Here is a 115,343-nt window from a genome sequence, read left to right as displayed (position 1 = left end):
CGTGGGTGCGCGCGACCAGGTCGCCCCAGGCGCCGTCCGCACCGACGAGGACGATCCGGGCGCCGCGCTCGCCGAGGTGGGCCACCTGGGCCTCGGCGCCGCCGTGGGCCTTGGCGAAGGCTTCGATCCGCCCGGCCGTCCGGGTCACCTCGTACGCGTCCCACCGGTCGGCCCAGCCGCCCTTGGCGCCGGACTGCTCCGTGTCCACCTGCTGCGTGTCTGCCATGAGCAGGATGCTACCGACGGGTAGATCAAACGGCGACGGGCGGGGTGCGTGGCCTTGACCACGCACCCCGCCCGTCCCGGAGGGGTCTCAGCGCAGGAAGGGGTCCACCGCGATCGCGAGGAACAGCACCGACACGTAGGTGATGGACCAGTGGAACAGCCGCATCTCCTTGAGCTTGCCGCCCGTCACCTCGGCCTTGGCGCGGTTCTGGAGCCCGTGCGCCTCCCACAGCCACATGCCGCCGGCCGCCAGGGCCACCGCCGTGTAGAACCAGCCGGTGTAGCCGAGCGGCTGCAGCAGCAGCGACACCACGACCATCACCCAGCTGTAGATGACGATCTGCCGGGCGACGACCTTGTTGGAGGCGATCACCGGGAGCATCGGCACGCCGACGCGCGCGTAGTCCTCCTTGACCTTCATGGAGAGCGGCCAGTAGTGCGGCGGCGTCCAGAAGAACATCACCCCGAAGAGGATGACCGGCGCCCAGGACATCGAGTTGGTCACGGCCGACCAGCCGATGAGCACCGGCAGACAGCCCGCGATGCCGCCCCAGACGATGTTCTGCGAGGTGCGGCGCTTGAGGATCATCGTGTAGACGACGACGTAGAAGAGGAGGGCGCCGAGCGAGAGCCAGGCCGACAGCCAGTTGACCGTGAAGCCGAACAGCAGCGTCGAGACGATCGCCAGGGTGATGCCGAAGACGAGGCATTCCACCGGGCTGACCATGCCGGTCACCAGCGGGCGCTGCGAGGTCCGGTCCATCAGCGCGTCGATGTCGCGGTCGATGTACATGTTCAGCGCGTTGGCGCCGCCGGCCGACAGATAACCGCCGACGCAGGTCAGCAGCACCAGCTTCAGATTCGGAACACCCTGTTCGGCGAGGAACATCACCGGAACGGTGGTGATCAGCAGAAGCTCGATGATCCGCGGCTTGGTCAGCGCCACGAACGCCTTGACACGGGCCCCGAACGGCCGGTGACTCGGGCTCTGGCTCGTCCCGATAACCCCCGCAGGACGGGATTCAACGGCCGTCACGCACACCCCTGACAGAGACTCCCAGCAAGCCCGACCGTGTGAAGTGGCGGTAAAGGCTCGCGCGTACCACGCCACTTTAGACGTTGCCCATACCTCGGCCTTCGCGGGGGTGGGCTCGTGTTGGCGAGGGCGCTCCGACGTGCGTTCGGAGAGTCGATTGAGCAGTCAGATGAGCGGCTCCGTATTCACTTGCCGAATGCGGTTTCGCCCAGTCGACAGGCGGATCCACAAGAGTCCCGGCAGTCTGGTTTCCATCGGAAAAACGCACGTACTTACGGGGGTAGGCTCGGCCATGGCCGGCCGACTCACGGACGCGCCGGCAGCCGGTGCACTCGTGCACCGGCAACCGACATGTGGAGAGGAGCCCTGACTCAGGGTGAGCACCAAGCCGACCACCACAGACCTCGAGTGGACCGAACTGGACCAGCGGGCCGTGGACACCGCCCGCGTCCTGGCCGCCGATGCCGTACAGAAGGTTGGCAACGGCCATCCGGGTACGGCGATGAGCCTGGCGCCCGCCGCCTACACCCTCTTCCAGAAGGTGATGCGGCACGACCCCGCCGACGCGAACTGGGTCGGGCGCGACCGTTTCGTGCTGTCCGCGGGCCACTCGTCCCTGACCCTCTACACCCAGCTGTACCTGGCCGGTTTCGGCCTGGAGCTGGCGGACCTGGAGTCCTTCCGCACCTGGGGCTCCAAGACCCCCGGCCACCCGGAGTACGGCCACACCACGGGCGTGGAGACCACGACCGGCCCGCTGGGCCAGGGTGTCGCCAACGCGGTGGGCATGGCGATGGCCGCCCGCTACGAGCGCGGCCTGTTCGACCCGGAGGCCGCCGAGGGCGAGTCCCCGTTCGACCACTTCGTCTACTGCATCGCCGGTGACGGCTGCCTCCAGGAGGGCATCTCCTCCGAGGCGTCCTCGACGGCCGGTCACCAGAAGCTCGGCAACCTGGTGCTCTTGTGGGACGACAACCACATCTCCATCGAGGGCGACACGGAGACCGCCGTCTCCGAGGACACCTGCAAGCGGTACGAGGCGTACGGCTGGCACGTCCAGCGTGTCGCGCCGAAGCCGGACGGCGACCTGGACCCGAACGCGATCTACGACGCGATCGAGGCGGCCAAGAAGGTCACCGACCGCCCCTCCTTCATCGCGATGCGCTCGATCATCGCCTGGCCCGCCCCGAACGCGCAGAACACCGAGGCCGCGCACGGCTCGGCGCTCGGCGACGACGAGGTCGCGGCGACCAAGCGGGTCCTGGGCTTCGACCCGGAGAAGTCCTTCGAGGTCTCCGACGAGGTCATCGAGCACACCCGCAAGGCCCTGGAGAAGGGGCAGGCGGCCCGCGCGGTGTGGGAGAAGTCCTTCCAGCAGTGGCGGGACAACAACCCGGAGCGCGCCGCCGAGTACGACCGCGTGGCCAAGGGTGAGCTGCCGGCGGGCTGGGAGGAGAAGATCCCGGTCTTCGAGGCGGGCAAGGGCCTGGCGACCCGCGCCGCGTCCGGCAAGGTGCTCCAGGCGCTCGGCGCGGTGATCCCGGAGCTGTGGGGCGGCTCGGCCGACCTCGCGGGCTCGAACAACACGACGATCGACAAGACGTCGTCCTTCCTCCCCGCGGGCAACCCGCTGCCGGAGGCCGACCCGTACGGCCGCACCATCCACTTCGGCATCCGCGAGCACGCGATGGCGGCGGAGATGAACGGCATCGCGCTGCACGGGAACACCCGCATCTACGGCGGAACGTTCCTGGTCTTCTCCGACTACATGCGCAACGCCGTGCGCCTGTCGGCCCTGATGCACCTGCCGGTGACGTACGTGTGGACGCACGACTCCATCGGTCTGGGCGAGGACGGCCCGACCCACCAGCCGGTCGAGCACCTGGCCTCGCTGCGCGCCATCCCGGGTCTGAACGTGGTCCGCCCGGCCGACGCCAACGAGACGGCGATCGCCTGGCGGGAGATCCTGCGCCGCTGGACGAAGGAGTTCGGCAAGGGCCAGCCGCACGGTCTGGCGCTGACCCGCCAGGGTGTGCCGACGTACGAGCCGAACGAGGACGCGGCCAAGGGCGGCTACGTGCTGTTCGAGGCGGAGGGCGGCGACGCCGAGGTCGTGCTCATCGCCACCGGTTCCGAGGTGCACGTGGCCGTCGGGGCGCGTGAGCGGCTCCAGGCCGACGGCGTGCCGACCCGTGTGGTGTCCATGCCGTCCGTGGAGTGGTTCGAGCAGCAGGACCAGGGGTACCGGGACAGCGTCCTGCCCCCGTCCGTGAAGGCCCGGGTCGCGGTCGAGGCCGGGATCGGCCTGACCTGGCACAAGTACGTGGGAGACGCCGGCCGCATCGTCTCGCTGGAGCACTTCGGTGCTTCGGCGGACGCCAAGGTGCTCTTCAAGGAGTTCGGCTTCACCGCCGAGAACGTGGCCTCCGCCGCGCGGGAATCCCTGGCCGCGGCCCAGCGCTGACGCTCGTATACGACACGTAGGAGATGCAATTTCCATGACAGACGCACTCAAGCGCCTCTCCGATGAAGGCGTCGCGATCTGGCTGGACGACCTGTCGCGCAAGCGGATCACGTCCGGCAACCTCGCCGAGCTGATCGACCAGCAGCACGTCGTGGGCGTCACCACCAACCCGTCGATCTTCCAGAAGGCCATCTCGCAGGGCGACGGCTACGACCAGCAGCTCGCCGACCTCGCGGTGCGCGGGGTCACGGTCGAAGAGGCCATCCGTATGATCACCACGGCGGACGTCCGCGACGCCGCCGACATCCTGCGCCCGGTCTACGACAACACCGGCGGCAAGGACGGCCGGGTCTCCATCGAGGTGGACCCGCGCCTGGCGCACAACACCCACGCCACGGTGGCCGAGGCCAAGCAGCTGGCGTGGCTGGTGGACCGGCCGAACACCTTCATCAAGATCCCGGCGACCGAGGCGGGCCTGCCGGCCATCGCCGAGACCATCGGCCTGGGCATCAGCGTCAACGTCACGCTGATCTTCTCGCTGGAGCGCTACCGCAAGGTCATGGACGCCTTCCTGACCGGCCTGGAGAAGGCCAAGGAGCGTGGCCTGGACCTCTCGCAGATCCACTCCGTGGCGTCCTTCTTCGTGTCCCGCGTGGACACCGAGATCGACAAGCGGATCGACGCGCTCGGCACCGACGAGGCCAAGGCGCAGCGCGGCAAGGCCGCCGTCGCCAACGCCCGCCTGGCCTACCAGGCGTACGAGGAGGTCTTCGGCACCGACCGCTGGGCCGCCCTGGAGAAGGCCGGCGCCAACAAGCAGCGTCCGCTGTGGGCGTCGACCGGTGTGAAGGACAAGGCGTACAGCGACACCATGTACGTCACCGACCTGGTCGCGCCGAACACGGTCAACACCATGCCGGAGGCCACGCTGCTGGCCACCGAGGACCACGGCGAGATCACCGGCGACGCCGTCGCCGGGTCGTACGAGCAGGCCCGCGCGGACCTCGACGCGATCGAGAAGCTCGGGATCTCCTACGACGAGGTGGTCCAGCTCCTGGAGAAGGAAGGCGTCGACAAGTTCGAGGACGCCTGGAACGACCTGCTGAAGTCCACGGAGGCGGAGCTCAAGCGCCTCGCTCCCTCGAAGGGCTGAGAATTGTCAAGCAGCAATCCGCTGCGTGACCCCGCAGACCGACGGCTCCCGCGCATCGCGGGGCCGTCGGGTCTGGTCATCTTCGGCGTCACCGGCGATCTGTCCCGCAAGAAGCTCATGCCCGCCGTGTACGACCTCGCCAACCGGGGTCTGCTGCCGCCGGGCTTCTCGCTCGTCGGGTTCGCCCGCCGGGACTGGGAGCACGAGGACTTCGCCCAGGTCGTGCACGACGCCGTCAAGGAGCACTCCCGCACGCCGTTCCGCGAGGAGGTCTGGCAGCAGCTCATCCAGGGGATGCGCTTCGTCCAGGGCACCTTCGACGACGACGACGCCTTCGAGCGGCTGCGCGGCACCATCGAGGAGCTGGACAAGGCACAGGGCACGGGCGGCAACTTCGCCTTCTACCTGTCGGTGCCGCCGAAGTCCTTCCCGGTGGTCATCCAGCAGCTCAAGAAGCACGGACTGGCCGACCAGACGAACGGCTCCTGGCGGCGGGCGGTGATCGAGAAGCCCTTCGGCCACGACCTGAAGTCGGCCGAGGAGCTGAACGCCATCGTCCACGAGGTCTTCGGCTCCGACCAGGTCTTCCGCATCGACCACTACCTGGGCAAGGAGACCGTCCAGAACATCCTGGCGCTGCGCTTCGCCAACACGATGTTCGAGCCGATCTGGAACCGGTCCTACGTCGACCACATCCAGATCACCATGGCCGAGGACATCGGCATCGGCGGCCGGGCCGGCTACTACGACGGCATCGGCGCGGCGCGTGACGTCATCCAGAACCACCTGCTCCAGCTGCTCGCGCTGACCGCGATGGAGGAGCCCGCCTCCTTCGACGCGGACGCGCTGGCGGCGGAGAAGACCAAGGTGCTCGGCGCGGTCCGCCTCCCCAAGGACCTGGGCCGGGACACCGTGCGCGGCCAGTACGCGGCGGGGTGGCAGGGCGGCGCCAAGGCCGTCGGTTACCTCGAAGAGGACGGCATCGACCCCAAGTCGAAGACCGACACCTACGCCGCGATCAAGGTGGGCATCGACAATCGCCGCTGGGCGGGTGTCCCCTTCTACCTGCGCACCGGCAAGCGGCTGGGCCGCCGGGTCACGGAGATCGCGGTCGTCTTCCAGCGGGCCCCGCACTCCCCCTTCGACACGACGGCCACCGAGGAACTCGGCTCGAACGCGATCGTCATCCGCGTCCAGCCCGACGAGGGCGTCACCGTCCGCTTCGGTTCCAAGGTGCCGGGCACGTCGATGGAGATCCGGGACGTGTCGATGGACTTCGCCTACGGCGAGTCCTTCACCGAGTCCAGCCCGGAGGCGTACGAGCGCCTGATCCTGGACGTCCTGCTCGGCGACGCCAACCTCTTCCCGCGCACCGAGGAGGTCGAGCTGTCCTGGAAGATCCTCGACCCGATCGAGGAGTACTGGGACGAGCACGGCACCCCGGCCCAGTACCCGGCCGGCACCTGGGGGCCCGTCGAGGCGGACGACATGCTGGAACGAGACGGACGGAGCTGGCGCCGGCCATGAAGACCGACCTCACGGACACCACGGCCAGCAAGATCAACAAGGCGCTGGTGCTCGGCCGCCGGGCCATCGGCACCCCCGCCGTCGGCATGGTGCTCACCCTGGTCATCGTCACCGACGAGGAGAACGCGTACGACGCGCTGAAGGCCGCGAGCGACGCCGCGCACGAGCATCCCTCGCGCACCCTCGTCGTCATCAAGCGGGTCTCGCGCTCGCCCCGGGACCGCACCCGGTCCCGGCTCGACGCCGAGGTCCGCCTCGGCGCGGACGCGGGCACCGGCGAGACGATCGTGCTGCGGCTGTACGGCGACGTCGTCGACCACGCCCAGTCGGTGGTCCTGCCGCTGCTGCTGCCGGACGCGCCGGTCGTGGTCTGGTGGCCGGTGAACGCGCCGCTGGACCCGGCGAAGGACCCGCTGGGCGCCCTGGCCCAGCGCCGGGTCACCGACACCTACGCCTGCGAGGAGCCGATACGGGAGCTGGCGGCCCGCGCCGACGCCTACGCACCGGGCGACACCGACCTGTCGTGGACCCGCATCACGCCCTGGCGCTCGATGCTGGCGGCGGCCCTCGACCAGGTCGACTGCGAGGTGCAGTCGGTCGAGGTGGAGGGCGAGGAGTTCAACCCCAGCTGTGAACTGCTCGCGATGTGGCTCGCGGACCGGCTGGACGTGCCGGTGCAGCGCACGGTGTCGGGCGGCCCGGGTCTCACCGCGGTCCGCATGGACACCGACTGCGGTCCGGTCGTCCTGGACCGGGCCGACGGCTCGCTGGCGAACCTCTCCATCCAGGGCCAGCCGTCCCGCGCGGTCGCGCTCAAGCGCCGCGAGACGGCCGAGCTGATCGCGGAGGAGCTGCGCCGGCTGGACCCGGACGACACGTACGCCTCGGCGCTGCGGTACGGCGTGGACCGGCTGAACGAGTCGGCCAAAGGAGACCGGGTCGGCGAAGGGGACGCCCTCGCGGTCGCCGCTCCCGTCGGGACGGTCGCGAAGGCTCCCGCGAAGGACGCGGCGCGGGAGAAGACACCGGTGAGGAAGGCGGCGGCGAAATGAGCGACACCCCGCAGCTGGTCGTGCACCGTGACAAGGAGCTGATGGCCGAGGCCGCGGCGGCCCGTCTGATCACGAAGATCGTGGACGCGCAGGCCTCCCGGGGCAGCGCGTCCGTGGTCCTCACCGGCGGCCGCAACGGCAACGGCCTGCTCGCGGCGCTGGCCGGCTCTCCGGCCCGGGACGCGATCGACTGGAGCCGCCTCGACCTGTGGTGGGGCGACGAGCGGTTCCTGCCGGAGGGCGACCAGGAGCGCAACGTCACCCAGGCGCAGCAGGCACTCCTCGACTCGGTGCCGCTGGACCCGAAACGGGTGCACGCGATGGCGGCCTCCGACGGCCCCTACGGTTCGGACGTGGAGGCGGCAGCGGCGGCCTACGCGCAGGAACTGGCCACGGCCTCCGTCCCCGAGAACCACGCCGCGGTCCCGTCCTTCGACGTCCTGCTCCTCGGCGTCGGCCCGGACACCCACGTGGCGTCGCTCTTCCCGGAGCACCCGGGAGTCCGGGAGACGGAGCGCACGGTGATCGGCGTCCACGGCTCCCCCAAGCCGCCGCCCATCCGCATCTCCCTGACCCTTCCCGCCATCCGCGCCGCCCGTGAGGTGTGGCTGCTGGCGGCGGGCGAGGACAAGGCGAACGCGGTGGCGATGGCCCTGTCGGGCGCGGGCGAGATCCAGGCCCCGGCAGCGGGCGCCCGGGGCCGCGCCCGCACCCTGTGGCTCCTGGACTCGGCTGCGGCGTCCCAACTGCCGAGGTCGCTGTACCCACCGGCTTCGGCGTAGGACCACGTACGGAGAACGCCGGGTTCCGCGAGTGCGGGCCCGGCGTTCCGCCGTGCTGGGCCCTACGTGAAGAGGTCCTCCCCCCACTCCTGCGGCCGCTGGGCGATCAGGGCCAGGAGCGAGGTGAATCCCTCGGTGTCGAAGAGCAGGCCGCCGTACTCGGCGGGAACGCGCACGTCGTTGATCACGGCGGTCGGAGTGCCGGGACCGGTGGGCTCCTTCGGTCCCCCGGCGCGGTCGTAGGCCTTTTCGGAGGCCGTCACGAAGGAGCGGTACTTCATGTCCTTGACGGCCGCGTCGAAGGCCGGACCGCGCAGCCCCTCCACCCGTCCCGCCAGTCGCAGCAGGAACGCGTCGGTGAAGCCGTCGACGGCCTCCTCGGGCTGGTTGTCGTACAACACCTCGTGGTACTCGGTGAACTTGCCGGCCTCCAGCGCGGCCCGCAGGGCGTTGACCGCCTTCTTCGATCCGCTGCCGCCCATCCGGTCGTCGAGGAAGGAGGCCAGGGTGTACTCCGTCTTCACCTTGCCCCGCAGCAGGGCGTCCCGCAGCACCGGGCCGCCGCCGCGCTGCTCGAACTCCTCGCACACCGGGCAGCGCGGGTCCTCGTACAGGTGCACGGTGACGGGGGCGTCCGGGTCTCCGACCATGATGGTCGTGCCGTCCTCGCCGAGCTTCTCCGGGGCGTCGTCCAGGGAGGCGTAGGGCGCCCCCGCCCTCCCGGCCTCCCCGGCGTCCGCGTCCGAAGCCTTCGCCCGCGTCCCGCACGCTCCGAGCGCCAGGCTCAACACCACCATCACCACTGCCGACGCGACGCTTCTTCGCCGTCTGTTCCCCACGGTCCCCGCCTCCCAAGATCGTCCGAACTTTACGGGTACGCACACGGGAACCGCACGTGAGTTCCACGGCCTCGGTCGCCGGAGTCCGGGTCAGGACCCGCCCCGGCCCGGCGCGTAGGGGTTGGGGCGACCGCTGGGGTGCGGGGCGTACGGCGGCGGGGGTGGTGTGTAGGGGTGGTGCGGGCCGGGCGCGTACGGGTTGCCGCCCGCAGCGGGCGGATACGGGGGCCCGAAGGGGTTGCCCTGCGGCGGTACGTGCGGCAGCCCGGTGGGCGGGAGGTGGCCGGGGGTCGGTGGGCGGTGTCCCGGAACCGGTGGGAGGGTCGCCGGGTGGGCCTTCAGCCGGACTCCGTAGCGTCGTTTGAGGCGCCCCATCTCCGCCAGCGCGATCACCGTGACCGTCACGGGCGCGCCCAGGATGAAGACGATGCCGAGGGTGAGGCTGAGCCCGTGCAGGTCGCCCGTGACGAGGTCCGGCAGGGCCATCAGCCAGCTCGTCACGGTGGCCAGCAGCGCCGGGAGGCAGCGGTGGACGGCGGCGGTCCCGAAGAAGTTGCCGGAGACCCGGACGGCGCCCCAGACGACGAAGCCCAGCATCCAGAGCATCGTCAGGCCGCCGACGATGATCACCAGGGCGTTGCCCGTGGCGTTGATCGTCGTCACCAGCACCACCAGGGTGGCGACGCAGCCGACGAAGAGCAGCAGCAGCTTGAGGGCGTTCAGCAGCGGCACACGCAGCTGGCGGACGGTGCCGGTGCGCCGCCAGACGAAGAGCATCGCCGTTACCACCAACGGGGTGATGAACAGCAGGACGACGGAGGCGATCAGCGCGTTCTCCATCAGCTGGGTCGCGTCGAAGCCGCCCTCGAAGAGGGTGTAGACGCCGATCGAGGCGACCGCGCCCCCGATGACCCTGATCCGCTTCAACCGCTCGATCGACGGATCGAGCGACGGCGGGATCCACGTCGGGTGGAACACCGCCGTCGCCACCTGCTTGGGATTGAGCAGGGACCGGGCCGTCAGCCCGCGTCCGGTCCAACTTCCGCGCGTACGCGCCACCTTGTTCCCCCGAACACTCGCTGTGATGATCGCCGGGGGATTCTACGACAGTCGACGGAGCCCGGTGGACGCGGTGGCGCCGCGCCCGCCACCTGCCGCCCCACCTCGGTCATCGCCTGCCGCGCAACTCCCGGTAGGCGGCCACCAGCGCGCCCGTGGACGGGTCGAGGCCGGGCACGTCGGCGCCCTCGGTGAGGGCGGGTTCGACACGCTTGGCGAGCACCTTGCCGAGTTCGACGCCCCACTGGTCGAAGGAGTCGATGTTCCAGATCGCGCCCTGCACGAACACCTTGTGCTCGTAGAGCGCGACGAGCTGCCCCAGCACCGACGGGGTCAGCTCGCGGGCGAGGATCGTCGTCGTCGGGTGGTCGCCGCGGAAGGTCTTGTGCGGGACCAGTTCCTCGGGCACTCCCTCGGCGCGTACCTCGTCCGGGGTCTTGCCGAAGGCGAGGGCCTGGGTCTGGGCGAAGAAGTTGGCCATCAGCAGGTCGTGCTGGGCCTTCAGCTCCTCGCTCAGCTCGTCCACGGGCCGGGCGAAGCCGATGAAGTCCGCCGGGATCAGCTTCGTGCCCTGGTGGATCAACTGGTAGTAGGCGTGCTGCCCGTTGGTGCCCGGCGTGCCCCACACCACCGGCCCGGTCTGCCACTGCACGGGCTTGCCCTCGCGGTCGACGGACTTGCCGTTGGACTCCATGTCCAGCTGCTGGAGGTACGCGGTGAACTTCGACAGGTAGTGCGAGTACGGCAGCACCGCGTGCGACTGCGCACCCAGGAAGCTGCCGTACCAGACGCCCAACAGCCCCATCAGCAGCGGCACGTTGGACTCGGCGGGGGCGGTGCGGAAGTGCTCGTCGACCAGGTGGAAGCCGTCGAGCATCTCCCGGAAGCGGTCCGGGCCGACGGCGATCATCAGGGAGAGGCCGATGGCCGAGTCGAAGGAGTAGCGGCCGCCGACCCAGTCCCAGAACTCGAACATGTTGGCCGTGTCGATGCCGAAGTCCGCGACCTTCTCGGCGTTGGTCGACAGGGCCACGAAGTGCTTCGCGACCGCCTTCTCGTCACCCCCGAGCCCGGCCAGCAGCCACGAGCGGGCGGAGGTGGCGTTGGTGATCGTCTCGATGGTGGTGAAGGTCTTGGAGGCGATGATGAACAGCGTCTCCGCCGGGTCCAGGTCCCGGACCGCCTCGTGCAGGTCGGCGCCGTCCACGTTGGACACGAAGCGGAGGGTGAGGGAGCGGTCGGTGAAGGCCCGCAGCGCCTCGTAGGCCATCGCCGGACCGAGGTCGGAGCCGCCGATGCCGATGTTGACGACGTTCCTGATGCGCCTGCCGGTGTGGCCGGTCCACTCGCCGGAGCGGACCCGGTCGGCGAAGCCGGCCATCTTGTCCAGCACGGCGTGCACCTTGGGGACGACGTTCTCGCCGTCGACCTCGATCACCGCGTCCCGCGGCGCCCGCAGCGCGGTGTGCAGGACCGCCCGGTCCTCGGTGATGTTGATGCGCTCACCGCGGAACATCGCGTCACGCAGCCCGGACACGCCGGTCGCGGCGGCCAGCTCCTGGAGCAGGGCCAGCGTCTCGTCGGTGACCAGGTGCTTCGAGTAGTCGACGTGCAGGTCTCCCACGCGCAGCGTCCAGCCGGTGCCGCGCCCCGGGTCGGCGGCGAACATCTCGCGCAGCCGCACCTCGCCGAGCTGCTCGCGGTGCTTGACCAGCGCGGCCCATTCGGGCGTCTGGTGGAGCCTGGTACGGCCGTCTGCGTTCATGTCGGACGTCAGCCTTCTTCCTTGGGTGTCCCAGCTGTCCCCTGTACAGCTGTTCCAACCTAAGTGATCAGGAGTGAAGGCGATCGACGGAGACGGAAACCGACGGTGTACGGAGCTAGATCTCGCCGCGCAGTTTGGCGAGTGCCTCGGCGAGGATCGCCTCGCCGTCCGCGTCGCTGCGGCGTTCGCGCACGTACGCGAGGTGGGTCTTGTAGGGCTCGGTGCGCGGCGGGTCCGGTGGATTGTCCCGGTCCTGTCCGGCGGGGAAGCCGCAGCGCGGGCAGTCCCAGGTCTCCGGGACCTGGGCGTCGCTCGCGAAACTCGGCTGCGTCTCGTGTCCGTTGGAGCACCAGAAGGAGATGCGCAGACGCGGCGCGGACTCGCCGCGCTCGGCCTCGCCCATCGGCCCCGCCCCGACCCGGCTTCCCCGGATCGCGTTGCCACTTGCCACGGTCGTAACTCCCTGCGTGATGGTGCCGCAAAGCGAGTCGGCGTTTCGCTTCGCTGCGAGCGCCTCAGTCTACGTAAGGCCCAACGCGCGTCCAGTATTTGGAGTTACAAGCTCCAGTGCACAGACGCAAGCCCCATGATAGGCGGCGCGCCGAGGCGCGTACCGGACATGGGGCTTTACGTGCACAAGTGTGTGAAGGGGCGACGGGACCCCTCAGTTGTTGGCCTTCATGAGCAGGCCGAGCACCATGATGCAGGCGAACCAGGCCAGACCGACCACGACGGTGATCCGGTCGAGGTTGCGCTCGGCGACCGAGGAGCCGCCGACGGACGACTGCATGCCGCCACCGAACATGTCGGAGAGACCGCCGCCCTTCCCCTTGTGCATCAGCACCAGCAGCATCAGCAGCAGGCTGAAGACGATCAGGGCGATCGAGAACCCCAAAACCACAGCTGGACCAACTTCCTCGGATTCGGATGAACGACGGTGAACGACGGGGGCACGGTGACAGCAGGCCACCATGCCCCCGCAAGGGTACGACGTATCGCCGCTAGCGCATACTCACTGGTCGATCTGCCTCTCGACCGGGCGCCGGCTACTGGTCGCGGAAGCGGACGATCTTGACGAACTCGTCCGAGTCCAGCGAGGCGCCGCCGACCAGGGCGCCGTCGATGTCGGGCTTGGCCATGATCTCGGCGACGTTGCCGGACTTGACGGAGCCGCCGTACTGGATGCGGACCTTGTCGGCCAGCTCCTGGGAGTACAGCTCGGCGAGCTTGCCGCGGATCGCCGCGCAGACCTCCTGGGCGTCGTCGGCGCCGCAGACCTTGCCGGTGCCGATGGCCCACACGGGCTCGTAGGCGATCACGACGGACTCGGCCTGCTCGGCCGCAAGGTCCTTCAGACCGCCCTCGACCTGGGCGAGGGTGTGCTCGACGTGGTTGCCCGCCTCGCGGACGTCCAGTTCCTCGCCGACGCACAGGATCGGGGTCAGGCCGTGCTTGTAGGCGGCCTTGACCTTGGCGTTCACGATCTCGTCGGTCTCGGCGTGGTACTGCCTGCGCTCGGAGTGGCCGACGGCCACGTACGTGCACTTCAGCTTGGCCAGCATCGGGCCCGAGATCTCGCCGGTGTAGGCGCCGCCGTCGTGCGCGGAGATGTCCTGGGCACCGTACTTGATCTTGAGCTTGTCCCCGTCGACCAGGGTCTGCACGGAGCGCAGGTCGGTGAAGGGGGCGAGGACGGCGACCTCGACGGCGTCGTAGTCCTTGTCCGCGAGGGCGAAGGCGAGCTTCTGGACGTGGGCGATGGCCTCCAGGTGGTTGAGGTTCATCTTCCAGTTGCCCGCCATCAGCGGCGTGCGGGTGGTCATCGGGGTCAGTCCTCCAGTGCGGCGAGGCCGGGGAGCGTCTTGCCCTCGAGGTATTCGAGGGAGGCGCCGCCGCCGGTCGAGATGTGGCCGAATGCGTTCTCGTCGAAGCCGAGCGTGCGCACGGCCGCGGCGGAGTCGCCGCCGCCGACCACGGTGAAGCCCGGGGCGTCGACGAGGGCCTGGGCGACCGCTTTGGTGCCCTCGGCGTAGTCGGGGTGCTCGAAGACGCCCATGGGACCGTTCCAGAAGACGGTGCCGGCGTCGGCGAGCTTCGATGCGTACAGCTTGCGGGTCTCGGGACCGATGTCCAGACCCTCCTGGTCGGCCGGGATGGCGTCCGCGGCGACGGTGGTGGGGTTGGCCGGGGCCTTCGTCTTCAGGTCCGGGAACTCGGGCGCGACCAGGACGTCGACGGGCAGCACCAGCTCGACGCCGTTCTTCTCGGCGCGCTCGATGTACTCCTGGACCGCCGGGATCTGGTCCTCCTGGAGCAGCGAGATGCCGACCTCGTACCCCTTGGCCTTGAGGAAGGTGTACGCCATGCCGCCGCCGATGAGCAGCCGGTCGGCCTTGCCGAGCAGCTGGTCGATGACGGCGAGCTTGTCGGAGACCTTGGCGCCGCCGAGCGCGACCACGTACGGGCGCTTCACCTCGTCGGTGAGCTTCTTGAGCACGCCGACCTCGGTGGCGATGAGGTATCCGGCGTAGTGCGGGAGCCGCTTCGGCAGGTCGAAGACGGACGCGTGCTTCCGGTGCACCGCGCCGAAGCCGTCGCCGACGTAGACGTCCGCGAGGCCGGCCAGCTTGTCGGCGAAGGCGGCGCGCTCGGCGTCGTCCTTGCTGGTCTCGCCGGCGTTGAAGCGCAGGTTCTCGATGACGGCGACACCACCGTCGGCGAGGCCGGTAACGACGGCCTCGGCGGAGCTGCCGACCGTGTCCTCGGCGAAGGCGACGTCGGCGCCGAGCAGCTCACCGAGGCGGGCGGCGGCCGGGGCGAGGGAGAAGGCGGGGTCCGGGGCGCCCTTGGGGCGGCCCAGGTGCGAGGCGACGATCACGCGGGCGCCCGCGTCGGCCAGCGCCTTGACGGTGGGCACTACCGCGCGGATGCGGCCGTCGTCGGTGATGGTGGTGCCGTCCAGCGGGACGTTCAGGTCGGCGCGGACGAAGACGCGCTTGCCCGCGACGCCTTCGGAGAGCAGTTCGTCGATCGTCTTCAAGAGGGCTCCTGGGTTCTCGGATCGCTCGTGATCCTACGAGGGCTGGTGGCGGCGGACGCGACGCAGGGCCCGGGCAGCGCGACCTTGCGCTGCCCGAGCCCTGCTACCGCATCGAGGTGCCTTGCTGAAGTCGATCAGAGCTGGTTGCCGACGAAGACCGTGAGGTCGACGAGGCGGTTCGAGTAGCCCCACTCGTTGTCGTACCAGCCGAGGATCTTCACCGACTTGCCCTCCTGGACCATGGTCAGGGAGGAGTCGAAGGTGCAGGAGGCCGGGTCGCCGGTGATGTCCGAGGAGACGATCGCGTCCTCGGTGTAGAACAGGATGCCCTTGAGGTCGCCGTCGTCGGCGGCCTTCTTGAACGCGGCGTTGACCTCGTCCTTGGTGACCTCGCGCTGGAGCTCCACGACCAGGTCGGTGGCCGAGCCGGTCGGGACCGGGACGCGCATCGCGATGCCGTCGAGCTTGCCCTTGAGCTGCGGCAGGACCAGCGCGGTGGCCTTGGCGGCGCCCGTGGTGGTCGGGATGATGTTCTCCGCGGCGGCACGGGCGCGGCGCAGGTCCTTGTGCGGGAAGTCCAGGATGCGCTGGTCGTTCGTGTACGCGTGGACCGTCGTCATCAGGCCCTTGACGATGCCGAAGTTCTCGTCGAGGACCTTGGCCATCGGCGCCACGCAGTTGGTGGTGCAGGAGGCGTTGGAGATGACGTGGTGGTTCGCCGGGTCGTACTTGTCCTGGTTGACGCCCATCACGATGGTGATGTCCTCGTCCTTGGCCGGGGCCGAGATGAGGACCTTCTTCGCGCCGCCGGCGATGTGCTTCTCGGCGTCCGCCTTCTTCGTGAAGATGCCGGTCGACTCGATCACGATGTCGACGCCCAGCTCACCCCACGGGATGTCGGCCGGGTTGCGCTCGGACAGGACCTTGATGGTCTTGCCGTCGACGGTGATGGTGTCCTCGGTGTGCGAGACCTCCGCCTTGAGGCGGCCGAGGATGGTGTCGTACTTCAGCAGGTGGGCGGTGGTCGCGGTGTCACCCAGGTCGTTGACAGCCACGATCTCGATGTCCGCACCCTGCTCCAGCAGCGCGCGGAAGTAGTTACGACCGATGCGGCCAAAGCCGTTGATGCCTACGCGGATCGTCACGAACCGATCTCCTCGTTGGTACGCCGGCCCGATGTGCCGGCGAGCTGTATTTGGGATGTCCCCGACCACCTCCGACCCTACCTCTCCGGGGCCTCGGGGGTGACATCGAGACGCCCCATACCCGGCAGGGCGGTCCGTACCCGCCAGTAGGGGTACGGACCGCCCTGGGCGACGGGGACCGATCACCCGTTTTGGTTACACCGGGTCAGTCCCCCGCACACCGGGATTCACTCGTCCAGGGCACGCAGCGCCTGCCGGACCAGTGCCGCGCGGGCGGCCGGTTCGGCGAGGTGCTCCAGACCGAAGCCGAGCAGCACGGTGTCGTCCGTGGTGACCGCGCCGTAGGTCTGGAACAGCGTCCCGGTGCGGGTCCAGTCCTTCAGGACGGCCGGGCTGCCCGCGGGCGGGCCGGAGACCTGCCAGGCGCCCAGCGAGGTCTCGAAGCCCTCGGTCTGCGTCGCCGCGCCCCCGACTACCAGGGAGGCCTCGTCGGCGAGGACGCCGCGACCGCCGCTGCCGGGGTCGGTGACGTACGCGATCGACAGCTCCACGGACTTCCCGGCGTAGGCGCTCAGGTCGAACTCGACCTGCTTCCAGCCGCCGGAGGAGCCGGTGAGGCTGTTCCACTGCCCGGTGGTCCCGGCCGGGGCGCAGCCCTCGTCGGACAGGGTCAGGTAGTGCGCCAGCCAGGGGTGCCCGGCCAGGTAGAACCCGGCCGCGCACTCGGCGGGCACGGCCGTGCCGGTGGCGCCGTTCGCCTCGGGCAGGGTGGTCCAGTCGTCGGCGCCGGTGGTGTGCGCCTCGACCAGGGCGTGGTCGTAGCCGCGCTCGGTGTCCCACAGCAGCTGGGTGCGGAGCGTGGGGCGCTCGGAGGCGGTGACTCCGGTGAGGTCGACGGTGCGGGTGAGGCGCTTGTAGGCGTCGTCGGTGTGGACGGCGGCGGCCATCCACTCCCCCGCGTAGGGACCGTACGGGTTGACCGTCCCGGCGAACTGCCCGGCGCCCGCGCTCGCGAACTGCGGGTAGGTGCCGGGGTCGAGCTCGTCGGAGGTCACGCTGTACGCGCCGGCGGCGTCCAGCGGGTTGCCGGGGGCGTCGCCGAGGGTGCCGTCGGCCTTGTCGAGCTTGCCGGAGCCGGTGAACCCGGTGGCGCCGGAGGTGGCGGTGCGGGTGTAGGCGCCCAGGTAGTACTGGCTGAAGTCGTCGGAGAGGGTGCCGCCGCCGAGGTCGACGTCGCCACCGGCCTGCTCTCCGGCCTCGATCAGCTTGCCGCCCTCGTTGAGGAAGGCGCGCAGTTGGAGCTGGGTGGCGTTGCCGGGCACCGCGGCGCCCGTGTAGTGGACGACGGTGCCGAAGTGGCCGAGGACGCCGAGCGCGTCGGGGGCGCCCTGCGTGGCGACGTCCCAGACGGCCGCGCGGTGGCCGTTGGCCTTGAGCGCGTCGACGTACGTCTGGGTCTGGGTGGCCTTCGCGCCCTCCTCGGCGACGACGAGGACGTCGGCTCGGGGCCGCTCGGCGACCGTGTAGGTGAAGTGCTCGCTCTCGGTGCGCTTGCCGTGCTTGCCGCTTCCTCCGCGCCGGTCGTCGCCGTCGTGGGTACCGCGCGGCCTCTCGCCGGTGAACCAGACCTCGACGCGGTCGCCGGGGCCGGCGCCCCTGACCCTGGCCCGGTACTCGTCGAAGTAGAGGTTGTCCTCGCCGCCGTACGTCTCGCCGCCCCGCCAGGGCCGCAGCGCCGTGTCGTGGGTCCGTCCGCCGTTGACGCGGTACTTCAGCTCCTTGTCGCGCACGGACTTGCGGACGACGACGGAGACCTCCTGGTCGGCGCCGCGCGCGTAGGAGGTGGTGAAGGGGGCGGGGGTGAAGTCGGCGGCGTCCAGGCCGACCGCGGAGGAGGGCCGGTCGGGGTGGGCGGCGGTCTCGGCGACGGAGAGCGCGAACGGGACGTTCTTGGCGAACTCCTGCTGGATCAGCTTCTCGTCGTCGGGGAAGTTGAAGCCGGACTGGCAGTCGCGCGCGTTCCACTGGTCGTCGGGGTCCACGTCGGAGGCCGTCTTGCAGGTCGACATCTCCGGGGTGAACATCGCCATGCCGTTGACGTTGGCCGCGTGCCCGTCGGCCTCGCCGTTGGTGGTGTACAGCTCCGAGGAGACCTGCGGGTGGTAGCCGGGGATCGCGGAGTTGTCGGGGGTGCCGGCCAGCGCCTTGTAGAGGACGTCGTCCGGGGTGTTGGTGGCCACCTGCCAGCCGACGCCGTAGAGGAGGAGTTCGGCGGCGGAGTGGTAGTTGATGCCGTAGGTGAAGCCGACGCGCTTCTGGAAGGCGTCGAGTGCCTTGGTCTCGGGCTCGGAGCCGGGGCTCGCGCCGCGGTAGGTCTCGCTGGTGGGGTTGGGGGACGAGCCCTCGTCGTCGTAGCCCCACTTGTAGGCGAAGTTGCGGTTGAGGTCGACGCCGTCGCCGGTGCTGATGGTGCCGTCGCCGTTGACGTCGCGCAGGTTCTTGCGCCAGAGGCGGTTGTCGGTGCTCTCGAAGGTGTAGTCGTAGCCGTCGGGGTTGGCCGACAGGACGAACCACAGCTCGGTGGAGTCGACGATCTCCCTGATCCGCCGGTCCTTCTTGTAGTTGTCCAGGTAGTGGTGCATCAGCCGCCGGGTCATCTCCGGGGTGATCCACTCGCGCGCGTGCTGGTTGGACATGTAGAGGACGGAGGGCTTGGAGCCGTCCTTGGACTTCTTCGCGTGCTTGGTGAGCTTGAGCGCCAGGATGTCCTGGCCGTTGACCGTCTTGCCGATGGAGACGACCTTGGTGAGGCCGGGGTTCTCCTGGGCGGTGCGCAGGATCTCCTCGCGCAGGCCGCCGCTGCCGCTGTACGGGCGGAAGACGCCGTCGGCGGCGCTCTCGACCCGCTTCTCGGCCTGGGCGGACAGGGTGTGCTCGGTGAGGTCGACGCCCTGCTTCCGCAGCGTGCCGGCCTGCTTCCCGGTGAGGTACAGCTCGACGGCGGCGGTCCCCCGGTCGGGCACCTGCTCGCCGAGTTCGTGGCCGTCCTGGCCGGTCGCCAGCAGCAGGGGTACCTGCTCCTTGGTGACGTCGGCGCGGAAGACCCTCACTTCGTTCGCGTCCGGGGTCCCCGGGTCCGCGGGTTGTGCCTGGGCGATGGGCGCGAAGCTCGCTCCGCCGATCAGGAGCGCGCCGACGGCGAGGATCGATCTCGCTCTTCGTCTCATGAACCCCCCTAGATGGGGCCTGTCCGACAGGCCTGCGTCCGCCACAGCGGCGAACAGATGCCAGGCTCATGACAGCTCATGATCGAGTCAAGAGTGCGGCAAGGACACGCGAAAGCCGGTACCGGTCACCCAAGTGGGCGCCGGCACCGGCTCGTTGTCCTCGTTCCGGGCGGCCAGGGGCACGGGGCGTCCGGTCAGCCGACGAGGTTGTCGGCCAGCTCCTCCTCGCCGAGGTTGGCGTCCGTACCGGCGATGCCGAGGTCCGAGGCCCGCTTGTCGGCCATGGCCAGCAGGCGGCGGATGCGTCCGGCGACGGCGTCCTTGGTCAGCGGCGGGTCGGCGAGGGCGCCCAGCTCCTCCAGGGAGGCCTGCTTGTGCTCCATGCGCAGCCGGCCCGCCGCGGCGAGGTGCTCGGGCACGTCGTCGGCGAGGATCTCCAGGGCGCGCTGCACCCGGGCACCGGCGGCGACGGCAGCGCGGGCGGAGCGGCGCAGGTTGGCGTCGTCGAAGTTGGCGAGCCGGTTGGCGGTGGCGCGGACCTCGCGCCGCAGCCTGCGCTCCTCCCAGGCCAGCACCGAGTCGTGGGCGCCGAGCCGGGTGAGCAGCGCGCCGATCGCGTCGCCGTCGCGGACCACGACCCGGTCCACGCCGCGCACCTCGCGGGCCTTGGCCGGGATCGACAGCCGGCGGGCGGCGCCGACCAGGGCGAGCGCCGCCTCGGGTCCCGGGCAGGTCACCTCCAGGGAGGAGGAACGGCCGGGCTCGGTGAGCGAGCCGTGCGCCAGGAAGGCCCCGCGCCAGGCCGCCTCGGCGTCGCAGGTGGCCCCCGAGACCACCTGCGGCGGCAGGCCCCGGATCGGGCGGCCCCGACCGTCCACCAGACCGGTCTGCCGGGCCAGCTGGTCACCGCCCGCGACCACCCGGACCACGAAACGCGAACCGCGGCGCAGCCCGCCCGGCGCCATCACGATCAGCTCCGAGCTGTGCCCGAAGATCTCCAGGATGTCCCGCTTGAGCCGTCGCGCCGCGTTCCCGGTGTCCAGCTCCGCCTCGATCACGATGCGTCCGCTCACCAGGTGGAGGCCGCCGGCGAACCGCAGGACGGCGGAGACCTCCGCCTTTCTGCAGCAGGTCCGGGTGACGGGGAGCTGGGAGATCTCGCTCTTCACCGCTGCCGTCATCGCCATGGGCCGATCCTTCCATGCATCCGAAAAATACGGTCGTACGCGGCGGCCAGCAGCTCCGGGTCGTGCCTCGGGGTCCCGTCGGTCCGGGCGACCGGAGCCAGCTCGACCGCGGCACCGAACCGTTTCGCGGCGTCGGTGAGCGAGTCACGGTCGGGCACGGCGGCCTCGTCGGCCAGCACCACGTCCAGGGCGAGTTTAGGGGCGTGTCGTCCCAAAACCTCCAAATGACGCTGCGGGGAGAAGCCCTCAGTTTCTCCGGGCTGCGGGGCGAGGTTCAGTGAGAGCACCCGGCGCGCCTTCGTCTCGACCAGCGCGTCCAGCAGATCCGGCACGAGCAGGTGCGGAATGACCGAGGAGAACCAGGAGCCGGGACCGAGCACCACCCAGTCGGCGTCCAGGACGGCGTCGACCGCCTCGGGGACGGCGGGCGGGTCGCTGGGCACCAGGTGCACGGACTGCACCTCGCCGGGCGTGAGCGCCACGGTCGCCTGCCCCCGCACGGTGTCCACCTCGTCGGGCCGCTCCGGGTCGTGGCCCCTGACCAGGGCCTGGAGCTCCAGCGGCACGGCGGACATGGGCAGTACCCGGCCGTGCGCGCCGAGCAGCTTGCCCACCAGGTCCAGCGCCTGGACATGGTCGCCGAGCTGCTCCCACAGGGCGACGATCAGCAGATTGCCGACCGCGTGTTCGTGCAGGTCGCCCTGGGACTGGAAGCGGTGCTGGATGACGCGGGCCCAGGTCTGGCCCCAGTCGTCGTCGCCGCACAGTGCGGCCAGCGCCTTGCGCAGGTCGCCGGGCGGCAGAACGCCCAGCTCGTCGCGCAGGCGCCCGCTGGAGCCGCCGTCGTCGGCGACGGTGACGACGGCGGTGAGGTCGCCGGTGATCCGGCGCAGCGCGGCGAGCGAGGCGGACAGGCCCATGCCGCCGCCGAGGGCGACGACCTTGGGCTGGGCGCCCCGGCGGCGCGGCTTGCCGCCGCGTGCCTGTTCGGGCCGGGCGGCGCGGGCGTCGGCGGGTCTGCCCCCGCGTCCCTCGGGCACCACCCGGCGCAGCCTGCCCAGCCGCGGAGTACGTCCTGTCATTCCCCTGTCATTCCCGTCCCATGTCCCGGTGGACGACCACCGTCTCCACGCCCTCGGCGGCGAGCCGGGCGGCGAGCTTCTCCGACATGGCCACGGACCGGTGCTTGCCGCCGGTGCAGCCGACGGCGACGGTCACATAGCGCTTGCCCTCCCGACGGTAGCCCGCGGCGATCAGCTGGAGCAGCTCGGCATAGCGGTCCAGGAACTCCTTGGCCCCGGGCTGGTTGAGGACGTAGCTCGACACCTCCTCGTTGAGGCCGGTGAAGGGGCGCAGCTCCGGGACCCAGTGCGGGTTGGGCAGGAAGCGCATGTCGACGACGAGGTCGGCGTCGACCGGGAGGCCGTACTTGAAGCCGAAGGACATCACCGTGGCCCGCAGCTCGGGCTCCTGGTCGCCGGCGAACTGGGCGTCCATCTTGGCGCGCAGCTCGTGCACGTTGAGGCTGGAGGTGTCGATCACCAGGTCGGCGTCGCCGCGCAGTTCGCGCAGGAGCTCGCGCTCGGCGGCGATGCCGTCGACGATGCGGCCGTCGCCCTGGAGGGGGTGCGGGCGGCGCACCGACTCGAAGCGGCGCACCAGGGCGTCGTCGGAGGACTCCAGGAAGACGATCCGGCGGGTGACGCCGCGGGCGTCGAGGTCCGCGAGGGACTCGCGCAGATTGTCGAAGAAGCGCCGGCCGCGGACGTCGACGACCACCGCGATGCGGGCCACGTTGCCCTGGGAGCGGGCGCCGAGCTCCACCATGGTGGGGATCAGCGCGGGCGGGAGGTTGTCGACGACGAACCAGCCCAGGTCCTCCAGACACTTGGCGGCCGTCGAGCGGCCGGCCCCGGACATGCCGGAGATGATCACCAGCTCGGGGATGGCCGCCTCGTGCGCCCCGGCCGTTTCCTTGCCCGTACTCACCTGTGCTCCGTCGTCGTGCGTCTGTTCCCGCTCGGCGGTGTGCCGGGGCTGTTCTCGTCCCGTCGCGGGCCGCGCCTGTTCTCGTCCGGCTGCGGGCCGCGCCTGTTCTCGCTCCGCTGCGGGCTGTGCCTCGTGCTCGGTCATCTCTCCTGCCCCCGTCGTTCGTCCGGGGTGCCCGCGGACACGGGCTCCCCCGGGGCATCCGCCGTCGTCTCGGGTGCCCCGTCGTCGTCATCCATGATCTCTCCGGTCGCCGTGTTCACGGCGGGCGCGGCCGGGGTGGCCCGGGCGAGGGCCACGGCGACCGTCTCGGCGGTCTTGCGGCCTATGCCGGGCACCTCGCAGATCTGGTCGATCGTCGCCGACCGCAGCTTCTTCACCGAACCGAAGTGCTTGATCAGCGCCTGCTTGCGGGTCTCCCCCAGGCCGGGCACGTCGTCCAGCGGGCCGGCGCGGAAGCGTTTGGCGCGTTTGGCGCGCTGGTAGGTGATCGCGAAGCGGTGGGCCTCGTCGCGGACCCGCTGCAGCAGGTAGAGGCCCTCGCTGGTGCGGGGCAGGACGACCGGGTCGTCCTCGCGGGGCAGCCAGACCTCCTCCAGGCGCTTGGCGAGGCCGCACACGGCGATGTCGTCGATGCCCAGCTCGTCCAGCGCCCGCTGGGCCGCGGCGACCTGCGGCTGCCCGCCGTCGACGACGACGAGCTGGGGCGGGTAGGCGAAGCGCTTGGGCCGGCCGTCGTCGTCCTTGAGCGCGGGGCCGTCCGTGAGCTCCTGCCCGTCCGTGAGCCCTCGCCCGTCCGTGCGGGCCGCGCCGTCGTCGGGAGCGGCGCCGTCGTCCGGGGCGGCGTCGCCGTTCTGGGCGGCGTCGCCGTTCGGGTGCCGGGCGTCGTCGGCCAGTCCCTCGCCGTCCGCCCACTCGCCGGTCCTCTCCTTCTCGGCGAGGTAGCGGCGGAAGCGGCGGGTGATGACCTCGTGCATGGAACGGACGTCGTCCTGTCCCTCGAAGCCCTTGATCTGGAACCGCCGGTATTCGCTCTTCCGGGCCAGCCCGTCCTCGAAGACGACCATGGAGGCCACGACGTCGTCGCCCTGGAGGTGCGAGATGTCGTAGCACTCGATCCTGAGCGGGGCGCTGTCCAGGTCGAGGGCCTCGGCGATCTCCTCGAGCGCGCGCGAGCGCGTCGTCAGGTCGGAGGCGCGCTTGGTCTTGTGCAGGACGAGGGCCTGCTGGGCATTGCGCTGGACGGTCTCCATCAGCGCCTTCTTGTCGCCGCGCTGCGGGATGCGCAGCGACACCCCCGATCCGCGGCGCTCGGCCAGCCACTGCTGGACGGGCTCCACCGGGTCGGGCAGGGCGGGGACCAGGACCTCCTTGGGGACGGCGTCCCCCTTCTCCTCGCCGTACAGCTGCTGTAGGGCGTGCTCGACGAGGGCGCCGGTGGTGATCTCCTCCACCTTGTCGGTGACCCAGCCGCGCTGACCGCGCACGCGTCCGCCGCGCACGTGGAAGATCTGGACGGCCGCCTCCAGTTCGTCCTCGGCGACCGCGATCAGGTCGGCGTCGGTGGCGTCGGCGAGCACGACCGCGCTCTTCTCCATGGCCTTCTTGAGCGCCCCGATGTCGTCCCGCAGTCGGGCCGCCCGCTCGTACTCCATCTCCTCGGCCGCCTCGGCCATCTGCCGCTCCAGGCGGCGCAGGTAGGTACCGGTGCGGCCGGCCATGAAGTCGCAGAACTCGTCGGCCAGGTCCCAGTGGTCGTCGGGGGTGATACGGCCGACGCAGGGCGCCGAGCACTTGCCGATGTATCCGAGCAGGCAGGGGCGGCCGGTGCGGGCGGCGTTCTTGAAGACGCCCGCGGAGCAGGTGCGCACCGGGAAGACGCGCAGCAGGAGGTCGACCGTGTCGCGGATCGCCCAGGCGTGCCCGTACGGCCCGAAGTAGCGCACGCCCTTCTTCTTCTGGCCGCGCATCACCTGGACGCGCGGGAACTCCTCGTTCATCGTCACCGCGAGGTACGGGTAGCTCTTGTCGTCGCGGTACTTGACGTTGAACCGGGGGTCGTACTCCTTGATCCAGGAGTACTCCAGCTGCAGCGCCTCGACCTCGGTGGACACCACCGTCCATTCCACGGACGCGGCGGTCGTGACCATGGTGCGGGTGCGCGGGTGCAGGTGCGCCAGGTCCTGGAAGTAGTTCGCCAGGCGCTGGCGCAGGCTCTTCGCCTTTCCGACGTAGATCACCCGGCGGTGCTCGTCACGGAACCTGTACACCCCCGGGGAGTCCGGGATCTCTCCCGGCCTGGGGCGGTAGCTGGAGGGGTCGGCCATGACTCACACCCTACTGGCGCGGACCGACACTCCGGCGGGCCTGTGGACGACGGGCCGGACCCCTGTGGACAGCCCGCGGGAGAGGCCGGGGAAGACGGTACGGGGTCGGCCGGTCACGGCGGGTGTCCTCCGGGACCGCGGGCCCGTGCGTTCTCGGCCAGGAGCGGACGGCGGTCGGGCGCCAGGTGTTGTCGGGACTAGGTCGACACGCTTCAATGCGGGGGGACTCGGGGCCCTGAAGCGCGGCGTACGGATGTGAAGACCTCTGCGTCGCGAGCGGGGGCGGGCGGCCCCGGTCGATCCGTGTCGACGGCCTGACCAGCCGCCGTGAACTTCACAGAAGGGCCCCTGCATGCCGCACGCCACACAGCACGCGGACGTCGCCACCGCGCAACTCGACTCGGCCCTGCGCGGTGGTCCCTTCCACGTCGCCCTGCGGGCGGCGATCGCCGCCCGCGGACTGCCGCTGCAGCGCGTGCAGCACCATCTGTCCCGCCACGGGGTGAAGGTGGGCGTCACGAGTCTGAGCTACTGGCAGCAGGGCGCCCGCCGTCCGCAGCGTCCGGAGTCCCTCCGGGCGGTGCGGGCCCTGGAGGAGATACTCCAGTTGCCCGAGGAGTCGCTGATACGCCTGCTCGCCGAGGCCGACTCGGAACCCGAGGAGCGACGGCCCGCGGGCCGCTCCTACCGTGCCCACCTGGCGGCGTCGGGCGTCCTGGACCAGCTGCTGACCGAACTGGGCTACCCGTCGCCGGACGGCGGGGTGCACACCCTGGGGCACCACGAACGGATCCGCATCGGCCCCCGCCGTGAGCTGGCGGGACGCGAGTCGCACCTCATCGTCCGTGCCCACCGAGACGGCGTGGACCGCTTCGTCGCGGTCCACTACGGCGATCCGGGATGCGTTCCCGCGCGGATGACCGTCCACGCGCTGGAGAACTGCCGCACGGGCCGTGTCCGCACCCACCAGGAGACCGGTGTGCTCGTCACCGAGCTGCTCTTCGACACCCGGCTGGGGGCCGGCGACACCCATCTCTTCCGCTACGGCGTCGAGGACGCCACGGCCGGTGTGTCGCGCGAGTACGTCCGCGGGTTCGGTACGGCGGGCGGGCAGTACGCGCTCCAGGTGCGGTTCGACGCCGCGGCGCTTCCGGTGCGCTGCCACCGCTTCACGCAGCACTCTCCGGCGGCACCGCGCGGCGGCCGGCAGGAGCTGGTGCTCAGCGGGCAGCACCATTCGGTGCACCTCGTGGAGCCGCGGGTCAGGTCGGGGATGCTGGGGATCGGCTGGGACTGGGAGTAGGACGCGGCCCGTCCCGGTCAGGTCCCGGGGCTCGCGACGATCCGGCCCTGCTCGACCGAGACCGGCAGTTCGACGAGCGGCACGGTCGCCGGGGCGTGCAGCACCTCGCCGGTACGGGCGTCGAACTCACTGCCGTGGCAGTTGCAGACGAGCTTGGTCCCCTCCAGCTTCCTGATGGGGCACCCCGCGTGCGTGCACACCGTGCTGAACGCCTTCAGGGAGCCGTCCGCGGCCCGGCTGACCACCACGTTCCCGTCCGGGAAGAGCTTCGTCGCGCCCTTGGCGACGTCTCCGTCCGCGCCGAGGTCCACGGGCGCGGTCGGCCTGGCCGGCGCGGCACCGTCGTCGCCCGGGGAGCAGGCGGCCAGGCCGAGCCCGGCGACGGGCGTGGCGGCCGCCGAACGCAGGACGGTACGGCGGCTCGGGGCGGGACGGCCGGGCATGGGATCTCCACGGGTCGGGGCGGGCAGGGCCGGGGTGTGCGGGTGCAGGGCGACGATATCCGGCGCCTTGGGCGGTTCCGAGGGCCGGGTGCCCCCGGGGCGGGGGTCCCCGGCGGGGCCTTCGCCGGCACCCGCGTAAACGCTTGCGCAAGCGTTTACGCGACCCGGCGCCATGGGATACGGTCCGGCCACGGTGCGACCGCACGCTAAGGGGGTGTCCGGGTGGCGACCATGGCCGATGTGGCGCGGAGTGCCGGGGTCTCGGTGGCGACGGTCTCGCACGTGCTCAACGACACCCGTCCGGTGCTGCCGCACACTCGCCGGGCGGTACTGGACGCCGTCGAGGAACTGGGCTACACCACGAACACCCTCGCCCGTTCCCTGGTGACCTCCCGCACCCGCTCCATCGGGCTGGCGGTGTCGGCCATCAGCAACCCGTACTTCACGGAGATCCTCCAGGGCGTCGAGGCCAGTGCCCTGGAACACGGATACGGCCTGCTCATCGCCGATCCGCACGAGGACCCCGCGCACGAACGCGAAGTCGTCCGGCTGCTGCACGAGCGACGCGTGGACGGCATGATCGTCGCACCCTCCGCCGAGCCCCGGGAGCTCGTCTCCTACCTCACCCGCCACCGGGTGCCGGCCGTGTTCCTCGACCGGATCGTGGACGTGCCGGAGGGCGAGGACGCCCCGCGCTTCGACCAGGTCGGTGCCGAGGGCGCCGAGCCGACCACCGGCCTGGTGGGCCATCTCGCCGGGCTGGGCCACCGCCGGATCGGCCTGGTCGCGGGCCGGCCCGGCCTCAGCACGACCCGCGAGCGGATCACCGGTTACCGGCACGGACTCGCCGCCGCCGGGCTGCCCTTCGACGAGCGGCTGCTGGTCCACGGCGACTCCGAGGCGGCGGGCGGCGAGCGCGCCACGGCAGACCTGCTGTCCCTGGCGGTGCCGCCCACCGCACTGGTCACCGCCAACAACGCGATGACCATCGGCGCCCTGCGCGCCCTGCGGAGCCGGGGCCTGTCGGTACCCGGTGACCTCGCCCTGTGCTGCTTCGACGACTTCGCCTGGGCCGATCTCTTCTCCCCCCGGCTCACCGCGGTCGCCCAGCCCAGCAGGGACATCGGGGCGCAGGCCGTCCGCCTGCTCCTCGACCGCCTGGCCGAGCCGGACCGGCCCGCGCGGACCCTGCGACTGCCCTGCACCTTCGTCCACCGCGGCTCGTGCGGCTGTGTCGAGCAGCCCGGACCGCTCTCCGAGAAGTCCGGGCACGTCGCCGGACCGTCCGGAAAAGCCCACGCCAAGGCCCACGAAAGGACCCTCCCGTGATCGTCGTCGCCGGTGAGGCACTGATCGACCTGGTACCGCAGGGCACGGGCGCCCTCGCCGCGCTGCGGCCCGCGCTCGGGGGCGGTCCGTACAACACGGCCGTCGCGCTGGGCCGCCTCGGTTCCCCCGTCGCGTTCTGCTCGCGTGTGTCGTACGACGGCTTCGGCGAGGCGCTGCTCGACCGGCTGCGCGAGACCGGCGTCGACGTCTCTCCGGTGCAGCGCGGGGCCGAGCCGACGACCCTCGCCGTGGCGTCGCTCGACGCGGACGGCTCGGCCGCGTACTCCTTCTACGTGGAGGGAACGGCCGACCGGATGTTCGCGCTGCCCGCCGCGCTGCCGTCCGGCACCCGGGCCGTCTCCTTCGGGACCTGTTCGCTGGTCCTGGAGCCGGGCGCGAGCGCGTACGAGGAACTGTTGCGCGAGACGGCCGCGCGGGGTGTGTTCACCGCGCTGGACCCGAACATCCGGGCCGGGCTGATCCCGGACCCCGACGCCTACCGGGCCCGGTTCAAGAGCTGGCTGCCGTCGGTGTCGCTGCTGAAGCTGTCCGCCGAGGACGCCGAGTGGCTCGGCGGCACGCCCCGGGAGTGGCTCGCGGCGGGACCGGCCGCGGTCGTGGTCACGCGGGGCGGCGACGGGCTGACGGCCTTCACCCGGGACGGGGGCGAGTACACGGTGCCGGGCGAGCGCGTCGAGGTGGCGGACACGATCGGGGCGGGCGACACGGTGAACGCGGCACTCCTGCACGGCCTCGCGGCGCGGGGCGCTCTCCGCGACGCGGACCTGGCCGCCCTGGGTCCGGACGGCTGGGCCGGGCTGCTGGGCTTCGCCGCCCGCGCCGCGGCGGTCACCTGTTCCCGCGCGGGCGCGGAACCGCCGTACGCCCATGAGGTCGCCGTCTGACGGAGAACGGCCGCTGCCGGCACCGGCCGCAGCACCGGCTCCGGCTTCGGCTCCGGCTTCGGCTTCGGCTTCGGCTTCGGCTTCGGCTTCGGCTTCGGCTTCGGCTTCGGCTTCGGCCGGACGCTCTCGGACCGCCGGGCGGACGGCCCGCAGGACGCCGGGGCGGCGACCGTGGACGAGCCGGTCCAGGGCGGTGGCGCGGTGGCCGTGGCGTCTTACGCGGGCAGGTGCACGACGATCCGCCGGCCCTCCTCGGGCAGCGACAGGGGCTCGTGCAGCAGCCGCAGCGTTCCCGCGCCGAGGTGTTCCATGAGCTGGGCGCGGCCTGCCGCGCCGAGGGGCGCCTGCGTGTCCGGCCGCGCGGACGGCGCCGGGCCCCACGGATGTTCCCGTGGGGCCCGGCGCCGTAGGGCTCAGGCCTTGCTCGTCCGCGTGGTCTTCTTCGCGGCGGGCTTGGCGGCCTTCTTGACCGCTGTCTTGGCCGTCCTGGTGGCGGTCGCCTTCTTGGCCGCCGTGCCCGTGACCGTCTTCGTGGCGGTCTTCTTGGCGGCGGCCTTGGTCGCGACCGTCTTCGCCGCCTTGCGCAGCCTGGTCACGGGGGCGGCGTCGCTGACCCGGTCGGCGCCCAGGACGTCCCGCAGGAACTTGCCGGTGTGGCTGGCGGGTACGCCCGCGACCTGCTCGGGCGTGCCTTCGGCGACCACCAGGCCACCGCCGGCGCCGCCCTCGGGGCCCATGTCGACGACCCAGTCGGCGGTCTTGATCACGTCGAGGTTGTGCTCGATGACGATGACCGTGTTGCCCTTGTCGACCAGGCCGCCGAGGACCGTCAGGAGCTTGCTGATGTCCTCGAAGTGCAGACCCGTGGTCGGCTCGTCCAGGACGTACACCGTGCGCCCGGTGGAGCGGCGCTGCAGCTCGCTGGCGAGCTTGACGCGCTGGGCCTCGCCGCCGGACAGGGTGGTCGCGGACTGGCCGAGCCGGACGTAGCCGAGGCCGACGTCCTTCAGGGTCTTCATGTGCCGGGAGATGGCGGGGACCGCCTCGAAGAAGTCGGTCGCCTCCTCGATCGGCATGTTCAGGACGTCGGCGATGGACTTGCCCTTGTAATGGACCTCCAGGGTCTCCCGGTTGTACCGGGCGCCGTGGCAGACCTCGCACGGGACGTAGACGTCCGGGAGGAAGTTCATCTCGATCTTGATGGTGCCGTCGCCCGCGCAGTTCTCGCAGCGGCCGCCCTTGACGTTGAAGGAGAAGCGGCCGGGCAGGTATCCCCGGACCTTCGCCTCCGTCGTCTCCGCGAACAGCTTGCGGATGTGGTCGAAGACGCCGGTGTACGTGGCCGGGTTCGACCGCGGGGTGCGGCCGATGGGCGACTGGTCGACGTGGACGACCTTGTCGACGAGGTCGTCGCCGTCCACGCGCGTGTGCCTGCCGGGGACGTTCCGCGCGCCGTTCAGCTCGCGGGCCAGGTGGGTGTACAGGATGTCGTTGACCAGCGTCGACTTGCCGGATCCCGAGACGCCGGTGACGGCCGTGAAGACGCCCAGCGGGAAGGACACGTCGATGTCCTGGAGGTTGTTCTCCCGGGCGCCGTGCACGGTGAGCCGCCGGGAGGGGTCCTGCGGGCGCCTGATGTCGGGCAGCGGAATGGCCTTGCGCCCGGACAGGTACAGGCCGGTCTGCGACTCGGCGTTGTCGAGCAGCTCCTTGACGGAGCCGCTGTGCACCACCTTGCCGCCGTGCTCGCCCGCGCCGGGGCCGATGTCGACGATCCAGTCGGCGACCTTGATGGTGTCCTCGTCGTGCTCGACGACGATCAGGGTGTTGCCCATGTCCCGGAGCCGGACGAGGGTCTCGATCAGCCGGTGGTTGTCGCGCTGGTGCAGGCCGATGGACGGCTCGTCGAGGACGTACAGCACGCCGACGAGTCCGGAGCCGATCTGGGTGGCCAGCCGGATGCGCTGGGCCTCGCCGCCGGAGAGGGTGCCCGCCGCGCGGTTCAGCGAGAGGTAGTCCAGGCCGACGTCGACCAGGAAGCGCAGCCGCTCGTTGACCTCCTTCAGCACGCGCTCGGCGATCTTCTTGTCCCGGGCGTTGAGCGTCAGCTCGCCCAGGAAGTCCGCGCAGTCGCTGATGGACATCGCCGAGACCTCGGCGATCGACTTGCCCATGACGGTGACCGCGAGGACGAGCGGCTTCAGGCGCGTGCCCTGACAGGTGGGGCAGGGCACCTCGCGCATGTAGCCCTCGAAGCGCTCGCGGCTGGCGTCGCTCTCCGCCTCGCTGTGCCGGCGCTTGACGAAGGGGATCGCGCCCTCGAAGGCCGTGGTGTACCGGCGCTCGCGGCCGTACCGGTTGCGGTAGCGGACCTCGACCTGGGTCTTGTGGCCGTACAGCAGGGCCTTGCGGGCGCGCAGCGGCAGGCCCGCGAAGGGGATGTCCGTACGGAAGCCGAGCGCGTCGGCGAGGGCGCCGATCAGTCGGCCGAAGTAGTCCTTGGTGTGCCCGTGCGACCAGGGGTGAATGGCGCCCTCGTCGAGGGACTTGTCCTCGTCGGGGACGATCAGCTCCGCGTCGACCTCCATGCGCGTGCCGATGCCGGAGCAGTCGGGGCAGGCGCCGAAGGGCGAGTTGAAGGAGAAGGAGCGGGGCTCCAGCTCCTCGAAGGACAGGTCGTCGTAAGGGCAGTACAGGTGCTCGGAGTACATGCGCTCGCGCTCGGGGTCGTCCTCGGGGAGGTCGACGAAGTCGAGCACGACCATGCCGCCGGACAGGCCGAGCGCGGTCTCCACGGAGTCGGTCAGGCGCCGCTTGGCGGAGTCCTTCACCGTGAGGCGGTCGACGACCACCTCGATGGTGTGCTTCTCCTGCTTCTTCAGGGTGGGCGGGTTGGACAACTGGACGGTCTCGCCGTCCACCCGCGCGCGGGAGTAGCCCTTGGTCTGGAGGTCGGCGAAGAGGTCGACGAACTCACCCTTGCGCTCGCGCACCAGCGGCGACAGCACCTGGAAGCGGCTGCCCTCCGGCAGCTCCAGGACCTTGTCCACGATGGCCTGCGGCGACTGGCGCGAGATGGGCCGGCCGCACTCGGGGCAGTGCGGCTTGCCGATGCGGGCGAAGAGCAGGCGCAGGTAGTCGTAGACCTCGGTGATGGTGCCGACCGTGGAGCGCGGGTTGCGCGAGGTCGACTTCTGGTCGATCGAGACCGCCGGGGAGAGGCCCTCGATGAAGTCGACGTCCGGCTTGTCCATCTGGCCGAGGAACTGCCGGGCGTAGGAGGAGAGCGACTCCACGTAGCGCCGCTGGCCCTCGGCGAAGATGGTGTCGAAGGCCAGGGAGGACTTGCCCGACCCGGACAGGCCCGTGAAGACGATGAGCGAGTCACGAGGCAGGTCGAGCGAGACGTTCTTCAGGTTGTGCTCGCGCGCGCCACGGACGATGAGACGGTCGGCCACGCCGGTCCGCACCTTTCTTGAGAGAAGTGACAGGGGCGGGGCCCCCGTCTTTCTCAGACTAGGGGGAGCCACTGACAACGCCGGTCGGATTCACCGGTTGTCAACAAACCCCGACTTCCCAGCATGCCCGACGCCGCAGTCGACCTTATAGCACGTGCATTCGAATTGCGGGGGTCGTCCACAACCTTCACCCGAAGGTGTGGCGCGGTCTAGGGTCAGCAGCATGATGGATCACGCTCATGACCTGGCGTCTGTACGTGACGCGACCGATCGGCTGCTCACCGCGGTCGGGAAACTGGACAACGCGTTCGTGACGGAGTCGTCACGGCTTCCCGGCTGGAGTCGCGGTCACGTCCTCGCCCACCTCGCCCGCAACGCCGACGCCCTCGTGAACGTCCTCGAAGGACGTCCCATGTACGTCTCGGGCGAGGCCCGGGACGCCGACATCGAGCGGGACGCCCCGCGCCCGCTCGACGCCCAGCTCGCGGATGTGCGCGAGAGCGCCGCCCGGTTCCAGGACGTCGGTGCCGCACCCGCGGACTGGACGCGCACGGTGGAGCTGCGCAACGGGGTCACGGACTCGGCCTCCAGGGTGCCGTTCCGCAGGTGGGCCGAGGTGGAGCTGCACCACGTGGACCTGGGCGCCGGCTACGAGCTGGAGGACCTTCCCGCGGAGTTCACCGAGCGGGAGACCGACTTCCTCGCCGCCCGGTTCGCCGGTCACCCCGACGTGCCGCCGACCCGGCTCACGGACGGCACGCGCGCGTGGACCACGGGGCGGGAGTCGGACGCTCCCGAGGTGACCGTCACCGGTCCCCCGGCCGATCTGCTCGGCTGGCTCGCCGGCCGCCGTGCGGGCTCCGCGCTCACGGTGGAGGGCGGCGCGCTGCCGACGCTGCCTCCGCTGTAGGTCCCGGTCAGCAACCGGGAGGCAGCCTGCCGGCCGCCTCCCGGCGCTAGGCTGGCCGTCATGACGTACAGCGGAGAGGTGACGGTCGGCGGGCCCGCCGACGTGCACGAGCTCAAGGACCTGATGATCACCAAGGTCGCGGTCGGCCCGATGAACAACAACGCCTATCTGCTGCGCTGCCGGGCCACCGACGAGCAACTGCTGATCGACGCCGCCAACGACGCGCACACCCTGCTCGGCACGATCGGGGACGACGGCATCGCTTCCGTCGTCACCACACACCGGCACGGCGACCACTGGCAGGCGCTCGCCGAGGTCGTCGCGGCCACCGGCGCCCGCACCCACGCCGGCCGGCACGACGCCGAGGGCATCCCGGTGCCGACCGACGTCCTGATCGACGACGGCGACACGATCCGGGTGGGGCAGGTGGAACTCACCGCACGCCACATCGCCGGACACACGCCGGGCTCCGTCGTCCTGGTCTACGACGACCCGCACGGGCATCCCCACGTGTTCACCGGGGACTGCCTGTTCCCGGGCGGCGTGGGGAACACCTTCAAGGACCCGGACGCCTTCGCGAGCCTCATCCACGACGTGCAGACCAAGGTCTTCGACACGCTCCCGGACGAGACGTGGGTCTATCCCGGGCACGGCAACGACACGACGCTCGGCGCGGAGCGGCCGCACCTGCCGGAATGGCGGGCACGGGGCTGGTGACGGGCGGGCGGGTCAGGTGCCCGCCCGCGCCCTCCCGTCCGACGTACGCGCCCCGTGTGAAGCGTTCGCACACACGCGCGGGCCGCACCCGCTCCCCGCGCACCGGCTTGGCGCGGTCGACTGGTGGCAGCCCCGCACAGGAACGACGGCTCCTGGGCGGCACGGGCCGCCGGCCCCCCGACCCCCGCCCTCGGCCGGCGGCCCCGGCGCCTCAGGCCCTGGCCGAGCCCGCCCCGGCCAGGGCGGCGATCCGCTCCACACCGAAGACGTACCCCTGCACACCGCACCCCGCGACGACGCCGTCGGCGCGCTGCGAGACGTAGGAGTGGTGCCGGAACGGCTCACGCTGGTGGATGTTGGAGATGTGGACCTCCACCACCGGCAGCCCGTCGCAGGTGTTGAGCGCATCCAGGATGGCGACGGACGTGTGCGAGTAGGCGGCGGGGTTGATCACGATCCCGCAGTGGTTCAGCCGGGCCTCGTGGATCCAGTCGACCAGTTCGCCCTCGTGGTTGGACTGCCGGAAGTCCACCGTGCCGCCGTGCGCGGCCGCCGCCTTCACGCACAGCGCCTCGACGTCGGCGAGGGTGTCGGAGCCGTAGATCTCCGGCTGGCGCTGGCCGAGCAGGTTCAGGTTGGGGCCGTTGAGGATCATGATCGGGGCGTTGGCCAGGCTGCGGGGCACGGTTCCTCCGGTCCGTGAGGGTGCGGCGGTCCCTGCGCGACCGCTGCTCGGCCCCCGGTCTATCACGGTGCGCCGGTGCCCCGGCCCCGCCTACGGGTTGACGGCCAGTTCCAGGTACGCCGCGAACAGCACCAGGTGGACACCGCCCTGCAAGGGCGTGGCCCGGCCCGGCACGACCGTCAGCGAGGCCACCACCACGGTCAGGGCGAGCAGCACCATGTGGATGGAGCCGAGGCCGAGGACCAGCGGCCCGGTGAGCCACACCGAGGCCAGGGCCACCGCGGGAATGGTCAGTCCGATGCTGGCCATGGCGGAGCCGAGCGCCAGGTTCAGGCTGGTCTGGACCCGGTCGCGGCGCGCGGAACGCACCGCGGCGATGGTCTCGGGGAGCAGGACCAGCAGCGCGATGATGACGCCGACGACGGCGTGGTGGAGTCCGGCGGCCGCCACCCCGTCCTCGATGGTCGGCGACACGCCCTTCGCGAGGCCGACGACGCCGACCAGGGCCAGGCCCAGCATCCCCAGACTGGTCAGAGCCGTGCGGGAGGACGGTGCGTGGGCGTGCTCCTCGAAGGTGATCACTTCGCCCTGCCGGGTGATCGGCAGGAAGTAGTCGCGGTGCCGCACGGTCAGGGTCGCGATGAACAGGCCGTAGAGGACGAGCGAGGACAGTGCCGCGAAGGTCAGCTGCACGGTGGAGAACTCCGGGCCGGGCGCGCTGGTGGTGAAGGTGGGCAGCACCAGGCTGAGGGTGGCCAGGGTCGCCACCGTCGCGAGGGCGGCGCCGGTGCCCTCCGGGTTGAACACCGCGGTCCCGTGTCGCAGGGAGGCGACCAGGAGGCTGAGTCCGACCACGCCGTTGCAGGTGATCATGACGGCCGCGAAGACCGTGTCCCGGGCCAGGGTCGCGCTCTTGTCGCCGCCGTCCACCATCAGGGTCACGATGAGCGCGACCTCGATGACCGTGACCGCGATGGCGAGGACCAGGGAGCCGAAGGGCTCGCCCACCCGGTGGGCGACCACCTCGGCGTGGTGCACGGCGGCCAGGACGGAGGCCGCCAGGACGATCGTGAGCAGCGCGACGACCGCGCCGGGCAGCGAGCGGCCCCAGGTGAGGGCCAGCAGTACGACCGCGATCACGGGCGTGACGGTCGTCCACTGTGCGAGGAGCGCCCTGGGACCGGTGACCATGCGGTGATCGTCGCAGAGGGCGACGGACGCCGCACTCCGGACCCGGGAGCCTTCGCCCGCCGAGCACGCCCGGCGCACACGGGAGGAGCGGCGAACGGCTGCGCGCCGTTCGCCGCTCCCGGGCCCGGGTGATCAGGCCTCGACGCTGTCCTTGCGGGTGTCGTCGCCCCCGGCGGCCGCCGCTTCCGCCGCGGCCTGCTTCTTCGAGGCGCGGAGGCTGGTGATCGTGGTGACGATCAGGACGGAGCAGATCACGCCGAGCGAGACCGGAATGCTGATCTCGGGGACGTGGACGCCGGACTCGTGCAGGGCGTGCAGCACCAGCTTGACGCCGATGAAGCCCAGGATCACGGACAGGCCGTAGGACAGGTGGACCAGCTTCCTCAGCAGACCGCCGATGAGGAAGTACAGCTGTCGCAGACCCATCAGCGCGAACGCGTTGGCCGTGAACACGATGTACGGGTCCTGCGTCAGACCGAAGATCGCCGGGATGGAGTCGAGCGCGAAGAGCACGTCGGTGGTGCCGATCGCGAGCATCACGACCAGCATCGGGGTCATGATCCGCTTGCCGTTCTCCTCGATCCACAGCTTGGTGCCGTGGTACCGGTCGGCGACACCGAAGCGACGCTCGGCGGCCTTGAGGAGCTTGTTCTCCTCGAACTCCTCGTCCTCCTGGTCGGCCCGGGCCTCCTGGATGAGCTTCAAGGCGGTGTAGATGAGGAAGGCACCGAAGATGTAGAAGACCCAGGCGAAGCTGGCGAGGATCGCCGCACCCGCGGCGATGAAGACGGCCCTCAGCACCAGGGCTATGAGCACGCCGATGAGCAGAACCCGCTGCTGGTACTGGGAGGGCACTGCGAACTTCGCCATGATCAGGACGAAGACGAAGAGGTTGTCCACGCTCAGTGACTTCTCGGTGATGAAGCCCGCGAAGAACTCGCCGGCGGGCTCACCGCCACTGAAGAGGAGCAGGCCGAGCCCGAAGAGGCCCGCCAGGGCGATCCAGACGCCGGTCCAGATACCGGCTTCCTTGATCGATACGTCGTGCGGTTTGCGGCCGATGAAGAAATCGACCGCGATGAGGGCGGCAAGGCCCACGATGGTCAGGACCCACAGGGTCACCGAAACTTCCACTACGCCTCCGGCAGTACGTCACACGGCAGATGTCAGCGTCGTCGCTGCCGGAGGTCTCTTCCACCCGGGTACCCGGGACGCGTGATGCGCCCGGAACCACGGGCCGACGCCCCGGGATCTGGCCTGATCCGTATTGACGGGTACGCCGCACAGACAGGGAGTACTCCCCTCCGTACGGACGACAGTACCCCAATCCCCAAGGGAAGGTAAAGAGATTTGCAAATAAAGCTCAAAAGGCCAGTTCGGAGCCGGTCACCGATCCCATGACCGGCGGGCGGCGGCGACCTGGGCGAGCACCTGCTGGAGCACCTGGCTGCCGGGCGGCACGAGCGACGGCTCGTACGTCCAGGCATGTCCGACCCACGGGTCGGCGAGGTGGTCGTCGGCCACCGGGGTCAGCCGCAGCAGCGAGCGCCACAACGGGTCGAGCAGCGGTCCGAACCCGGCGGACTCCTCGCGGTCGGCGACCATCATCAGGTGGACGCCGACGGCCGGCCCCTCGTCGGCGAGGTAGCGCAGTTGGTTGACGGCGCGGTCGTCGAAGCCGTGCGGGAAGTCGTTGACGATCAGCAGCTGCTGCGAGGTGTCGAGGCCGGGCGGGAGCGCGTCGGGCGCACCTCCGCGCAACGCCATCTGCACCAGGTCGACGCGCTGGGTGAGACGGGCCAGTACGTCCGCCGCCCCGGCGGCACCCTGGGCGGGCGGCGCGGCGAGCACCCCGCTCTGCGCCAGCGGCGCCAGTGCCTGCGCCCCGGACCCGGCCGGATCGATGACGTGCACGGTGAACTCGCCCGCCGGGTAGACGGCGAGCAGCCGGGCCGCGTGGGAGACGGCCGTCTCCAGGCCCAGGCGCCGCATCTCGTGCGAGTCGGCGAACGACCCGTCGAGCGAGGCGGAGCGCCCGCTGTCGATCCACAGGCCGCGCTCGAGCGGCAGCCGGATCAGCATCGGGATGCGGATGCGGTCGGCCTCCGGCAGATGGAGATCGCCCAGCCGCAGGGCCATGGGGATCTCCATGGGGACGCGGTAGGCGTGCCAGACGGGGTTGTCCCACCGCGCGAAGGCCGCCGGCAGCGCGGGTTCGACGACCTCGGCCTCGGCGACGAGCTGGGCGACGTCCCGGTCCAGGACCTCCCGGGCCTGGGACACCAGCTGGCTGTGCCGGGCGCGCGCCGCTTCCCGGGCCGCGTCGCCCTGTCCGCCGATCCGGCTGCGGGGGTCGGACAGGACCTGGTCGAGCTCCTTCTCCATACGGGAGTCGGCGAAGTCGACGGCGCTGCGGTAGGCGGCCGTGGTGCGGGCCAGGTCCTCGAACATGCCCCACACCTGGTTGTAGAGCCGCTCCTCCATGGACCAGCCCGTGGCGTCACCGGCGACGGGCCGGGCCGGGCGACCCGGTTCCGACGCGGGTGCGGCAGGCGGCGGCGGGGGCGGCGCCGCGCTCTGCCGGCGCGGGTGGCTGTAGTCGATCGGGCCACCTGCGGCGGGAGCGGACGGCTGGCCGGCGGTGGCGGGCTCCCCCGGCCCGCTCGGGTACGGCTGCTGTCCCCCGGGTCGTCCCGGCACCCCGGGCGTCTGTGGGCCGGGGGCGGAAGGCCCCTGGGGGTCGTACGGGGACGCCGGCGGGACGGGACCACCGGGGCCGGCCCCGGGCATGGTGCCGTGGTCCGGCCGGTGGGCCGGGGCGGCGGCCGGCGGGGCCGGTATCGAACGGGCCAGTCCGCTCGCCACCGCCTCGTGAATGGTCGCCGCGAGCTGGTGGGCCTGGGACAGCTTCTGGTCGGCGAGCAGCTCGGCGAGGCCGCCCGCGTAGCCCTGGCCGACGGCGCGCACCTTCCACGCTCCCTGGCGCCGGTAGAGCTCCAGGGCGACGACGGCGGACTCGGCCTCCAGGCCGGTGATGGTGTAGCTGGCAACCTCGTCGCCGTCGAGGTCCGTGACGGCGACGAAGGGGGCGGCAACGGCCCCGAACCTGGCCGGGCCCTGCCCGCCGGCGGGCAGGGCGAGCAGCACGCTGACACGGTGCACGGCGTCCGGCACGGCGTCCAGGTCCACCGCGAGACGGTGGTCGGCGGCGGCCTGCCGGGAGACCTCCAGGCCCGGCAGGGTGGGCGCACCGGGGTGGACCACCCGTTCGACGCCGTGGATCGTGCCGTTCTCGTCGCCGAGCGTGGCCCCGGCCACGACCGGCGTACCGGCCGAGACCCGGATCTCGAGACGAGCCCGGGGAAGCGGGTGGTTCTGTCCCCGCGTCAGCTCGGCCGTCATCGCCTTTCCCCCTGTGTCATTCGTCTGCCACCCGCGAGGCGTCACGCGGGCGAGGCCGGTCCCGCGCGGGGGACCGGCCGGTTCGTGTCGGGCTGCTGCGGGCCGGACTGCCGCGGGCCGGCTGCTACAGGACCGGCAGGATCGCCGGCATCAGGTCCTGGAAGGTGCGGCCGTTGGCCGGCGTGCCGATGGCGGTCATCGACCAGCCCTGGCCCGCGCGGTGCACCTTGGCCATGATCTGGGCCGTGAAGGCCCCGCCGCCGGCCAGCGTGTAGCGGGCGAGTTCCTGGCCGTTGGTCTCGTCGACCAGGCGGCAGAAGGCGTTCTGCACCTCCTGGAAGGTCTGGCCGGTGAAGGAGTTCACCGTGAAGACGATCTGGTCGATGTGGACCGGAACGCGCTGCAGGTCGACGAGGATCGCCTCGTCGTCGCCGCCCTGGCCGACACCGCCGACGAGGTTGTCCCCGGTGTGGCGCACCGAGCCGTCGTCGCTCACCAGGTGGCGGAAGAAGACGACGTCGACCGGCTGCTTGTCCGCGAAGAGGACCGCGGAGGCGTCCAGGTCGATCTCCCGGGTGCGCGAACCGAACAGGCCGCGCCGGGGAGCCGCCTGCCAGCCGAGACCCATCCGCACCGACGTCAGGCTGCCGCCGTCGCTCTTCTGCAGACTGATGGCCTGACCCTTGGTCATGTTGACGGTCACGCGCTGATCCCCTCTCGAACTGTCCCCTGTTGCCGCGGTCCCCGCGGTTGACCAGAACCCTACGCAGGGGCACTGACAGTGCCCCACCCCGGTCCGCGCTTTGTGTCGGTCTTGCAACACAGCGCGTGCCCGGAGGGGGCCGTCAGGCCAGGCCCGCCTCCCGCATCTGGCGCAGTTCCTTCTTCATTTCGGAGACCTCGTCGCGCAGCCGGGCCGCGATCTCGAACTGGAGGTCGGCCGCGGCCGCCCGCATCCGGGTGGTGAGGTCCTCGATCTGCTCGGCCAGCTCCGCCGCGGGACGGTCGGTCACCGCCGTCTCCTTGGCCCTGCCTCTGGCCGCCTTGGCTCCGCCCGTCTTCTGGCCGCCCAGCGCGGGCACGGGAGCCTTGGCGCCCTTGCCCTCCTTCGTCTGGCGGTAGCCCGAGCCGAGGAGCTGTTCGGTGTCGACGTCCTCGCGGGCGATCTGCGCCACGATGTCGTTGATCTTCTTGCGGAGCGGCTGCGGATCGACGCCGTTCGCCTTGTTGAACGCGACCTGCTTCTCGCGGCGGCGGTTGGTCTCGTCGATGGCCTTCTCCATCGCCGGCGTGATCTTGTCCGCGTACATGTGGACCTGGCCGGAGACGTTGCGCGCCGCGCGGCCGATGGTCTGGATGAGGGAGGTGCCGGAGCGCAGGAAGCCCTCCTTGTCGGCGTCGAGGATCGCCACCAGGGACACCTCGGGCAGGTCGAGGCCCTCGCGCAGCAGGTTGATGCCGACCAGGACGTCGTACTCGCCCGCGCGCAGCTCGCGCAGCAGCTCGACCCGGCGCAGCGTGTCCACGTCGCTGTGCAGGTAGCGGACCTGGATCCCGAGCTCCACGAAGTAGTCGGTGAGATCCTCGGCCATCTTCTTGGTGAGGGTGGTGACCAGGACGCGTTCGTCCTTCTCGGTCCGCCGGCGGATCTCGTGCACCAGGTCGTCGATCTGGCCCTCGGTGGGCTTGACGACGACCTCCGGGTCGACCAGGCCGGTCGGGCGGATGATCTGCTCGACGGCGCCGTCCGAACGGGAGAGCTCGTAGGCTCCCGGGGTCGCCGACAGGTAGACGGTCTGTCCGATGCGCTCCTGGAACTCCTCCCACTTCAGCGGGCGGTTGTCCAGGGCGGAGGGCAGCCGGAAGCCATGGTCGACCAGGGTCCGCTTGCGGGAGGCGTCGCCCTCGTACATGGCGCCGATCTGCGGCACGGTGACGTGCGACTCGTCGATGACGAGCAGGAAGTCGTCCGGGAAGTAGTCGAGCAGTGTGTTCGGCGGGGAGCCGGGTGAGCGGCCGTCGAAGTGCATCGAGTAGTTCTCCACGCCGGAGCAGGAGCCGATCTGGCGGAGCATCTCGATGTCGTACGTGGTGCGCATCCGCAGCCGCTGGGCCTCCAGGAGCTTGCCCTGCTTCTCCAGCTCGGTCAGGCGCTCGGCCAGCTCCTTCTCGATGTCGTTGACCGCACGCTCCAGGCGCTCGGGACCGGCGACGTAGTGGGAGGCCGGGAAGACGTACAGCTGCTGGTCGTCGCTGATGATCTCGCCGGTGACCGGGTGGAGGGTGGACAGGGCCTCGATCTCGTCGCCGAACATCTCGATGCGGACGGCCAGCTCCTCGTAGACCGGGAAGATCTCGATGGTGTCGCCGCGCACCCGGAAGGTGCCGCGCGCGAAGGCCATGTCGTTGCGCGTGTACTGGATGTCGACGAAGCGGCGCAGCAGCTCGTCCCGGTCGTGCTCCTCGCCGACCCGCAGCGGGACCATGCGGTCCACGTACTCCTGCGGGGTGCCGAGGCCGTAGATGCAGGACACGGAGGCGACCACGATGACGTCACGGCGGGTGAGCAGCGAGTTGGTGGCGGAGTGGCGCAGGCGCTCCACCTCCTCGTTGATCGAGGAGTCCTTCTCGATGTAGGTGTCCGACTGGGGGACGTAGGCCTCGGGCTGGTAGTAGTCGTAGTACGAGACGAAGTACTCGACGGCGTTGTTCGGCAGCAGCTCGCGGAACTCGTTGGCCAGCTGGGCGGCCAGGGTCTTGTTCGGCGCCATCACCAGGGTGGGGCGCTGGAGCTTTTCGATCATCCACGCGGTGGTGGCGGACTTGCCGGTGCCGGTCGCGCCGAGCAGGACGACGTCCTTCTCGCCTGCCTGGACGCGCCGGGCCAGCTCGGCGATGGCCGTCGGCTGGTCACCGCTCGGCTGGTAGGGGCTGACGACCTCGAAGGGCGCCACCGTGCGTTCGATCTGGGAAACGGGCCGCATGGGTTCCACCGTACGACCCCGCACTGACAACGGGTCCCGTCAGCGGTTCTGCGGGGTGCGGGAGCGCCGGTGGCCGAGGGGGTGGCGGGTGCGGCGCGGGCGGTGGTGTGCCGGATGGCGGATCGTGCGCGGGACCTCGGTGTGGGCGGGGATGCCCGGCTTCCGCTCGGCGGGGACCCGGGCGGGCCTGCCCATCACCATCAGCGGGTCGAACATGACGACGACGCCGGCGAGGAGGAGGAAGGCGAGGGGGCCGATCAGCATGGGGGCCAGCAGTTCGGCGGGCGATCCGCCGACGGAGGGCTCGGCGGTGCCGCTGAGGTGGACCTCGACCGCGGCCATGCCCGTGTAGTGCATGCCGGTGACGGCCAGCCCCATGATCAGGGCCGCGCCCACACTCCACAGGAAGCCCCGGACCTGTCCGGCCGCCCACAGGGCGGCGGTGGCGGCGACCATGGCTATGACGACGGACACGGCGACGGTGAACGTGTTGTACGTCAGCTGTCCGTCCAGGTGCATACCGGCCATTCCCAGGTAGTGCATCGAGGCGATGCCCAGGCCGGTGATGGTGCCGCCGGTGAACAGGGCGGTCCCGCGCGCGCCCCGGTAGCCGACGATGAAGATCCCGACGCCCACCATGACGATCGCGACGGCCAGGCTGGCGAAGGTCATCAGCCAGTCGTAGCGGATCGGGGTGTGCTCGATCGTGAAGCCCATCATCGCGACGAAGTGCATGGTCCAGATGCCGGAGCCGATCGCCGCCGAGCCGAGGGCGAGCCAGCCGGGGCGCCAGGAACGGCTGACCAGCACGGCCCTGGCGGTGCAGCGCAGACCGAGGGCGCCGCCGAGACAGGCCATGAGGTAGGCCACCAGCGGTGTGACGAGTCCGTAGCCGAATCCTTGGACGGTGCTGTGCATGTGCGGCTGCCCTTCCGCCTTCTTACGCCCCGGTGGTGTCCCGGATTCTCCTGATGTGCGCCCCCTCCCAGGACCGCGCGAACGATTCAGGGTCGAGGCAGAGAGTATGGCGTCCACCGGAATGGTCGAACGTTTCTCCGGCAAAGAATCACGGTCTCGCCCCAGTTGTGCCGCCCCCGTGAGCGTAGTTGAGCAACTCCATTCAGCCTGTGGCCACTCCGCACCCCTCTTTCGTTGACTCTCTGATGTCACAGTGGTGCTGTCCGTGATCGTTCGACGCGAGGAGTACGCATGCACGTGCGCGCAGTAGCCGTCACGACCACCGCCCTTCTTGGAGTCGCCCTCACGGCTCCGCTCTCGCACGCGCGGGCGGACGAGGCGGGGGACGACGGGCCCACGGTCGTGGCCCACCGGGGTGCTTCCGGGTACGCGCCGGAGAACACGCTGGCCGCCGTCGACCGGGCGGCCGAGCTGGGCATCCGCTGGGTGGAGAACGACGTCCAGCGCACCCGGGACGGCGAACTGGTCGTCCTCCACGACGAGAGCCTGGCCCGGACGACCGACGTGGAGGAGGTCTTCCCCGACCGCTCTCCCTGGAAGGTGAAGGACTTCACCGCCGCCGAGATCGCGCGGCTGGACGCGGGGAGCTGGTTCGGGTCCGAGTACGCGGGCGCGCGCGTGCCGACGCTGGAGCAGTACGTGCACCGCGTGGAGCACAACCACCAGAAGCTGCTCCTGGAGCTGAAGAGCCCGGGGCTGTACCCGGGCATCGAACAGCAGGCCCTCAAGGTCCTCGCCAACGAGGGCTGGCTCGACCGGCGGCACGTGGCGGGACGGCTGGTCGTGCAGAGCTTCGACGCCGACAGCATCCGGACGGTCCACGACCTCAAGCCCGCCGTCAAGACCGGGTTCCTCGGCACCCCGGCCGTGTCCGAGCTGCCGGCGTACGCGGAGTTCGCCGACCAGATCAACCCGTCGTACGGCTCCCTCTCCATGAGCTACGTGTCCGCGGTCCACGCGTTCACCGGACCGCACGGCAGGCCGCTCGAGGTCCTCACCTGGACGGTGAACGACGCGGACACCGCGCGCCGGGTCGCCGGGTACGACGTCGACGGCATCATCACCAACAAGCCCGACGTGGTGCGGGACGCCGTGGACTGACCCGGGCGTTGTCGGTGGCGGGCCGTACCGTGGGCACATGGACAGCCACGGGCAGTACGAGCAGCAGGTCGTGTGGACCGTCGTCGGCACCGACATAGGTCCGCTGCTGCTGGCCGCCACCCACGACGGCCTCGTCAACGTGGTGTTCCACGCCACCGACGCGACGCGCGGCCGGGCGCTCGAAAGGCTCGCGGCCCGACTGGGCACGGAGCCCGTCGAGGCGCCCGGCTCCCCGCTGCTCGCCGAGGCGATACGCCAGGTCGAGGCCTACTTCGCGGGCCGGAGGCGCGACTTCGAGCTGCCGCTGGACTGGTCGCTGATCTCGGGCTTCAACCGGCAGGTGCTGCGCGAGCTGGCGTCCGGCGTCCCCTACGGCTCGGTCGTCGGCTACGGCGACCTGGCCGGCCGGGTGGGCCAGCCGGGTGCCGCCCAGGCGGTGGGCATGGCCATGGGGGCCAATCCGCTGCCGGTCGTCGTGCCGTGCCACCGGGTCGTGGAGAGCGACGGCGGCATCGGCGGGTTCGGCGGCGGCGTGGACACCAAGCGGCGGCTGCTCGCGCTGGAGGGTGTGCTGCCCGAGCCGCTGTTCTGAGGGGCGGACAGCGGCCGGGCGGGGCTACTCGTAGTGCCGGGCCTCGATGATGTTGCCGTCCGGGTCGCCGAAGTAGAAGCTGCGCCTGGCCATGCCGCGGGCGCCGTAGGAGTCGTACGAGAGGTCCGAGACCGGGATGGACTGCTCCTCCAGGCGAGTGCGCAGGGCGTCGAAGTCGTGCGGGGACAGGGACACGCAGATGTGGTTGACGGGATGCCCGGCACTGGCGTCGGCGCCGGGGACCATGCGCATGCGGTCCGCCATGGCGTGCGGTGCGAGGTCGAGGATGGTCTCGTCGTTGAGGCGCACGGAGGGGAAACTCACGGTCCCCGCGGCGTACTCGGTGATCCGCAGGGGCTCGAGGCCCAGGTTCTTCTCGTAGAAGCCGGCCGCGGCAACCGGGTCGCGCACCCAGAGGACGATGTGGTCGAGACGTGTCGTGTGGTCCGTCATGGCTCCCAGGCTCACGGCCGGTCCCGGGGGCCGCAAGGGGTCGGTTCCGGGGCCTTCGGGGTTTGACCCGGTCCCGCACCCGCCAGGGATGAGGGGAGACCGGACCTGAGGGAGAACCGTCGGACAGGAGGCAGGCGCGTGATGCTGGTGCTGTCGGAAGAGGTGCGGGAGGCGATGGACGCGCGTCGCCCCGTGGTGGCCCTGGAGTCCACGATCATCGCGCACGGCTTGCCCCGCCCGCGCAATCTGCTGGTGGCGCGGGAGCTGGAGGAGGCGGTGCGGCAGGAGGGTGCCGTACCGGCGACGATCGCCGTGCTGGACGGCCGGCCGCATGTCGGCCTGGACAAGGAGCAGCTGGAACGGGTCGCCGGCGAGGACGGCATCCGCAAGCTGGGACACCGGGACCTGCCGCTCGCGGTGGCCTCCGGCGCGAGCGGGGCGACCACCGTGTCGGCGACCGCCCTGCTGGCGGACCTCGCGGGCGTACGGGTGTTCGCCACGGGAGGGCTGGGCGGCGTCCACCGGGAGTGGACGGTGACGCAGGACGAGTCGGCCGACCTGGGTCTGCTGGCCCGCACCCGGATCACCGTGGTCTGCGCGGGCGTGAAGTCGATCCTGGACGTGCCGGCGACGCTGCAGCGGCTGGAGACGCTGGGGGTCGCCGTGGCCGGTTACGGGACGGACCGCTTCCCCGGCTTCTACCTGTCCGACTCGGGGCATCCGGTGGACTGGACGCTGGACGACCCGGGGCAGGTGGCAGCGGTCATGCGGGCGCAGGACGCGCTGGACGGGCCGCGGTCCGCGCTCGTGGTCGCCAACCCCGTTCCCGAGCAGGAGCAGCTCGATCCCGGACTCCACGCGCGCGTGCTCGCGGACGCGCTGCACGCCTGCGAGGCGGAGGGTGTCACGGGCCAGGCGGTCACGCCGTTCCTCCTCGAACGCCTGGTGCGGCTCACCGACGGCGCCTCGCTGAGCGCCAACCTGGCGGCGGTGCGGGGGAACGTGCGGCTGGCGGCCCGGATCGCGGCGGCCTGGACCGGGGCATGAGCCTGGCCCCGGGCGGTGCGCTGCTGGTCGTCGGGGACGTGGTCACCGACATCGTCGCCCGGCATCGGGGGCCGCTGGCCCCCGGCACGGACACCGCCGCCGCGGTGCGGCGGCTGCCCGGCGGGGCGGGCGCCAACGTGGCCTGCTGGGCCGCGCACGAGGGGTGCGGGGACGTGCGGCTGCTGGGCCGGGTGGGCACCGACGCGTCCGCCTGGCACGAACGGGAGCTGACGGCGTGCGGGGTGCGTCCGCTCCTGGTCGTCGACTCGGCGGCGCCCACGGGGACGGTGATCTGCCTGGTCGACACCGCCGACTCGGCCGAGCGGACGTTCCTCACGGACAGCGGGGCGGCGTTGCGGATCGGGCCGGGCGACTGGTCGGACACGCTGCTCGACGGCGTGGGCCGGCTGCACCTCTCGGGCTACCTTCTCTTCTCGGAGCCGGGCCGCGCCCTGGTGTCGGTCGCCCTGGCGGCGGCTCGCGCGCGTGGGGTGCCGGTCAGTCTGGACCCGGCGTCGGCCGGGTTCCTCACCGAGCTGGGCGTCGACCGCTTCCTCGGCCTGGTCGAGGGCGTGGACGTGCTGCTGCCCAGCCGCGACGAGGCGTGTCTGCTCACCGGCCTGCCCGACGTGGCGGACGCGGCGGCCAAGCTCAGCCGGCACGTACCGCTGGTGATCGTCAAGCAGGGGGCGAAGGGGGCCCTGGTGGCGCGGTCCGGCACCGTGGGGGCGCGGGTCGCCGCGGTCACGGCGGCACCGCGGGACAGTACGGGCGCCGGCGACGCCTTCACCGGCGCGTTCCTCGCCGCACTGCTCGCGGGCGCGGAGGCCGAGGAGGCCACGGCCGCCGGGTGCCGGGCGGGCGCACGGGCGGTCGAACGGGTGGGCGGGAGACCGCCACGAGCGGCCGGCCGGGGGCCGGGCGACGGTTAGCGGGACTCAGGGGTCACCCCTTGCGTCCCCACGCCGAGATCATCGGCGCCGTCGCGAGGTCCATGCCGCCGGACGCGACGTTCGCGAGGTGGCGGTCGATGTCGTCGTGGGTGGCCACTTGGGCGGCGACCAGCTGGTCGCGGACCTGCCGTACCGTCGCTGACTCCAGCGCGGCGCACGCGGCTGAGGTGACCGGGAAGTAGGCGTCGGCCTCCACTCTGCGCAGTCCCGCCTCCCGGAGCAGCCGGGGCAGCCGGCGGCCGTAGGAGAGGTCGGCGCCGCGACCGGACAGCAGTTGGCGGAAGCCGTGCCGGAGCCGGTTCGCCAGCGCCTGCTCGGGTCCGTGCTCGTCGGGGCAGAGCAGGGGCTGGAGTGCCGGGTCCGCGTCCTCGACCAGGAGGCGGCCACCGGGGCGCAGGGCCTTGATCATCGACCGCAACGCCCGGTCCCGGTCGGGGACATGGACGAGGACGAGCCGGGCGTGGACCAGGTCGAAGCCCTCGCCGGGTGGTTCTTCCGCCCCCACGTCGTGCACGCGCACCTCGACCGGCGGCCGGCCGGCCGGGGCGACCCGCGAGGTGTCGATGTCCGTCGCGAGGACCCTGCCGGTCGGCCCCACCCGCTTGGCCAGCCACGACGCCACGGAGGTGCCTCCGGCTCCGACCTCCCAGCAGCGCCAGCCGGGGCCGACGCCGAGTGCCTCCAGGTGCCGGAACGTCGTGGGATCGAAGAGCGTGGCGAAGGCGTCGAAGCGCTCCGCCGCCTCGGACTGCCCGTTGTCGAGGAGGTATCCGTCGGTTCGCGTCATGCTGCGATCATCCCAGTTGTCCCGCTTGCCCGATGGGGGCGACGCTCCGGCACCCGGGCCACCTCCGCGACGGCCGGACCGGTTCGGGACGGGGCGTGCGGGCGCCCGAGCGGTCCGTCCACAGGCGGGAACAAAGCGGAATCCCCCGTTTCCACAGGCCCGTTCGCCCTCTCCGCCGGCCTGGCAAACTGGCCTGCCAAGGCGCGGGAAACACAGCGCGAGGGGACCCACGCGGGGAGATTCGGATGACCATGGCGGGCAGTCTGCGGAAGGTCACGGGGCTGGGCAGGGCCGGCGGCCTGCGGAAGGTGGCACGGCTGGCCCGCCGGCGGCCGCGGGTGGATCTGAGCCACCCCGCCCGTTCCCCGCTGGGCTCCTCGGTGGTGAACTGCGTGACCTACCGGGACGGTGTCCGCATGCCCGAGGCCGGAGATCCGGTCGACGTCGTGACCCGGATGCGCAGGCGCGGGACGGGCTTCGTCTGGCTCGGTCTGCACGAGCCGACGGACCAGGAGTTCGCGGGCGTCGCGGAGCTCTTCGAGCTGCATCCGCTGGCGGTCGAGGGCGCGATCGAGGCGCACCAGCGGCCCAAGGTGGAGCGGTACGGGGAGACGCTCTTCGCCGTGTTCAAGACGGTCTGCTACGTGGAGCACGAGGAGCTGACGGCCACGAGCGAGGTGGTGAGCACCGGCGAGATCATGGTGTTCGCCGGGCCGGACTTCGTGGTCACCGTGCGGCACGGGAGGCACGGCTCACTGGGACCGCTGCGGGAAGGACTGGAGTCCGATCCGGCCCAGCTCGCGAAGGGCCCCTCGGCGGTGCTGCACGCGATCGCGGACCATGTGGTGGACGATTTCCTGAGCGTCATCGAGTCGGTCCAGGAGGACATCGACCATGTCGAGACGGAGGTGTTCGCGGAGAACGGCGCGCGGGTCGACCCGGGACGCATCTACCAGCTCAAGCGTGAACTCCTGGAGCTCCGGCGGGCCGTGGTGCCGCTCGGCCGGCCGCTGGAGGAGCTGGCCACCCGGCCGTTCCGGGTGGTCGAGCCGGAGATACGGGCCTACTTCCGCGACGTCGCCGATCATCTGCTGCGGGCCACCGAGCAGATCGCGGCGTTCGACGAACTCCTCAACTCCATCCTCCAGGCACACCTGGCCCGCGTGACGGTCGCGCAGAACGAGGACATGCGGAAGATCACGGCCTGGGCCGCCATCGTCGCGGTGCCCACGATGGTCTGCGGCGTGTACGGCATGAACTTCGACCACATGCCGGAGCTGGGCTGGCGGTACGGCTACGGCCTGGTCATCGGCGTGATAGCCGTCGGCTGCCTGGCGCTGCACCGGGGTTTCCGGCGCAACGGCTGGCTCTGAGGTGCCGGCCGCACCGGGTCAGCCGCTCCAGGCGGGATGCCGTGGATCGTCGGCGCGCACCAGGACGTCGGCGGTGCCCGCCGGGTCGGTCTCCTGGTCGTAGCGCTCGAAGGCGGGCAGGGTCCACTGCTCGGTCCCGGGGGTGCGGCGACGCAGGGCGCCCGGGGTGAGGACGAGATGGACGCTCAGATCGAGGGGGAACCAGTGACGGAGCAGAAAGGGACCGTGCAGCAGCAGCGCGCCGCCGGAAGGGAGTTGCGCGTAGGGGCTGCGGGTGGCCCGGTCGGTGACCGGATCCCACAGGTCGGGCAGGACCCGCCCGTTGCCGCCGGGACCGAGGGGATCGAAGACCTCGCGCCACAGGGCAGCGGTGTCGTACCAGCCGTTGTAGTAGGACTCGGCGTCGTGGTGCCCGTACTCCAGCCGGAGCGAGGCGGGTCGCAGGAAGCCCTCCGTTCCGACGACGAGGGAGGGGCGTCCGCGCACGCGCAACGCCTCGCCGACCCGTTCGGCGAGGTCGCCGGGACGGGCTGCGGGGGCGCCGTCCAGGGCGACGCGCGTCCAGGCGCTGCCGTCGGTGGGCTCCAGGTCGAGCAGTCGCTCGGCGAGCCGGTCGCCGAGCCGGTCCCAGGTGATCGCTTCCAGTCGCACCCGCCCATGATGCGTCAGTTCCGCTACCGGTCGGCACGAGGGTCGCCGCGCCGGGCAGCGCTCCGCCCTCCTGGACGCTCGCGCATGGGTTCGCGGCGCTCGGCCATGGTCACCGTGCCGGTGCGGGGGTTGACTTGGGGTGATCGACGGGCGGTGGCGCCGCAGGGGCGGGCACCGGGCCGACAGTTACTCGACGGGTGGGAGTTGACTCGACATGGGCGAGGGACCGTACTTCGTACTGACGGTGCTGGGCGTGCTCGGGACCGGTGTGACCGCTGGTGTCTTCTGTGCCTTCTCCACCTTCGTCATGCGGGGGCTCGCCGCGCTGCCGCCCGCCCAGGGGGTCGCCGCGATGAACGCGATCAACACGGCCGCGGTGCGGCCGGCCTTCATGTCCGTGTTCCTCGGGACGGCGGTGCTGGCCGCGGTGACCGCCGTGGTCACGCTGGTGCTGTGGCCGGAGGACGCGGCGGTGGAGCTGCTGCTGGGCAGCGGGCTGTTCCTGGCCGGGTCCTTCGGGGTGACCGCGGCGGCCAACGTGCCGCGCAACGCCGCGCTGCTCCGGCTGGAGCCGGGCGCCGCGGAGGCGGCCGAGCGCTGGCCGGCCTACGTGCGCGAGTGGACGGCCTGGAACCACGTGCGTGCGGTTGCCTCGGCCGCCGCGGCGGTGGCGTACGTGCTGGCCCTCGCCTGAGCCGGCCGCGGCACGGGCTCGGGCGCACCGCCCCGGCGCGGTCCGGTCCGGGCGAGGAGCCGTCCGGCGCTCTGCGGGCGGAGCGGACCGGTCGTATCGTGGAGCGCGTGAGCGCCGCCCCCCGGCGCACGGCCGGCCGCCGCGCACGCAAGGAAGACGGTCATGGCCGATCCCAAGGGTTTTCTGACGACGCCCCGCGAGGAGTGGCCCCGCAGACCGGCCGGCGAGCGGGTCCGGGACTGGGACGAGGTGTACGTCCCGGGAGCGCTGCTGCCGATCGTCGGCCGGCAGGCCGACCGGTGCATGGACTGCGGCGTCCCCTTCTGCCACGAGGCCTGTCCGCTGGGCAACCTGATCCCGGAGTGGAACGACCTGGTCTCCCGGTCGGACTGGCGGGCGGCGAGCGAGCGGCTGCACGCCACGAACAACTTCCCGGAGTTCACCGGCCGGTTGTGTCCGGCGCCGTGCGAGGCGGGTTGTGTGCTCGCCATCAACCAGCCCGCGGTCACCATCAAGAACGTCGAGTGCGCGATCGCGGACACGGCCTGGGAGGAGGGCTTCGTCCCGCCCCTGCCGCCGGAGCGGCTGTCCGGGAGGACGGTGGCGGTGATCGGCTCGGGACCGGCGGGGCTCGCGGCGGCGCAGCAGTTGACCCGGGCCGGGCACACGGTCGCGGTGTACGAGCGCGACGACCGGATCGGTGGGCTGCTGCGGTACGGGATCCCCGCGTTCAAGATGGAGAAGCGGCACCTGGAGCGGCGTGTCGGCCAGATGCGGGCGGAGGGGACGAGGTTCCGTACGTCGGCGGCGGTCGGACGGGACGTGGACGCCGCGGCGCTGCGGACCCGCTACGACGCGGTGGTGATCGCCACCGGGGCGACGGCGTGGCGGGAGCTGACCGTGCCCGGCCGGGAGCTGGCGGGGGTGCATCAGGCGATGGAGTACCTGCCGCTGGCCAACCGGGTGTGCGAGGGCGACCTCGAGCGCTCCCCGCTGTCCGCCGCCGGGCGGCACGTGGTCGTCGTCGGTGGTGGCGACACGGGCGCGGACTGTCTCGGCACGGCGGTGCGGGAGGGGGCCGCCTCCGTGACGCAGCTGGACATCTACGCGCGGCCGGGTGCGGAGCGCGACGAGCGGGCCGAGCCCTGGCCGACCTATCCGCGCCTGTACCGGCTGTCGGCGGCGCACGAGGAGGCACGCGACCTGCGGTCCGCGCCGGCGGCGGACGCGGACGCGCGGCTGTTCGCGGCGTCCACGCTCCGCTTCACCGGCGACGAGCGGGGGCATGTACGTGCGCTGCACCTGGTCGGGGTGGACGCGGGACGCCGTCCGCTGCCCGGCAGCGAGCGGTCGCTCCCGGCGGACCTGGTCCTTCTCGCCCTCGGCTTCTCGGGGCCCGACCGGCACGACGGGCTCGTCGACGGGCTGGGACTGGACATGGAGCCCCGTGGCACGATCGCCCGGGACCGGGGCTTCGCGACCAACGTCCCGGGGGTGTTCGCCGCCGGGGACGCGGCGCGTGGGCAGTCACTCGTCGTCTGGGCGATCGCGGAGGGGCGGGCGGTGGCGGCGGCCGTGGACCGCCACCTGTCCGGCGGCAGCACCCGGCTGCCGGCCCCGGTCGGCCCGTACGACCGGCCGATGACGGCCTGACCCGACCGGGGTGCGGCCGGACGTCGGCCTAAAAGTACTCGGTCCTCTCGGTCCTTTCCGCCGGGAAACCGGTCGTACGTCCGCGCGGGGCGATGGGTGATCAATTCAGTGCCAACAGCTTAAAAACAACAATCAAACGGGGTGCACGTTTCAGGACAGAAGGAAGTCCGCCTCTCCCGCCTTCGCTCCCTCGATGAAGGCCGTCATCTCGGCGGAGGTGTAGATCAGCGCCGGCCCGTCCGGGTCGGTGGACTGCCGTACCGCGATCCGGCCGTCGGCGAGCTTCATGGCCTCCAGGCAGTTGCCTCCGTTGCCTCCGCTCCACGGCTTGTGCCAGCCCTCGCTGCCCAGGTCACGGGCGGGCATGCCGTTGTAGATCCGCTCGGCGCGGTTGAGTGGCGAGCGCTGGGGCTTGATGCGGTTCATTCACAGCTCCTTGCGGAGATCCCGGAGGATCTCCTTCGTGCGATGTGCCGTGGCGGCCTGCGCCGCCATGCGGTCCATGACCTCGAGGTGGGTCGCCACCTCGGCGCGCGCGTCGAGATAGACGGCGCCGGTCAGGTACTCGCTGTAGACCATGTCCGGCAGTTCCGGCATGGCGAATCGGAACAGCACGAAGGGCCCGTACGTGCCGGGGTGCGGCCCGCTCGAGAACGGGGCGATCTGCAGCGTCACGTTGGGCAGCTTCGTGGCCTCGAGCAGCCGGTCGATCTGGGCACGCATCACCTCCGGCCCCCCGACGGGGCGGCGCAGCGCGGTTTCGTCCATCACGACCCACAGCCGGGGCGCGTCCTTACGGGTGAGCAGTTCCTGGCGTTGCATGCGCAGGTCGACGTGGCGCTCGATGTCGTCGGGCCGGGTCTGCCCGATGGCTCCCGAGCGCAGCACGCCGCGTGCGTAGTCCTCGGTCTGCAGCACCCCGGGGACGAAGTGGGGCTCGTAGGCACGGATCAGCGAGGCCGCGCCCTCCAGGCTGACGTACAGCGAGAACCAGCCGGGGAGGATGTCGTGGAAGCGCTGCCACCACCCCGGTTTGTTGGCGTCCTCGGCCAGCTGGACGAAAGCGTCGGCCTCCTCGTCGCCGACGCCGTAGGCCTTCAGCAGGAGCTGGAGGTACGGGATCTTGAGGGCGACCTCGGCCATCTCCATGCGGCGGACCGTGGCGGGGGCGACGCGCAGGATGCGGGCGGCTTCCTCACGCTTGAGACCGGCACGTTCCCGCAGGTCCAGCAGGCGCCGGCCGAGTACGACCTGGCCGACCGTCGGCGCGGACCGCGGCTCGCTCACCGCCCACCTCCTGAAGAGTCCCGAAAGGTTCCTTGCGTCCCAGAGTCCTTGCGTCCCTGTTCTTCTGTACCGACAGCCTCGGCGAGACCCGGCGTGCCCTGGTGCGGACAGCCCGGCGGCGCCATTCGAAAGTCCGTTCGAAAACCTGGCGAGGCCTTCGACGACCTGAAGTGGCGCCGCTCGACGTGCTGTTGCGAGCAGTGTGCCACGGCCGTCCAGAACGTCACACAGCACTCTGCATTTTTCAGAGTGACACTTGCCAAGTGTTCACGGCGGGGCGATAGTGGCAAGCGTGATTCCGTCCGCGCCCTTAGGAACAGACGCCGCCGCGGGCTCCCTGGGCCTCGGTGCCGCCATGGGAGCCGGCGCTTCGGGAGCCGCCGCCGCCGAGCGCCGGTTCCGTTTCGAGCTGGCCGCTCATCCGGGTTCTCCCTCACAGGCCAGACGCCTGACACGGGCCCGGCTGAGCGGCTGGGCAGTGTGCGAGGACACCTGTGACACCGCGGCCCTGGTCGTCTCCGAGCTGGTGACCAACGCGATCGTGCACACGGCGAGCAGACACATAGTGTGCGAGCTGCACGACGCCGACGACCTGGTCCGCATAGCCGTGCGCGACGAGGGCTGCGCCCCGGGCCAGCCCCACCCCTCGGCCGATCAGCAGCCCGAGGACGAGCACGGCAGGGGCCTGATCCTCGTCGACGCCCTGTGCGAGGCCTGGGGCGCCCACGAGCACGGTCCCGGACTGCTGGTCTGGGCGGAGCTGCCGCGCAAGGCCGACGAACCGCGCGACCCGGCGGAGCCCCACAACGACCTGGGCTGGGGCGCCCGGCCGAAGCCCGCCCCGACGGATGACACGGGGGACGAGGGCGAGGCCGAGTCCCGCCGTCGGGAAGACCACCGACCGCGCGAGGCCCGGGGGATCACAGAGCCCCGGGGGACCACAGAGAGCCGCAAGGACCGGGAAACACTCCGTGGAACGGGGACCGAATGGCTATGAGGGCCGCGTCCGGCGTCCGACCGCTGGGTCTGGACACGATGGTCCGCCTCCAGCGCGGACGGCACACCGCCGGAACACCTCGGAGACTGCCCGTGCCGGACGGTATGACGGCACCGCTGGGCTGCGACGCGGTGGCCGTTCCCGCCCTCCTCGGCCAGCAGGTGCTGCCCCGGCTGCCGCGCGTGGGGTGCGTCTACGCCGATGAGACGCACTGGTGGTGGATCGTTCCGTCCGACTCCGACTACGCGCTGGAGTGGCCCGTCCCCGCGCGTTACGCGACCGGTGCGATCGTGCCCGGCTCCACGAGCCTGCCCGCTCTCCTCCACCGCTCGGACGGCACGGTCCCCTACACGCCGCCGATCCCGCTGTACCTGGCCCTGTGCCGGCTGACGAACACGACGCCCACCTGGTCGCGGACGGTGAGCGCGTAGGAGCCGGGCGGCGGCGTGTCAGGCCGCCGCGTCACCCGCGGTGTCGCGGCGCACGACGACCAGGAACATGTCCGTCGCGAGGTCCATCACGACCTCGGCGGGCATACCTTCCAGACGCCGCGCCTGTGCGAACTCCTCCGCCGGCCAGGATCCCCGCGGTCCGCCGGCGGGAAAGCGTTCGAGCACCGTTCGCCCGTTCACTCCGCACCTCCATGTAGCGCTGTACTCGTAGAGTTAAACGCCAACCATGGAGTGAACGCCTCGCGTGGTGATGGTACTGAGACATAGTTGACACCTGTTCACCGCAAAGTGTGAACGGCGCCTCAGCCGTCCAGCCGTTTTCGCCACCCAGCGTCTCAGTCCTCGTACTCGTCGTGATAGCGCACTCCCCGGCTGCCCGCGGGCGCACCGAGAGCCGACGCGCGCCCCTCCGGTTTCTCCCACGGCTCCCGCCGGCCGAGCGCGGTCAGGTCGAGCAGGCTGGTGGTGGATCCGAGCCCGTCGAGGCCGCGCTCGTACGTCGAGTAGGTGTGGAAGACCCGTTCGCGGTCCCGCAGGAAGCAGCTGAGCCCCGGCCGCTCGACCAGCTCGCCCTCGTGCTCCAGGGTCGCCTCGAAGTCGGTGTTGAAGTCGCTGACGTACGACGAGTACCAGGGCAGTGTCCAGCCCATCCGCGCCTTGAACGGCAGGATCCTCGGGTACGGCGCCCGGGAGACGGCCGCGAAGGACGTACCGCGGGCCCTGAGGTGCGCGAGATGGGCGATCTGGTCCAGGAACGCCGAGCAGCTGCGGCAGCCGGCGTCCCACTCGGGCGCGAACATGAAGTGGTAGACGACGAGCTGCTCCCGGCCCTCGAAGAGGTCGAGCAGGGTGGCCTTGCCGTCGCCGCCCTCGAACACGTACTCCTTGTCGACCTCCACCATGGGCAGCCCGCGCCGCTCGGCGTTGAGGGCGTCACGCGCGCGGGTGGCCGCCTTCTCCTTGGCCAGTAAGGCCTCGCGCGCCGCGCGCCAGTCCGCGCGGGTGACGATCTCGGGCAGCGACATACTCCAGCCTCCTGTACGACGACGCGGTCGGGCCGTCCGGGTGGTGACCGAAGGGCGGAGCGGAACTCATCGCTGCCCGGCAAGATTCTTTTCAGCGGGCCGCCGAACAGGCTCTGAACAAGCTCTGAACAGGCCTTTCAGGTGTCGTACTGCTGGATGCGCCGGCCGTGGCCGCGGTCGGTCAGGGCGGGCAGCCGCTCCCCCAGTTCCCGGACCACCTCGGGCACGTCCACGGTGAGCAGCTCGCGGTCCCGCATGAGGACGCGTCCGTCGACGATCGTCGTGCGCACGTCGGCGGAGCGCGCGCTGTGCACCAGGGTGGCGGCGAGGTCGTGCACCGGCTGGGTGTGCGGTCCGGTGAGGTCGACCAGGATCAGGTCCGCCCGCCACCCGGGTGCGATGCGCCCCACGGAGTCCCCGAGCCCGACGGCCCGGGCGCTCTGCACGGTGGCGTGGTGGAGGGCCTGGCGGGAGGTCAGCCAGCGCGGATCGCCCTCGGTGGACTTCTGGATCAGGGACGTGAGCGCCATCGACTCCCACACGTCGAGGGAGTTGTTGGACGCGGCACCGTCCGTGGCCAGCCCCACGGGGACACCGATGTCGCGCAGCGCGCGCACCGGTGTGGTGCCGGGCCAGCCGAACTTGAGGTAGCCGCGGGGCGCGGTCGCCACCGCCGTACGGCCGCCCGCGCGCGCGAGGAGCGGCAGGTCGTCCTCGGTGATGCCGGTGCCGTGGGCGATGAGCACGTCGGTGTCGAGGACTCCGGTGCGTTCCAGGACCCCGATGGGGGTGACCCCGTGCCGGGCGAGGCTCGTGTCGGTCTGGTCGCGGTTCTCGGCGGCGTGCAGGTGCACGGGCAGTCCGTGGTCGCGGGCGAGTTCCGCGGTCGCGGCGAGGTCGGCGTCGACCACCGTGTAGGGGGCGTGCGGAGCGAGGGCGGTGGTGATCCGGCCGCCGGCAAAGCCGCGGCGGCGCAGCGCGAAGTCCAGCGACGCCGCCGGCCCCTCGGGCCCCTGCGAGGAGAAGTACGCCTGCCCGAGCTGGGCCCGCATCCCGCACCGGTCGACGACCTCGGCCACGGCGTCCATGTGGAAGTAGCTGTCCGCGAAGGTCGTGACGCCCGCGCGGATCATCTCGGCGCAGGCCAGCCGGGCGCCCAGCATCACGTCCCGCCCGGTGAGGTTGGACTCGACGGGCCAGACGACGTCGTTGAACCACTCCTCGGTGGGCAGGTCCTCGGCGAGTCCGCGCAGCGCGACCATGGGCGAGTGCGTGTGGCAGTTGATCAGCCCGGGGAGGGCGACCTGGCCGCGTGCGTCGATGCGGTCGGCGGCGGGCACCGAGGCCCCTGCCGCGGCGGTGGTCACGGAGTCGACGACTCCGCCGCGTACGACGACGGCCGCGTCCTGCTCGAAGCCGATCCGCCCACGGTCGTCGTGCACGAGGACGGTGCAGCCGCTGATGACGAGATCGGCGGGCCCGGCGTGCCCGGCGTGTCCGGCGGCCCCGGTGGGCTCGGGTGAGGAAGGCGTCATCAGGCCAACGTACGGTGCCCTCCCACGCGCCCGCGCCGCTCGGCGAGTTCGTCCCGCAGCGCGGCGAGCCGTTCGGTGTGGCGGGGTGTGAGCCGCCCGGAGTCGTCGAGGTGCACGGCGCACGCGGTGATGGTGTCGACGAGCCGTTCGAGGACCGCCGCGACCTCGTCGGTGCCCTCGGAGTGCCGGGCGAGGGCGGGCAGTTCGGCGGCGGCACGGGCGATGGCGGCGCGGGCCTCGGCGAGCGTGCGGTAGGCCTCCCGGCGCAGCGTCCACCGGGCGGCGCGGTCGTCGGACTCGCTCAGTACGTGCGTGAGGTAGGCGTGCGCGGCCGCGTCGGCGGCGTCGACGCCCGCCCGGATGCCGGCGCCCCGCTGCCCCGGCATCGGCAGGTGCCCGGCCACCAGCACGATCGCGCAGGCCAGCAGCGTCTCCCCGATGCGGCCGGCGGAGGCCTGCGGTTCGCCGCCGACCATGACCAGGGCGAGGACGAGAACGGTGACGACGGTGGTCTGGGCGGCGAAGTGCCGCGCGGCGACCGGCACCAGGGCGCCGCAGACCGCGACGAGGACGACCAGCCCCTCGGGCTGGGGCAGCACGGCCGCGAACACGGCGAAGAGCAGCGCCCCGAGCACCGTCCCGGCGGCCCGGCACAGCACCCGGGACACGAGCGGGCCGAGGTCGGGCTTGACGAGGAAGACGGCGGTGGCGGGCAGCCAGTACCAGTGCTGGTGGGAGCCGTACCAGTGACCGTGGTGCAGCGCCTGCGCGACGGCGGCGCCGGCGCCGAAGCACAGCCCGGCCCGCAGCCCGTACTCCCGCCCGCCCGGGCCGAGCACCGCCTGCGCCACCGAGCGGGGCGATCGCCTCCGGACGTGCAGGTCGGGGCCCCTGCCCCGGTCGAAGGCCTGCGCCGCGTGCAGCAGGGCGTCGTCCAGGGCGCGCAGAGCGGGCTCGGTCCGGCTCGGGGCGGGCAGCGGCCCGGCGTGGGTGTTGCCGCGGACGGCCGCCGCGAGCCGCCGGGGGCCTTCGCCGGCCCGCGGCGGCACCGCCCGCTCCGCCCACGCGAGCGCGGTCGCGGCCTCGCCGAGGGGCAGGGCGGCGGTGTACTGGGCGTGCAGCCGGCGTTCGGCGGCGGTGGCGGCGCGGCGCCGCAGCCGGGGTCCGGCGAGCGCGTCCTGCGCGTGGTCGAGTGCGGCGGTGAGCGCGGCCCGGCGGGCCACGGCGTGTTCCGTGCCGACCGCGTCGAGGAGCGCGGCGACGGCCTCGTAGACGTCGGCGACGGCCGCCCGTTCCCCGTCGAAGCGGAAGTCGAGACGGAGGTCGCCGGTGACGGAGGTGGGCGTGGGCAGGACCAGCCGCAGCAGGAGCAGCCATCCGGCACCGGCGAGGAAGGCGAGGACGCTCCGCCACCCGGGGTCGGGCAGCGGCATCCCTGCACCCACGGCCGCTGTGACCAGCAGCTGGGTCCCCGCCCCGGACGCCACGGGCCCGACGGCGCTGACACACCCGGCGACCAGTCCGAGCCCGGTCAGCACCAGGGTCAGCGCCACCGCCCCGAGGTGCCGGCCGGCGTACGTCCCGACGAGCAGCCCGAGCGCCCCCGCGAGCGCGGGTACGCCGATCCGCCGCACGGAGGTACGGCGGCTGCCCGGCCGGTCGTTGATGCCGGCCAGCATGGCGGCGATCGCGGCGACGACCCCGAGGGAGGCCCGCCCGGCGACCAGGGCGGCGCTCAGCAGCGGCCCGCCGGCCAGCGCGCCCCGGACCACCGCGTTCCAGGGCACCGGGCCGCGCTGGGCGTTCAGGGCGTGGCCGAGCCAGGGCGGGAGTGCGTGGGCGGCGGTGCGGAACACGGGGTGCGGGGCTCCTGTCGTCCGGGCGAGGCGGTGGTGAGCCTCCGGGCGACGGTGGCCGGGCTGGGCTGGGCGGTGCGCTGTCAAGCGTACGACGGGTTTTCGAAGGCGCGGAAACGGGCTTGTTTCGTGGGGATGACGGCCGTTGAGCGCCACGGAGCCTGCGGGGCCCTCAGGAGCGGGCGGCCTCCAGAGCGTCCCGCAGCAGGGTTCCGGCCCGTGTCACCGCGTCGTCCAGAGCTCGCGGCTCCGGCGTCAGACCGGCGAGCAGCACGTCCGTCCCGTCCAGCCCGGCCCGCTCGACCAGCCCCTTCTCGTTCGTCACCCACTCCCCCCGCGCCGCCAGCACCGCGTGGGCCGTCTGGGTGGTGGCGAGGGCGAGCGCGCCGGCGACCTGGGTGAGGGCTCCCCTGGGGGCGTGGCCGGCCCGGTCGTAGGCGAGGGTGGCGGTGGCCGTGCCGTACCAGTGGTCGGGCGCGGTGCTGCGCAGGGCCTCCGGGTAGGCGGCGGGGCGGGGCAGGTCTCCGCGGAGCACCTTGTTGATCGCCAGCTCGGCGACCACGAGGTAGGTCGGGATACCCGCCAGGTGGAACATCAGCGGCTCGACGCCGAAGCGGCCCGCCTCCGCCTCCGCCGTCTCGTGCTCCACCACGTCGAGGTCGCGGTAGTGCACGTCGACCCGGCGCTCGTCGATCGTCAGCCAGGCGCCCCCGTTGAAGACGCCGCCGCCCCAGGCGCCGAGCTCCGAGACCTCTCCCGGCCAGCCGACGGCGCGCAGGTCCTCGGGGTCGAAGGCGCCCCGGTAGTAGACCGCCAGGTCCCAGTCGCTGTCCGGCCCGTGCGCGCCCTGTGCCCGGGAGCCGCCGAGGGTGACCGCGCGGACCGCGGGCAGGGCGGCGAGCCGGTCGGCCGTGGTGTCGAGGAAGGCCTGGTCCGGGAGGGTGGGCGTGGGCACTGGTGAGGGCCTCCTGACGGTGGGGCGGGGACGGAAGCGGGGCGGGGGCGGGAGCGGGGCGACGCCGGGAGCCTAGGCGGCGGGGCGTGCCGGCCGCGAGCGAAATTCGGGTGCGCGGCGCGGCCGGAGAACGGACGATCGGGAGGTTGCCCGCCCGTCTTCCAGGAGTCCACGTGATCCAGCGCGTCACCGTGCCCGGCCTCTTCCCGCCGCCCGTCTACTCCCACGCCTCGGTCGTCGAGGCCGGGACCAGGCTCGCGTTCCTCGCCGGTTCCGTGCCGCTCGACGCGGCGGGGAAGCTGGTCGGCGAGGGCGATCCGGTCCGTCAGGCCGAGCAGGTGCTCGCGAACCTCACCGAGCAGCTGCGTGCCGTCGGGAGCGGTCTGGAGCACGTGCTGTCGACCGATGTGTATGTCGTGAGCGCCGAGACCGCCGCGCTGTCCGCCGTCTGGGACGTGGTCGAGGCGTCCGGGCTCAGCACCGGTCCGCACTCCTCGACGCTGCTCGGGGTGAGCTGCCTCGGCTATCCGGGTCAGCTGGTGGAGATCACCGCGACCGCGGTCGTGCCGGAGAGCGGCCGCCCGTGAACCGGGAGGCGGGAGCCCGCGCGGGAGCCGACGTGGATGCCGGTCCGAGTGACGACGCGGGTGCCGGTGTGAGCACCGATGCGGGTGCCGAGGCGGTGGTGCTGCGGCGCGCCCGGGCCGTCGACGCGCGTGCGGCGGCCGACGTGTGGCTGCGCTCCTTCGCCGCCGCGCTGCCGACCGTGGTCCGGCCCCGCTCCGACTCCGAGGTCCGTGCGTACTTCCGGCACGTGGTGGTGGAGCGCTACGAGACCTGGGTGGCGCAGGAGGACGACGGTGCGGTGGCCGGTGTGATGGTGCTCGAGGGCGAGGAGCTGTCGCAGCTGTACCTCGCCCCCGAGCGGCGCGGGTGCGGGATCGGGGACCGGTTCGTCGCCCTGGCCAAGGAGCGCCGGGCGGACGGGCTGTCGCTGTGGACCTTCCAGGTCAACGCGCCCGCGCGGCGCTTCTACGAACGGCACGGGTTCCGGGCCGTGGAGTGGACGGACGGCGACCGGAACGAGGAGCGGGAGCCGGACGTGCGCTACGAGTGGCGGCCCCGGTCCGCCTAGGAGGTGTCGTTTGGATCTTGCCGGGGTCGCGCACAAGGCACCGTCGGCCGTGGCCGGCCTGATCCGAACGACACCCCCTGGTCCGTCATTCCGCGGTGCCACCGCGCGCGTATTTGTCCGTCGCCGCCAGCAGGGCCTCGTCGCCGGTCGTCCCGGCGTCGTGTCCGGCCTCGTCCACGATCACCAGGTCGCTGTCGGGCCAGGCGTGGTGGAGCCGCCAGACGATGCCGAGGAGGTTGCCGAAGTCGAGGCTGCCCTGGACCAGGGTGCCGGGGATGCCCTTCAGCAGGTGCGCGTCCCTGATGACCACGCCCTCGTCGTTGCCGTCGCCGAGGAAGTGGTCGTTGCCCCAGTAGTGCGTGACGGTGCGGGCGAAGCCCATGCGGAAGTCCGGGTCCTGGTAGCGGGCGACCGAGCCGGGCGGCGCGGGGATGGTCGCCGTCTCCCAGTCGGTCCAGGCGCGCGCGGCCCGCTCGCGGACCGCCGGGTCCGGAGACTCCAGCAGTCGGTTGTAGGCGGCGGGCAGGTTCCCGTCGCGTGCGTCCGGGGGCAGTTCGGCGAGGAACCGCTCGTGGGCCTCGGGGAAGATATTCCCCAACCCTCGCGTCAGGAGGGCCACCTCGGCGTTGGAGCCGGTGGCGACCCCGGTCAGCACCAGCTCGGTCACCACGCCGGGATGGGTCTGCGCGTACCGCAGGCCCAGGACCGAGCCCCAGGACACGCCCCACACCAGCCAGCGCTCGATGCCCAGGTGGACCCGCAGCCGCTCCAGGTCCGCCATCAGGTGGGCGGTCGTGTTGACGCTCATGTCCGTGTCGGGGGCGCTCGCGCGGGGCAGCGAACGCCCGGCGCCACGCTGGTCGAGGAGGACGATCCGGTAGGCGGCGGGGTCGAAGTAGCGCCGGAGCCCCGGACTCGCCCGGCTGCCGGGTCCGCCGTGCAGCACCACCGCGGGCTTGCCGTGCGGGTTCCCGCAGGTTTCCCAGTAGACGTGGTTGCCGTCCCCGACGTCGAGCATGCCGTGGTCGTACGGTTCGATCTCTGGATACAGGCTCATCGGAGCACCGTAGCGCGGTGGCCCCGGACGCTCATCCGCTTTATGGTGCGGCCCTCACCGCGCGGGCAGCCCCGCCGTCTCCGCCGCCGTGCGCAGCACGTCGCGCAGCATCTCGGGGGTGAGCCGGCCGGTGAAGGTGTTGCGCTGGCTGACGTGGAAGCAGCCGAAGAGGTGCAGGTCCGGCCCGTCGGCGGCGTCCAGCGTCACCTGCGTGCCGTGGGCGAAGGCCGGACGGGGGCGGGGTACGGTCCAGCCCGCCCCGGCGAACGCGGGCAGCGCCGCCTGCCAGCCGAAGGCCCCGAGGACGACCACCGCCCGCAGTGTCGGGCGCAGCAGCCCCAGCTCCTGGACGAGCCAGGAACGGCAGGTGTCCCGTTCGGTGGGGGTGGGCTTGTTCGCGGGCGGGGCGCAGTGCACGGGCGAGGTGACGCGCACGCCGTAGAGTTCCAGGCCGTCGTCCACGCGGACCGCGGTGGGCTGCGAGGCGAGGCCCACGTCGTACAGGGCCTGGTACAGCACGTCGCCGGAGCGGTCGCCGGTGAACATCCGGCCGGTGCGGTTGCCGCCGTGGGCCGCGGGCGCCAGGCCGACGATCAGCAGCCGCGCGTCCGGCGGGCCGAAGCCGGGCACGGGCCGGCCCCAGTACGTCCAGTCGGCGAAGGCCGCCCGCTTGGTACGGGCCACCTCTTCCCGCCACTCGACCAGCCGCGGGCAGGCCCGGCACCCCTCGATGCGCCGGTCGAGTACGGAGAGGCCGCCGGTGTCCATGCCTCCACCGTAAGACCCTCTCGTGCCCAACCCTCTCGTGCCCCTGTTCGTGGTGGCCGTCGTCGGTCGCCGAAATTGCGGCCCGCCGCGCCGTGCCGGGCGGTTAGGGTCGGACCATGGCTTCCGAGCATGACGAGGGCGGGAGCGGCCCGGTGGCCGCACCGCGGGACGGCGCCGCTGCCGCGGCCGGGACACCGGACCCGAAGACGGCGACACCGGACCCGAAGACGGCGGCGGCGATCGCCGCCGCCGAGGCGGCCGGGCCGCAGCACGGGGAGAGCGTCCGCGTGGACAGCTGGATCTGGGCCGTCCGCCTGATCAAGACCCGTTCCCTGGGGGCGACCGCCTGCCGCGGCGGCCATGTCCGGGTGAACGGCGAGCGGGTGAAGCCCGCGTACTCGCTCCGCGTCGGCGACGAGGTGCGCCTGCGACAGGAGGGCCGGGAACGGGTCGTCGTCGTGAAGCGGCTGATCCGCAAGCGCGTAGGTGCTCCGGTCGCCGTCCAGTGCTACGTCGACAACTCGCCGCCGCCCCCGCCCCGCGAGGCCGTCGCCCCGGCGGGCATCCGCGACCGCGGCGCCGGCCGCCCGACCAAGCGAGACCGCCGCGAGATGGACCGGCTGCGCGGGCTGGAGGGCCTGAGCAGCTCCCGGAGGGACGCGGGGACCAGGCCCTGAGCGTGCGGGCACGGGTCGCGCCCGGTCACGTGTACGGGGGTCCACGCCCGGTCAGCCGCGTCGGACCCGGGCGCGCAGCAGTCGGCGCAGCTCCTCGTTGTGCCCGCGGCGGGCCCGGGCGACGACCAGGAGCGGGACCATCAGGATCAGCGGTGTCGCCGCGTTCGCACCGTCGAAGTAGGTCAGCTGGACGACGAACGCGCCCACCATCAGCGCGCTCAGCGCCGTCGCCGCCACCGATTGCAGCACCGGGACGAGCAGGGCGACCGCTCCCGTCAGCTCGAGGACACCGACCGCGTACATGCCCGTGTCGCCCCAGCCCATCTCGGCGAAGGTGTCGGCCGCCGAGGAGTGCGCGATCAGCTTGGGCAGGGCGCTCGCGACGGCGAAGAACAGCGCGAGGAGCACCTGCACGACGCGCAGGGCGGCCCGGAGGCCGCGCGGGCGGGCCGGGACGGCGGGGGGGGGGATGCGGTGGTTTCGGACATGGCGATCTCCTGAGCCGAGCGGTCCGTGCTGCTGTCGGGATACAGACCGCCCGCCGCCCCGGAACTCATCGCCGGACCATGCCCCCACTCCCCTCCGCCTCTGCCGCCTCTGCCGGGGCTGCCGGGGCTGCCCTTGCCGCTACCCCTGCCGCACGGGCACGGCCCGCACCCACGTCCCGTCGTCGGTGAGATACCGGTCCACCGCGAGTCCCGCCTCCCCCAGTGCCTCCTCGAACTGCTCCCTGGTCAGTGGCCGGGCCCGGAAGGTCTGGGTCCAGACCGCGTCCGGGAACTCGTACTCCGCCCGGACCGAGTTGACGCCGTCGCCCACCGGGTCCGCGGACAGGATCCGGATGGTGAAGCCGCTGGGGTCCACCCGCTCACGCGGCAGATTCGTGTGGTAGTCCGCCCCCTCCCGCTGGATCAGTACACAGCCGTCCTCCGCCACGTGCCGGGCACAGGTACGCAGCAGGCCCCGCCGCACCTCGACGTCCCCGGCGTGCACCAGGAACGACGCCAGCATCACGGCGTCGAAGCGCTCGCCGAGGTCGAGGTCCTCGATCGGGCTGCATATGGTGCGCGCCCCGCGCACGCGCTCCAGCATCTCGGCGGACTCGTCCACCGCGGTGACCCCGAACCCCCTCTCCAGCAGGGGGTGCGTCATCCGTCCCACCCCGCTGCCCAGCTCCAGTATCCGCGCGCCCTCGGGCACGGCGGCGGCGACGATGTCCGGCTCGACTCCGACCGGCAGCCGCGTATAAAGCTCGACCGCGCAGCCGTCCGGGGTGATGGCCCCGGGCCCCGTCCCCTGGTGTCCCTCTCGCATGCTCAGCTCCATACCCGTCCAACGGCCCGCCCCCGCACACCCGTTCCCCCTCACCCTCGGTTCACCCGACCGAGTGAACGCGCGCCGTCCCGTGGTGCGGTCGGTCCGCGGACACGCCTCGTTTCCCCCTCGGCGCGCGCCGCAGTACGTTCGATACAGGGATGGTGATCCGATGCGTACGGGCAGTGAACCGGCCACCGCGCGCAGTGCCCTGCGGGCGCGGTTCTGGCTGAGCCTGTGGGGCCTGGTCTGGGCGATCTTCGGCACGGCCGTCTTCGCGCTCACGGGGCACTTCGGCTGGGCGCTCGCCTGCGGGGTGCTGTGGCTCGTCGTCACGGCCGACCTGACGGTGATCCTCCGGCACCTCCGCCAGGGCCCGCACTACCAGCCGGGCCGGGACGTCCCGCCGTACCTGCCGCCCAGGCGCTGACCGCGCGGTCAGGAGTCGAAGCGCGCCTGCTGCAGGTACTCCGGGTTCGGGTCCAGGGCCGCCGCGAGCCGGAAGTGGCGCCGGGCCTGGCCGGGGCAGCCCCGGCGCTCGTAGGTGCGGGCGAGAGCGAAGTGCGCGAACGCGTTGTCCGGCTCGCGCTCCAGCACGATGGTGAACTCCAGCTCGGCCGGACGCAGTTGCGCCGCCGCGAAGAAGGCACGCGCGCGCAGCAGCCGGGCGGCCGTGTTCTCGGGATGGGCGCCGATGACACCGTCGAGCAGTTTCACCGCGCCGCGCGGGTCCCGGGCCGCGAGCAGTTGCTCGGCGGCACGGAAGTCGATGACATCCGTCTCCGGAGTACGTCCGGTCGGACCGCTTGTCTCGGGCACGGCTGAGTCCTTCCCTCGCTGCAAGGGATCAACGCACGCGCCGGACCCGCTATTCCGTGTGCGCCCCGCGCACCAGTTCGTCCCAGACCTCCTCGACGCGCCGCCGCAGCTCCTCCAGCGGTACGTCGTTGTCGACGACCACGTCCGCGATCTCCCGGCGCTGCTCGCGCGTCGCCTGGGCCGCCATGCGGGCCCGTGCGTCCTGCTCGGTCATGCCGCGCAGCCGCATCAGCCGGTCGAGCTGGGTGGCGGGGGCGGCGTCCACGACGACCACGAGGTCGTACAGCGGCGCCAGGCCGTTCTCCGTGAGCAGGGGGACGTCGTGGACGACGACGGCGTCCTCGGCGGCGGCCTCCTCGAGGGCAGTGGAGCGCTCGCGGACCAGCGGGTGCACGATGCCGTTCAGGACGGCCAGCTTCTCGGGGTCGGCGAACACGATCGAGCCTAGTTTCGGCCGGTCCAGGCTGCCGTCCTCGGCCAGTACGTCCTCGCCGAACGCCGCCACGACCGCGGCGAGCCCCGGTGTTCCGGGGGCGACGACCTCGCGCGCGATCCTGTCGGCGTCGATCAGTACGGCACCGTGCTCGACGAGGAGCCGTGACACCTCGCTCTTGCCGGCGCCGATCCCGCCGGTCAGGCCAACCCTCAGCATGGGCGGAAGCTTAGAGGGTGCCGGTCGCGGCGTCAGCCGTCGCCCTCCCGCTCGGCGAGGAACCGCTCGAACTCGCGGCCGATCTCGTCGGCGGAGGGGATCTCGACGGGTTCGGCGAGCATGTTGCCCCGGGTCTCGGCACCGGCGGCCGCGTCGTACTGGTGCTCCAGGCCCTGGACGAGCGCGATGAGCTCCTCGTCGCCCTCCTGGATCTGCCGGTCGATCTCCGTCTGGGTGCGGTGGGCGTCCGTGCGCAGGGAGTGCGCGATGCCCGGCAGGACCAGGCCGGTCGCCGCGGTGATCGCCTCCAGGACGGTCAGCGCCGCGTCCGGGTACGCGGAGCGGGCGACGTAGTGCGGGACGTGCGCGGCGACGCCGAGGACGTCGTGGCCGGCCTGCGCGAGCCGGTACTCGACGAGTGCCTCCGCGCTGCCGGGGACCTGCGCCTCCTCGAAGGGGCTGCGATGGCCCGGCACGAGGTCGGTCCGGCTGCCGTGCGGGGTGATGCCGACGGGCCGGGTGTGCGGGACGCCCATGGGAATGCCGTGGAAGCTCACCGACAGGCGGACGCCCAGCCGCTCCACGATCTGCCCCACGGCCGCGGCGAAGCGCTCCCACTCCACGTCCGGCTCGGGACCGGACAGGAACAGGAAGGGCGCGCCGGTGGCGTCCTGCACGAGCCGCACCTCGATGGTGGGTTCCTCGTAGTCCGACCAGGTGTCCCGCTTGAAGGTCAGCAGCGGCCGACGGGCCCGGTAGTCCACGAGCCGGTCGTGGTCGAAGCGGGCGACGACCTGGTGGGGCAGCGAGTCGAGCACCTGGTCGACGATCTGGTCGCCGGTCTCCCCGGCGTCGATGTATCCGTCGAAGTGGTACAGCATGACCAGTCCGGCCGACTCCTGGGCGAGTGCCATGTCGACGACGGCAAGGCCCTTCGGCTCCCAGGTGTACAAATCCTGCGGATCAAGCACGGTGACCGCTCCCCTCCTCGTGTTCGTACGTCACAACACCCTTGCGGGGTGGGGCATTCCCGGGGAGACGCACTGAAGGGGCCGCACCTCGAAAGGTGCGGCCCCTCAGTCAACCGTCGTGCTTCAACCGCTGTGTGTCAGCGGCCGGTGCAGAGCTTCAGCTCTGGCCGCCGGCCAGCTTCTCGCGCAGCGCGGCCAGCGCCTCGTCCGACGCCAGGGCGCCGGAGTTGTCGCCGCCCTCGGAGGAGTACGAGCCGCCGCCGCCACCACCGGACGCGGCCGGAGCCGCACCCGCGGTGTCGACACCCTCGGCAGCGGCCTTCTCGTCCGCCTCGCGGGACTTGATGACCTGCGCCTGGTGCTGCTCGAAGCGGGTCTGCGCCTCGGCGTACTGGGTCTCCCACGCCTCGCGCTGGGTCTCGTAGCCCTCGAGCCAGTCGTTGGTCTCGGGGTCGAAGCCCTCGGGGTAGATGTAGTTGCCCTGGTCGTCGTACGACGCGGCCATGCCGTACAGGGTCGGGTCGAACTCGACCGTCGACGGGTCGGCACCGAAGGCCTCGTTGGCCTGCTTCAGCGAGAGGCTGATGCGGCGGCGCTCGAGGTCGATGTCGATGACCTTGACGAAGATCTCGTCGTTGACCTGGACGACCTGCTCCGGGATCTCCACGTGGCGCTCGGCCAGCTCGGAGATGTGGACCAGACCCTCGATACCCTCGTCCACGCGGACGAACGCACCGAACGGCACCAGCTTCGTGACCTTGCCGGGCACGACCTGGCCGATCTGGTGGGTGCGGGCGAACTGCTGCCACGGGTCTTCCTGGGTCGCCTTCAGCGACAGGGAGACACGCTCGCGGTCCATGTCGACGTCGAGGACCTCGACGGTGACCTCCTGGCCGACCTCGACAACCTCGGACGGGTGGTCGATGTGCTTCCAGGACAGCTCGGAGACGTGGACCAGACCGTCGACGCCACCCAGGTCCACGAAGGCACCGAAGTTGACGATCGAGGAGACGACGCCGGAACGGACCTGACCCTTCTGGAGGGTCGTGAGGAACGTCTGGCGGACCTCGGACTGGGTCTGCTCCAGCCAGGCACGGCGGGACAGGACCACGTTGTTGCGGTTCTTGTCCAGCTCGATGATCTTCGCCTCGAGCTCCTTGCCCACGTAGGGCTGGAGGTCGCGGACGCGGCGCATCTCGACCAGGGAGGCCGGGAGGAAGCCGCGGAGGCCGATGTCGAGGATGAGACCACCCTTGACGACCTCGATGACGGTACCGGTGACGATGCCGTCCTCTTCCTTGATCTTCTCGATGGTGCCCCAGGCCCGCTCGTACTGGGCACGCTTCTTCGAAAGGATCAGGCGGCCTTCCTTGTCCTCCTTCTGGAGAACAAGGGCCTCGATCTCGTCACCGACGGCGACGACCTCGTTGGGGTCGACGTCGTGCTTGATCGAGAGCTCGCGGCTCGGGATGACACCTTCGGTCTTGTAACCGATGTCGAGCAGGACCTCGTCCCGGTCGACCTTCACGATGACGCCGTCGACGATGTCGCCGTCGTTGAAGTACTTGATCGTCTCGTCGATCGCGGCGAGGAAGGCTTCCTCGTTACCGATGTCGTTGACCGCAACCTGCGGGGTGGTGGCGGTGGTCTCGGTGCTGCTCGTCATGTGGGAAAGGGCTCCGGTACGGACATTGAAGTCGTAGGTACTGCTTACGCCGGGAGCCCGTTTCGCTCTGCCGAAGCCGGACAGCCAAGGAAGCGTCACCGAAATCCACTGGTGACGCCTCGAGAACCGAGGGGACATACAACAGATGCGAGCGCGACCTGCTACGTCTGAGGTGCGCAGGCCCGCAGCGCAACTTGTAGCATACGGGGGCAGCCGGGCAGGGTCAATGCGCGAAGCCGCACACCCGGGGCGGATCGTCGCATACCCGGCACAAAAGCCGTCTCCCGAGGCCACACGGACCCCTGGATGCCCCTGCGTGACACGCGGGGCGGGCGGCACGGAAGAGCCCGCAGACTAGTACGAGGGAGCCGGTCATCCAAGAGGGAGTCGAAGCATCCGAGCCCGAGGCCACCCGGCGTGCCGCCGGGGTCACGGAGAGTTCCCGCGCCAACCGCGGCTGGTGGGACCGGAACGCGGACGAGTACCAGACCGAGCACGGCACCTTCCTCGGCGACGACCGCTTCGTGTGGTGTCCCGAGGGCCTGGACGAGGTGGAGGCCGAGCTGCTGGGCCCGCCGGAGGACCTGAAGGGCAGGGACGTCCTGGAGCTCGGCGCCGGCGCCGCCCAGTGCTCGCGCTGGCTGACCGCCCAGGGTGCCCGTCCGGTGGCCCTCGACCTCTCCCACCGCCAGCTCCAGCACGCCCTGCGCATCGGCGTCTCGTTCCCCCTGGTGTGCGCCGACGCGTCGGTGCTGCCCTTCGCGGACGGCTCGTTCGACCTGGCGTGCTCGGCGTACGGGGCGCTGCCCTTCGTCGCCGACCCGCGGCTGGTGCTGCGGGAGGTGCGCCGCGTGCTGCGGCCCGGCGGCCGCTTCGTCTTCTCGGTCACGCACCCGCTGCGCTGGGCGTTCCCGGACGAGCCGGGCCCCGAGGGGCTGTCGGTCTCCGGCTCGTACTTCGACCGGACGCCGTACGTCGAGCAGGACGACGAGGGCCTCGCGGTGTACGTCGAGCACCACAGGACGCTCGGTGACCGGGTGCGGGACGTGGTGACCTCCGGGTTCCGGCTGGTGGACCTGGTGGAGCCGGAGTGGCCGGACTGGAACACCTCGGAGTGGGGCGGCTGGTCGCCGCTGCGCGGGCATCTGATCCCGGGGACGGCGATCTTCGTCTGCGAGCGCGACTGAGCCGTACCGGGAGGCGGGTCCACGCGCGCGTGGAGGGCGCTTTCGCGGACGTACGACACTGGGGGCGTGATCCGTTACGACGCCCTGGACGCGCTGCCCGTGCGCGGCGCCCTGCCCGCGCTGCACGACGCCCTGGAGGAGCACGGCACGGCGGTGCTGGTCGCGCCGCCCGGCACCGGCAAGACGACGCTGGTGCCGCTGGCGCTGGCCGGGCTGCTGGACGGGGAGGGTGTTCCGGCGCGGCGCGTGGTGGTGGCCGAGCCGCGGCGGATCGCCGCGCGGGCGGCGGCCCGGCGTATGGCGTGGCTGCTGGGTGAGAGGCCGGGCGCGAGTGTCGGGTACACCGTGCGCGGGGAGCGGGTCGTGGGGCGCCGCGCGCGCGTGGAGGTCGTCACGACGGGCGTGCTGTTGCAGCGGCTCCAGCGGGACCAGGAGCTGGCGGGCGTCGACGCGGTGGTGCTGGACGAGTGCCACGAGCGGCACCTGGACGCGGACACGTCGGCGGCGTTCCTGTGGGACGTGCGGCAGGCCCTGCGGCCCGAGCTGCGGCTGGTGGCCGCGTCGGCCACGACCGACGCGGAGGGCTGGTCCCGGCTGCTGGGCGGCGCGCCGGTCGTCGAGGCGCACGGCGTCTCCTGTCCCGTCGAGACCGTGTGGGCGCCGCCGGCGCGTGCGGTGCGCCCGCCGCACGGGATGCGGGTGGACCCGGCGCTGCTCGCCCACGTGGCCTCGGTGGTGCGGCGGGCGCTGGCCGAGCGGGACGGGGACGTCCTGTGTTTCCTGCCGGGGGTGGGCGAGATCTCCCGCGTCGCCGGTCTGCTCGGGGCGCTGGAGGACGTCGATGTGCTTCAGGTGCACGGGCGGGCGCCCGCTGCCGTGCAGGACGCGGTGCTGGCGCCCGGGGCGCGGCGCAGGGTGGTGCTGGCGACCTCGGTGGCCGAGTCGTCGCTGACGGTCCCGGGCGTGCGGGTGGTCGTGGACGCGGGCCTGGCGCGGGAGCCGAGGGTGGACCACGCGCGCGGGCTGAGCGCGCTGACGACGGTACGGGCCTCGCGGGCGGCGGCGCGGCAGCGGGCGGGCCGCGCCGGACGCGAGGCGCCCGGGGTGGTGTACCGCTGCTGGACGGAGGCGGAGGACACCCGTCTGCCGCGGTTCCCGGCGCCGGAGATCAAGGTGGCCGACCTGACGGCGTTCGCGCTGCAGGCGGCCTGCTGGGGCGATCCGGACGCGTCCGGTCTGGCGCTGCTCGACCCACCGCCCGGCGGGGCGATGACGGCCGCCCGGTCGGTGCTGGAGGCGGTCGGCGCCGTGGACCCCGCGGGGCGCGCGACGGAGCGGGGCGTACGCCTGTCCCGGCTCGGCCTGCATCCCCGGCTGGGCCGGGCACTGCTGGACGCGGCGGAGCCGGGTGCGGGGGTTTCACCCCGAACCGCCCCGGGAGCGGCGGCGCCCGCGGGCCGTTCCGGTGCGGGTACGGGCGCCTCCCCGACGAGGCCCTCGGCACCGGGACACGCCGGCGGCGGCACCGCGGGACCGGCCGCAGCCGGGGCCGGCGTCCCCGGGGCGGACGGCCTCAGGAGCGGTGGGGCCGAGGTGGTGGCCGAGGTGGTGGGCCTGTTGAGTGAGGAGGCGCCCCGGGAGTACGGGGACGACCTCGTGTCCGTACTGCGGGCCGCCCGGCGCGGAGGGGACGCGTACGGAGCCCGGTGGCGGGCCGAGGTGCGGCGGCTGAGGGCCGCCGCGGAGGGCGGCGACGACCGGCGGGGACAGCGCGCCACCGTCGAGAGCGGCGACGACCGGCGGAGACAGCGCGCCACCGTCGAGGGCGGCGACGACCGGCGGGGACAGCGTGCCACCGTCGAGGGCGCGGACGGTGGGCGGGGGGAGCGGGTCGGTGAGGACGTTCTCGCCGGGCTGGTCGCCGCGCTGGCGTTTCCGGAGCGGGTGGCCAGGAAGGACGGCGGTTCGTATCTGATGGTCTCCGGCACCCGGGCCGAACTCCCGCAGGCGTCGGCACTGCGCGGGGCGCCGTGGATCGCCGTCGCCGTGGCCGACCGGCCCGTGGGAAGGGGGCACGCGCGCGTGCAGCTCGGCGCGGCCGTCGACGAGGAGACGGCCCGGCTCGCGGCGGGGGCGCTGCTGACGGAGCGCGACGAGGTGCACTGGGCCGACGGCGACGTGGTGGCCCGGCGGGTCGAACGGCTCGGGGCGGTGGAACTCGCGGTGCGGCCCCTCGCCGACGCCGACCCTGTACTCGTGCGAGGCGCCCTGCTGGAGGGGCTGCGGCGGGAAGGGCTCGGGCTGCTGCGGCGTTCGGCCGACGCCGGCCTGCTGCGCAAGCGGCTCGCGTTCCTGCGGCGCCGGCTGGGCGAACCCTGGCCGGACGTCACCGACGACGCCCTGCTCGCGCGCGCGGACGAGTGGCTGGAGCCCGAGCTGAGCCGGGCCCGGCGGCGGGCCGACCTGGGGCGGATCGACGCCGGGCAGGCGCTGACGCGCTTGCTGCCCTGGGCCTCCGGGGAGGCGACGCGGCTCGACGAGCTGGCCCCCGAGCGAATCCTCGTCCCCAGTGGGTCCAGGATCCGGATCGACTACGACGACCCCGAACAGCCCGTACTCGCGGTGAAGTTGCAGGAGATGTTCGGGCTCCAGCGGTCGCCCGAGATCGCCGGGGTGCCGCTTCTCGTGCATCTCCTGTCCCCGGCCGGCCGGCCGGCCGCGGTCACCGCCGACCTGGCCTCGTTCTGGAAGGACGGCTACACCGGCGTACGGGCGGAGCTGCGCGGCCGGTACCCGAAGCATCCGTGGCCGGAGGACCCGGCCACGGCGGAGCCGACCCGGTACACGAAGGCCCGGCTCGGCAAGTGACCGCGGCCCGGCGGGGCGCGGTGACCTCGCCGGGCGGACCGCGGCGGTGCCTACGCCTCAGGTTCGGTCGACGGCTCGGTGGAGGGGGCGGTCGACGGACCGGTCGACGGGTCCGGCGTCGGGTCGGCCGCCTCGGCCACCGTCAGGGTGATGTCGAGCGCGGCGCCGCCCGGCGTGGTGAGGCGCAGGATGTACGTGCCCTCCGCGTCGTCGGCGTACAGCTTCGGCAGCTCCAGCAGGCCCTTGGCGTCGGTCTTCCGGCCGGTCAGCGTACGGACGGCCGTTCCGTCGGCGTCCTTGAAGTAGGGACCCTTGTCGTTCTCGGCCGGGTCGTCCTTGGACTTGATGAGGGTCGCGGTGACGGCGACCTGGTCCGCGACGGCACCCTTGAGCGTGGCCTTCACCTCGATCGGGTCGGCGAACTCGCCGCCCGGCGTGCACGTCGGCTCGGTCTCGCCGGTGCTGGTGAGGGCGTCGGCGACGCGCTCGGTGACGGTGGCCTTGTAGTCGAGGCCCGGCACGGTACGGCCGATGACGGTGGCGCGGACGGTGAACCCGCCGGTCTGCTCGCCCGCCACCAGCGCGGGCGCGACGGCCACGCCGGAGGCGTTGGTGGTGACCGCGGCGACCTTCTCACCGCCGGTGAAGGTGGCGTCCGTGTCGCCCAGGACGGTGAAGCGGACGCGCACCTTGCCGACGGCCTCTCCGGCCTTGGTCTCGGCGCGGGTGCTGATCCTCTCGGCGAACGTGTCGCCCGCGATCGCGCTGAACCCCGTGGCGCCGGCGTTCTCCAGGTGGTGAACGGTATCGGTGGGCGTGGGAGTCTCGGTCGGCGGCGCCGGGTCCGTGGGCGGCGTGGAGGGGCTGGTGCTCGGGCTTCCGGGATCGGTGGGCCTGCCCGACGCCGGCGGCTTGCTCGGGCTCCGGCCCGGACTGGGCGTCGCCGTGCCGGGGCTCTGGGGCCGGCTGCTCGCACCGGTGCCGCGCCCCGGGGAACGGGTGCCGGGGGTGGCGTCGTCGCTGCGGCCGACCGGGAGGCTGCCGGTGCCGTCCGGGATCTCGTGGGTGCCCTTGCGGTAGTACTCCAGCCACGACAGGACCGTGTGCAGGTAGTCCTGCGAGTTGTTGTAGCTGAGGATCGCGCGCTTCAGGTCGGCCTGGTCGGCCAGGTCCCAGCTGTTGCGGCACAGGTAGTGGCCGGCGGCGAGGGCGGCGTCGTAGACGTTGTTGGGGTCTTCTTTGCCGTCGCTGTTGCCGTCGCGGCCCGCCCACGCCCAGGTGGACGGGATGAACTGCATCGGGCCGACGGCGTTGTCGTAGCTGCTGTTGCCGTCGTAGACGCCGTTGTCGGTGTCCTTGATGAGGGCGAAGCCGTTGCCGTCGAGCTGCGGGCCGATGATGCGGCCGATGGTGGTGCCGTTGGCGTCCACGCGGCCGCCGCGGGCCTGGCCGGACTCCACCTTGCCGATGGCGGCGAGCAGTTGCCACGGCAGGTTGCAGCCGGGCTTGGCGCGGCGCAGCTCGGACTCGGCCTTCTTGTAGGCGTCGAGGACGGTCGCCGGAATGCCGGCCTCGGACGCGCCGCGCGACGCCGGGGTGCCCGTGGTCGGAGCCGGGCTGGGGCTGTTGAGGGGCGGCAGGTCGGTGTAGTAGCGCGAGTTGCCGGTGGCGCTCTCCTCGGGGGGAGTGTCGGACGTCGGCGCGTTGTCGGCGGTGGTCTGTCTGCCGTTGCCGTCGGCCGTGACGTCGGGGGCCTGGGACGCGGACAGGGCCGCGACCGCGACCGCCGCCACGGTGGTGGTGACCGCCGCCTTGCGGAGCCTCCTGTCGAAATGCGCCGCCATAGAGTGAACCCCTCCCCTGGACGCCCGCGCGTCCGTCTCCGTCCGTGTTCTGCTGTCGTGCTCGCCCGTCGTACCCGCTGTATCCGCCCTGTTGTGACGAGCGACCGGTGCGAACGGTTGCACCGTCGTCCTCCGAGCACCGTGGTCGTCAGTTCGACCAGTACGGTGCCGCAGGCGACCCTACGGCAACTTTCTTTGCACGGGCACCCGTTCCTGCCCGACATTCACCACTTGGCCATATGAGGAGTTCTGTTGTCGTTCGCCCTCGGTCGTCCGGCAGGCGTGCCGTCCGGGGCCGGCGTCGGTACGGGGCCGGCGTCAGTACGGAGCCGGGCCGCCGGGTCGGGTGCCGGGGGTGTCGGTGGGCGCGACGAACACGGTGAAGGTGTGGGCGGGCCGGGGCCGCGGCAGCAGGGCGAGGGCCAGCGCGAGGTAACCGCGGGCCAGGTCGGCCCAGAGCTGCCAGGCGGGTGTTCCCTGCGGGGCGGCGGTCGCGGGGGCCCGGTGGACGAGCCTGCGGCGCAGGTCCGTCGCGGTGCGGTGCAGGACCGTCGTGACGGTGGCGGGGATGCGGCCGGTACTTGCGCCCGGTGCGCAGACCGGGACCGGGAGGAGTGGCACGCGGGCGGGTCCGTCGGTGCGTGCCCGTGCCGGTGTCGTCCGGTGGTGGAGCATGCGTATACCCATGCCCGCATCCTCACGGGAGACCGGGGCGGGGGCGTTTCCTCGGGGGCCACCGGAGTGACGGGGCGGGCGGAGCGGGGGGTCCCCCGGCGCCGCACCGCCCGGCACCGACCGGCTGGGCGGCGGGGCGGTGCGGGCCCGGCGTTGCGAGGTGCCTCCCCCAGTGCCTGAACGGCCTGGGAGGCAACCCCACCGCCCGCCCGTGCCGCCCCGGCGGGCACGACTGCCCGCAGCGGCGGCGGGGGGCGAGGCTAGTGCGCTGCCGATTCCCAGTCCGGGCCCGCGCCCACGGAGACGCCCAGGGGGACCCTGAGCTGCACCGCGTTGGCCATTTCGCGGCGGACCAGCTCCTCCGCCGCGGCCCGCTCGCCCGGAGCGATCTCCAGGACGATTTCGTCGTGGACCTGGAGGAGCATGCGGGACTTGAGGTCGGCCTCGCGCAGCGCCTTGTCCACGTTGAGCATGGCGATCTTGACGATGTCGGCCGCCGTGCCCTGGATCGGCGCGTTCAGGGCCATCCGCTCGGCCGCCTCGCGGCGCTGGCGGTTGTCGCTGTTGAGGTCGGGGAGGTAGCGGCGGCGGCCGAAGAGGGTCGCCGTGTATCCCGTGGCCCGTGCCTCGTCGACGACCCGGCGCAGATAGTCGCGAACGCCGCCGAAGCGCTCGAAGTAGGCGTCCATCAGGCCGCGTGCCTCGGCCGCCTCGATGTTCAGCTGCTGGGAGAGGCCGAAGGCGGAGAGCCCGTACGCGAGTCCGTAGGACATGGCCTTGATCTTGCGGCGCATCTCCGCGTCCACGGCCGACTGCTCGACGGAGAAGACCTGGGCGGCGGCGGTGGTGTGCAGGTCCTCGCCGGACGTGAACGCCTCGGTCAGGCCCGCGTCCTCGGAGAGGTGGGCCATCACGCGCAGCTCGATCTGGCTGTAGTCGGCCGTCATCAGGGACTCGAATCCCTCGCCGACCACGAAGCCGCGGCGGATGGCGCGGCCCTCGTCGGTGCGGACCGGGATGTTCTGCAGGTTCGGGTCCGTGGACGAGAGGCGGCCGGTCGCGGCGACCGTCTGGTTGAACGTGGTGTGGATGCGGCCGTCCGCGGCGATCGTCTTGATCAGGCCCTCCACCGTGACGCGCAGCTTGGCCTGCTCGCGGTGGCGGAGCATGATCACCGGCAGCTCGTTGTCCGTCTGGGCGGCGAGCCAGGACAGGGCGTCGGCGTCGGTGGTGTAGCCGGTCTTGGTCTTCTTGGTCTTCGGCAGGTTCAGCTCGCCGAAGAGGACTTCCTGGAGCTGCTTGGGCGAGCCCAGGTTGAACTCGCGTCCGGCCGCCGCGTGGGCCTCCTTGACCGCCTGCTGGACGGCGCCCGCGAACATCTGCTCCATGGCCTGGAGGTGCTCCCGGTCGGCCGCGATGCCGTGCCGCTCCATGCGGGCGAGCAGCGCGGACGTGGGCAGCTCCATGTCGCGCAGCAGGTCGGCGGCGCCGACGTCGGCCAGGCGGCTCTCGAAGGTCTCGCCCAGGTCGAGGATGGCGCGGGCCTGCACCATCAGCACCTCGGCCTCGGCGCCCTCGTCCGCGCCGAAGGCGAGCTGTCCGTCGGCCGCGGCGGCGGGGGCAAGCTCGCGGTGCAGGTACTCCAGGGACAGCGCGTCCAGGTCGAAGGAGCGCCGGCCCGGCTTGACCAGGTAGGCGGCCAGGGCGGTGTCCATGCCCACCCCGGCGACGCTCCAGCCGTGCTCGGCGAGGACGCGCATCGCGCCCTTGGCGTTGTGGAAGACCTTCGGCCGGTCCGGGTCGGAGAGCCAGGAGCGGAACGCCGTCTCGTCGGCCTCGTCGAGCTCCGTCGGGTCGAACCAGGCGGCCTTCCCGTCGGACGCGGCGAGCGCGACCTCGGTCACCGATCCGGTGCCCAGGGCCCAGGTGTCGACGGTGGCCACGCCGAGCGGCTGCGCACCGTGCTCGGCGAGCCAGCCGGCCAGCTCGCCCGTGCCCAGCACGGTGCCGTCCAGCTCCACGCCGTCCGCGACCACCGGGGTGGCCTCGGCCTCCTCGGCGCCCGGGTCGACGGCGTAGAGCCGCTCGCGCAGCGAAGGATTGCGGATCTCCAGGGTGTCCAGGATCACCGCGACGCCCTTGCGGTCGTACGCCGTACGCTCCAGGTCGGTGACGGTCCTCGGCAGCTCGACCCGCCGCTCCAGCTCGGTGAGCCGACGGTTGAGCTTCACGGACTCCAGGTGGTCGCGCAGGTTCTGCCCGGCCTTGCCCTTGACCTCGTCGACGCGCTCGACCAGCTCCGCGAACGATCCGAACTGGTTGATCCACTTCGCGGCGGTCTTCTCGCCGACGCCCGGGATGCCCGGCAGGTTGTCGGACGGGTCGCCGCGCAGCGCCGCGAAGTCGGGGTACTGGGCGGGGGTGAGCCCGTACTTCTCGAAGACCTTCTCCGGGGTGAAGCGGGTCAGCTCGGAGACGCCCTTGGTCGGATAGAGGACCGTGGTGTGCTCGCTGACCAGCTGGAAGGAGTCCCGGTCGCCGGTGACGATCAGGACGTCGAAGCCCTCGGCCTCGGCCTCGGTGGCGAGGGTGGCGATGACGTCGTCCGCCTCGAAGCCCTCGACGGCGAACCGGGGCACGTGCATGGAGTCGAGCAGCTCACCGATCAGCTCCACCTGCCCCTTGAACTCGTCCGGGGTCTTGGAGCGGTTCGCCTTGTACTCGGTGAACTCCTCGGAGCGCCAGGTCTTGCGGGAGACGTCGAACGCCACCGCGAAGTGCGTGGGCGCCTCGTCACGCAGGGTGTTGGCCAGCATCGACGCGAACCCGTAGATCGCGTTGGTCGGCTGGCCCGTCGCGGTCGTGAAGTTCTCCGCGGGCAGCGCGAAGAACGCGCGGTACGCCAGCGAGTGCCCGTCCATGAGCATCAGCCGCGGTCGGCCGCCGGAGGTGCTGTCGGTCTTCTTCGATGCTGTCTTCGCCACGACACCGATCCTGCCACGTGCCACTGACAGTCGGTGCCGGGTGCGCCTGTGGCACGGGCGCGGTTCTGGGGTGCGGGTGCGTCGTGGCTGGTCGCGCCCACGCGGCGGAGCCGCAGATCGAGCAGAGCCCCGTGCCCCTTGAGGCCAGGACCCCACCCGGCGCCGGCAGATCCGCCCTTCCCCGCACGACCTCGCCGTCGGTGGCGCGTGCGAGGATCGGAGACGTACTTCACACGTGTACGCAAAGGAGCGCGCGATGGCCACCAAGCCGCCCAAGGGTGATCCGGTTCAGGACGCGCCGCAGGTCTCGGAGCCCCAGCACGCGGCGGCGGGTATCCCGGCCATCGGCCACACCCTGCGGGTCGCGCAGCGGCAGATGGGGGTGCGGCGGACGGCGCTGACGCTCCTGCGCGTCAATCAGAAGGACGGCTTCGACTGTCCGGGCTGCGCCTGGCCGGAGGGGGACCACCGGCACAAGGCGGAGTTCTGCGAGAACGGCGCGAAGGCCGTGGCCGAGGAGGCCACCCTGCGCCGGGTCACCCCCGAGTTCTTCGCGGCGCACTCCGTCGCCGACCTCGCGACCCGCAGCGGCTACTGGCTGGGCCAGCAGGGCCGGCTGACGCACCCGGTGTACCTGCCGGAGGGCGGCGCGCACTACGAACCGGTCACCTGGGAGCGCGCCTTCGGCATCGTCGCGGAGGAGATCGCCGCGCTGGAGTCGGCCGACGAGGCGGTCTTCTACACCTCGGGGCGCACCAGCAACGAGGCGGCGTTCCTCTACCAGCTCTTCGCGCGCGAGCTCGGCACCAACAACCTGCCGGACTGCTCCAACATGTGTCACGAGTCGTCCGGCTCGGCCCTGTCCGAGACCATCGGCGTCGGCAAGGGCAGCGTCCTGCTGGAGGACCTCTACAAGTCGGACCTGATCATCGTGGCGGGCCAGAACCCGGGCACCAACCACCCGCGAATGCTCTCGGCCCTGGAGAAGGCGAAGGCGAACGGCGCGCGGATCATCAGCGTCAATCCGCTGCCCGAGGCGGGTCTGGAGCGCTTCAAGAACCCGCAGACCCCCAAGGGTCTCACCGCGGGCGCCTCCCTGACCGACCTGTTCCTGCAGATCCGCCTCGGCGGCGACCAGGCGCTGTTCCGGCTCCTCAACAAGCTGATCCTCGAGACTCAGGGCGCGGTCGACGAGGCCTTCGTCGAGGAACACACCCACGGCTACGAGGAGTTCGCGGCGGCCGCCCGCGCCGCCGACTGGGACGACACGCTCGCGGCGACGGGTCTCACGCGCGCGGAGATCGAAGAGGCACTGCGCATGGTGCTCGACTCGGAGCGCACCATCGTGTGCTGGGCGATGGGTCTGACCCAGCACAAGCACTCGGTTCCCACGATCCGCGAGGTCGTGAACTTCCTGCTGCTGCGCGGCAACATCGGCCGCCCGGGGGCGGGCGTGTGCCCGGTGCGCGGCCACTCCAACGTGCAGGGCGACCGCACGATGGGCATCTTCGAGCGGCCCGCGCCCGCCTTCCTGGACGCCCTGGAGAAGGAGTTCGGCTTCGCCCCGCCGCGCGAGCACGGCTACGACGTCGTACGGGCCATCCGCGCGCTGCGCGACGGCGAGGCGAAGGTCTTCTTCGCCATGGGCGGCAACTTCGTCTCCGCCTCCCCCGACACGGAGGTCACCGAGGCGGCGATGCGCCGGGCCCGGCTCACCGTGCACGTGTCGACGAAGCTGAACCGCTCGCACGCGGTCACGGGCGCGCGGGCGCTGATCCTGCCGACGCTGGGCCGCACGGAGCGTGATCTCCAGGGCGGCGGCGAGCAGTTCGTGACCGTCGAGGACTCCATGGGCATGGTGCACGCCTCGCGCGGCCGTCTGGAGCCCGCGAGCGGGCAGTTGCTGTCCGAGCCCGCGATCGTGTGCCGGCTGGCGCGGCGGGTGCTGGGCGAGGAGAGCCGCACGCCGTGGGAGGAGTTCGAGAAGGACTACGCGACGATCCGCGACCGCATCGGGCGTGTCGTGCCGGGCTTCGAGGACTTCAACGCGCGCGTGGCGCACCCCGGGGGCTTCGCGCTGCCGCACGCCCCGCGCGACGAGCGCCGCTTCCCGACGGCCACCGGGAAGGCCAACTTCACCGCCGCTCCGGTCGAGTTCCCCGAGCTGCCCGAGGGGCGGCTGCTGCTGCAGACGCTGCGGTCGCACGACCAGTACAACACCACGATCTACGGCCTGGACGACCGTTACCGGGGGATCAGGAACGGCCGCCGCGTCGTCCTGGTCAACCCGGAGGACGCCCGGAGGCTGGGCGTCGAGGACGGCTCGTACGTCGACCTGGTGAGCGAGTGGCGGGACGGGGTGGAGCGGCGGGCGCCCGGCTTCCGCGTCGTGCACTACCCGACGGCCCGGGGCTGCGCGGCGGCGTACTACCCGGAGACCAACGTGCTGGTGCCGCTGGATGCCACCGCGGACACCAGCAACACCCCGGCCAGCAAGTCCGTGGTGGTCCGTCTGGAACAATCGGCGACCGACTGAGCGTTTGCTCAGCGAAGCGGCCGGCCGGCCGACGCCTCCGAGCGTGCGCCCGGCCGGCGGACACGCAGACGGATCGACGAAACGGAGCCGGCCCATGGGCGAGCGGCAGCAGGTGCAGTTCCCGCAGGAGGTCATCGACGAGTACGCCGCGCTCGGTGTCGACCTGCCCGCGCTGTTCTCCGCCGGACATCTGGGCACGCGCATGGGCGTCCAGATCGTCGAGGCCTCCGCCGACCGGGTCGTCGGCACGATGCCGGTGGAGGGCAACACCCAGCCGTACGGACTGCTGCACGGGGGCGCCTCGGCCGTGCTGGCCGAGACGCTCGGGTCGGTCGGCTCGATGCTGCACGGGGGCGCCGCCAAGATCGCCGTCGGGGTCGACCTGAACTGCACCCATCACCGCGGGGTCCGCTCCGGTCTGGTCACCGGGGTGGCGACGCCGGTGCACCGCGGCCGGTCGACGGCGACGTACGAGGTCGTGATCAGCGACGAGCAGGACCGCCGGGTGTGCACCGCCCGGCTGACCTGCCTGCTGCGGGACGTGAACCCCGGCGACGGAGTCCGGGCGGCCGCGGCGGGCTAGGGCGTGTCGTTTGGATCAGGCGGGCCGCGGCCGACGGTGCCTTGTGGCCGACCCGAGCGGGGTCTGGTGCGCGCAGCGGCAAGGCGGAGGAGGGCGACAGGGCGGAGCCCTGGCAACCGACGACAACGCCGCAGATGTGCGTACCAGACCCCGCGACCCCGGCAAGATCCAAACGACACCCCCTAGGTGTGCTGATCACGAGCGTCGTCAATGCCGACCGGGCTTGATCACGGCGAAGACGCGGGGTCCGGCACGCCGACGCGAGGCGCCCTCCACCCCCGCCCCGCCCCCGCCCCGCCCAGTCCCGGGCATTGCCCCCTGCCGCCGGGCGCTCTAGCGTCGGGGCATGGGACGGGGAGGGGGCCCTCGGCCGGGGGCGGCGGCGGTTCGGCACCGTGTCGTGCGGGGGCGGGCCGTGCCCGGAGCGGGCGTACGCGCTTCCGCGGCCCCGCCTCCCCATCCGGCCCGGTCCCTGGCCCGGACCCTGACCCTGGCGCTGCTGATCGGCGTCTCCTCCGCCGGGTGCGGCGGCGGCCCCGACGACCCGACCGGCGGTTCTGCCGGTACCGCGCCCAGCGTTTCTCCGCCGCCCCCGTCGGGCGCGTCGTCCGGGCCTCCGCTCCCCTTGTCGGGCGCCGAGTTGTGCGTGAGCGCCGTCGGATACTGGGCGCGCGAGATACTGGACGGCGGCGTGCCCTACGGCGACTATCAGTCGATGGGGCTGTCCAACCGGCAGTACGACATCCTGCGGGAGGTCGTGGCCGCGGCACGGGTCGCGAAGCGGGAGCAAGGTGCCCGCGCCGCAGGGGAGTTGACCGACCGCCAGGTGCGCCGGACGTGTGCCGAGGGGTACCGCGACGGCGGTCCGAGCGTCGGCCCGTGGCAGCGATGAGCGGCGTCGGACCGGTCGAGCCGGGCGAGGACACCCACGTCCGGGATGTCCCGCAGCCCCGTCCGCGCAGCCCCCTGGCCCTGCGCTACGACCGCCACCGCCGGACCGTCCTGGCCTCCGCCGCCGCCCTCGTCGTCCTGTCGGGCGGCGGCTACCTGTACACCAGCCGGCCGCAGCCGCGCCCCGCTCCCCCGCCGCCCTACCCGTCCCAGGCGGTCGACCTGGTCTACGTGGCCCCCGTGACCGGCTCGCCCTCGACCCGGGCCGCCGGCTACAGCTTCACGGTGCTGCTGAGCGTGCGCAGCGGGCCGCCCGTCACCGTGACGCGGCTGACCCAGCCCTACGACGGCCTGTCGGTGACCACCTCCCCCGCGGCACCTTTCCAGACAAATTCACATTCCGCCCGCAAGATCGTTGTCACGCTACGGGTGACGGAATGTGAAAAAGCGCCCCGGAATCCCGGACTCCCTTTCCTGGATGTAACACTGCGTAATGTGCGCGCAATAGAAGCCCACAGTTTCATCCTGGGGTCGCGCTATGCGCAGGACCTCTCCCGGGCCCTTGAGGTCGCCTGCAGCAACGATTCGAGGTAATCACCAAAACGTCCCAGACGCCTGAACCGGACCGGTCCGTCCTGCGGGTTCTCAGTATGCGGACAGGGCGAATCGGCCTGAATTCAGCCCTTCTTCCCAGCCAGTACCGCTCTGCAATACCCGGTGTCATAACAAGAGAGTCACAGCCTCAGTCAGACCCTCCTCCACCTTCCCCACACACGCTTAGAGTCACGGCCAGTCACCGCGCCGTCGGATTGTCATTTCGGCCCCGCGCTCGACTCGACCGCCTCCACGGGGAAGCGGCCGTGCCAGGGAAAGGACTGATCGTGCGTCAACGTTCGCTCATCGCCATCACCGCCGCTCTGGCGGCGGGAGCGCTCACCCTCACCGCCTGCGGCTCGCGCGACGACGACGGCGGCTCGGACTCCGGCAACGGCGGCGGTGGCACCACCGTCGTCATCGGTGTCGACGCCCCGCTGACCGGCGACCTGTCCGCGCTCGGCCTCGGCATCAAGAACTCGGCGGACCTCGCGGCCAAGACGGCCAACAAGAACAAGACCGTCGAGGGCGTCACCTTCAAGGTCGAGGCGCTCGACGACCAGGGCCAGCCCTCCGTCGGCCAGCAGAACGCCAGCAGCTTCGTCGCCAACAAGGACGTCCTCGGCGTCGTCGGCCCGCTGAACTCGTCGGTCGGCGAGTCCATGCAGAAGGTCTTCGACACCGCCAAGCTGGTCGAGGTCTCCCCGGCCAACACCGGCCCCTCCCTCACCCAGGGCCCGGACTGGCGCAACAAGAAGGTCCGCCAGTACAAGTCGTACTTCCGCACCGCGACCACGGACGCCATCCAGGGCCCGTTCGCCGCGCAGTACGTCTACAACGACGCCAAGAAGAAGAAGGTCTTCGTCATCGACGACAAGAAGACCTACGGCGCGGGCCTCGCCGGCACCTTCACCGACGAGTTCAAGAAGCTCGGCGGCCAGGTGGTCGGCACCGAGCACATCAACCCGGACACCAAGGACTTCTCCTCGGTCGCCACCAAGGTGAAGAACTCCGGCGCCGACGTCGTCTACTACGGCGGTGAATACCCGCAGGCCGGCCCGCTGAGCAAGCAGATCAAGGAGGCCGGCGCCAAGATTCCGCTGGTCGGCGGCGACGGAATCAAGGACGACACCTTCATCAAGCTGGCCGGCGCCGCCGCCAACGGCGACCTCGCCACCTCCGTCGGCGCGCCCGTCGAGGAGCTCCCGTCGGCCAAGAAGTTCGTGGCCGACTACAAGACGGAGGGTTACAAGGAGGACTACGCGGCCTACGGCGGCTACTCCTACGACTCCGCCTGGGCGATCATCGAGGCCGTCAAGAAGGTCGTCGAGGACAACGGCGGGAAGCTTCCCGACGACGCCCGCGCCAAGGTCACCGAGGCCATGCAGAACGTCTCCTTCGACGGTGTGACCGGCAAGGTCTCCTTCGACGAGTTCGGTGACGCGACCAACAAGCAGCTCACCGTCTACTCCGTCGAGAACGGGGCCTTCAACGACGTCAAGTCCGGTACCTACACCGGCTGACCGACCGCACCACTGCCCACGAGCCGCGCGGGGCGCTGTTCCACTGGCGCCCCGCGCGGACTCGCATCCGGCCACACCATCCGTCGAACGTCCGAATGTCTCGGAGGACATGCGGTGAACGAACTGCCGCAGCAGCTGGTCAACGGCCTGCTACTGGGATCCATGTACGGGCTCGTCGCCATCGGCTACACAATGGTCTACGGCATCGTCCAGCTCATCAACTTCGCCCACGGCGAGATCTTCATGACCGGTGCCTTCGGCGCACTCACGGTCTACATGTACATCCTGCCCGACGGCACCTCCATGCTGATCGCCCTGCCCCTGATGCTCATCGGCGCGGTGATCGTCTCCACCACCGTCGCCGTCGGGGCGGAACGGTTCGCCTATCGCCCCCTGCGCGGCGCACCCCGGCTCGCGCCCCTCATCACCGCGATCGGCCTCTCCCTCGCCCTGCAGCAGGCGGTGTGGGCCTGGTACCCGGACGCGAAGTCCGCGCGGCCCTTCCCGCAGATCGACGGCGGGCCCTTCCACATCGGCAACGTCACCCTCCAGACCGGCGACATCTTCCTGTTCGTCGTCGCCCCGGTGAGCATGGCCATCCTCGGCTTCTTCGTGATGCGCACCCGCACCGGACGGGGTATGCAGGCCACCGCCCAGGACCCGGACACCGCCAAGCTGATGGGCGTCAACACGGACCGCATCATCGTGATCGCCTTCGCGCTCGGCGCCGTCTTCGCCGCCGTCGGAGGCGTCGCCTACGGCCTCAGGTACGGCCAGATCGAGTTCAAGATGGGCTTCATCCTCGGTCTCAAGGCCTTCACGGCGGCGGTCCTCGGCGGCATCGGCAACATCTACGGCGCCATGATCGGCGGTGTCGTCCTCGGCGTCGCCGAGACCCTGGCCACCGCCTACATCGCCGACATCCCCGGCCTGGACAAGTTCGGCAGCCAGTCCTGGGCGGACGTCTGGGCCTTCATCCTCCTCATCCTCGTGCTGTTGTTCAGGCCACAGGGCCTGCTCGGCGAACGCGTTGCGGACAGGGCGTGACACCGATGACCACACAGACCACCGCGCCGAAGAAGACCGGCGCCCCCGCACCGGGCGACGCCTCCGGCCTCATCGGCATACCCGCCGGCCTCGGCCGTGCCCTCGCCACCGGCGGCGGCGTCCTGACCGTCGTCTCCACCTTCCTCGCCTGGACCTGGACCGCCGAGTTCCCCGGCGACCTCACCGTCTACGGCTACCCCGGCGGCCTCCAGGTCCTGGTGCTGATCGCCGGCGCCCTCACCGCCCTGTTCGGCCTCGCGTCGTACGGCGTCAAGGGACTCGGCTGGCTCGCACCCGCCGGCGCCGACGCCGCGCTCAAGTTCGCCGCCCTCGCCGCCTTCGCCACCACCTGGTACACGATCATCGCGATCAGCACCAAGCTCGGCGGCGTCGTCAACCTCGAACCCGGCGGCTACATCGCCGCGGCCGTCACCCTCGTCGCGTTCCTGGGCGCCCTCGCGCTGCCCTTCGAGCGCCCCGAGCCCGACCCGTTCGACCCCGACGACACCGGCTGGGACCAGTTCAAGCACACCAGCTCGCAGAACTGGCAGACCGTCCGGGCGGCCTTCGCCTCCAAAGAGCCGCGGCCCCTGCGTGCGCTCCCCTCCTACGTCGAGATCCTCGTCATCGTCGCGACCCTCGCCGTGGCCCTGCTGGTCTTCACCTACGGCATCGGCACCGAGTACGACGAGCTGTTCATCGGCTTCCTGATCGTCGCCGGTTTCGGCTTCACCGCCCTCCACCGGTCCGGGCTGATCGTCCACGTCACCGAGATCACCGCACGGCACCAGAACATCACCGTCTGCGGCGGCTTCATCGCGGCGGCCTGCTTCCCCTTCACGCAGTCGGACGACCAGTACGCCACCCTCGGCGTCTACATCCTGATCTTCGCCACCGTGGCGCTCGGCCTGAACATCGTCGTCGGCCTCGCCGGCCTGCTCGACCTCGGCTACGTGGCCTTCCTCGGGGTCGGCGCCTACGCCGCCTCCATGGTCTCCGGCTCCCCCAGCTCGCCCTTCGACCTGCACCTGCCCTTCTGGGCCGCGGTCCTGGTCGGCGCGGCCGCCTCCCTGGTGTTCGGCGTCCTGATCGGCGCGCCCACGCTGCGGCTGCGCGGCGACTACCTCGCCATCGTGACCCTCGGCTTCGGTGAGATCTTCCGGATCACCGCCAACAACCTGGACGGCACCTCGGGGCCGGACGTCACCAACGGCTCCAACGGCATCTCGTCCATCCCCGACCTCAAGATCCTCGGCTTCGACCTCGGTGTCTCGCACGACATGGGCGGCTTCACCCTCGGCCGGTTCGCCAACTACTTCCTGCTGATGCTCATCATCACGGCCGTCGTCGTCCTCGTCTTCCGGCGCAGCGGCGACTCCCGCATCGGCCGCGCCTGGGTCGCCATCCGCGAGGACGAGACCGCCGCGCTCGCCATGGGCATCAACGGCTTCCGCGTCAAGCTCATCGCGTTCGCCGTCGGCGCCTCGCTGGCCGGACTGGCCGGCACCGTCCAGGCGCACGTCACCTACACCGTCACGCCCGAGCAGTACCTGTTCGCCGGCACCACGCCGCCCAACTCGGCCTTCCTGCTCGCCGCGGTCGTGCTCGGCGGCATGGGCACCATCGCCGGTCCGCTCATCGGTGCGGCGCTGCTCTTCCTGATTCCCAACAAGCTCCAGTTCCTCGACGACTACCAGCTCCTCGCCTTCGGGCTCGCGCTCGTCCTGCTGATGCGCTTCCGCCCGGAGGGCCTCATCGCCAACCGGCGACGCAAGCTGGAGTTCCACGAAGAGGACGAAGCGCCCGCAGTCCTGAGCAAGACAGGGGCCTGACCACCATGACCACCGACACCACCACCAAGGACACCGCACCGGGCGCCCCCGCCCCCGGCACCACCATCCTCGACGCGCGCGGTGTCACGATGCGCTTCGGCGGACTGACCGCCGTGAACGGCGTCGACCTCACCGTGAACAGCGGCGAGATCGTCGGCCTGATCGGCCCCAACGGCGCCGGCAAGACGACCTTCTTCAACTGCCTGACCGGTCTCTACATCCCCACCGAGGGCGAGGTCCGCTACAAGGGCCAGGTCCTGCCGGCCAAGTCCTTCAAGGTGACCGCCGCCGGCGTCGCCCGTACCTTCCAGAACATCCGGCTGTTCGCCAACATGACGGTCCTGGAGAACGTGCTCGTCGGCCGCCACACCCGCACCAAGGAGGGTTTCTGGTCGGCCGTGCTGCGCGGGCCCGGATTCCACCGGGCGGAGAGGGCGTCCCGGGAACGCGCCCTGGAACTGCTGGAGTTCGTGGGCCTCGCGCCCAAGGCCGACCACCTCGCCCGTAACCTGCCCTACGGCGAGCAGCGCAAGCTGGAGATCGCCCGCGCGCTGGCCAGCGAGCCCGGGCTGCTGCTCCTGGACGAGCCGACGGCCGGTATGAACCCCCAGGAGACGCGGGCCACCGAGGAGTTGGTCTTCGCCATCCGGGACCAGGGCATCGCCGTCCTCGTCATCGAGCACGACATGCGGTTCATCTTCAACCTCTGCGACCGCGTCGCCGTACTCGTCCAGGGCGAGAAGCTCGTCGAGGGCGACAGCGCCACGGTGCAGGGCGACGAACGCGTCGTCGCCGCCTACCTCGGCGAACCCCTCGCCGACGACCCCGGCGCCGCGGAGGCGGCCGAGGTGGAGGCCGCCGAAGCCGCGCAGGCCGAAGCCGCCCGGGCCGACACCACCACGGACACCGCGGCCGGCAAGGAGAACGACCGATGACCGCACTGCTCGAGGTCGAGGACCTCCGCGTCGCCTACGGCAAGATCGAGGCCGTCAAGGGCATCTCCTTCAAGGTCGACGCCGGCGAGGTGGTCACCCTCATCGGCACCAACGGCGCCGGCAAGACCACGACGCTGCGCACCCTGTCGGGGCTGCTGAAGCCGGTCGGCGGCCAGATCAGGTTCGGCGGCAAGTCGCTCAAGAAGGTTCCCGCGCACCAGATCGTCTCGCTGGGTCTCGCCCACTCGCCCGAGGGGCGGCACATCTTCCCGCGCATGACGATCGAGGACAACCTGCGCCTCGGCGCCTTCCTGCGCAGCGACCGGCCGGGCATCGACCGGGACATCCAGCGCGCCTACGACCTCTTCCCGATCCTCGGTGAACGCCGCAAGCAGGCCGCGGGCACCCTGTCCGGCGGTGAGCAGCAGATGCTCGCCATGGGCCGTGCCCTGATGTCCCAGCCCAAGCTGCTCATGCTCGACGAGCCCTCGATGGGCCTGTCGCCGATCATGATGCAGAAGATCATGGCGACGATCGCCGAGCTGAAGTCCCAGGGCACCACCATCCTGCTCGTCGAGCAGAACGCCCAGGCGGCCCTGTCCCTGGCCGACCACGGCCACGTCATGGAGGTCGGCAACATCGTCCTGTCCGGCAGCGGCCAGGACCTGCTGCACGACGAGTCGGTCCGCAAGGCCTACCTGGGCGAGGACTGACGCCCCCGCGCACCGTACGGCCGAGGCCCGCGCCCCCACACCGGGGAACGCGGGCCTCGCTCGTACGTCGGGGACTCAGCCCTTGGACGCCTTCTTCTCCTCGGCGTCCTGGATGACCGCCTCGGCCACCTGCTGCATCGACATCCGCCGGTCCATGGAGGTCTTCTGGATCCACCGGAAGGCGGCCGGCTCGGTCAGCCCGTACTCCGTCTGGAGCACCGACTTGGCGCGGTCCACCAGCTTGCGGGTCTCCAGGCGCAGGCTGAGGTCGGCGACCTCCTTCTCCAGCGCCTTCAGCTCGGTGAACCGCGAGACGGCCATCTCGATCGCCGGCACGACGTCGCTCTTGCTGAACGGCTTCACGAGGTACGCCATGGCCCCGGCGTCCCGGGCCCGCTCCACCAGGTCGCGCTGCGAGAAGGCGGTCAGCATCAACACCGGCGCGATGGACTCCTCGGCGATCTTCTCGGCCGCGGAGATGCCGTCCATCTTGGGCATCTTCACGTCGAGGATCACCAGGTCGGGCCGGTGCTCGCGGGCCAGCTCCACGGCCTCCTCACCGTCACCGGCCTCACCGACGACGGAGTACCCCTCCTCCTCCAGCATCTCTTTGAGGTCCAGCCGGATGAGCGCCTCGTCCTCGGCGATGACGACGCGGGTCGTCAGCGGAGGAACGTGCGACTGGTCGTCGTCGGGCACGTCTACGGGCTGGGGCGACTCGGGGGCGGTCACGTGGGCGCTCCTTGTTCCGGGGCAGGCGGTACTGCTGACAAGAGCGTACCTAGCTGCGATAAGGTGGGGGCACGGCGGGTGACCGTCAACCTCTGTTTTACAGGAAGCCTCGGTAGTCCAGCGGTAGAGACACGGTGCTCAAACCACCGACAGCGTGGGTTCGAATCCCACCCGGGGCACTTTTCCTTCATTTCGAAGGGGCCGCAAATAAGTGGAGGATGACCTTCGCGTGGTTCCCTGGCCTTACCGCTCCTGAGACCGCGACGACCGGCTCACTGTGGGTTCATGGAACAGCACAGTCCTTCGGTCCGCGCACAGGCTGTCGCGCTGCACCCGCCACGGCAACGCGTACAACATCTCCGTAGCCCGTAAAGCCTCCGTGGCCCTCATGGACGCCCACGTCGGCCCCAAGTACTGATCACTTGGGAATGTCGTCCTCCCCGATGTGGTGCACACGCACCAGGTTCGTCGTGCCGGACACCCCCGGCGGTGAGCCGGCCGTGATGACCACGACGTCGCCCTTCTCGCAGCGTCCGTAGCGGGTGAGAAGCTCGTCCACCTGGTCGACCATCGCGTCCGTGGAGTCGGCGTGCGGACCGAGGAAGGTCTCCACACCCCAGGTCAGGCTCAGCTGGGAGCGGGTCGCCGGTTCCGGGGTGAAGGCGAGCAGCGGAATGGGCGAGCGGTAGCGGGAGAGGCGGCGGACCGTGTCGCCGGACTGGGTGAAGGCGACCAGGAACTTGGCGCCGAGGAAGTCGCCCATCTCGGCGGCGGCGCGGGCGACCGCACCGCCCTGGGTGCGGGGCTTGTTCCGTTCGGTCAGCGGGGGGAGTCCCTTGGCGAGGATGTCCTCCTCGGCCGCTTCGACGATCCGGGCCATCGTGCGCACGGTGTCGGTGGGGTGCTTGCCGACGCTGGTCTCGCCGGAGAGCATCACGGCGTCGGTGCCGTCGATGACGGCGTTGGCGACGTCGGAGGCCTCCGCGCGGGTGGGGCGGGCGTTGTCGATCATCGAGTCGAGCATCTGGGTGGCGACGATGACCGGCTTGGCGTTGCGCTTGGCCAGCTTCACCGCGCGCTTCTGGACGATCGGCACCTGTTCCAGGGGCATCTCGACGCCGAGGTCGCCCCGGGCGACCATGATGCCGTCGAAGGCCGCGACGATGTCCTCGATGTTCTCCACGGCCTGCGGCTTCTCGACCTTGGCGATGACGGGGAGGCGGCGGCCCTCCTCGTCCATGATGCGGTGCACGTCGAGGATGTCGCGTCCGCTGCGGACGAAGGAGAGGGCGACCACGTCGAAGCCGGCCCGCAGCGCCCAGCGCAGGTCGTCCTCGTCCTTCTTCGACAGGGCGGGCACGGACACCGCGACGCCGGGCAGGTTGAGGCCCTTGTGGTCGGAGACCATGCCGCCCTCGATCACCCGCGTCCGCACCCGGGTCCCGTCGACCCCGGTCACCTCCAGGCAGACCTTGCCGTCGTCGACGAGGACGCGCTCACCGGGGGTGACGTCCTCGGCCAGGCCCGCGTAGGTGGTGCCGCAGATGTGGCGGTCGCCCTCGACGCCCTCCTCGACGGTGATGGTGAAGCTGTCGCCGCGTTCAAGGAGTACGGGCCCTTCACCGAAGTGGCCGAGGCGGATCTTCGGGCCCTGAAGGTCGGCGAGGGCACCGACGCTGCGGCCGGTCTCGTCGGACGCCTTGCGGACCCGGTGGTAGCGCTCTTCGTGTTCGGCGTGGGTGCCGTGGCTGAAATTGAAGCGGGCGATGTCCATTCCGGCGTCGACCAGGTCCTTGATCTGGTCGTACGAGTCGGTGGCGGGCCCAAGAGTGCAGACGATCTTTGCTCGGCGCATGAGTCGAGCCTATGACTTACTGCCGGGTAGCGAATTGGCCACGCATGACCACTCAACAACCTTTGAGTAAAGGGTTATTGACAAGTGTTGAATTGTGCGCGCCACCGCTCCGATGAGCATGTGGATGGTCCGCCACCCCTTGACAGGAGGCATGTTCAGGACAGAATCTACGCGCGTCGCCACTGTGTGTGTACGGGTCACCGAGGAGAATCAGCCATGCCGTTGAACCGCCGGAAGTTCCTGAGCAGGTCCGCCGTGACGGGGGCGGGGGTCGCCCTCGCCGGCGCGGCGGCTGCTCCGGCGGCCGAGGCCGCGGCCCCCGCGCACCGGGGCGGCCGCAAGCCCAAGCGGTACGCGCTCACCGTGCTCGGCACCACCGACCTGCACGGACACGTCTTCAACTGGGACTACTTCAAGGACGCCGAGTACACGGACGCGGCGGGCAACGCCCAGGGCCTCGGCCGGATCTCCACCCTGGTCAACCAGGTCCGCGAGGAGAAGGGCCGCCGCAACACCCTCCTGGTGGACGCGGGCGACACCATCCAGGGCACCCCGCTGACGTACTACTACGCGAAGGTGGACCCGATCACCGCCGAGGGCGGTCCGGTGCACCCGATGGCCCAGGCGATGAACGCCATCGGCTACGACGCGGTGGCGCTCGGCAATCACGAGTTCAACTACGGCATCGAGACGCTGCGCAGGTTCGAGGAGCAGTGCGACTTCCCGCTGCTCGGCGCGAACGCGGTGGACGCCAAGACGCTGAAGCCCGCCTTCCCGCCGTACTTCATGAGGACGTTCCGGGTGAAGGGCGCGCCGCCGGTGAAGGTGGCGGTGCTGGGGCTGACCAACCCGGGCATCGCGATCTGGGACAAGGCGTACGTGCAGGGGAAGCTGGCCTTCCCGGGTCTGGAGGAGCAGGCGGCCAAATGGGTGCCGAAGCTGCGTTCGATGGGCGCGGACGTCGTGGTCGTCTCGGCGCACTCGGGCTCGTCGGGCACGTCCTCCTACGGTGACCAGGTCCCCTACGTCGAGAACGCGGCGGCCAACGTGGCCCGGCAGGTGCCGGGCATCGACGCGATCCTGGTCGGGCACGCGCACGAGGAGATCGCCGAGCTGAAGGTCGTCAACGAGGAGACCGGGAGGACGGTCGTGCTGTCGGAGCCGCTGTGCTTCGCCGAGCGGCTCACCCTGTTCGACTTCGAGCTGGTCTTCGAGCGGGGCCGCTGGCACGTCGAGTCGGTGAAGGCGTCGCTGCGCAACTCCAACGCGGTCGAGGACGACCCGCGGATCACGAGGCTGCTGGCGGACGAGCACGAGAAGGTCGTGGCCTACGTCAACCAGGTGGTGGGCACCGCCACCGAGACGCTGACCACGGTCGAGGCGCGGTACAAGGACGCCCCGATCATCGACCTGATCACCAAGGTGCAGGAGGACGTGGTCAAGGAGGCGCTGGCGGGCACGGAGTACGCCTCGCTGCCGGTCCTCGCACAGGCGTCGCCCTTCTCGCGGACCTCCGAGATCCCGGCCGGCGACGTGACGATCCGGGACCTGTCGAGCCTGTACGTGTACGACAACACGCTGGTCGCGAAGCTGCTGACGGGCGCGCAGCTGCGGGCGTACCTGGAGTACTCGGCGGAGTACTACGTGCGCACGGCCTCCGGTGCGCCGGTGGACGTGGACAAGCTGACCAACGCGAACGGCCGCCCGGACTACAACTACGACTACGTGTCGGGGCTGGCGTACGAGATCGACGTGGCGCAGGCCGCCGGTTCACGGATCAAGAACCTGACCTACGGCGGTGCCCCGCTGGACGACGCCCAGCAGTTCGTGCTGGCCGTGAACAACTACCGGGCCAACGGCGGCGGCGCCTTCCCGCACGTGGCGTCGGCCAAGGAGCTGTGGTCGGAGTCGACGGAGATCCGCACCCGGATCGCGGAGTGGGCGACCGCGAAGGGCGTGCTGGACCCGAAGGACTTCGCGTCCGCGGACTGGTCGCTGACGCGCGACGGCGTGCCCGTGTTCTGAGCGGTGCCCGAGGCGGCCCTAGATCCCGTCCACCAGGGGGGTGAGCGCCCGGTGGTGGCGCGCCGAGGGGATCTGGGGCAGGCCGCCGTCCAGGCCGAAGGTGGTGAAGGCGGTGCGGGCGGGCAGCGGGTACGGCTCCCGCCCGGTGAGGTCGTTGAGGATGGTCGCGCTGCGCCAGGCGGCGAGGCCCAGGTCGGGCGTGCCGACCCCGTGGGTGTGCGTCTCGGCGTTCTGGACGTAGACGGAGCCGGTGACGGAGGGGTCGAGGACGAGGCGGTGGCGGTCGTCGACGCGGGGGCGTTCGGAGCTGTCGCGCCGCATGTAGGGGTCGAGCCCGGCGAGGAGGCGGCCCAGCGGGCGTTCCCGGTGGCCGGTGGCGAGGACGACGGCGTCGGTGGTGAGGCGCGAGCGGGTCTTCTGCTGCTCGTGCTCCAGGTGGAGTTCGACCTGGGTGGCGGCGATGCGTCCGGCGGTGCGGACGTGGACGCCGGGGGTGAGGGTGGTGTCGGGCCAGCCGCCGTCGAGGGTGCGCCGGTACAGCTCGTCGTGGATGGCGGCGGTGGTGTCGGCGTCGATGCCCTTGTGCAGCTGCCACTGGGCGGCGACGAGGCGGTCGCGGACCGGTTCGGCCAGGCCGTGGAAGTAGCGGGTGTAGTCGGGGGTGAAGTGCTCCAGGCCGAGCTTGGAGTACTCCATGGGCGCGAGGGCGCCGGTGCGGCCGAGCCAGTACAGCCGCTCGCGTCCGGCGGGGCGGTGGCGGAGCAGGTCGAGGAAGACCTCCGCGCCGGACTGGCCGGTGCCGATGACGGTGACGTGTCCGGCGGCCAGGAGCGTGTCGCGGTGGCGGAGGTAGTCGGCGGCGTGGACGACGGGGACCGCGGGGTCCTCGACGAGGGGTCTGAGCGGGTCGGGGACGTGTGGTTCGGTGCCGATGCCGAGGACGACGTTCCTGGTGTGGGTGCGGCCGAGGGCCTCGGCCTCCCCGCCGGCGTCGAGCTGGGTGTAGTCGACCTCGAAGAGGTCGCGTTCGGGATTCCAGCGCACCGCGTCGACCTGGTGGTGGAAGCGGAGGGCGGGCAGGTTCTCGGCGACCCAGCGGCAGTAGGCGTCGTACTCGGCGCGCTCGATGTGGAAGCGCTCGGCGAAGTAGAACGGGAAGAGGCGTTCTCTGGCCCTGAGGTGGTTGAGGAAGGTCCAGGGGCTCGCCGGGTCGACGAGGGTGACCAGGTCGGCGAGGAAGGGCACCTGGACGCGTGCGCCGTCGATGAGCAGGCCGGGGTGCCAGCGGAAGCCGGGGCGCTGGTCGTAGAAGACGGCGTCGAGGCCGGTGAGGGGGTCGGCGAGGGCCGCGAGGGAGAGGTTGAAGGGGCCGATGCCGATGCCGACGAGGTCGCGGGGGGCGTCGGGGGTGTGGGGTGCCGGGGTGTTCATCGCGGGACGTGTCCTTCCACGAGCGTCAGGAGCGCTGCGAGGTCGTCTGGGCGGGTGTGCGGGTTCAGGAGGGTCGCCTTGAGCCAGAGCCGCCCGTCGGCGCGGGCCCGGCCGAGTACGGCGCGGCCGGTGGTGAGCAGCGCGCGGCGTACGGCGGCCACGGCGTCGTCTCCCGCTCCGGCGGGCCGGAACAGGACCGTGCTGATGGTGGGCGGGGCGTGCAGTTCGAACCCGGGATGGGTCTCGACCAGATCGGCGAACTCCCTGGCGAGGGAGCAGACCGCGTCGACGAGGGCGCCCAGTCCGGCGCGCCCCAGGGTCTTGAGGGTGACGGCGGTCTTCAGGACGTCGGGGCGGCGGCTGGTGCGCGGGGAGCGCCCGAGGAGGTCGGGCAGGCCCGCGTCGGTGTCGTCGTCGGCGTTGAGGTAGTCGGCGCGGTGGTGGAGGGCGCCGAGGTCGTCGGCGTCGGTGACCGTGAGGAGTCCGGCGGGGATGGGCTGCCAGCCGAGCTTGTGCAGGTCCAGGGCGACGGTGTCGGCGGCCTCCAGTCCCGCGAGCCGGGCGCGGTGCCGCTCGCTGAACAGGAGGCCCGCGCCGTAGGCGGCGTCGACGTGGAGGCGGGCGCCGTGGGCGGCGCAGCGGTCGGCGATCTCGGGCAGCGGGTCGATGAGCCCGGCGTCGGTGGTGCCCGCGGTGGCGGCGACGAGGTGCGGGCCGGGGACCTGGGTGAGGGCGTCGTCCAGGGCGGCGGGGTCGAGGGTGCCGGCGGGGGCGGGGACGACGACGGGCTCGGGCAGGCCGAGCAGCCAGGCGGCGCGGGGCAGCGAGTGGTGGGCGCCCGCCCCGTGGACCAGCCGCAGGCCCGCGCCGTGCCGCTCGCGGGCGAGCAGGACGGCGAGCTGGTTGGACTCGGTGCCTCCGGTGGTGACGACGGCGTCGGCGGCGCCGGTCTCCCGGGCCAGGGCGCGGGTGACGAGGGTTTCCAGCGCGGAGGCGGCGGGTGCCTGGTCCCAGGAGTCGAGGGAGGGGTTGAGGACGCTCGCGGCGAGGTCGGCGGCGGCCGCGACGGCGAGCGGCGGGGTGTGCAGGTGGGCCGCGCACAGGGGGTGGGCCGGGTCGGCGGCGCCCTCGGCCAGCGCGGTGACCAGGACGCGGAGCGCCTCGGGGTCGCCCCTCTCGGGCAGGATGGCGCCGGCCGCGTCCGCCACCCGGGCGGCGACGGCGCCGGGGCCGCCGGCGGGCAGCGGGCCGCCGCGTGCGGCCGTGCCGGCGCGCAGGGCGTCGAGCACGGTGTCGAGCAGGGGCCGCAGGGCGTCGGCGCCGTGCGGGCCCGAGGCGAGGGGCGGCATGCCCATGAGCTGTCCTCCGGGCACGGGGAGCTGGGGTTCCAGCTTCCACGTGCGGGGGCGTGTACGCCCGGACAGCTCAGTGATCACAACCCGAAAGGGGTATCCCGGCGGCTCCCCACCGGGGGCACGGCCGGCCCCGCCGGGCGCGGGGGGCCGGCCGCGGCCGGGTCAGTCCGTGTGCGCCTCCCGTACCCGCAGGGCGCGCGCCAGGTCGTCCAGCTGGTCGGTGAGCTTGCGGCGCAGGGCGGGGATCGGGTCGGCGTCGGCGAGGCACTCGCGGCCGAGCCGGAGGGTGTCGGCGTCGACGGCGTGGGCGGGGAAGGCCCAGCGGCCGGCGGCGTCGGCCATGGCGGGGCCGCGGCGGGCGGCGAGCGCGACGGCCTCGGTGTAGTAGCGCGGTACGTAGTCCCGGACCAGCTCGGCCTGTTCGGGCTGCCAGAAGCCCTGGGCGGTGGCGGTGAACAGGTAGTTGGAGAGGTCGTCGGAGGCGAACATGGCCTCCCAGGCGCGGGCCTTGGCCTCGGCGTCCGGCAGCGCGGCGCGGCAGCGGGCGGCACCCTCCTGGCCGGTGGCGCTCGGGTCGTTCGCCAGCTCGGCGGCGATGGCGGCCTCGTCGGTGGCGCCGAGGACGGCGAGCCGGGTGAGGATGCGCCAGCGCAGCTCGGGGTCGAGTTCGGGTCCGCCGGGCACGGTGCCGTCGGCGAGCCAGGCGGCGATGGTGTCGGGGTGGGCGGCCGTCGCGATGCGGTGCCGTACGGCGATCAGGCGCAGCCCGGGGTGGTCGCCGTCCTCGGTGCGGCGGATGAGGTCGCGGCAGAGGTCGGCGAGGGTGTTCAGGGCGGCGGGCCGCTGCTCGGGGGTGGCGTAGCGGTCGGCGATCTGGCCGGCGGCGAAGGCGAGGACGCCGTCGACGAGCGCGAGGTCGCTCTCGTGCGGGAGGTGGGCGCGGGCGATCTCGAGGTAGGTGGCGGCGGGGAGTTCGCCGTCGCGGACGGCGTCCCTGAGGGCGTTCCAGACGACGGCCCGGGTGAGCGGGTCGGGCAGGCCGGACAGGCTCTCGCGGACGGTCCGGAAGGAGTCGGCGTCGAAGCGGACCTTGGCGTAGCTCAGGTCGCCGTCGTTGAGCACGACCAGGGCGGGGAGCTTGCCGATGGGCCGGGGGTCGGCCTGGGGGACGTCGAGGTCGAGGCGCTCGCGCGGGGTGAGGCGGCCCTCGTGGCCCGGGTTCTGGTCGTAGAGGCCGACGGCGATGCGGTGGGGGCGCTCGCCGGTGTGCCGGACGGTGAGGGTGCGGCTGCCGTTGTCGCCGGTGACGCTCGGGACGAGGGTGTCGACGCCGGTGGTGCGCAGCCAGGCGTCGGCCCAGGCGTGGACGTCGCGGTCGGTGGCGGCGGCCAGGGAGTCGATGAAGTCGGCGAGGGAGGCGTTGGCGAACTTGTGCCGCTCGAAGTGGATGTTGATGCCGGCCAGGAAGTCCTTCTCGCCGAGCCAGGCGACGAGCTGGCGCAGAGCGGAGGCGCCCTTGGCGTAGGAGATGCCGTCGAAGTTGAGCAGGGCGGCGGCGGTGTCCTGGACGTTCTCGGGGGCCACGGGGTGGGTGGAGGGGCGCTGGTCGGCGTCGTAGCCCCAGGCCTTGCGGGTGACGCCGAAGTCGGTCCAGGTGTCGGTGAAGCGGGTGGCCTCGGCGGTGGTCTGGTAGCCCATGTACTCGGCGAAGGACTCGTTCAGCCAGATGTCGTCCCACCAGCGCAGCGTGACGAGGTCGCCGAACCACATGTGCGCCATCTCGTGGGCGATGACCATGGCGCGGGTCTGGCGCTGGGTGTCGGTGACGGCGGACCGGAAGACGAACTCGTCGCGGAAGGTGACCAGGCCGGGGTTCTCCATCGCGCCGGCGTTGAACTCGGGGACGAACGCCTGGTCGTAGGAGTCGAAGGGGTAGGGCTCGTCGAACTTCTCGTGGTAGCGGTCGAAGCAGGCCCGGGTGACGTCGAGGAGTTCGTCGGCGTCGGCGTCCAGGTGCGGGGCGAGCGAGCGGCGGCAGTGGATGCCGAAGGGCAGGCCGCGGTGCTCGGTGCGCACGGAGTGCCAGGGGCCGGCGGCGACGGCCACGAGGTAGGTGGAGATCGGCGGGGTGGTGGCGGCCTTCCAGCGGCCGTCGCCGGTGTGCTCGGTGACGCCGTTGGCGAGGACGGTCCAGCCCTCGGGGGCGGTCACGGCGACGTCGAAGACGGCCTTGAGGTCGGGCTGGTCGAAGGCGGCGTAGATCCGCTGGACGTCGTCCAGGAACAGCTGGGTGTAGACGTAGGTCTCGCCGTCGCTGGGGTCGGTGAAGCGGTGCATGCCCTCGCCGGTGCGGGAGTACCGCATGGCGGCGTCGACCCGCAGCTCGTGCTCGCCGGGTGCGAGGTTCTTCAGCGCCAGCCGGTTCTCGTCGAGCGCGGCCGGGTCCAGGGGCTGTCCGTCCAGGGTGACGGCGCGCAGCTCCGCGGGCTTGACCTCGACGAACGTGTCCGTGCCGGCCGTGTCGCCGCGGACGCTGAACCGGATCACGGTCCGGGAGTCGAAGGTCTCGTCCCCACGGGTCAGATCGAGGTCGATCGCGTAGTGGTGGACGTCGAGGAGCCGGGAACGGGTCTGCGCTTCGTCGCGCGTCAGTACGGACATGCACGACATGCTGCCTGATGCGGTGGGCAGGGCACAGAGGCGGTTCGGTACGCGCGGTATGTCCGGTCCGCCGCTCCGGCCGTCGTACTCCCCCGGCGTGCGCCCCCGTGGGCGGGGGCGCACCCGGTTTCAGTCGGTGGCCGGTGCGCCGCCGGCGGCGTTGCTCTCCGCGATGCGCTCGTGGTGGTGGATCACCTCGGCGACGATGAAGTTCAGGAACTTCTCGGCGAACGCCGGGTCGAGCTTGGCGCTCTCGGCGAGGGTGCGCAGCCGGGCGATCTGCTGGGCCTCGCGGGCCGGATCGGCGGGCGGCAGCTGGTGGCGGGCCTTGAGGTGGCCGACCTGCTGGGTGCACTTGAAGCGCTCGGCGAGCATGTGGACGACGGCCGCGTCGATGTTGTCGATACTGTCCCGCAGCCGGGCCAGCTCCTCGCGGACGGCGGGTTCGACGGCACCGGTACCGGTGTTGCTGGTGGTCATGGGCGCACACCCTACGGGCGGGGGCCCGGTCGTCGCAGACCGTCTCAGGCGCTGAACCGCGTACGGTCCTCGTGCGGCTCGTACAGTGGGGGCAGGGTTCAGGAGGCAGGGTTCAGGCGTCTTGGGGGTCGGGCGTGGCGAACGGCGGACCGGTCGAGCACGGGTTCCCGCACCTGGAGACGGTGCGGGCGGCGGTCACGGCGCTGTACCGGCGGTTGTCGTACGACACCGTCCGGACGTTCTCGGCCAGTGTGGCCCCGGTGGACGTGGCGTTCTGCGACACGGACGACCTGTACCTGGGCACCCAGCGGGTGGCCCACGAGCTGGTGCGGCACTACCGGCTGCCCGACGCCCGCATGATCGTCTCCTTCCGCGAGATGACCCACGCGGCGAACGTGGAACTCACGGCGGGCCCGGAGTACTTCATCGAGCTGAACGACCGCTTCCGCACCCATCGCCGGGACATCGGCGCGGCCCTCGCGCACGAGGTGATGCACGTGTACCTGCACCGCCTCGACCTGGCCTTCCCCTCCACCCGGGACAACGAGATCCTCACCGACACGGCGACGACGTACCTGGGCGCCGGCTGGCTGCTCCTCGACGCCTACCGGGAGGACGCGGCGACCTCGCAGAAGCTGGGGTACCTGACGCCGGAGGAGTTCGGTTACGTGCTGGCGAAGCGGGCGCTGCTGTTCGGCGAGGACCCGTCGGTGTGGTTCACGAGTCCGCAGGCCTACACGGCGTACGGCAAGGGCCTGGCGCGGGCGCGCCGGGACGGGCAGCAGCCGCCGCTGACCGCGGCCGGCTGGGCGGGCCGCCGCCGCTACGCCCGGGACCGCCGGCACGCTGAGGACCCGCACGCCGCCGGGGCCGCGGCGGCCGGCGACCCCTACTCCTTCACCGCCCAGCCGCCCGGACAGCTCCGGGTGTCGTTCCCCTGCCCGACCTGCCACCAGCGGATCAGGGTGCCGGTGCGGGGGCGGGTCCGGGCGCGGTGCGGGCTGTGCCGGACAGTGCTGGAGTGCGACACGTAAGTCGCCGCGCGGGGGGCGGGGCCGCTGCTTCAATGCCCTTATGACACAGGCCATCGAAGAACCGTGGGGCATCAGCGTGTTCGGCTCGGGCGCGGTGCGGGCCGAGCCGTCGCTCGCTCGGGTGCGGCCGGCGGTGGACGTGCTGGAACCGTCGCCGGAGCAGGCCTTCCAGCGGGCCGGGGAGGCCGTGGCCCGGTTGCGGGAGGTGCTGCGGCGGCACGGTGTGCCGGACGCCTCGGTGTCGGGCTCCCGGCTGGGCCTCAGCTCGGAGTACGACGGTCACGCCCGTGGCCGGACGCTGCTCGGATACCGGTGCCAGGCCTCGTACGCGGTGGAGACCGGGGCGCTGGACGACCTCGAGCGGCTGATCGCGGACGTGGTCGACGCGGGCGCGCACCGGATCGACGGCGTGGAGTTCGACGTGCGCGACCGGCCGGCGCTGCTCGACGAGGCACGGCGCCGGGCGGTGGCCGCGGCCCGCCGCAAGGCCCAGGTGTACGCGGAGGCGGCGGACGCGCGGCTGGGGCCGGTGCTGCACATCCAGGACGTGGAGGCGGAGCCCGTCGCCGCGTTCCGGGCCTCGGCGGCCGGCGGCCCGCCCGGCGCGCTGGCTCCGGGCGCGGTGGAGGTGTCCGCCCGGGTGGTGCTGGGCTTCTCCCTGCGGCACTGACCGCCGCGCGCGGGCGCCTTCACCCGGGCGCCTTCACCCGGGCGCCTTCAGGAGGGCCGCGCGATCCCCTGGGCGCGTGCGGCCGCCAGCCACTGGGGGAACTCGCCCACCAGCCGGTCGTACAGCTCGGCGTCGGTCACCTTGCGCGGGTCGCGGCCCGCGTGGAAGAACCCGGCGTTGTCGATCACCCGCTTGCCGGGCACCGCGAGTTCGTCCAGCTTGCGCAGGTACTCGAACTGGCGGCTGTCCGGGTCGCCGAAGCCGACGAACTGCCAGAACAGCGGCAGCGGGGCCGCCTTGCACAGGTAGCGCTCGGCGGCGAGCCGGTTGATCGGACCGCCGTCGGTCTGGAAGACGACCAGCGCGGGGTGGCGGGCGCCGCTGTCCAGGTAGTGGTCGATGACGGCGTCCATGGCCAGGTGGTAACTGGTCTTGCCCATGTGCCCGAGCCCGGCCACGATCCGCTCGATCCGGCCCTGGTGGTCGGCGAGCGCGATCTCGGTGACGGCGTCGACGTCGGTGGAGAAGAACACCACCGGCACGATGCCGTCGTCGTCGAGGTGGGCGGACAGGCTCAGCACCCGGTCGGCAAGCGCCTGCACGCTGCCGTCCTTGTAGTACGGCTTCATCGAGCCGGAGTAGTCGACGACGAGGTAGACCGCGGCCCGGGTCCCCGCCATGCCGTGCTTGGTGAGCGACACCCCGGCGGTCTTGTACAGATCGACCAGCGCGGGCGCCGTCTCCCGCACCTTGGTGAGACTGATCGCGGCCATACGGACTCCCCCGTCACCCCTGCCCTGCGGCATCCGGGTGCCGAGGCTACGGCACGGCGCACCCCCGCCGCTCGGCCGGTCCCCCGGCATTCGCTATTTTGTTCGCCGCCGTCCCCACCGGCTCACCGTCCGACCGTCCCGAGGAGCCGGCCCTGTGGATTCCGAGTCCACCGCCACCACCTGCTACCGCCATCCCGCGGTGGAGTGCCACGTACGCTGCACCCGCTGCGAGCGGTACATCTGCCCGGACTGCATGCGTACGGCGCCCGTCGGCCACCAGTGCCCGGAGTGCGTGCGGGAAGGGGCGCGGTCGGTCCGGCGGGCCCGGACCATCGCCGGGGGCAGGATCTCGACGACGCCCGTGGTGACGTACGTGCTGTTCGCGCTGAACGTGCTGGCGTACCTGGCGGAGCTGGTGCGGCCGGAGCTCGTGGACCGGTTCGCCATGGTGGGTTCGCGGCTGGTCGCTCCTGACGGCACTCCCCTGACCGGCGACGGCGTGTTCCTCAGCTCCGGACCCCTGCGGGTGGAGGGTGTCGCCGGGGGCGAGTGGGAGCGGATGCTCACCGGCGCCTTCCTTCACCAGTCGCCCTTCGAGGGCACGTTCGGACTTCTGCACATCACGATGAACATGGTCGTGCTGTGGCAGTTGGGGCGGGTGGTGGAGCTGATGCTGGGCCGGACCCGCTTCGCCGTCCTGTACCTGCTGTCGGCGCTCGGCGGTTCCGTACTGGAACTGGTCCTCGCCGATCCCTGGCAGGCCTCGGTCGGCGCGTCCGGTGCGGTCTTCGGCGTGGGGGCCGCGTACTACGTGCTGCACCGCAGGCTCGGCGCCGAGATGGGGCGGGTCAACCGTTTCATGGCCGGGCTGCTGCTGTGGCTGGTGGTGTCCGCCTGGTTCACCTCGTGGCAGGGTCATCTCGGCGGCCTGCTGGTGGGCGGCGCGCTGGCCCTGGCCTACGGGTACGCGCCCCGGGACGGACGCCGGGCGGCGGTGCAGGCCGGCGCCGGTGCCGCGCTGGTGGTGCTGCTGGCGGTGACGGCGGCGGTGAAGGTGTCGGAACTGACCGGCGGAAGTGTTCCCCTATGAGAGGTGTCCCCCAATGAAACGTGCCGGAGTGCTGCTCCTCGGGGCGCTTCCCGTGATCGCCGCGGGCGTGTACTTCGCCGTGCCGGACGACTCGGCGGACCCGGCGGACACCGCGGCCGCCTCCTCGTCGTCCTCGGCCACCGCCCGGTCGGACCGCGACGACGCCAAGGACCGGGCCGAGCGGGAGCGGGAGGCGGACGACGCACTCATCGCCGACCTGCCGCCGGGGCTCGCCGCACCGGCCAAGAAGGAGCTGGCCCAGCAGCTCGTGTCCAGTGCCGAGAACTCGACCACGAAGTGGCGCACCGCCTACGGCAGCATCGAAGACGTCGGCGACGGCGACGGGTACACCGCCGGCATCATCGGCTTCTGCACCGGCACCCACGACCTGCTCATGCTGGTCGAGCGCTACACCGAGGACCACCCGGACAACGGACTGGCGGAGTACCTGCCCGCCCTGCGCGAGGTGGACGGCAGCGACTCCCACGAGGGCCTGGACCCGGGCTTCACGGCGGCCTGGAAGGCGGAGGCCGAGGTCCCGGCGTTCCGCGCGGCCCAGGAGGCGGAGCGCGACCGGGTCTACTTCGAACCGGCGGTGCGCCTGGCCAAGCTGGACGGCCTGGGCACGCTGGGCCAGTTCGTCTACTACGACGCGATGGTCTTCCACGGACCCGACACCGACGCCGAGGGCTTCTACGGGCTGCGCGAGCGGGCCATGGCCGAGGCGAGGACGCCGGGGCAGGGCGGCTCCGAGAAGGCCTACCTGGAGACCTTCCTGGACGTCCGCAAGCAGGCCATGGAGGCCAAGCGGCCGGGCATCGACACCTCCCGCGTCGACACGGCCCAGCGCCGGTTCCTGACGGCCGGGAACCTGAAGCTGGCGACGCCGCTGGTGTGGGAGATGTACGGGGACACCTACCGGGTGCCCTGAGCATGCGACAGCGCCTGCCCATGGTCCGGTCGGGGACGGGGCAGGCGCCATCAGTGTTCCGCACGCCTTTGTGCGGGACGTTCTTCGGTTGTCCGTCCGTCAGGACGGTTGCCCGCCCGTCGGGGCGGTTGTCCCGTCCGTCGGGGCGGTCGTCCCGTCCGTCAGACCGCGAGGGCGCGGTCCGTCGGGCGGATCGGGGCCGGCAGGTCGCTGGCCCCGGTCAGGAAGCGGTCGGCGCCGCGCGCGGCCGAGCGGCCCTCGGCGATCGCCCAGACGATGAGCGACTGGCCGCGGCCGGCGTCACCGGCGACGAACACACCCGGCACGTTGGTCTGGAAGTCGGCGTCCCGGGCGATGTTACCCCGTTCGTCGAGCTCCAGGCCGAACTGGTCGACCAGACCGTTGTCCTTGTCGGTGCCGGTGAAGCCCATGGCGAGGGTGACCAGCTGGGCCGGGATCTTCCGCTCGGTGCCCGGCTTCGACGTGAGCTTCCCGTCGACGAACTCGACCTCGCTCATGTGCAGCCACTGGACGTTGCCGTCCTCGTCGCCCTCGAAGTGGGTGGTGGAGACGGCGTAGACCCGCTCGCCGCCCTCCTCGTGGGCGCTGGTGACCTTGTAGAGCATCGGGAAGGTCGGCCACGGCTGGCGCACCGCGTCCCGCTCCTCGCCCGGCCGGGGCATGATCTCCAGCTGGGTGACGGAGGCCGCGCCCTGGCGGTGGGCGGTGCCCACGCAGTCGGCGCCGGTGTCGCCGCCGCCGATGACGACGACGTGCTTGCCCTCGGCCGTGATCGGGGGCGCCACGTAGTCGCCCTCCTGAACCTTGTTGGCCAGCGGCAGGTACTCCATCGCCTGGTGGATGCCGTTCAGCTCGCGGCCGGGGACCGGCAGGTCGCGGGCGGTGGTGGAGCCGGCGGCGATGACGACGGCGTCGTAGCGCTTCTTCAGGTCGGTCGCCTTGAGGTCGCGGCCGATCTCGACGCCGGTGCGGAAGCGGGTGCCCTCGGCGCGCATCTGCTCTATGCGGCGGTTGATGTGCCGCTTCTCCATCTTGAACTCGGGGATGCCGTACCGGAGGAGGCCTCCGACGCGGTCCGCGCGCTCGTAGACGGCGACGGTGTGACCGGCCCGGGTGAGCTGCTGGGCGGCGGCCAGGCCCGCCGGGCCCGAACCGATGACGGCGACGGTCTTGCCGGACAGGCGCTCGGGGATGCGCGGGGCGACGTCGCCGGTCTCCCACGCCTTGTCGATGATGGAGACCTCGACGTTCTTGATGGTGACCGGCGGCTGGTTGATGCCGAGCACGCACGCCGACTCGCACGGGGCCGGGCACAGGCGGCCGGTGAACTCCGGGAAGTTGTTGGTGGCGTGCAGGCGCTCGGACGCCGCCGACCAGTCCTCGCGGTAGGCGTAGTCGTTCCACTCGGGGATCAGGTTCCCGAGCGGGCAGCCGTTGTGGCAGAACGGGATGCCGCAGTCCATGCAGCGGCTGGCCTGCTTGCTGATGATCGGCAGCAGGGAGCCGGGAACGTAGACCTCGTTCCAGTCCTTGACGCGCTCGTCGACGGGACGGGTCCTGGCGACCTCGCGTCCGTGGTTGAGAAAGCCCTTGGGATCAGCCATTGGTCGCCGCCTCCATCATCTTCTCGGTGGTCTCGGTCTCGGAGAGACCGGCTCGCTCGGCGGCGTCCTTGGCGGCGAGCACTGCCTGGTACGTGCTGGGGATGATCTTGCTGAAGCGCTCCACGGCGACGGGCCAGTCGGCGAGCAGCTTCCCGGCGACCGTGGACCCGGTCTCCTCGGCGTGGCGGCGCACCACGTCGTGCAGCCAGTCCTTGTCGGCGTCGTCCAGGGCCTGGACCGCGTCGACGTTGCCGACGTTGACGTTGTCGCGGTCGAGGTCGACGACGTAGGCGATGCCGCCGGACATGCCGGCCGCGAAGTTGCGCCCGGTCTCGCCGAGGACGACCGCGTGGCCGCCGGTCATGTACTCGCAGCCGTGGTCGCCGACACCCTCGGAGACGACCAGCGCGCCGGAGTTGCGGACGCAGAAGCGCTCGCCGACCTTGCCGCGCAGGAACATCTCGCCGCCGGTGGCGCCGTAGCCGATGGTGTTGCCGGCGATGGTGGAGTACTCGGCGAGGTGGTCGGCGCCCCGGTCGGGGCGGACGACGATCCGGCCGCCGGATAGGCCCTTGCCGACGTAGTCGTTGGCGTCGCCCTCCAGGCGCAGCGTGATGCCGCGCGGCACGAAGGCGCCGAAGGACTGGCCGGCGGAGCCGGTGAAGGTGATGTCGACGGTGTCGTCGGGCAGCCCGCCGCCGCCGAACTTCTTGGTGACCTCGTGGCCGAGCATGGTGCCGACCGTGCGGTTGATGTTGCGGATCGCGACCTGGGCGCGCACCGGGGCGGCCCGGGTGGCGTCCGGGGCGGCCAGCGCGTCGGAGGCGAGCTTGATCAGCTGGTTGTCGAGCGCCTTCTCCAGGCCGTGGTCCTGGCCGACGGCCTGGTGGCGCACCGCGCCCTCGGCCAGCGCGGGCACGTGGAACAGCGGCTCGAGGTCGAGGCCCTGTGCCTTCCAGTGGTCGACCGCGCGGGTCACGTCGAGGGTCTCGGCGTGGCCGACGGCCTCCTCGATGGAGCGGTAGCCCAGCTCGGCGAGGATCTCGCGGACCTCCTCGGCGATGAACCGGAAGAAGTTCACGATGTACTCGGCCTTGCCGGAGAACCGCTCCCTGAGGACCGGGTTCTGGGTGGCGATGCCGACCGGGCAGGTGTCCAGGTGGCAGACGCGCATCATGACGCAGCCGGAGACGACGAGCGGCGCGGTGGCGAAACCGAACTCCTCGGCGCCCAGCAGCGCGGCGATGACGACGTCGCGGCCGGTCTTGAGCTGGCCGTCGGTCTGGACGACGATCCGGTCGCGCAGACCGTTGAGCAGCAGGGTCTGCTGGGTCTCGGCGAGGCCCAGCTCCCAGGGGCCGCCCGCGTGCTTGAGCGACGTGAGCGGGGAGGCACCGGTGCCGCCGTCGTGGCCGGAGATCAGCACCACGTCCGCGTGCGCCTTGGACACGCCCGCCGCGACCGTGCCGACGCCGACTTCGGAGACCAGCTTGACGTGAATCCGCGCCTGCGGGTTCGCGTTCTTCAGGTCGTGGATCAGCTGGGCCAGGTCCTCGATGGAGTAGATGTCGTGGTGCGGCGGCGGGGAGATCAGGCCGACGCCGGGGGTGCTGTGCCGGGTCTTGGCGACCCAGGGGTACACCTTGTGGCCGGGCAGCTGGCCGCCCTCGCCGGGCTTGGCGCCCTGGGCCATCTTGATCTGGATGTCGTCGGCGTTGACCAGGTACTCGGAGGTGACGCCGAAGCGGCCGGAGGCGACCTGCTTGATGCTGGACCGGCGCGCCGGGTCGTACAGGCGCTCCGGGTCCTCGCCGCCCTCACCGGTGTTGGACTTGCCGCCCAGCTGGTTCATGGCGATGGCGAGGGTCTCGTGCGCCTCCTGGGAGATGGAGCCGTACGACATGGCGCCGGTGGAGAAGCGCTTGACGATCTCGGAGACGGGCTCGACCTCGTCGATGGAGATCGGCTGCCGGCCGCTCTTGAAGCCGAACAGGCCGCGCAGCGTCATCAGCCGCTCGGACTGCTCGTTCACCCGCTCGGTGTACTTCTTGAAGATGTCGTACGTGCCGGAGCGCGTGGAGTGCTGGAGGCGGAAGACCGTCTCGGGGTCGAACAGGTGCGGCTCGCCCTCACGGCGCCACTGGTACTCGCCGCCGATGTCCAGGGCGCGGTGGGCCGGCGCGATGCCGCTGGCCGGGTACGCCTTGGCGTGGCGGGCGGCGACCTCCTTGGCGACGACGTCGATGCCGACGCCGCCGATCTTGGTGGCGGTGCCGTGGAAGTACTTGGCGACGAACTCCTCGTCGAGGCCGACGGCCTCGAAGACCTGGGCGCCGCGGTAGGAGGCGACGGTGGAGATGCCCATCTTGGACATGACCTTGAGGACGCCCTTGCCGAGCGCGTAGATCAGGTTGCGGATGGCCTGCTCGGGCTCGCCGTCGTCGGTCTGCAGGAAGGTGCCCGCCCGGACCAGGTCCTCGACGGACTCCATCGCCAGGTACGGGTTGACCGCGGCGGCGCCGAAGCCGATGAGCAGGGCGACGTGGTGGACCTCGCGGACGTCGCCGGCCTCGACCAGCAGGCCCACCTGGGTGCGCTGCTTGGTGCCGATGAGGTGGTGGTGGACGGCCGCGGTGAGCAGCAGCGAGGGGATCGGCGCGTGCTCGGCGTCCGAGTGGCGGTCGGACAGGACGATCAGCCGGGCGCCGTTCTCGATGGCGGCGTCGGCCTCGGCGCAGATCTCCTCGATCCGCGCGGCCAGCGCGTCGCCGCCGCCGTGCACCCGGTAGAGACCGGAGAGGGTCGCGGCCTTGAAGCCGGGCATGTCCCCGTCGGCGTTGATGTGGATGAGCTTGGCCAGCTCGTCGTTGTCGATCACCGGGAAGGGCAGCAGGACGCTGCGGCACGAGGCGGCCGTCGGGTCCAGCAGGTTGCCCTGCGGGCCGAGCGAGGAGCGCAGCGAGGTGACCAGTTCCTCGCGGATGGCGTCCAGCGGCGGGTTGGTGACCTGGGCGAAGAGCTGGGTGAAGTAGTCGAAGAGCAGCCGGGGGCGCTCGGAGAGCGCGGCGATCGGCGAGTCGGTGCCCATGGAGCCGATCGGCTCGGCGCCGGCCTTGGCCATCGGCGCGAGGATGACGCGCAGCTCCTCCTCGGTGTACCCGAAGGTCTGCTGGCGGCGGGTGACCGAGGCGTGGGTGTGCACGATGTGCTCGCGCTCGGGCAGGTCGGACAGCTCGATCTCGCCGGCTTCCATCCACTCGCCGTACGGCTGCTCGCCGGCGAGCTGGGCCTTGATCTCGTCGTCCTCGATGATGCGGTGCTCGGCGGTGTCCACCAGGAACATGCGGCCGGGCTGGAGGCGGCCCTTGCGGACGACCTTGGCGGGGTCGATGTCGAGGACGCCGACCTCGGAGCCGAGGACGACGAGGCCGTCGTCGGTGACCCAGTAGCGGCCGGGGCGCAGACCGTTGCGGTCGAGGACCGCGCCGACCTGGGTGCCGTCGGTGAAGGTGACGCAGGCGGGACCGTCCCAGGGCTCCATCATCGTGGAGTGGAACTGGTAGAAGGCGCGCCGGTCCGCGTCCATGGAGGCGTGGTTCTCCCACGCCTCCGGGATCATCATCAGCACGGAGTGCGGCAGCGAGCGCCCACCGAGGTGGAGCAGTTCCAGGACCTCGTCGAAGGAGGCGGAGTCCGAGGCGTCCGGCGTACAGATCGGGAAGATCCGCTCCAGGTCCGCGGACGAGCCGAACAGGTTCGAGGCCAGCTGGGACTCGCGGGCGCGCATCCAGTTGCGGTTGCCCTTGACCGTGTTGATCTCGCCGTTGTGCGCGACGAAGCGGTACGGGTGGGCGAGCGGCCACGACGGGAAGGTGTTGGTGGAGAACCGGGAGTGCACGAGCGCGATCGCGGAGGCGAAGCGGCGGTCGGACAGGTCCGGGAAGAACGGTTCCAGCTGGCCGGTGGTCAGCATGCCCTTGTAGACGATGGTCCGCGCGGACAGCGACGGGAAGTAGACACCGGCCTCGCGCTCGGCGCGCTTGCGCAGCGCGAAGGCGTGGCGGTCCAGGGCGATGCCCCGCGAGGCGCCGTCGCCCACGAAGACCTGGCGGAAGACCGGCATCGTGGAGCGGGCGGTCGCGCCCAGCATCTGCGGGGCGACCGGGACCTCGCGCCAGCCGAGGACGGTGAGGCCCTCCTCGTGCGCGATCGTCTCGATGCGCGAGACGGCGTCCTCGGTGCCGTCGACCGGCAGGAAGGCGATGCCGACGGCGTACGCCCCGGCCTCCGGCAGCTCGAATCCGGCCACCTCGCGGAAGAACGCGTCGGGCACCTGGGAGAGGATGCCGGCGCCGTCGCCCGAGTCGGGCTCGGAGCCGGTGGCGCCGCGGTGTTCCAGGTTGCGCAGCACGGTGAGCGCCTGGTCGACCAGGGTGTGGGACGCCTCGCCGGTGAGGGTGGCGACGAAACCGACGCCGCACGCGTCGTGTTCGTTGCGGGGGTCGTACATACCCTGCGCGGCAGGGCGAGCATCCATGAAGGACCAGTTCTGGCCACTTACGGAGTGCTGGGACGGCTGGCGCGGCGTACGCATCGGCTCTCCCGTCGTCGTCATCTGGCATGTGGCAAGTGCCGAGGGACGACGTTGGCCCTCTGCGGTGGGTGCATCAGTGGCTGAAAAATTTGGTGCAGGTTACATGATGGATTGGTTCTCGGTAAACGGGACAATCTGTTCCAGCATGCGGACACCGACGGGGTGCGGTGGGGGTTCCGCACCTGCGGTGGAAGCTATGGAGACCGGGGCGGACAGATCGATGCCCGTCGGTCCGGGGAGCGGAAGGAGCGTCGTCGCCCGCTCCGCGCGTGCACGGCAGGCTTCGTTGCCCGCAGCGCTTACGGCTCATGCCCGGAGATTACGCACTCGAAACCAGCGAGTAACGGCTACTTATGCGGCCCTCCGCATAAGTTCGAGCCGGACTATCCTACGGCCGTTCCGAACAGGCTGCCCAGGAGATACGTCACACCGGCCGCCGCGCCGCCGAGGGCGAGCTGCCGCAGGCCGCTGTACCACCAGCTGCGGGCCGTGACCTTGGCGACCACCGCGCCGCACAGGAACAGTCCGGCCAGCGCGAGCAGCACCGCGGGCCACAGCGCACCGGCGCCGAGCAGGAACGGCAGGACGGGGAGCAGGGCGCCCAGCGCGAAGGACCCGAACGAGGACACGGCCGCGACCGTCGGCGAGGGCAGGTCGGAGGGGTCGATGCCCAGCTCCTCGCGGGCGTGTATCTCCAGCGCCTGCTCGGGGTCGGCGGACAGCTGGCGGGCCACCTCTCGGGCGAGCTCCGGCTCGACGCCGCGCGCCTCGTAGAGCGCGGCCAGCTCGGCCTCCTCGTCCGCCGGGTGCTTGCGCAGCTCGCGGCGCTCCACGTCCAGCTCGGCCTCGACCAGCTCGCGCTGGGAGGCGACGGAGGTGTACTCGCCCGCGGCCATGGAGAAGGCGCCGGCGGCCAGTCCGGCGAGCCCGCTGATCACCACGGTCTGCTGGCTCGCCGTCCCGCCAGCGACACCGGTCATGAGGGCGAGGTTGGAGACCAGTCCGTCCATCGCGCCGAAGACGGCGGGGCGCAGCCAGCCGCCGTTCACGTCGCGGTGGGTGTGGTTGTCGCGGTGCGCCTCGTGCAGCGCCGCCTCGGTCTCGATGATGGCCATGCGGGTTCCCCCAGGAAGCTAGTTTGGACTCGTTCCACTTTTTAACAACACCAAATCTACGCCCATCATTTCCGGCCTGCCAGCAAGGAAAGGCTGGGCTTACCTGCGGCTTTACCTCTCCGCACTCATCCGTGATCTTGTCCGCTCATATGTCGACCGGGTGACACCGGCCCCGGTTCGGCTGCGGTGCGCGCCGCACCGGGGACAGATGTGCGGAGGGAGAGGAGAGGCCGCATGGCATCCACCGCCTGCATTCCCCCGGCCGCCGCGCCGCAGGACGCCGTCGGGCTCCGCGACCGGGCCCGGGGCGCGCTGCTCGGACTGGCCGTAGGGGACGCCCTCGGAGCGCCGGCCGAGAACATGAAGCCCTCCGAGATCCGCGCCCGCTGGGGCCGCATCACGGGGTACGTGGCCGACCGGCCCGCCGGTACCGACGACACCGAGTACGCGATCTTCTCGGGCCTGCTGCTGGCCCGCCACGGCGGCGCGCTCACCCAGGCCCATGTGGAGGCGGCGTGGCACGAGTGGATCGCGGACCGGGAGGAGGGCCCGTTCCGGGGCGCGGGCTTCAGCGAACGCGGCACCCTGGAGAACCTGCGCCGGGGCCTGGCCGCCCCGATCTCCGCCCAGCACCGGCACGCCTGGAGCGACGGACTGGCCATGCGGGCCGCGCCGCACGGCGTGTTCGCGGCCGGACGGCCCGCAGAGGCGGCCCGGCTGGCGGCGATCGACGGCTCGGTCAGCCACGAGGGCGAGGGCATCTACGGCGGCCAGGCGGTGGCGGCGGGCGTCGCGGCGGCGATGGCCGGGGCGTCGACCGTCGCGGTGGTGGCCTCCGCCCTGGCCGTCGTCCCGGACGACTCCTGGACGGCGCGCTGTCTGCGCCGCGCGCTGACGGCGGCCCACCGCGGCGAGCGCGCGGTGCGTTCCGCGGTGGTCATCGGCGGCTACCCGTGGACCGACCTGGCCCCCGAGGCGGTCGCCCTCGCCTTCGGCGCGTACGCGGCGGCCGACGGCGACTTCACGGACTCCGTGCTGACGGCCGTCAACATGGGCCGTGACGCCGACACCACCGCCGCGGTGGCCGGCGCCCTGGCCGGCGCGACCCGGGGCGTCCACGCCATCCCGGCCGACTGGGCCGACGCCATCGGCCCGGCCCGCGGCTCCTGCCTGCCGACGATGGCCGGTCACCACGTCCTGGAGGTGGCGGACCTGCTGACCCGGGCGTCCCGCCCGGCCCCGCCGGCCTCGGAGCGGGTACGGGGGGCCACGAAGCGGTTCCCCCGGAATCCGGACCGGTCACCGCCCGACCCGGACCGGTCACCGCCCGACCCGGACCGGTCACCGCCCGACCCGTACCGGTCATCGCCCGACCCGGACCGGTCGTCGCCCAACCCGGACCGGTCGCCGTCCGACCCGGACCGGTCGTCGCCCGCCTCAGACCGGTCACCCTCTGCCCCGGCCGCACATGCACCCGCCCCCGACCGGTCACCACCCGACCCGGACGGGAGACCGTCCGATCCGGACCGGTCGTCGCCCGCCTCAGACCGGTTGCCACCCGCCTCAGACCGGTCACCCTCTGCCCCGGCCGCACATGCACCCGCCCCCGACCGATTGCCACCCGCCCCCGACCGGTCACCACCCGACCCGGACCGGTCACCACCCGCCCCAGACCGGTTGCCACCCGCCCCCGACCGGTCACCTTCGGCCCCGGACGCCCACGTACCCGTCCCGGACGCCCACCCGGCGGAGGTGGCACCGTGAGCCGGCCTCGTGGTGCGGTCGGGGCGACGGGCACCACGGCGTACGTCGCAGGGCCCGGCGTGCCGGAGGTGAGCGGGCCCGGTGGGAGCGGGCACCGGCCGGGGAGCGAGCCGGACACGGCCGCGGCCTCGCGCGGGGTGCCGCTCTCCGACCGCGTCGAGGGGCTCCTCCTCGGGCTCGCCACCGGAGACGCCGCCGGCTGGCCCGCCGCCCGGCACCGGGCCGCCCGCATGCCGCAGTGGACGCGGCGGCTCACCCGCGAACTGGACACCTTCGCCGAACAGAACGCGACCACCACCCTCCCCGTCCCGATCGCCCTGAACCAGCCCCCGGAGCCACTGCGCCTCGGCCCCTCGGACGACGCCGAGTGGGCGGCGTTCGCCGCGGAGGCCCTCCTGCGGGCAGGCGACGACAGCGTGCTCGGGGACCTGAGCCGGGACCGCCGGATGCGCGCCGCGATCGACCTGACCTGGAACGCCGTCGCCAGCGAGGTCGCCGCCGCCACGGAGCGCGCCCCGGAGGCCGAGTCCGCGGTGCTGCCGCTGCGCGCCCGCATCTCGGTGCGGGCCGGGCTCGGCAACCTCGCTGCCGGGCTGCGTCCCCCCGCCACCGGCCACGACAACCCGCACTACTTCGACGACGCCGCCTGCGTGCGGGCCTGCGTCCTCGCCGTCGCCCATCCCGGCGCCCCGCGCCTCGCCGCCGACCTCGCCGAGTTCGACGCCCGCTACACCCAGGACGGCGACGGTGTGCACGGCGCGCGGGCCATGGCGGCGGCGCTGGCCCGCGCCCTGGACGGCACCGACGTGGACGCCTGCGTGGCGGCCGCGCTCGCCGAACTCCCCGAGGCGACGGAGATCGGCCGCAACGCCCGCCAGGCCCTGGCCCTCGCGGCGGCCGCCGAGAGCACCTTCGCCCTGGTCCCGCTCCTGGAACACCGCATCGTCGACCACGTCTACAGCTACGGCATCGCCGCCGCCGAGACCGTCCCGGTCGCCCTCGCCCTGACCGTCGCCGCCCGGGGCCGCCTCGCGGAGGCGGTCCCGGCGGCGGCCTGTCTGTCCCGGGTCGCGGACTCCGCACCCGCGCTGGCCGGCGCCCTCACCGGCGCGCTCGGCGGCGGCGCGTCGGTCCCCGCCTCCTGGCGGGACGCCTGCCGCACCCTGCCCGGCTGCGTACTGCCCCGGCTCACCGGCACCGACCTGGTCGAACTCGCCGGTCTCCTGCACGCCACGCGACCGTCCCCACCGGAAGGACGAGACACCACCCCATGACTCCCCCGACCCAGGACCACAGCACCGCAGCATCCCTCGACGAGCGCGTCACCGGCGCTCTCGTCGGCGCGGCCGTCGGCGACGCGCTCGGCGGTCCCGTCGAGGGCTACTCCCCCGAGCAGATCGTCGA

95 protein-coding genes, 1 tRNA gene and 2 pseudogenes (2 of these 98 only partly in view) are annotated in these 115,343 nt (G+C 71.9%); 43 read left to right on the top strand and 55 right to left on the bottom strand.

What is annotated here, in order from left to right; genetic code table 11:
* Together R2E43_RS28700 and R2E43_RS28695 are read right to left on the bottom strand one after the other, a co-directional pair.
* A protein-coding gene (locus R2E43_RS28700) for a hypothetical protein (protein ID WP_038534985.1) crosses the window boundary here: on the bottom strand, positions 1-226 show its 5' portion. It extends 143 nt beyond the left edge of the window; the window shows 226 of its 369 coding nt (coding positions 1-226); it begins with the start codon at positions 224-226; its stop codon lies off the left edge, out of view.
* Between the two features lie 87 nt (positions 227-313).
* Complete coding sequence (locus R2E43_RS28695) at positions 314-1,267, bottom strand: heme o synthase (RefSeq protein WP_003976885.1); 954 nt, start codon at positions 1,265-1,267, stop codon at positions 314-316.
* 370 nt (positions 1,268-1,637) lie between these two features.
* On the opposite strand from R2E43_RS28695, the gene tkt reads away from it, so the two are divergent.
* Genes tkt through pgl form a run of 5 tightly spaced genes read left to right on the top strand, consistent with a single transcriptional unit; the run spans position 1,638 to position 8,239 of the window.
* The gene (gene tkt, locus R2E43_RS28690; protein ID WP_003976883.1) at positions 1,638-3,725 is read left to right on the top strand and encodes a transketolase; all 2,088 of its coding nucleotides are present in this window, start codon (positions 1,638-1,640) and stop codon (positions 3,723-3,725) included.
* A gap of 34 nt (positions 3,726-3,759) precedes the next feature.
* Positions 3,760-4,878 carry a transaldolase gene (tal, locus tag R2E43_RS28685; RefSeq protein WP_030868560.1) on the top strand — a complete coding sequence of 373 codons (1,119 nt, stop codon included), beginning with the start codon at positions 3,760-3,762 and terminating at the stop codon, positions 4,876-4,878.
* A 3-nt stretch (positions 4,879-4,881) separates the two neighbouring features.
* A complete protein-coding gene (zwf, locus tag R2E43_RS28680; protein ID WP_003976881.1) occupies positions 4,882-6,405 on the top strand; it encodes a glucose-6-phosphate dehydrogenase in 1,524 nt (507 codons plus the stop codon).
* Positions 6,402-7,457 carry a glucose-6-phosphate dehydrogenase assembly protein OpcA gene (gene opcA / locus R2E43_RS28675; RefSeq protein WP_106517851.1) on the top strand — a complete coding sequence of 352 codons (1,056 nt, stop codon included), beginning with the start codon at positions 6,402-6,404 and terminating at the stop codon, positions 7,455-7,457. The genes zwf and opcA overlap by 4 nt, the downstream gene beginning before the upstream one ends.
* The gene (gene pgl / locus R2E43_RS28670) at positions 7,454-8,239 is read left to right on the top strand and encodes a 6-phosphogluconolactonase (RefSeq protein ID WP_332056699.1); all 786 of its coding nucleotides are present in this window, start codon (positions 7,454-7,456) and stop codon (positions 8,237-8,239) included. Before opcA ends, pgl begins: the two co-directional genes overlap by 4 nt.
* A gap of 62 nt (positions 8,240-8,301) precedes the next feature.
* On the opposite strand, the gene R2E43_RS28665 is transcribed toward pgl, so the two are convergent.
* From R2E43_RS28665 to uvrC, 13 genes are all read right to left on the bottom strand, one after another.
* The gene (locus tag R2E43_RS28665; protein WP_037897664.1) at positions 8,302-9,036 is read right to left on the bottom strand and encodes a thioredoxin domain-containing protein; all 735 of its coding nucleotides are present in this window, start codon (positions 9,034-9,036) and stop codon (positions 8,302-8,304) included.
* A 132-nt stretch (positions 9,037-9,168) separates the two neighbouring features.
* A complete protein-coding gene (locus tag R2E43_RS28660) occupies positions 9,169-10,137 on the bottom strand; it encodes a proline-rich domain-containing protein (RefSeq protein WP_332056698.1) in 969 nt (322 codons plus the stop codon).
* A 109-nt stretch (positions 10,138-10,246) separates the two neighbouring features.
* Positions 10,247-11,902 carry a glucose-6-phosphate isomerase gene (gene pgi / locus R2E43_RS28655; protein ID WP_332056697.1) on the bottom strand — a complete coding sequence of 552 codons (1,656 nt, stop codon included), beginning with the start codon at positions 11,900-11,902 and terminating at the stop codon, positions 10,247-10,249.
* A gap of 115 nt (positions 11,903-12,017) precedes the next feature.
* Positions 12,018-12,353 carry an RNA polymerase-binding protein RbpA gene (locus R2E43_RS28650; RefSeq protein ID WP_003976875.1) on the bottom strand — a complete coding sequence of 112 codons (336 nt, stop codon included), beginning with the start codon at positions 12,351-12,353 and terminating at the stop codon, positions 12,018-12,020.
* A 213-nt stretch (positions 12,354-12,566) separates the two neighbouring features.
* Positions 12,567-12,803, bottom strand: a complete 237-nt coding sequence (secG, locus tag R2E43_RS28645) for a preprotein translocase subunit SecG (RefSeq protein ID WP_016325957.1) — start codon at positions 12,801-12,803, stop codon at positions 12,567-12,569.
* 145 nt (positions 12,804-12,948) lie between these two features.
* The gene (tpiA, locus tag R2E43_RS28640) at positions 12,949-13,725 is read right to left on the bottom strand and encodes a triose-phosphate isomerase (RefSeq protein WP_003976873.1); all 777 of its coding nucleotides are present in this window, start codon (positions 13,723-13,725) and stop codon (positions 12,949-12,951) included.
* 5 nt (positions 13,726-13,730) lie between these two features.
* Positions 13,731-14,942, bottom strand: a complete 1,212-nt coding sequence (locus R2E43_RS28635; RefSeq protein WP_106517846.1) for a phosphoglycerate kinase — start codon at positions 14,940-14,942, stop codon at positions 13,731-13,733.
* 134 nt (positions 14,943-15,076) lie between these two features.
* Positions 15,077-16,087 carry a type I glyceraldehyde-3-phosphate dehydrogenase gene (gene gap / locus R2E43_RS28630; RefSeq protein WP_003976871.1) on the bottom strand — a complete coding sequence of 337 codons (1,011 nt, stop codon included), beginning with the start codon at positions 16,085-16,087 and terminating at the stop codon, positions 15,077-15,079.
* 227 nt (positions 16,088-16,314) lie between these two features.
* Positions 16,315-19,314 carry a M14 family metallopeptidase gene (locus tag R2E43_RS28625; protein WP_210984682.1) on the bottom strand — a complete coding sequence of 1,000 codons (3,000 nt, stop codon included), beginning with the start codon at positions 19,312-19,314 and terminating at the stop codon, positions 16,315-16,317.
* A 194-nt stretch (positions 19,315-19,508) separates the two neighbouring features.
* Positions 19,509-20,501: a DNA-binding protein WhiA gene (whiA, locus tag R2E43_RS28620; RefSeq protein ID WP_003976869.1), complete on the bottom strand. Its 993-nt coding sequence runs from the start codon at positions 20,499-20,501 to the stop codon at positions 19,509-19,511.
* On the bottom strand, positions 20,492-21,583 hold the full coding sequence (locus tag R2E43_RS28615) for a gluconeogenesis factor YvcK family protein (RefSeq protein WP_011028061.1): 1,092 nt from the start codon (positions 21,581-21,583) through the stop codon (positions 20,492-20,494). Before R2E43_RS28615 ends, whiA begins: the two co-directional genes overlap by 10 nt.
* Positions 21,584-21,590: 7 nt before the next feature.
* Complete coding sequence (gene rapZ / locus R2E43_RS28610; protein WP_093455885.1) at positions 21,591-22,634, bottom strand: RNase adapter RapZ; 1,044 nt, start codon at positions 22,632-22,634, stop codon at positions 21,591-21,593.
* The gene (uvrC, locus tag R2E43_RS28605; RefSeq protein WP_003976866.1) at positions 22,631-24,817 is read right to left on the bottom strand and encodes an excinuclease ABC subunit UvrC; all 2,187 of its coding nucleotides are present in this window, start codon (positions 24,815-24,817) and stop codon (positions 22,631-22,633) included. The genes rapZ and uvrC overlap by 4 nt, the downstream gene beginning before the upstream one ends.
* A gap of 352 nt (positions 24,818-25,169) precedes the next feature.
* Here uvrC and R2E43_RS28600 point away from each other — a divergent pair, with 352 nt between their 5' ends.
* On the top strand, positions 25,170-26,120 hold the full coding sequence (locus R2E43_RS28600) for a hypothetical protein (protein WP_003976865.1): 951 nt from the start codon (positions 25,170-25,172) through the stop codon (positions 26,118-26,120).
* Between the two features lie 17 nt (positions 26,121-26,137).
* Here R2E43_RS28600 and R2E43_RS28595 read toward each other — a convergent pair whose 3' ends face one another.
* Complete coding sequence (locus R2E43_RS28595) at positions 26,138-26,563, bottom strand: Rieske (2Fe-2S) protein (RefSeq protein WP_003976864.1); 426 nt, start codon at positions 26,561-26,563, stop codon at positions 26,138-26,140.
* A 222-nt stretch (positions 26,564-26,785) separates the two neighbouring features.
* Here R2E43_RS28595 and R2E43_RS28590 point away from each other — a divergent pair, with 222 nt between their 5' ends.
* Together R2E43_RS28590 and R2E43_RS28585 are read left to right on the top strand one after the other, a co-directional pair.
* The gene (locus R2E43_RS28590; RefSeq protein WP_332056696.1) at positions 26,786-27,892 is read left to right on the top strand and encodes a LacI family DNA-binding transcriptional regulator; all 1,107 of its coding nucleotides are present in this window, start codon (positions 26,786-26,788) and stop codon (positions 27,890-27,892) included.
* Positions 27,889-28,797 carry a carbohydrate kinase family protein gene (locus tag R2E43_RS28585; RefSeq protein ID WP_003976862.1) on the top strand — a complete coding sequence of 303 codons (909 nt, stop codon included), beginning with the start codon at positions 27,889-27,891 and terminating at the stop codon, positions 28,795-28,797. The genes R2E43_RS28590 and R2E43_RS28585 overlap by 4 nt, the downstream gene beginning before the upstream one ends.
* Before the next feature lie 413 nt (positions 28,798-29,210).
* On the opposite strand, the gene uvrA is transcribed toward R2E43_RS28585, so the two are convergent.
* Positions 29,211-32,255, bottom strand: coding sequence for an excinuclease ABC subunit UvrA (gene uvrA, locus R2E43_RS28580; protein ID WP_332056695.1), 3,045 nt, complete (start codon positions 32,253-32,255; stop codon positions 29,211-29,213).
* A gap of 223 nt (positions 32,256-32,478) precedes the next feature.
* Between uvrA and R2E43_RS28575 the strand changes: the two genes are divergently transcribed.
* Together R2E43_RS28575 and R2E43_RS28570 are read left to right on the top strand one after the other, a co-directional pair.
* On the top strand, positions 32,479-33,165 hold the full coding sequence (locus R2E43_RS28575) for a maleylpyruvate isomerase family mycothiol-dependent enzyme (RefSeq protein WP_011028067.1): 687 nt from the start codon (positions 32,479-32,481) through the stop codon (positions 33,163-33,165).
* Positions 33,166-33,225: 60 nt separating this feature from the next.
* The gene (locus R2E43_RS28570) at positions 33,226-33,882 is read left to right on the top strand and encodes an MBL fold metallo-hydrolase (protein WP_003976859.1); all 657 of its coding nucleotides are present in this window, start codon (positions 33,226-33,228) and stop codon (positions 33,880-33,882) included.
* A gap of 211 nt (positions 33,883-34,093) precedes the next feature.
* On the opposite strand, the gene aroQ is transcribed toward R2E43_RS28570, so the two are convergent.
* The 7 genes from aroQ to R2E43_RS28535 all read right to left on the bottom strand — a co-directional run bounded on the left by aroQ (position 34,094) and on the right by R2E43_RS28535 (position 43,062).
* Complete coding sequence (gene aroQ, locus R2E43_RS28565; RefSeq protein WP_003976858.1) at positions 34,094-34,567, bottom strand: type II 3-dehydroquinate dehydratase; 474 nt, start codon at positions 34,565-34,567, stop codon at positions 34,094-34,096.
* A gap of 90 nt (positions 34,568-34,657) precedes the next feature.
* Positions 34,658-35,758: a calcium:proton antiporter gene (locus R2E43_RS28560; protein WP_003976857.1), complete on the bottom strand. Its 1,101-nt coding sequence runs from the start codon at positions 35,756-35,758 to the stop codon at positions 34,658-34,660.
* 132 nt (positions 35,759-35,890) lie between these two features.
* A complete protein-coding gene (locus R2E43_RS28555) occupies positions 35,891-36,892 on the bottom strand; it encodes a TerC family protein (protein ID WP_136209000.1) in 1,002 nt (333 codons plus the stop codon).
* Between the two features lie 252 nt (positions 36,893-37,144).
* Positions 37,145-39,160 carry a TerD family protein gene (locus R2E43_RS28550; protein ID WP_189283738.1) on the bottom strand — a complete coding sequence of 672 codons (2,016 nt, stop codon included), beginning with the start codon at positions 39,158-39,160 and terminating at the stop codon, positions 37,145-37,147.
* Between the two features lie 124 nt (positions 39,161-39,284).
* Positions 39,285-39,863: a TerD family protein gene (locus R2E43_RS28545; protein ID WP_003976854.1), complete on the bottom strand. Its 579-nt coding sequence runs from the start codon at positions 39,861-39,863 to the stop codon at positions 39,285-39,287.
* 142 nt (positions 39,864-40,005) lie between these two features.
* On the bottom strand, positions 40,006-42,144 hold the full coding sequence (uvrB, locus tag R2E43_RS28540) for an excinuclease ABC subunit UvrB (protein ID WP_003976853.1): 2,139 nt from the start codon (positions 42,142-42,144) through the stop codon (positions 40,006-40,008).
* 39 nt (positions 42,145-42,183) lie between these two features.
* Entirely contained in the window at positions 42,184-43,062 is an 879-nt protein-coding gene (locus R2E43_RS28535; RefSeq protein ID WP_011028070.1) for an MHYT domain-containing protein, read from the bottom strand.
* 291 nt (positions 43,063-43,353) lie between these two features.
* Here R2E43_RS28535 and R2E43_RS28530 point away from each other — a divergent pair, with 291 nt between their 5' ends.
* Both R2E43_RS28530 and R2E43_RS28525 read left to right on the top strand, forming a co-directional pair.
* Positions 43,354-44,223 (top strand): glycerophosphodiester phosphodiesterase, encoded by an 870-nt coding sequence (locus R2E43_RS28530; RefSeq protein ID WP_332056694.1) that lies wholly within the window; start codon positions 43,354-43,356, stop codon positions 44,221-44,223.
* A 37-nt stretch (positions 44,224-44,260) separates the two neighbouring features.
* On the top strand, positions 44,261-44,815 hold the full coding sequence (locus R2E43_RS28525) for a methylated-DNA--[protein]-cysteine S-methyltransferase (RefSeq protein WP_011028072.1): 555 nt from the start codon (positions 44,261-44,263) through the stop codon (positions 44,813-44,815).
* Between the two features lie 24 nt (positions 44,816-44,839).
* On the opposite strand, the gene R2E43_RS28520 is transcribed toward R2E43_RS28525, so the two are convergent.
* Positions 44,840-45,268, bottom strand: coding sequence for a VOC family protein (locus R2E43_RS28520; RefSeq protein WP_030866702.1), 429 nt, complete (start codon positions 45,266-45,268; stop codon positions 44,840-44,842).
* A 141-nt stretch (positions 45,269-45,409) separates the two neighbouring features.
* On the opposite strand from R2E43_RS28520, the gene R2E43_RS28515 reads away from it, so the two are divergent.
* Both R2E43_RS28515 and R2E43_RS28510 read left to right on the top strand, forming a co-directional pair.
* Entirely contained in the window at positions 45,410-46,315 is a 906-nt protein-coding gene (locus R2E43_RS28515; RefSeq protein ID WP_003976848.1) for a pseudouridine-5'-phosphate glycosidase, read from the top strand.
* Complete coding sequence (locus R2E43_RS28510) at positions 46,312-47,247, top strand: carbohydrate kinase family protein (RefSeq protein WP_003976847.1); 936 nt, start codon at positions 46,312-46,314, stop codon at positions 47,245-47,247. The genes R2E43_RS28515 and R2E43_RS28510 overlap by 4 nt, the downstream gene beginning before the upstream one ends.
* 13 nt (positions 47,248-47,260) lie before the next feature.
* Here the strand turns inward: R2E43_RS28510 and R2E43_RS28505 are convergent, their stop codons facing one another.
* Positions 47,261-48,055, bottom strand: a complete 795-nt coding sequence (locus tag R2E43_RS28505) for a methyltransferase domain-containing protein (RefSeq protein ID WP_003976846.1) — start codon at positions 48,053-48,055, stop codon at positions 47,261-47,263.
* 245 nt (positions 48,056-48,300) lie between these two features.
* Between R2E43_RS28505 and R2E43_RS28500 the strand changes: the two genes are divergently transcribed.
* A complete protein-coding gene (locus R2E43_RS28500) occupies positions 48,301-49,428 on the top strand; it encodes a magnesium and cobalt transport protein CorA (RefSeq protein WP_332056693.1) in 1,128 nt (375 codons plus the stop codon).
* Between the two features lie 18 nt (positions 49,429-49,446).
* On the opposite strand, the gene R2E43_RS28495 is transcribed toward R2E43_RS28500, so the two are convergent.
* Positions 49,447-50,079, bottom strand: coding sequence for a nucleoside/nucleotide kinase family protein (locus R2E43_RS28495; RefSeq protein WP_003976844.1), 633 nt, complete (start codon positions 50,077-50,079; stop codon positions 49,447-49,449).
* 214 nt (positions 50,080-50,293) lie between these two features.
* On the opposite strand from R2E43_RS28495, the gene R2E43_RS28490 reads away from it, so the two are divergent.
* Together R2E43_RS28490 and R2E43_RS28485 are read left to right on the top strand one after the other, a co-directional pair.
* Positions 50,294-50,773, top strand: a complete 480-nt coding sequence (locus R2E43_RS28490) for an anthrone oxygenase family protein (protein ID WP_003976843.1) — start codon at positions 50,294-50,296, stop codon at positions 50,771-50,773.
* 162 nt (positions 50,774-50,935) lie between these two features.
* Positions 50,936-52,426, top strand: coding sequence for a glutamate synthase subunit beta (locus tag R2E43_RS28485; protein WP_003976842.1), 1,491 nt, complete (start codon positions 50,936-50,938; stop codon positions 52,424-52,426).
* A 150-nt stretch (positions 52,427-52,576) separates the two neighbouring features.
* Here the strand turns inward: R2E43_RS28485 and R2E43_RS28480 are convergent, their stop codons facing one another.
* Positions 52,577-52,852, bottom strand: a complete 276-nt coding sequence (locus R2E43_RS28480) for a DUF397 domain-containing protein (RefSeq protein WP_003976841.1) — start codon at positions 52,850-52,852, stop codon at positions 52,577-52,579.
* Positions 52,853-53,713, bottom strand: a complete 861-nt coding sequence (locus R2E43_RS28475) for a helix-turn-helix domain-containing protein (protein WP_003976840.1) — start codon at positions 53,711-53,713, stop codon at positions 52,853-52,855.
* A gap of 283 nt (positions 53,714-53,996) precedes the next feature.
* Here R2E43_RS28475 and R2E43_RS28470 point away from each other — a divergent pair, with 283 nt between their 5' ends.
* Together R2E43_RS28470 and R2E43_RS28465 are read left to right on the top strand one after the other, a co-directional pair.
* Entirely contained in the window at positions 53,997-54,710 is a 714-nt protein-coding gene (locus R2E43_RS28470; protein ID WP_011028075.1) for an ATP-binding protein, read from the top strand.
* Complete coding sequence (locus tag R2E43_RS28465) at positions 54,701-55,141, top strand: hypothetical protein (protein ID WP_168715452.1); 441 nt, start codon at positions 54,701-54,703, stop codon at positions 55,139-55,141. The genes R2E43_RS28470 and R2E43_RS28465 overlap by 10 nt, the downstream gene beginning before the upstream one ends.
* An 18-nt stretch (positions 55,142-55,159) precedes the next feature.
* On the opposite strand, the gene R2E43_RS28460 is transcribed toward R2E43_RS28465, so the two are convergent.
* The 5 genes from R2E43_RS28460 to R2E43_RS28440 all read right to left on the bottom strand — a co-directional run bounded on the left by R2E43_RS28460 (position 55,160) and on the right by R2E43_RS28440 (position 60,533).
* The gene (locus R2E43_RS28460; protein ID WP_003976837.1) at positions 55,160-55,342 is read right to left on the bottom strand and encodes a hypothetical protein; all 183 of its coding nucleotides are present in this window, start codon (positions 55,340-55,342) and stop codon (positions 55,160-55,162) included.
* Positions 55,343-55,497: 155 nt separating this feature from the next.
* Positions 55,498-56,187: a DUF899 domain-containing protein gene (locus R2E43_RS28455; protein ID WP_003976836.1), complete on the bottom strand. Its 690-nt coding sequence runs from the start codon at positions 56,185-56,187 to the stop codon at positions 55,498-55,500.
* 137 nt (positions 56,188-56,324) lie between these two features.
* Positions 56,325-57,722 (bottom strand): amidohydrolase, encoded by a 1,398-nt coding sequence (locus tag R2E43_RS28450; protein WP_193486142.1) that lies wholly within the window; start codon positions 57,720-57,722, stop codon positions 56,325-56,327.
* Positions 57,722-59,578: an FUSC family protein gene (locus R2E43_RS28445; protein WP_319120417.1), complete on the bottom strand. Its 1,857-nt coding sequence runs from the start codon at positions 59,576-59,578 to the stop codon at positions 57,722-57,724. Before R2E43_RS28445 ends, R2E43_RS28450 begins: the two co-directional genes overlap by 1 nt.
* Before the next feature lie 172 nt (positions 59,579-59,750).
* Entirely contained in the window at positions 59,751-60,533 is a 783-nt protein-coding gene (locus R2E43_RS28440) for a nucleotidyltransferase domain-containing protein (RefSeq protein WP_319120419.1), read from the bottom strand.
* 173 nt (positions 60,534-60,706) lie between these two features.
* On the opposite strand from R2E43_RS28440, the gene R2E43_RS28435 reads away from it, so the two are divergent.
* Together R2E43_RS28435 and R2E43_RS28430 are read left to right on the top strand one after the other, a co-directional pair.
* Positions 60,707-61,120: a RidA family protein gene (locus R2E43_RS28435; RefSeq protein WP_016325973.1), complete on the top strand. Its 414-nt coding sequence runs from the start codon at positions 60,707-60,709 to the stop codon at positions 61,118-61,120.
* A gap of 32 nt (positions 61,121-61,152) precedes the next feature.
* Entirely contained in the window at positions 61,153-61,668 is a 516-nt protein-coding gene (locus R2E43_RS28430) for a GNAT family N-acetyltransferase (RefSeq protein WP_003976830.1), read from the top strand.
* Between the two features lie 85 nt (positions 61,669-61,753).
* Here the strand turns inward: R2E43_RS28430 and pip are convergent, their stop codons facing one another.
* Entirely contained in the window at positions 61,754-62,725 is a 972-nt protein-coding gene (gene pip / locus R2E43_RS28425) for a prolyl aminopeptidase (protein WP_011028082.1), read from the bottom strand.
* Between the two features lie 54 nt (positions 62,726-62,779).
* Positions 62,780-63,493, bottom strand: a complete 714-nt coding sequence (locus R2E43_RS28420; RefSeq protein WP_193486151.1) for a uracil-DNA glycosylase — start codon at positions 63,491-63,493, stop codon at positions 62,780-62,782.
* A 116-nt stretch (positions 63,494-63,609) separates the two neighbouring features.
* Between R2E43_RS28420 and R2E43_RS28415 the strand changes: the two genes are divergently transcribed.
* Positions 63,610-64,170 (top strand): RNA-binding S4 domain-containing protein, encoded by a 561-nt coding sequence (locus R2E43_RS28415; protein WP_003976827.1) that lies wholly within the window; start codon positions 63,610-63,612, stop codon positions 64,168-64,170.
* 51 nt (positions 64,171-64,221) lie between these two features.
* Here R2E43_RS28415 and R2E43_RS28410 read toward each other — a convergent pair.
* Both R2E43_RS28410 and R2E43_RS28405 read right to left on the bottom strand, forming a co-directional pair.
* Positions 64,222-64,727, bottom strand: a pseudogene (locus R2E43_RS28410) (DoxX family protein).
* 70 nt (positions 64,728-64,797) lie between these two features.
* On the bottom strand, positions 64,798-65,484 hold the full coding sequence (locus R2E43_RS28405; protein WP_193486154.1) for a class I SAM-dependent methyltransferase: 687 nt from the start codon (positions 65,482-65,484) through the stop codon (positions 64,798-64,800).
* A gap of 172 nt (positions 65,485-65,656) precedes the next feature.
* Between R2E43_RS28405 and R2E43_RS28400 the strand changes: the two genes are divergently transcribed.
* Positions 65,657-65,914 carry a DUF6343 family protein gene (locus R2E43_RS28400; protein ID WP_016325978.1) on the top strand — a complete coding sequence of 86 codons (258 nt, stop codon included), beginning with the start codon at positions 65,657-65,659 and terminating at the stop codon, positions 65,912-65,914.
* Positions 65,915-65,922: 8 nt separating this feature from the next.
* Here R2E43_RS28400 and R2E43_RS28395 read toward each other — a convergent pair whose 3' ends face one another.
* The 4 genes from R2E43_RS28395 to rpsA form a co-directional block, all read right to left on the bottom strand.
* A complete protein-coding gene (locus R2E43_RS28395; protein ID WP_003976823.1) occupies positions 65,923-66,303 on the bottom strand; it encodes a tetratricopeptide repeat protein in 381 nt (126 codons plus the stop codon).
* Positions 66,304-66,352: 49 nt separating this feature from the next.
* Positions 66,353-66,955: a dephospho-CoA kinase gene (gene coaE / locus R2E43_RS28390; protein WP_003976822.1), complete on the bottom strand. Its 603-nt coding sequence runs from the start codon at positions 66,953-66,955 to the stop codon at positions 66,353-66,355.
* A 32-nt stretch (positions 66,956-66,987) separates the two neighbouring features.
* Positions 66,988-67,926 carry a PAC2 family protein gene (locus R2E43_RS28385; protein WP_003976821.1) on the bottom strand — a complete coding sequence of 313 codons (939 nt, stop codon included), beginning with the start codon at positions 67,924-67,926 and terminating at the stop codon, positions 66,988-66,990.
* 157 nt (positions 67,927-68,083) lie between these two features.
* Positions 68,084-69,592, bottom strand: coding sequence for a 30S ribosomal protein S1 (rpsA, locus tag R2E43_RS28380; RefSeq protein ID WP_003976820.1), 1,509 nt, complete (start codon positions 69,590-69,592; stop codon positions 68,084-68,086).
* A gap of 524 nt (positions 69,593-70,116) precedes the next feature.
* On the opposite strand from rpsA, the gene R2E43_RS28375 reads away from it, so the two are divergent.
* Both R2E43_RS28375 and R2E43_RS28370 read left to right on the top strand, forming a co-directional pair.
* A complete protein-coding gene (locus R2E43_RS28375) occupies positions 70,117-70,779 on the top strand; it encodes a class I SAM-dependent methyltransferase (RefSeq protein ID WP_003976818.1) in 663 nt (220 codons plus the stop codon).
* 66 nt (positions 70,780-70,845) lie between these two features.
* Entirely contained in the window at positions 70,846-73,647 is a 2,802-nt protein-coding gene (locus R2E43_RS28370) for an ATP-dependent RNA helicase (protein WP_332056692.1), read from the top strand.
* Between the two features lie 50 nt (positions 73,648-73,697).
* Here the strand turns inward: R2E43_RS28370 and R2E43_RS28365 are convergent, their stop codons facing one another.
* From R2E43_RS28365 to polA, 3 genes are all read right to left on the bottom strand, one after another.
* Entirely contained in the window at positions 73,698-75,491 is a 1,794-nt protein-coding gene (locus R2E43_RS28365; RefSeq protein ID WP_011028087.1) for a lytic transglycosylase domain-containing protein, read from the bottom strand.
* A gap of 318 nt (positions 75,492-75,809) precedes the next feature.
* On the bottom strand, positions 75,810-76,178 hold the full coding sequence (locus tag R2E43_RS28360; protein WP_016325983.1) for a hypothetical protein: 369 nt from the start codon (positions 76,176-76,178) through the stop codon (positions 75,810-75,812).
* 248 nt (positions 76,179-76,426) lie between these two features.
* Positions 76,427-79,150, bottom strand: a complete 2,724-nt coding sequence (gene polA / locus R2E43_RS28355; protein WP_189283750.1) for a DNA polymerase I — start codon at positions 79,148-79,150, stop codon at positions 76,427-76,429.
* A gap of 256 nt (positions 79,151-79,406) precedes the next feature.
* Between polA and R2E43_RS28350 the strand changes: the two genes are divergently transcribed.
* From R2E43_RS28350 to R2E43_RS28310, 9 genes are all read left to right on the top strand, one after another.
* The gene (locus tag R2E43_RS28350) at positions 79,407-81,686 is read left to right on the top strand and encodes an FdhF/YdeP family oxidoreductase (RefSeq protein ID WP_030866651.1); all 2,280 of its coding nucleotides are present in this window, start codon (positions 79,407-79,409) and stop codon (positions 81,684-81,686) included.
* 94 nt (positions 81,687-81,780) lie between these two features.
* Positions 81,781-82,269: a hotdog fold thioesterase gene (locus tag R2E43_RS28345; RefSeq protein WP_003976812.1), complete on the top strand. Its 489-nt coding sequence runs from the start codon at positions 81,781-81,783 to the stop codon at positions 82,267-82,269.
* A 646-nt stretch (positions 82,270-82,915) separates the two neighbouring features.
* Positions 82,916-83,161: a hypothetical protein gene (locus tag R2E43_RS28340; RefSeq protein WP_319217349.1), complete on the top strand. Its 246-nt coding sequence runs from the start codon at positions 82,916-82,918 to the stop codon at positions 83,159-83,161.
* Positions 83,158-83,754 (top strand): Tat pathway signal sequence domain protein, encoded by a 597-nt coding sequence (locus R2E43_RS28335; protein WP_319217354.1) that lies wholly within the window; start codon positions 83,158-83,160, stop codon positions 83,752-83,754. Before R2E43_RS28340 ends, R2E43_RS28335 begins: the two co-directional genes overlap by 4 nt.
* A 287-nt stretch (positions 83,755-84,041) precedes the next feature.
* Complete coding sequence (locus R2E43_RS28330; RefSeq protein WP_003976809.1) at positions 84,042-85,277, top strand: branched-chain amino acid ABC transporter substrate-binding protein; 1,236 nt, start codon at positions 84,042-84,044, stop codon at positions 85,275-85,277.
* 114 nt (positions 85,278-85,391) lie between these two features.
* On the top strand, positions 85,392-86,324 hold the full coding sequence (locus tag R2E43_RS28325; protein ID WP_003976808.1) for a branched-chain amino acid ABC transporter permease: 933 nt from the start codon (positions 85,392-85,394) through the stop codon (positions 86,322-86,324).
* A 5-nt stretch (positions 86,325-86,329) separates the two neighbouring features.
* The gene (locus tag R2E43_RS28320) at positions 86,330-88,156 is read left to right on the top strand and encodes a branched-chain amino acid ABC transporter permease (RefSeq protein WP_037666735.1); all 1,827 of its coding nucleotides are present in this window, start codon (positions 86,330-86,332) and stop codon (positions 88,154-88,156) included.
* A gap of 5 nt (positions 88,157-88,161) precedes the next feature.
* On the top strand, positions 88,162-89,091 hold the full coding sequence (locus R2E43_RS28315) for an ABC transporter ATP-binding protein (protein WP_106518451.1): 930 nt from the start codon (positions 88,162-88,164) through the stop codon (positions 89,089-89,091).
* The gene (locus R2E43_RS28310; protein ID WP_003976805.1) at positions 89,088-89,804 is read left to right on the top strand and encodes an ABC transporter ATP-binding protein; all 717 of its coding nucleotides are present in this window, start codon (positions 89,088-89,090) and stop codon (positions 89,802-89,804) included. Before R2E43_RS28315 ends, R2E43_RS28310 begins: the two co-directional genes overlap by 4 nt.
* 75 nt (positions 89,805-89,879) lie before the next feature.
* Here the strand turns inward: R2E43_RS28310 and R2E43_RS28305 are convergent, their stop codons facing one another.
* Positions 89,880-90,536, bottom strand: a complete 657-nt coding sequence (locus tag R2E43_RS28305; RefSeq protein WP_003976804.1) for an ANTAR domain-containing response regulator — start codon at positions 90,534-90,536, stop codon at positions 89,880-89,882.
* Between the two features lie 106 nt (positions 90,537-90,642).
* Between R2E43_RS28305 and R2E43_RS28300 the strand changes: the two genes are divergently transcribed.
* Positions 90,643-90,715 (top strand) — tRNA-Leu (locus R2E43_RS28300).
* A gap of 239 nt (positions 90,716-90,954) precedes the next feature.
* On the opposite strand, the gene pyk is transcribed toward R2E43_RS28300, so the two are convergent.
* The gene (gene pyk / locus R2E43_RS28295) at positions 90,955-92,391 is read right to left on the bottom strand and encodes a pyruvate kinase (protein ID WP_003976802.1); all 1,437 of its coding nucleotides are present in this window, start codon (positions 92,389-92,391) and stop codon (positions 90,955-90,957) included.
* A 216-nt stretch (positions 92,392-92,607) separates the two neighbouring features.
* Between pyk and R2E43_RS28290 the strand changes: the two genes are divergently transcribed.
* Positions 92,608-94,416: a bifunctional metallophosphatase/5'-nucleotidase gene (locus R2E43_RS28290; RefSeq protein WP_319120441.1), complete on the top strand. Its 1,809-nt coding sequence runs from the start codon at positions 92,608-92,610 to the stop codon at positions 94,414-94,416.
* Between the two features lie 18 nt (positions 94,417-94,434).
* Here R2E43_RS28290 and R2E43_RS28285 read toward each other — a convergent pair whose 3' ends face one another.
* The 4 genes from R2E43_RS28285 to R2E43_RS28270 form a co-directional block, all read right to left on the bottom strand.
* A complete protein-coding gene (locus tag R2E43_RS28285) occupies positions 94,435-95,847 on the bottom strand; it encodes a lysine N(6)-hydroxylase/L-ornithine N(5)-oxygenase family protein (protein WP_136209411.1) in 1,413 nt (470 codons plus the stop codon).
* Positions 95,844-97,202, bottom strand: coding sequence for a pyridoxal phosphate-dependent decarboxylase family protein (locus R2E43_RS28280; protein WP_332056691.1), 1,359 nt, complete (start codon positions 97,200-97,202; stop codon positions 95,844-95,846). Before R2E43_RS28280 ends, R2E43_RS28285 begins: the two co-directional genes overlap by 4 nt.
* Before the next feature lie 162 nt (positions 97,203-97,364).
* A complete protein-coding gene (gene pepN / locus R2E43_RS28275; protein WP_332056690.1) occupies positions 97,365-99,863 on the bottom strand; it encodes an aminopeptidase N in 2,499 nt (832 codons plus the stop codon).
* Positions 99,864-99,992: 129 nt separating this feature from the next.
* Positions 99,993-100,343 (bottom strand): chorismate mutase, encoded by a 351-nt coding sequence (locus R2E43_RS28270; protein WP_003976797.1) that lies wholly within the window; start codon positions 100,341-100,343, stop codon positions 99,993-99,995.
* A 134-nt stretch (positions 100,344-100,477) separates the two neighbouring features.
* Here R2E43_RS28270 and R2E43_RS28265 point away from each other — a divergent pair, with 134 nt between their 5' ends.
* Both R2E43_RS28265 and R2E43_RS28260 read left to right on the top strand, forming a co-directional pair.
* Positions 100,478-101,377 (top strand): hypothetical protein, encoded by a 900-nt coding sequence (locus tag R2E43_RS28265; protein ID WP_011028100.1) that lies wholly within the window; start codon positions 100,478-100,480, stop codon positions 101,375-101,377.
* 40 nt (positions 101,378-101,417) lie between these two features.
* Positions 101,418-102,047, top strand: coding sequence for an SIMPL domain-containing protein (locus R2E43_RS28260; RefSeq protein WP_030866633.1), 630 nt, complete (start codon positions 101,418-101,420; stop codon positions 102,045-102,047).
* A 47-nt stretch (positions 102,048-102,094) separates the two neighbouring features.
* On the opposite strand, the gene R2E43_RS28255 is transcribed toward R2E43_RS28260, so the two are convergent.
* A complete protein-coding gene (locus R2E43_RS28255; RefSeq protein WP_016325987.1) occupies positions 102,095-102,820 on the bottom strand; it encodes a vWA domain-containing protein in 726 nt (241 codons plus the stop codon).
* A 154-nt stretch (positions 102,821-102,974) separates the two neighbouring features.
* On the opposite strand from R2E43_RS28255, the gene R2E43_RS28250 reads away from it, so the two are divergent.
* Together R2E43_RS28250 and R2E43_RS28245 are read left to right on the top strand one after the other, a co-directional pair.
* Positions 102,975-103,910, top strand: coding sequence for a rhomboid family intramembrane serine protease (locus R2E43_RS28250; protein WP_106517118.1), 936 nt, complete (start codon positions 102,975-102,977; stop codon positions 103,908-103,910).
* Positions 103,911-103,923: 13 nt separating this feature from the next.
* Positions 103,924-104,841: a chitosanase gene (locus R2E43_RS28245; RefSeq protein WP_011028103.1), complete on the top strand. Its 918-nt coding sequence runs from the start codon at positions 103,924-103,926 to the stop codon at positions 104,839-104,841.
* Between the two features lie 161 nt (positions 104,842-105,002).
* On the opposite strand, the gene R2E43_RS28240 is transcribed toward R2E43_RS28245, so the two are convergent.
* The 3 genes from R2E43_RS28240 to R2E43_RS28230 form a co-directional block, all read right to left on the bottom strand.
* On the bottom strand, positions 105,003-106,466 hold the full coding sequence (locus R2E43_RS28240) for a glutamate synthase subunit beta (protein WP_003976791.1): 1,464 nt from the start codon (positions 106,464-106,466) through the stop codon (positions 105,003-105,005).
* Positions 106,459-111,003 carry a glutamate synthase large subunit gene (gene gltB / locus R2E43_RS28235; RefSeq protein ID WP_016325989.1) on the bottom strand — a complete coding sequence of 1,515 codons (4,545 nt, stop codon included), beginning with the start codon at positions 111,001-111,003 and terminating at the stop codon, positions 106,459-106,461. The genes R2E43_RS28240 and gltB overlap by 8 nt, the downstream gene beginning before the upstream one ends.
* A 440-nt stretch (positions 111,004-111,443) precedes the next feature.
* Positions 111,444-112,175, bottom strand: coding sequence for a VIT1/CCC1 transporter family protein (locus R2E43_RS28230; RefSeq protein WP_003976789.1), 732 nt, complete (start codon positions 112,173-112,175; stop codon positions 111,444-111,446).
* Between the two features lie 234 nt (positions 112,176-112,409).
* On the opposite strand from R2E43_RS28230, the pseudogene R2E43_RS28225 reads away from it, so the two are divergent.
* The 3 genes and pseudogenes from R2E43_RS28225 to R2E43_RS28215 all read left to right on the top strand — a co-directional run.
* Positions 112,410-113,396: pseudogene (locus tag R2E43_RS28225) on the top strand (ADP-ribosylglycohydrolase family protein); the annotation flags it as partial.
* A 539-nt stretch (positions 113,397-113,935) separates the two neighbouring features.
* Complete coding sequence (locus R2E43_RS28220) at positions 113,936-115,213, top strand: ADP-ribosylglycohydrolase family protein (protein WP_332056689.1); 1,278 nt, start codon at positions 113,936-113,938, stop codon at positions 115,211-115,213.
* Positions 115,210-115,343: the start of an ADP-ribosylglycohydrolase family protein gene (locus R2E43_RS28215; RefSeq protein ID WP_003976785.1), read on the top strand. It continues 1,045 nt past the right edge of the window; only the first 134 of its 1,179 coding nucleotides appear in the window; the start codon lies at positions 115,210-115,212; its stop codon lies off the right edge, out of view. The genes R2E43_RS28220 and R2E43_RS28215 overlap by 4 nt, the downstream gene beginning before the upstream one ends.

The organism is Streptomyces violaceoruber (genome assembly GCF_033406955.1).
GTDB lineage: Bacteria > Actinomycetota > Actinomycetes > Streptomycetales > Streptomycetaceae > Streptomyces > Streptomyces violaceoruber.
Note: the sequence above shows the minus strand (reverse complement) of the source record. Positions and strands in the feature narration are given on the sequence as shown.

What these genes read in the sequence shown, in the direction of transcription:
- pyk (WP_003976802.1), bottom strand. Translation starts at nt 92,391, where the DNA reads ATGCGCCGAGCAAAGATCGTCTGCACTCTTGGGCCCGCCACCGACTCG.
- R2E43_RS28255 (WP_016325987.1), bottom strand. Translation starts at nt 102,820, where the DNA reads ATGGCCGCGATCAGTCTCACCAAGGTGCGGGAGACGGCGCCCGCGCTG.
- opcA (WP_106517851.1), top strand. Translation starts at nt 6,402, where the DNA reads ATGAAGACCGACCTCACGGACACCACGGCCAGCAAGATCAACAAGGCG.
- R2E43_RS28510 (WP_003976847.1), top strand. Translation starts at nt 46,312, where the DNA reads ATGAGCCTGGCCCCGGGCGGTGCGCTGCTGGTCGTCGGGGACGTGGTC.
- R2E43_RS28280 (WP_332056691.1), bottom strand. Translation starts at nt 97,202, where the DNA reads ATGGGCATGCCGCCCCTCGCCTCGGGCCCGCACGGCGCCGACGCCCTG.
- R2E43_RS28625 (WP_210984682.1), bottom strand. Translation starts at nt 19,314, where the DNA reads ATGAGACGAAGAGCGAGATCGATCCTCGCCGTCGGCGCGCTCCTGATC.
- R2E43_RS28575 (WP_011028067.1), top strand. Translation starts at nt 32,479, where the DNA reads ATGATGGATCACGCTCATGACCTGGCGTCTGTACGTGACGCGACCGAT.
- R2E43_RS28550 (WP_189283738.1), bottom strand. Translation starts at nt 39,160, where the DNA reads ATGACGGCCGAGCTGACGCGGGGACAGAACCACCCGCTTCCCCGGGCT.
- pip (WP_011028082.1), bottom strand. Translation starts at nt 62,725, where the DNA reads ATGAGCCTGTATCCAGAGATCGAACCGTACGACCACGGCATGCTCGAC.
- R2E43_RS28310 (WP_003976805.1), top strand. Translation starts at nt 89,088, where the DNA reads ATGACCGCACTGCTCGAGGTCGAGGACCTCCGCGTCGCCTACGGCAAG.
- R2E43_RS28570 (WP_003976859.1), top strand. Translation starts at nt 33,226, where the DNA reads ATGACGTACAGCGGAGAGGTGACGGTCGGCGGGCCCGCCGACGTGCAC.
- R2E43_RS28320 (WP_037666735.1), top strand. Translation starts at nt 86,330, where the DNA reads ATGACCACACAGACCACCGCGCCGAAGAAGACCGGCGCCCCCGCACCG.
- R2E43_RS28595 (WP_003976864.1), bottom strand. Translation starts at nt 26,563, where the DNA reads ATGCCCGGCCGTCCCGCCCCGAGCCGCCGTACCGTCCTGCGTTCGGCG.
- R2E43_RS28600 (WP_003976865.1), top strand. Translation starts at nt 25,170, where the DNA reads ATGCCGCACGCCACACAGCACGCGGACGTCGCCACCGCGCAACTCGAC.
- R2E43_RS28500 (WP_332056693.1), top strand. Translation starts at nt 48,301, where the DNA reads ATGACCATGGCGGGCAGTCTGCGGAAGGTCACGGGGCTGGGCAGGGCC.
- R2E43_RS28450 (WP_193486142.1), bottom strand. Translation starts at nt 57,722, where the DNA reads ATGACGCCTTCCTCACCCGAGCCCACCGGGGCCGCCGGACACGCCGGG.
- R2E43_RS28230 (WP_003976789.1), bottom strand. Translation starts at nt 112,175, where the DNA reads ATGGCCATCATCGAGACCGAGGCGGCGCTGCACGAGGCGCACCGCGAC.
- uvrB (WP_003976853.1), bottom strand. Translation starts at nt 42,144, where the DNA reads ATGCGGCCCGTTTCCCAGATCGAACGCACGGTGGCGCCCTTCGAGGTC.
- R2E43_RS28515 (WP_003976848.1), top strand. Translation starts at nt 45,410, where the DNA reads ATGCTGGTGCTGTCGGAAGAGGTGCGGGAGGCGATGGACGCGCGTCGC.
- R2E43_RS28455 (WP_003976836.1), bottom strand. Translation starts at nt 56,187, where the DNA reads ATGTCGCTGCCCGAGATCGTCACCCGCGCGGACTGGCGCGCGGCGCGC.
- pgi (WP_332056697.1), bottom strand. Translation starts at nt 11,902, where the DNA reads ATGAACGCAGACGGCCGTACCAGGCTCCACCAGACGCCCGAATGGGCC.
- R2E43_RS28485 (WP_003976842.1), top strand. Translation starts at nt 50,936, where the DNA reads ATGGCCGATCCCAAGGGTTTTCTGACGACGCCCCGCGAGGAGTGGCCC.
- R2E43_RS28525 (WP_011028072.1), top strand. Translation starts at nt 44,261, where the DNA reads ATGGACAGCCACGGGCAGTACGAGCAGCAGGTCGTGTGGACCGTCGTC.
- pgl (WP_332056699.1), top strand. Translation starts at nt 7,454, where the DNA reads ATGAGCGACACCCCGCAGCTGGTCGTGCACCGTGACAAGGAGCTGATG.
- rapZ (WP_093455885.1), bottom strand. Translation starts at nt 22,634, where the DNA reads ATGACCGAGCACGAGGCACAGCCCGCAGCGGAGCGAGAACAGGCGCGG.
- R2E43_RS28290 (WP_319120441.1), top strand. Translation starts at nt 92,608, where the DNA reads ATGCCGTTGAACCGCCGGAAGTTCCTGAGCAGGTCCGCCGTGACGGGG.
- R2E43_RS28360 (WP_016325983.1), bottom strand. Translation starts at nt 76,178, where the DNA reads ATGGGTATACGCATGCTCCACCACCGGACGACACCGGCACGGGCACGC.
- whiA (WP_003976869.1), bottom strand. Translation starts at nt 20,501, where the DNA reads ATGGCGATGACGGCAGCGGTGAAGAGCGAGATCTCCCAGCTCCCCGTC.
- R2E43_RS28245 (WP_011028103.1), top strand. Translation starts at nt 103,924, where the DNA reads ATGAAACGTGCCGGAGTGCTGCTCCTCGGGGCGCTTCCCGTGATCGCC.
- R2E43_RS28615 (WP_011028061.1), bottom strand. Translation starts at nt 21,583, where the DNA reads ATGACAGGACGTACTCCGCGGCTGGGCAGGCTGCGCCGGGTGGTGCCC.
- coaE (WP_003976822.1), bottom strand. Translation starts at nt 66,955, where the DNA reads ATGCTGAGGGTTGGCCTGACCGGCGGGATCGGCGCCGGCAAGAGCGAG.
- rpsA (WP_003976820.1), bottom strand. Translation starts at nt 69,592, where the DNA reads ATGACGAGCAGCACCGAGACCACCGCCACCACCCCGCAGGTTGCGGTC.
- R2E43_RS28420 (WP_193486151.1), bottom strand. Translation starts at nt 63,493, where the DNA reads ATGGACACCGGCGGCCTCTCCGTACTCGACCGGCGCATCGAGGGGTGC.
- R2E43_RS28490 (WP_003976843.1), top strand. Translation starts at nt 50,294, where the DNA reads ATGGGCGAGGGACCGTACTTCGTACTGACGGTGCTGGGCGTGCTCGGG.
- R2E43_RS28335 (WP_319217354.1), top strand. Translation starts at nt 83,158, where the DNA reads ATGAGCGGCGTCGGACCGGTCGAGCCGGGCGAGGACACCCACGTCCGG.
- R2E43_RS28345 (WP_003976812.1), top strand. Translation starts at nt 81,781, where the DNA reads ATGGGCGAGCGGCAGCAGGTGCAGTTCCCGCAGGAGGTCATCGACGAG.
- R2E43_RS28535 (WP_011028070.1), bottom strand. Translation starts at nt 43,062, where the DNA reads ATGCACAGCACCGTCCAAGGATTCGGCTACGGACTCGTCACACCGCTG.
- R2E43_RS28530 (WP_332056694.1), top strand. Translation starts at nt 43,354, where the DNA reads ATGCACGTGCGCGCAGTAGCCGTCACGACCACCGCCCTTCTTGGAGTC.
- R2E43_RS28465 (WP_168715452.1), top strand. Translation starts at nt 54,701, where the DNA reads ATGGCTATGAGGGCCGCGTCCGGCGTCCGACCGCTGGGTCTGGACACG.
- R2E43_RS28505 (WP_003976846.1), bottom strand. Translation starts at nt 48,055, where the DNA reads ATGACGCGAACCGACGGATACCTCCTCGACAACGGGCAGTCCGAGGCG.
- tpiA (WP_003976873.1), bottom strand. Translation starts at nt 13,725, where the DNA reads ATGACCACCCGCACGCCGCTGATGGCGGGCAACTGGAAGATGAACCTC.
- R2E43_RS28270 (WP_003976797.1), bottom strand. Translation starts at nt 100,343, where the DNA reads ATGACCACCAGCAACACCGGTACCGGTGCCGTCGAACCCGCCGTCCGC.
- R2E43_RS28560 (WP_003976857.1), bottom strand. Translation starts at nt 35,758, where the DNA reads ATGGTCACCGGTCCCAGGGCGCTCCTCGCACAGTGGACGACCGTCACG.
- R2E43_RS28405 (WP_193486154.1), bottom strand. Translation starts at nt 65,484, where the DNA reads ATGCGAGAGGGACACCAGGGGACGGGGCCCGGGGCCATCACCCCGGAC.
- R2E43_RS28520 (WP_030866702.1), bottom strand. Translation starts at nt 45,268, where the DNA reads ATGACGGACCACACGACACGTCTCGACCACATCGTCCTCTGGGTGCGC.
- R2E43_RS28285 (WP_136209411.1), bottom strand. Translation starts at nt 95,847, where the DNA reads ATGAACACCCCGGCACCCCACACCCCCGACGCCCCCCGCGACCTCGTC.
- R2E43_RS28415 (WP_003976827.1), top strand. Translation starts at nt 63,610, where the DNA reads ATGGCTTCCGAGCATGACGAGGGCGGGAGCGGCCCGGTGGCCGCACCG.
- tal (WP_030868560.1), top strand. Translation starts at nt 3,760, where the DNA reads ATGACAGACGCACTCAAGCGCCTCTCCGATGAAGGCGTCGCGATCTGG.
- uvrC (WP_003976866.1), bottom strand. Translation starts at nt 24,817, where the DNA reads ATGGCCGACCCCTCCAGCTACCGCCCCAGGCCGGGAGAGATCCCGGAC.
- R2E43_RS28665 (WP_037897664.1), bottom strand. Translation starts at nt 9,036, where the DNA reads ATGGTGGTGTTGAGCCTGGCGCTCGGAGCGTGCGGGACGCGGGCGAAG.
- R2E43_RS28400 (WP_016325978.1), top strand. Translation starts at nt 65,657, where the DNA reads ATGCGTACGGGCAGTGAACCGGCCACCGCGCGCAGTGCCCTGCGGGCG.
- R2E43_RS28350 (WP_030866651.1), top strand. Translation starts at nt 79,407, where the DNA reads ATGGCCACCAAGCCGCCCAAGGGTGATCCGGTTCAGGACGCGCCGCAG.
- R2E43_RS28240 (WP_003976791.1), bottom strand. Translation starts at nt 106,466, where the DNA reads ATGGCTGATCCCAAGGGCTTTCTCAACCACGGACGCGAGGTCGCCAGG.
- R2E43_RS28480 (WP_003976841.1), bottom strand. Translation starts at nt 52,852, where the DNA reads ATGAACCGCATCAAGCCCCAGCGCTCGCCACTCAACCGCGCCGAGCGG.
- R2E43_RS28315 (WP_106518451.1), top strand. Translation starts at nt 88,162, where the DNA reads ATGACCACCGACACCACCACCAAGGACACCGCACCGGGCGCCCCCGCC.
- R2E43_RS28365 (WP_011028087.1), bottom strand. Translation starts at nt 75,491, where the DNA reads ATGGCGGCGCATTTCGACAGGAGGCTCCGCAAGGCGGCGGTCACCACC.
- pepN (WP_332056690.1), bottom strand. Translation starts at nt 99,863, where the DNA reads ATGTCCGTACTGACGCGCGACGAAGCGCAGACCCGTTCCCGGCTCCTC.
- gltB (WP_016325989.1), bottom strand. Translation starts at nt 111,003, where the DNA reads ATGGATGCTCGCCCTGCCGCGCAGGGTATGTACGACCCCCGCAACGAA.
- R2E43_RS28260 (WP_030866633.1), top strand. Translation starts at nt 101,418, where the DNA reads ATGACACAGGCCATCGAAGAACCGTGGGGCATCAGCGTGTTCGGCTCG.